The organism is Clostridium sp. DL1XJH146 (assembly GCF_054819755.1).
Window position 1 is genome coordinate 57,672 of record NZ_JBTVVN010000001.1, and the last position, 115,343, is coordinate 173,014.

The 115,343-nt window shown below is 28.1% G+C and carries 122 protein-coding genes (2 of these 122 cut by a window edge); 68 read left to right on the forward strand and 54 right to left on the reverse strand.

Annotated elements, in window-relative coordinates; genetic code table 11:
- The 4 genes in view from ACVHXK_RS00275 to pyrR are tightly spaced (at most 21 nt apart) and all read left to right on the forward strand, a layout consistent with a single transcriptional unit that may run on beyond the window.
- Window positions 1–585, forward strand: partial view of a TraR/DksA C4-type zinc finger protein gene (locus ACVHXK_RS00275; RefSeq protein WP_461204333.1) — the 3' portion only. 9 nt of this gene lie to the left of the window's left edge; the window shows 585 of its 594 coding nt (coding positions 10–594); the start codon falls outside the window, past its left edge; its stop codon occupies window positions 583–585.
- A 21-nt stretch (window positions 586–606) separates the two neighbouring features.
- Window positions 607–1,053 carry a signal peptidase II gene (lspA, locus tag ACVHXK_RS00280; RefSeq protein ID WP_461204334.1) on the forward strand — a complete coding sequence of 149 codons (447 nt, stop codon included), beginning with the start codon at window positions 607–609 and terminating at the stop codon, window positions 1,051–1,053.
- Complete coding sequence (locus ACVHXK_RS00285) at window positions 1,053–1,976, forward strand: RluA family pseudouridine synthase (RefSeq protein ID WP_461204335.1); 924 nt, start codon at window positions 1,053–1,055, stop codon at window positions 1,974–1,976. The genes lspA and ACVHXK_RS00285 overlap by 1 nt, the downstream gene beginning before the upstream one ends.
- Window positions 1,977–2,513, forward strand: coding sequence for a bifunctional pyr operon transcriptional regulator/uracil phosphoribosyltransferase PyrR (gene pyrR, locus ACVHXK_RS00290; RefSeq protein ID WP_461204336.1), 537 nt, complete (start codon window positions 1,977–1,979; stop codon window positions 2,511–2,513).
- 10 nt (window positions 2,514–2,523) lie between these two features.
- On the opposite strand, the gene ACVHXK_RS00295 is transcribed toward pyrR, so the two are convergent.
- Window positions 2,524–4,245 (reverse strand): Rqc2 family fibronectin-binding protein, encoded by a 1,722-nt coding sequence (locus ACVHXK_RS00295; RefSeq protein WP_461204337.1) that lies wholly within the window; start codon window positions 4,243–4,245, stop codon window positions 2,524–2,526.
- Between the two features lie 172 nt (window positions 4,246–4,417).
- Here ACVHXK_RS00295 and dapF point away from each other — a divergent pair, with 172 nt between their 5' ends.
- The 44 genes from dapF to scpB all read left to right on the forward strand — a co-directional run bounded on the left by dapF (window position 4,418) and on the right by scpB (window position 39,939).
- Complete coding sequence (gene dapF / locus ACVHXK_RS00300) at window positions 4,418–5,245, forward strand: diaminopimelate epimerase (protein ID WP_461204338.1); 828 nt, start codon at window positions 4,418–4,420, stop codon at window positions 5,243–5,245.
- Window positions 5,246–5,432: 187 nt separating this feature from the next.
- On the forward strand, window positions 5,433–6,899 hold the full coding sequence (locus tag ACVHXK_RS00305; RefSeq protein WP_461204339.1) for a GspE/PulE family protein: 1,467 nt from the start codon (window positions 5,433–5,435) through the stop codon (window positions 6,897–6,899).
- A gap of 11 nt (window positions 6,900–6,910) precedes the next feature.
- Window positions 6,911–8,065 carry a type II secretion system F family protein gene (locus ACVHXK_RS00310; protein WP_461204340.1) on the forward strand — a complete coding sequence of 385 codons (1,155 nt, stop codon included), beginning with the start codon at window positions 6,911–6,913 and terminating at the stop codon, window positions 8,063–8,065.
- Between the two features lie 75 nt (window positions 8,066–8,140).
- Window positions 8,141–8,524 (forward strand): type II secretion system protein, encoded by a 384-nt coding sequence (locus ACVHXK_RS00315; protein WP_461204341.1) that lies wholly within the window; start codon window positions 8,141–8,143, stop codon window positions 8,522–8,524.
- A 20-nt stretch (window positions 8,525–8,544) separates the two neighbouring features.
- A complete protein-coding gene (locus ACVHXK_RS00320) occupies window positions 8,545–8,979 on the forward strand; it encodes a prepilin-type N-terminal cleavage/methylation domain-containing protein (RefSeq protein ID WP_461204342.1) in 435 nt (144 codons plus the stop codon).
- The gene (locus tag ACVHXK_RS00325) at window positions 8,960–9,406 is read left to right on the forward strand and encodes a hypothetical protein (RefSeq protein WP_461204343.1); all 447 of its coding nucleotides are present in this window, start codon (window positions 8,960–8,962) and stop codon (window positions 9,404–9,406) included. Before ACVHXK_RS00320 ends, ACVHXK_RS00325 begins: the two co-directional genes overlap by 20 nt.
- Entirely contained in the window at window positions 9,403–9,882 is a 480-nt protein-coding gene (locus tag ACVHXK_RS00330; protein WP_461204344.1) for a hypothetical protein, read from the forward strand. The genes ACVHXK_RS00325 and ACVHXK_RS00330 overlap by 4 nt, the downstream gene beginning before the upstream one ends.
- On the forward strand, window positions 9,843–10,247 hold the full coding sequence (locus ACVHXK_RS00335) for a hypothetical protein (protein ID WP_461204345.1): 405 nt from the start codon (window positions 9,843–9,845) through the stop codon (window positions 10,245–10,247). Before ACVHXK_RS00330 ends, ACVHXK_RS00335 begins: the two co-directional genes overlap by 40 nt.
- Before the next feature lie 17 nt (window positions 10,248–10,264).
- Complete coding sequence (locus ACVHXK_RS00340; protein WP_461204346.1) at window positions 10,265–10,993, forward strand: hypothetical protein; 729 nt, start codon at window positions 10,265–10,267, stop codon at window positions 10,991–10,993.
- A gap of 9 nt (window positions 10,994–11,002) precedes the next feature.
- Window positions 11,003–11,452 carry a hypothetical protein gene (locus ACVHXK_RS00345; protein WP_461204347.1) on the forward strand — a complete coding sequence of 150 codons (450 nt, stop codon included), beginning with the start codon at window positions 11,003–11,005 and terminating at the stop codon, window positions 11,450–11,452.
- Between the two features lie 34 nt (window positions 11,453–11,486).
- Window positions 11,487–11,861, forward strand: coding sequence for a hypothetical protein (locus tag ACVHXK_RS00350; protein WP_461204348.1), 375 nt, complete (start codon window positions 11,487–11,489; stop codon window positions 11,859–11,861).
- A gap of 77 nt (window positions 11,862–11,938) precedes the next feature.
- Window positions 11,939–13,006 (forward strand): M24 family metallopeptidase, encoded by a 1,068-nt coding sequence (locus tag ACVHXK_RS00355; RefSeq protein WP_461204349.1) that lies wholly within the window; start codon window positions 11,939–11,941, stop codon window positions 13,004–13,006.
- A 55-nt stretch (window positions 13,007–13,061) separates the two neighbouring features.
- Entirely contained in the window at window positions 13,062–13,619 is a 558-nt protein-coding gene (gene efp / locus ACVHXK_RS00360; protein WP_461204350.1) for an elongation factor P, read from the forward strand.
- Between the two features lie 21 nt (window positions 13,620–13,640).
- Window positions 13,641–14,021, forward strand: coding sequence for a CD1247 N-terminal domain-containing protein (locus tag ACVHXK_RS00365; RefSeq protein ID WP_461204351.1), 381 nt, complete (start codon window positions 13,641–13,643; stop codon window positions 14,019–14,021).
- Between the two features lie 117 nt (window positions 14,022–14,138).
- Window positions 14,139–15,068: a stage III sporulation protein AA gene (spoIIIAA, locus tag ACVHXK_RS00370; protein WP_461204352.1), complete on the forward strand. Its 930-nt coding sequence runs from the start codon at window positions 14,139–14,141 to the stop codon at window positions 15,066–15,068.
- The gene (gene spoIIIAB, locus ACVHXK_RS00375; protein WP_461204353.1) at window positions 15,062–15,583 is read left to right on the forward strand and encodes a stage III sporulation protein SpoIIIAB; all 522 of its coding nucleotides are present in this window, start codon (window positions 15,062–15,064) and stop codon (window positions 15,581–15,583) included. Before spoIIIAA ends, spoIIIAB begins: the two co-directional genes overlap by 7 nt.
- Window positions 15,584–15,593: 10 nt before the next feature.
- Window positions 15,594–15,794 carry a stage III sporulation protein AC gene (spoIIIAC, locus tag ACVHXK_RS00380; protein WP_461204354.1) on the forward strand — a complete coding sequence of 67 codons (201 nt, stop codon included), beginning with the start codon at window positions 15,594–15,596 and terminating at the stop codon, window positions 15,792–15,794.
- Between the two features lie 9 nt (window positions 15,795–15,803).
- Window positions 15,804–16,187, forward strand: coding sequence for a stage III sporulation protein AD (spoIIIAD, locus tag ACVHXK_RS00385; RefSeq protein ID WP_461204355.1), 384 nt, complete (start codon window positions 15,804–15,806; stop codon window positions 16,185–16,187).
- Between the two features lie 10 nt (window positions 16,188–16,197).
- Window positions 16,198–17,388: a stage III sporulation protein AE gene (gene spoIIIAE, locus ACVHXK_RS00390; RefSeq protein WP_461204356.1), complete on the forward strand. Its 1,191-nt coding sequence runs from the start codon at window positions 16,198–16,200 to the stop codon at window positions 17,386–17,388.
- Between the two features lie 8 nt (window positions 17,389–17,396).
- Entirely contained in the window at window positions 17,397–17,987 is a 591-nt protein-coding gene (gene spoIIIAF / locus ACVHXK_RS00395) for a stage III sporulation protein AF (protein ID WP_461204357.1), read from the forward strand.
- A 14-nt stretch (window positions 17,988–18,001) separates the two neighbouring features.
- On the forward strand, window positions 18,002–18,619 hold the full coding sequence (spoIIIAG, locus tag ACVHXK_RS00400; RefSeq protein ID WP_461204358.1) for a stage III sporulation protein AG: 618 nt from the start codon (window positions 18,002–18,004) through the stop codon (window positions 18,617–18,619).
- 70 nt (window positions 18,620–18,689) lie between these two features.
- Window positions 18,690–19,196: a SpoIIIAH-like family protein gene (locus ACVHXK_RS00405; RefSeq protein WP_461204359.1), complete on the forward strand. Its 507-nt coding sequence runs from the start codon at window positions 18,690–18,692 to the stop codon at window positions 19,194–19,196.
- 81 nt (window positions 19,197–19,277) lie between these two features.
- Window positions 19,278–19,667 (forward strand): Asp23/Gls24 family envelope stress response protein, encoded by a 390-nt coding sequence (locus ACVHXK_RS00410; protein WP_461204360.1) that lies wholly within the window; start codon window positions 19,278–19,280, stop codon window positions 19,665–19,667.
- A 104-nt stretch (window positions 19,668–19,771) separates the two neighbouring features.
- Entirely contained in the window at window positions 19,772–20,176 is a 405-nt protein-coding gene (gene nusB / locus ACVHXK_RS00415) for a transcription antitermination factor NusB (protein ID WP_461204361.1), read from the forward strand.
- A 13-nt stretch (window positions 20,177–20,189) separates the two neighbouring features.
- Window positions 20,190–21,020 carry a bifunctional 5,10-methylenetetrahydrofolate dehydrogenase/5,10-methenyltetrahydrofolate cyclohydrolase gene (locus ACVHXK_RS00420; protein WP_461204362.1) on the forward strand — a complete coding sequence of 277 codons (831 nt, stop codon included), beginning with the start codon at window positions 20,190–20,192 and terminating at the stop codon, window positions 21,018–21,020.
- Between the two features lie 2 nt (window positions 21,021–21,022).
- Entirely contained in the window at window positions 21,023–22,222 is a 1,200-nt protein-coding gene (gene xseA / locus ACVHXK_RS00425; protein WP_461204363.1) for an exodeoxyribonuclease VII large subunit, read from the forward strand.
- Between the two features lie 19 nt (window positions 22,223–22,241).
- Window positions 22,242–22,472 (forward strand): exodeoxyribonuclease VII small subunit, encoded by a 231-nt coding sequence (gene xseB / locus ACVHXK_RS00430; protein WP_461204582.1) that lies wholly within the window; start codon window positions 22,242–22,244, stop codon window positions 22,470–22,472.
- Window positions 22,462–23,328 (forward strand): polyprenyl synthetase family protein, encoded by an 867-nt coding sequence (locus ACVHXK_RS00435; protein ID WP_461204364.1) that lies wholly within the window; start codon window positions 22,462–22,464, stop codon window positions 23,326–23,328. The genes xseB and ACVHXK_RS00435 overlap by 11 nt, the downstream gene beginning before the upstream one ends.
- 624 nt (window positions 23,329–23,952) lie before the next feature.
- A complete protein-coding gene (locus ACVHXK_RS00440) occupies window positions 23,953–24,513 on the forward strand; it encodes a hypothetical protein (RefSeq protein WP_461204365.1) in 561 nt (186 codons plus the stop codon).
- A gap of 4 nt (window positions 24,514–24,517) precedes the next feature.
- On the forward strand, window positions 24,518–26,374 hold the full coding sequence (gene dxs, locus ACVHXK_RS00445) for a 1-deoxy-D-xylulose-5-phosphate synthase (protein WP_461204366.1): 1,857 nt from the start codon (window positions 24,518–24,520) through the stop codon (window positions 26,372–26,374).
- A 12-nt stretch (window positions 26,375–26,386) separates the two neighbouring features.
- Window positions 26,387–27,205, forward strand: coding sequence for a TlyA family RNA methyltransferase (locus ACVHXK_RS00450; protein WP_461204367.1), 819 nt, complete (start codon window positions 26,387–26,389; stop codon window positions 27,203–27,205).
- Window positions 27,206–27,215: 10 nt separating this feature from the next.
- Window positions 27,216–28,034, forward strand: coding sequence for an NAD(+)/NADH kinase (locus tag ACVHXK_RS00455; protein WP_461204368.1), 819 nt, complete (start codon window positions 27,216–27,218; stop codon window positions 28,032–28,034).
- A gap of 18 nt (window positions 28,035–28,052) precedes the next feature.
- The gene (locus tag ACVHXK_RS00460) at window positions 28,053–28,505 is read left to right on the forward strand and encodes an arginine repressor (RefSeq protein WP_461204369.1); all 453 of its coding nucleotides are present in this window, start codon (window positions 28,053–28,055) and stop codon (window positions 28,503–28,505) included.
- Between the two features lie 22 nt (window positions 28,506–28,527).
- Complete coding sequence (gene recN, locus ACVHXK_RS00465; protein ID WP_461204370.1) at window positions 28,528–30,222, forward strand: DNA repair protein RecN; 1,695 nt, start codon at window positions 28,528–28,530, stop codon at window positions 30,220–30,222.
- A 148-nt stretch (window positions 30,223–30,370) separates the two neighbouring features.
- A complete protein-coding gene (gene spoIVB, locus ACVHXK_RS00470; RefSeq protein WP_461204371.1) occupies window positions 30,371–31,528 on the forward strand; it encodes a SpoIVB peptidase in 1,158 nt (385 codons plus the stop codon).
- Window positions 31,529–31,674: 146 nt separating this feature from the next.
- A complete protein-coding gene (spo0A, locus tag ACVHXK_RS00475) occupies window positions 31,675–32,493 on the forward strand; it encodes a sporulation transcription factor Spo0A (RefSeq protein WP_461204372.1) in 819 nt (272 codons plus the stop codon).
- A 12-nt stretch (window positions 32,494–32,505) separates the two neighbouring features.
- On the forward strand, window positions 32,506–33,024 hold the full coding sequence (locus ACVHXK_RS00480; RefSeq protein WP_461204373.1) for an NUDIX hydrolase: 519 nt from the start codon (window positions 32,506–32,508) through the stop codon (window positions 33,022–33,024).
- 67 nt (window positions 33,025–33,091) lie between these two features.
- Complete coding sequence (spoIIM, locus tag ACVHXK_RS00485; protein WP_461204374.1) at window positions 33,092–33,718, forward strand: stage II sporulation protein M; 627 nt, start codon at window positions 33,092–33,094, stop codon at window positions 33,716–33,718.
- Window positions 33,719–33,755: 37 nt separating this feature from the next.
- The gene (locus tag ACVHXK_RS00490) at window positions 33,756–34,631 is read left to right on the forward strand and encodes a tyrosine-type recombinase/integrase (protein WP_461204375.1); all 876 of its coding nucleotides are present in this window, start codon (window positions 33,756–33,758) and stop codon (window positions 34,629–34,631) included.
- A 97-nt stretch (window positions 34,632–34,728) separates the two neighbouring features.
- The gene (locus ACVHXK_RS00495) at window positions 34,729–36,033 is read left to right on the forward strand and encodes a pyrimidine-nucleoside phosphorylase (RefSeq protein ID WP_461204376.1); all 1,305 of its coding nucleotides are present in this window, start codon (window positions 34,729–34,731) and stop codon (window positions 36,031–36,033) included.
- Between the two features lie 125 nt (window positions 36,034–36,158).
- Window positions 36,159–37,340 carry a D-alanyl-D-alanine carboxypeptidase family protein gene (locus ACVHXK_RS00500; protein ID WP_461204377.1) on the forward strand — a complete coding sequence of 394 codons (1,182 nt, stop codon included), beginning with the start codon at window positions 36,159–36,161 and terminating at the stop codon, window positions 37,338–37,340.
- Window positions 37,341–37,425: 85 nt separating this feature from the next.
- On the forward strand, window positions 37,426–38,622 hold the full coding sequence (locus tag ACVHXK_RS00505) for a tRNA nucleotidyltransferase/poly(A) polymerase family protein (RefSeq protein ID WP_461204378.1): 1,197 nt from the start codon (window positions 37,426–37,428) through the stop codon (window positions 38,620–38,622).
- Complete coding sequence (locus tag ACVHXK_RS00510) at window positions 38,612–39,337, forward strand: segregation/condensation protein A (protein ID WP_461204379.1); 726 nt, start codon at window positions 38,612–38,614, stop codon at window positions 39,335–39,337. The genes ACVHXK_RS00505 and ACVHXK_RS00510 overlap by 11 nt, the downstream gene beginning before the upstream one ends.
- Window positions 39,338–39,339: 2 nt before the next feature.
- Window positions 39,340–39,939, forward strand: a complete 600-nt coding sequence (gene scpB / locus ACVHXK_RS00515) for an SMC-Scp complex subunit ScpB (protein WP_461204380.1) — start codon at window positions 39,340–39,342, stop codon at window positions 39,937–39,939.
- Here scpB and ytfJ read toward each other — a convergent pair.
- Together ytfJ and ACVHXK_RS00525 are read right to left on the reverse strand one after the other, a co-directional pair.
- Window positions 39,936–40,343: a GerW family sporulation protein gene (gene ytfJ / locus ACVHXK_RS00520; RefSeq protein WP_461204381.1), complete on the reverse strand. Its 408-nt coding sequence runs from the start codon at window positions 40,341–40,343 to the stop codon at window positions 39,936–39,938. The genes scpB and ytfJ overlap by 4 nt on opposite strands.
- The gene (locus tag ACVHXK_RS00525) at window positions 40,336–40,866 is read right to left on the reverse strand and encodes a DUF2953 domain-containing protein (protein WP_461204382.1); all 531 of its coding nucleotides are present in this window, start codon (window positions 40,864–40,866) and stop codon (window positions 40,336–40,338) included. The genes ytfJ and ACVHXK_RS00525 overlap by 8 nt, the downstream gene beginning before the upstream one ends.
- A 158-nt stretch (window positions 40,867–41,024) precedes the next feature.
- On the opposite strand from ACVHXK_RS00525, the gene ACVHXK_RS00530 reads away from it, so the two are divergent.
- Window positions 41,025–42,137 carry a D-alanyl-D-alanine carboxypeptidase family protein gene (locus ACVHXK_RS00530; protein WP_461204383.1) on the forward strand — a complete coding sequence of 371 codons (1,113 nt, stop codon included), beginning with the start codon at window positions 41,025–41,027 and terminating at the stop codon, window positions 42,135–42,137.
- Window positions 42,138–42,149: 12 nt separating this feature from the next.
- On the opposite strand, the gene ACVHXK_RS00535 is transcribed toward ACVHXK_RS00530, so the two are convergent.
- Window positions 42,150–42,692 carry an AKAP7-like phosphoesterase domain-containing protein gene (locus tag ACVHXK_RS00535; protein WP_461204384.1) on the reverse strand — a complete coding sequence of 181 codons (543 nt, stop codon included), beginning with the start codon at window positions 42,690–42,692 and terminating at the stop codon, window positions 42,150–42,152.
- Between the two features lie 170 nt (window positions 42,693–42,862).
- On the opposite strand from ACVHXK_RS00535, the gene ACVHXK_RS00540 reads away from it, so the two are divergent.
- The 3 genes from ACVHXK_RS00540 (at window position 42,863) to ACVHXK_RS00550 (ending at window position 45,411) form a co-directional block, all read left to right on the forward strand.
- Window positions 42,863–43,063 carry a hypothetical protein gene (locus ACVHXK_RS00540; protein WP_461204385.1) on the forward strand — a complete coding sequence of 67 codons (201 nt, stop codon included), beginning with the start codon at window positions 42,863–42,865 and terminating at the stop codon, window positions 43,061–43,063.
- A 90-nt stretch (window positions 43,064–43,153) separates the two neighbouring features.
- Window positions 43,154–44,137 (forward strand): sulfide/dihydroorotate dehydrogenase-like FAD/NAD-binding protein, encoded by a 984-nt coding sequence (locus ACVHXK_RS00545; protein WP_461204386.1) that lies wholly within the window; start codon window positions 43,154–43,156, stop codon window positions 44,135–44,137.
- Window positions 44,134–45,411 carry an FAD-dependent oxidoreductase gene (locus ACVHXK_RS00550; protein ID WP_461204387.1) on the forward strand — a complete coding sequence of 426 codons (1,278 nt, stop codon included), beginning with the start codon at window positions 44,134–44,136 and terminating at the stop codon, window positions 45,409–45,411. Before ACVHXK_RS00545 ends, ACVHXK_RS00550 begins: the two co-directional genes overlap by 4 nt.
- 127 nt (window positions 45,412–45,538) lie before the next feature.
- On the opposite strand, the gene ACVHXK_RS00555 is transcribed toward ACVHXK_RS00550, so the two are convergent.
- Window positions 45,539–46,675: a THUMP domain-containing class I SAM-dependent RNA methyltransferase gene (locus tag ACVHXK_RS00555; RefSeq protein WP_461204388.1), complete on the reverse strand. Its 1,137-nt coding sequence runs from the start codon at window positions 46,673–46,675 to the stop codon at window positions 45,539–45,541.
- A 175-nt stretch (window positions 46,676–46,850) separates the two neighbouring features.
- Between ACVHXK_RS00555 and ACVHXK_RS00560 the strand changes: the two genes are divergently transcribed.
- The 7 genes from ACVHXK_RS00560 to ACVHXK_RS00590 all read left to right on the forward strand — a co-directional run bounded on the left by ACVHXK_RS00560 (window position 46,851) and on the right by ACVHXK_RS00590 (window position 54,527).
- Complete coding sequence (locus tag ACVHXK_RS00560; RefSeq protein ID WP_461204389.1) at window positions 46,851–47,564, forward strand: pseudouridine synthase; 714 nt, start codon at window positions 46,851–46,853, stop codon at window positions 47,562–47,564.
- A gap of 97 nt (window positions 47,565–47,661) precedes the next feature.
- On the forward strand, window positions 47,662–48,519 hold the full coding sequence (locus tag ACVHXK_RS00565; RefSeq protein ID WP_461204583.1) for a MurR/RpiR family transcriptional regulator: 858 nt from the start codon (window positions 47,662–47,664) through the stop codon (window positions 48,517–48,519).
- Window positions 48,520–48,599: 80 nt separating this feature from the next.
- The gene (locus ACVHXK_RS00570; protein WP_461204390.1) at window positions 48,600–49,814 is read left to right on the forward strand and encodes a BaiN/RdsA family NAD(P)/FAD-dependent oxidoreductase; all 1,215 of its coding nucleotides are present in this window, start codon (window positions 48,600–48,602) and stop codon (window positions 49,812–49,814) included.
- A gap of 76 nt (window positions 49,815–49,890) precedes the next feature.
- Window positions 49,891–50,535, forward strand: coding sequence for a (d)CMP kinase (cmk, locus tag ACVHXK_RS00575; RefSeq protein ID WP_461204391.1), 645 nt, complete (start codon window positions 49,891–49,893; stop codon window positions 50,533–50,535).
- A gap of 17 nt (window positions 50,536–50,552) precedes the next feature.
- Entirely contained in the window at window positions 50,553–52,469 is a 1,917-nt protein-coding gene (locus tag ACVHXK_RS00580; RefSeq protein ID WP_461204392.1) for a bifunctional 4-hydroxy-3-methylbut-2-enyl diphosphate reductase/30S ribosomal protein S1, read from the forward strand.
- Between the two features lie 122 nt (window positions 52,470–52,591).
- Window positions 52,592–53,653 carry a CotS family spore coat protein gene (locus ACVHXK_RS00585; protein ID WP_461204393.1) on the forward strand — a complete coding sequence of 354 codons (1,062 nt, stop codon included), beginning with the start codon at window positions 52,592–52,594 and terminating at the stop codon, window positions 53,651–53,653.
- 1 nt (window position 53,654) lies between these two features.
- Window positions 53,655–54,527 carry a GNAT family N-acetyltransferase gene (locus ACVHXK_RS00590; RefSeq protein ID WP_461204394.1) on the forward strand — a complete coding sequence of 291 codons (873 nt, stop codon included), beginning with the start codon at window positions 53,655–53,657 and terminating at the stop codon, window positions 54,525–54,527.
- 17 nt (window positions 54,528–54,544) lie between these two features.
- Here ACVHXK_RS00590 and ACVHXK_RS00595 read toward each other — a convergent pair whose 3' ends face one another.
- A complete protein-coding gene (locus ACVHXK_RS00595) occupies window positions 54,545–54,694 on the reverse strand; it encodes a hypothetical protein (RefSeq protein ID WP_461204395.1) in 150 nt (49 codons plus the stop codon).
- Between the two features lie 142 nt (window positions 54,695–54,836).
- Between ACVHXK_RS00595 and miaB the strand changes: the two genes are divergently transcribed.
- From miaB to ACVHXK_RS00625, 6 genes are all read left to right on the forward strand, one after another.
- Complete coding sequence (gene miaB, locus ACVHXK_RS00600) at window positions 54,837–56,177, forward strand: tRNA (N6-isopentenyl adenosine(37)-C2)-methylthiotransferase MiaB (protein WP_461204396.1); 1,341 nt, start codon at window positions 54,837–54,839, stop codon at window positions 56,175–56,177.
- A gap of 13 nt (window positions 56,178–56,190) precedes the next feature.
- Window positions 56,191–58,812 carry a DNA mismatch repair protein MutS gene (gene mutS / locus ACVHXK_RS00605; protein WP_461204397.1) on the forward strand — a complete coding sequence of 874 codons (2,622 nt, stop codon included), beginning with the start codon at window positions 56,191–56,193 and terminating at the stop codon, window positions 58,810–58,812.
- Between the two features lie 14 nt (window positions 58,813–58,826).
- The gene (gene mutL / locus ACVHXK_RS00610; RefSeq protein ID WP_461204398.1) at window positions 58,827–60,785 is read left to right on the forward strand and encodes a DNA mismatch repair endonuclease MutL; all 1,959 of its coding nucleotides are present in this window, start codon (window positions 58,827–58,829) and stop codon (window positions 60,783–60,785) included.
- 12 nt (window positions 60,786–60,797) lie between these two features.
- Window positions 60,798–61,739: a tRNA (adenosine(37)-N6)-dimethylallyltransferase MiaA gene (gene miaA, locus ACVHXK_RS00615; RefSeq protein WP_461204399.1), complete on the forward strand. Its 942-nt coding sequence runs from the start codon at window positions 60,798–60,800 to the stop codon at window positions 61,737–61,739.
- Between the two features lie 70 nt (window positions 61,740–61,809).
- A complete protein-coding gene (hfq, locus tag ACVHXK_RS00620; RefSeq protein WP_461204400.1) occupies window positions 61,810–62,061 on the forward strand; it encodes an RNA chaperone Hfq in 252 nt (83 codons plus the stop codon).
- An 80-nt stretch (window positions 62,062–62,141) separates the two neighbouring features.
- The gene (locus tag ACVHXK_RS00625; protein WP_461204401.1) at window positions 62,142–63,440 is read left to right on the forward strand and encodes a methionine gamma-lyase family protein; all 1,299 of its coding nucleotides are present in this window, start codon (window positions 62,142–62,144) and stop codon (window positions 63,438–63,440) included.
- Between the two features lie 106 nt (window positions 63,441–63,546).
- Here the strand turns inward: ACVHXK_RS00625 and lexA are convergent, their stop codons facing one another.
- Entirely contained in the window at window positions 63,547–64,155 is a 609-nt protein-coding gene (gene lexA / locus ACVHXK_RS00630; protein ID WP_461204402.1) for a transcriptional repressor LexA, read from the reverse strand.
- Window positions 64,156–64,320: 165 nt separating this feature from the next.
- On the opposite strand from lexA, the gene ACVHXK_RS00635 reads away from it, so the two are divergent.
- Window positions 64,321–64,731, forward strand: coding sequence for a hypothetical protein (locus ACVHXK_RS00635; RefSeq protein WP_461204403.1), 411 nt, complete (start codon window positions 64,321–64,323; stop codon window positions 64,729–64,731).
- Window positions 64,732–64,796: 65 nt separating this feature from the next.
- Here ACVHXK_RS00635 and ACVHXK_RS00640 read toward each other — a convergent pair whose 3' ends face one another.
- Both ACVHXK_RS00640 and purB read right to left on the reverse strand, forming a co-directional pair.
- Window positions 64,797–65,783, reverse strand: coding sequence for a tyrosine recombinase XerC (locus ACVHXK_RS00640; protein WP_461204404.1), 987 nt, complete (start codon window positions 65,781–65,783; stop codon window positions 64,797–64,799).
- Between the two features lie 461 nt (window positions 65,784–66,244).
- Window positions 66,245–67,678 carry an adenylosuccinate lyase gene (gene purB, locus ACVHXK_RS00645; protein WP_461204405.1) on the reverse strand — a complete coding sequence of 478 codons (1,434 nt, stop codon included), beginning with the start codon at window positions 67,676–67,678 and terminating at the stop codon, window positions 66,245–66,247.
- A gap of 166 nt (window positions 67,679–67,844) precedes the next feature.
- On the opposite strand from purB, the gene ACVHXK_RS00650 reads away from it, so the two are divergent.
- The gene (locus tag ACVHXK_RS00650) at window positions 67,845–68,066 is read left to right on the forward strand and encodes a DUF378 domain-containing protein (protein ID WP_461204406.1); all 222 of its coding nucleotides are present in this window, start codon (window positions 67,845–67,847) and stop codon (window positions 68,064–68,066) included.
- Window positions 68,067–68,088: 22 nt separating this feature from the next.
- Here the strand turns inward: ACVHXK_RS00650 and ACVHXK_RS00655 are convergent, their stop codons facing one another.
- The 34 genes from ACVHXK_RS00655 to ACVHXK_RS00820 all read right to left on the reverse strand — a co-directional run bounded on the left by ACVHXK_RS00655 (window position 68,089) and on the right by ACVHXK_RS00820 (window position 107,239).
- Window positions 68,089–68,355, reverse strand: a complete 267-nt coding sequence (locus ACVHXK_RS00655) for a stage V sporulation protein S (RefSeq protein ID WP_461204407.1) — start codon at window positions 68,353–68,355, stop codon at window positions 68,089–68,091.
- A 103-nt stretch (window positions 68,356–68,458) separates the two neighbouring features.
- A complete protein-coding gene (rny, locus tag ACVHXK_RS00660; protein ID WP_461204408.1) occupies window positions 68,459–70,003 on the reverse strand; it encodes a ribonuclease Y in 1,545 nt (514 codons plus the stop codon).
- A 170-nt stretch (window positions 70,004–70,173) separates the two neighbouring features.
- On the reverse strand, window positions 70,174–71,226 hold the full coding sequence (recA, locus tag ACVHXK_RS00665) for a recombinase RecA (protein ID WP_461204584.1): 1,053 nt from the start codon (window positions 71,224–71,226) through the stop codon (window positions 70,174–70,176).
- Window positions 71,227–71,379: 153 nt separating this feature from the next.
- Window positions 71,380–71,925: a CDP-diacylglycerol--glycerol-3-phosphate 3-phosphatidyltransferase gene (pgsA, locus tag ACVHXK_RS00670; protein WP_461204409.1), complete on the reverse strand. Its 546-nt coding sequence runs from the start codon at window positions 71,923–71,925 to the stop codon at window positions 71,380–71,382.
- A complete protein-coding gene (gene rimO, locus ACVHXK_RS00675; RefSeq protein WP_461204410.1) occupies window positions 71,909–73,243 on the reverse strand; it encodes a 30S ribosomal protein S12 methylthiotransferase RimO in 1,335 nt (444 codons plus the stop codon). The genes pgsA and rimO overlap by 17 nt, the downstream gene beginning before the upstream one ends.
- Before the next feature lie 64 nt (window positions 73,244–73,307).
- Window positions 73,308–75,593, reverse strand: a complete 2,286-nt coding sequence (locus tag ACVHXK_RS00680; RefSeq protein ID WP_461204411.1) for an FtsK/SpoIIIE family DNA translocase — start codon at window positions 75,591–75,593, stop codon at window positions 73,308–73,310.
- A gap of 75 nt (window positions 75,594–75,668) precedes the next feature.
- Window positions 75,669–76,346 carry a ClpP family protease gene (locus ACVHXK_RS00685; protein ID WP_461204412.1) on the reverse strand — a complete coding sequence of 226 codons (678 nt, stop codon included), beginning with the start codon at window positions 76,344–76,346 and terminating at the stop codon, window positions 75,669–75,671.
- Between the two features lie 67 nt (window positions 76,347–76,413).
- Window positions 76,414–77,616, reverse strand: a complete 1,203-nt coding sequence (gene dapG, locus ACVHXK_RS00690) for an aspartate kinase (RefSeq protein ID WP_461204413.1) — start codon at window positions 77,614–77,616, stop codon at window positions 76,414–76,416.
- 37 nt (window positions 77,617–77,653) lie between these two features.
- Window positions 77,654–77,935, reverse strand: coding sequence for a YlmC/YmxH family sporulation protein (locus ACVHXK_RS00695; RefSeq protein ID WP_461204414.1), 282 nt, complete (start codon window positions 77,933–77,935; stop codon window positions 77,654–77,656).
- Between the two features lie 148 nt (window positions 77,936–78,083).
- Window positions 78,084–80,198, reverse strand: coding sequence for a polyribonucleotide nucleotidyltransferase (locus ACVHXK_RS00700; RefSeq protein ID WP_461204415.1), 2,115 nt, complete (start codon window positions 80,196–80,198; stop codon window positions 78,084–78,086).
- 107 nt (window positions 80,199–80,305) lie between these two features.
- Window positions 80,306–80,569 carry a 30S ribosomal protein S15 gene (rpsO, locus tag ACVHXK_RS00705; protein WP_461204416.1) on the reverse strand — a complete coding sequence of 88 codons (264 nt, stop codon included), beginning with the start codon at window positions 80,567–80,569 and terminating at the stop codon, window positions 80,306–80,308.
- Between the two features lie 119 nt (window positions 80,570–80,688).
- A complete protein-coding gene (locus tag ACVHXK_RS00710; protein WP_461204417.1) occupies window positions 80,689–81,615 on the reverse strand; it encodes a bifunctional riboflavin kinase/FAD synthetase in 927 nt (308 codons plus the stop codon).
- Window positions 81,616–81,619: 4 nt separating this feature from the next.
- Window positions 81,620–82,498, reverse strand: a complete 879-nt coding sequence (gene truB / locus ACVHXK_RS00715; protein WP_461204418.1) for a tRNA pseudouridine(55) synthase TruB — start codon at window positions 82,496–82,498, stop codon at window positions 81,620–81,622.
- Window positions 82,498–83,454, reverse strand: a complete 957-nt coding sequence (locus ACVHXK_RS00720) for a DHH family phosphoesterase (RefSeq protein WP_461204419.1) — start codon at window positions 83,452–83,454, stop codon at window positions 82,498–82,500. Before ACVHXK_RS00720 ends, truB begins: the two co-directional genes overlap by 1 nt.
- Window positions 83,441–83,806 carry a 30S ribosome-binding factor RbfA gene (gene rbfA / locus ACVHXK_RS00725; protein WP_461204420.1) on the reverse strand — a complete coding sequence of 122 codons (366 nt, stop codon included), beginning with the start codon at window positions 83,804–83,806 and terminating at the stop codon, window positions 83,441–83,443. The genes ACVHXK_RS00720 and rbfA overlap by 14 nt, the downstream gene beginning before the upstream one ends.
- A gap of 21 nt (window positions 83,807–83,827) precedes the next feature.
- Window positions 83,828–85,966: a translation initiation factor IF-2 gene (gene infB / locus ACVHXK_RS00730; RefSeq protein WP_461204421.1), complete on the reverse strand. Its 2,139-nt coding sequence runs from the start codon at window positions 85,964–85,966 to the stop codon at window positions 83,828–83,830.
- Window positions 85,967–85,983: 17 nt separating this feature from the next.
- The gene (rnpM, locus tag ACVHXK_RS00735; RefSeq protein ID WP_461204422.1) at window positions 85,984–86,259 is read right to left on the reverse strand and encodes an RNase P modulator RnpM; all 276 of its coding nucleotides are present in this window, start codon (window positions 86,257–86,259) and stop codon (window positions 85,984–85,986) included.
- Window positions 86,260–86,280: 21 nt separating this feature from the next.
- Entirely contained in the window at window positions 86,281–87,327 is a 1,047-nt protein-coding gene (nusA, locus tag ACVHXK_RS00740; protein ID WP_461204423.1) for a transcription termination factor NusA, read from the reverse strand.
- Between the two features lie 12 nt (window positions 87,328–87,339).
- Window positions 87,340–87,801: a ribosome maturation factor RimP gene (rimP, locus tag ACVHXK_RS00745; protein WP_461204424.1), complete on the reverse strand. Its 462-nt coding sequence runs from the start codon at window positions 87,799–87,801 to the stop codon at window positions 87,340–87,342.
- Window positions 87,802–87,935: 134 nt separating this feature from the next.
- Window positions 87,936–92,270, reverse strand: coding sequence for a PolC-type DNA polymerase III (locus tag ACVHXK_RS00750; RefSeq protein WP_461204425.1), 4,335 nt, complete (start codon window positions 92,268–92,270; stop codon window positions 87,936–87,938).
- Window positions 92,271–92,327: 57 nt separating this feature from the next.
- Window positions 92,328–93,377 carry a flavodoxin-dependent (E)-4-hydroxy-3-methylbut-2-enyl-diphosphate synthase gene (ispG, locus tag ACVHXK_RS00755; protein ID WP_461204426.1) on the reverse strand — a complete coding sequence of 350 codons (1,050 nt, stop codon included), beginning with the start codon at window positions 93,375–93,377 and terminating at the stop codon, window positions 92,328–92,330.
- Window positions 93,378–93,388: 11 nt separating this feature from the next.
- Window positions 93,389–94,414, reverse strand: coding sequence for an RIP metalloprotease RseP (rseP, locus tag ACVHXK_RS00760; RefSeq protein ID WP_461204585.1), 1,026 nt, complete (start codon window positions 94,412–94,414; stop codon window positions 93,389–93,391).
- A 22-nt stretch (window positions 94,415–94,436) separates the two neighbouring features.
- Window positions 94,437–95,588, reverse strand: a complete 1,152-nt coding sequence (gene dxr / locus ACVHXK_RS00765; RefSeq protein WP_461204427.1) for a 1-deoxy-D-xylulose-5-phosphate reductoisomerase — start codon at window positions 95,586–95,588, stop codon at window positions 94,437–94,439.
- 4 nt (window positions 95,589–95,592) lie between these two features.
- On the reverse strand, window positions 95,593–96,579 hold the full coding sequence (locus tag ACVHXK_RS00770; RefSeq protein WP_461204428.1) for an AI-2E family transporter: 987 nt from the start codon (window positions 96,577–96,579) through the stop codon (window positions 95,593–95,595).
- A gap of 1 nt (window position 96,580) precedes the next feature.
- Window positions 96,581–97,381 (reverse strand): phosphatidate cytidylyltransferase, encoded by an 801-nt coding sequence (locus ACVHXK_RS00775; protein ID WP_461204429.1) that lies wholly within the window; start codon window positions 97,379–97,381, stop codon window positions 96,581–96,583.
- A gap of 10 nt (window positions 97,382–97,391) precedes the next feature.
- A complete protein-coding gene (locus ACVHXK_RS00780; protein ID WP_461204430.1) occupies window positions 97,392–98,150 on the reverse strand; it encodes an isoprenyl transferase in 759 nt (252 codons plus the stop codon).
- A 63-nt stretch (window positions 98,151–98,213) separates the two neighbouring features.
- Entirely contained in the window at window positions 98,214–98,771 is a 558-nt protein-coding gene (gene frr / locus ACVHXK_RS00785) for a ribosome recycling factor (protein ID WP_461204431.1), read from the reverse strand.
- A 13-nt stretch (window positions 98,772–98,784) separates the two neighbouring features.
- Window positions 98,785–99,495, reverse strand: a complete 711-nt coding sequence (gene pyrH / locus ACVHXK_RS00790) for a UMP kinase (protein WP_461204432.1) — start codon at window positions 99,493–99,495, stop codon at window positions 98,785–98,787.
- 89 nt (window positions 99,496–99,584) lie between these two features.
- Window positions 99,585–100,505 carry a translation elongation factor Ts gene (gene tsf, locus ACVHXK_RS00795; RefSeq protein ID WP_461204433.1) on the reverse strand — a complete coding sequence of 307 codons (921 nt, stop codon included), beginning with the start codon at window positions 100,503–100,505 and terminating at the stop codon, window positions 99,585–99,587.
- 22 nt (window positions 100,506–100,527) lie between these two features.
- Window positions 100,528–101,229: a 30S ribosomal protein S2 gene (gene rpsB / locus ACVHXK_RS00800; RefSeq protein WP_461204434.1), complete on the reverse strand. Its 702-nt coding sequence runs from the start codon at window positions 101,227–101,229 to the stop codon at window positions 100,528–100,530.
- Window positions 101,230–101,435: 206 nt separating this feature from the next.
- Window positions 101,436–102,215 carry a GTP-sensing pleiotropic transcriptional regulator CodY gene (gene codY / locus ACVHXK_RS00805; RefSeq protein ID WP_461204435.1) on the reverse strand — a complete coding sequence of 260 codons (780 nt, stop codon included), beginning with the start codon at window positions 102,213–102,215 and terminating at the stop codon, window positions 101,436–101,438.
- 127 nt (window positions 102,216–102,342) lie between these two features.
- A complete protein-coding gene (gene topA / locus ACVHXK_RS00810) occupies window positions 102,343–104,448 on the reverse strand; it encodes a type I DNA topoisomerase (RefSeq protein ID WP_461204436.1) in 2,106 nt (701 codons plus the stop codon).
- Between the two features lie 184 nt (window positions 104,449–104,632).
- Entirely contained in the window at window positions 104,633–105,706 is a 1,074-nt protein-coding gene (gene dprA / locus ACVHXK_RS00815; RefSeq protein WP_461204437.1) for a DNA-processing protein DprA, read from the reverse strand.
- A gap of 9 nt (window positions 105,707–105,715) precedes the next feature.
- Window positions 105,716–107,239, reverse strand: coding sequence for a YifB family Mg chelatase-like AAA ATPase (locus tag ACVHXK_RS00820; protein ID WP_461204438.1), 1,524 nt, complete (start codon window positions 107,237–107,239; stop codon window positions 105,716–105,718).
- Window positions 107,240–107,336: 97 nt separating this feature from the next.
- Here ACVHXK_RS00820 and ACVHXK_RS00825 point away from each other — a divergent pair, with 97 nt between their 5' ends.
- Window positions 107,337–107,696: a YraN family protein gene (locus tag ACVHXK_RS00825; RefSeq protein WP_461204439.1), complete on the forward strand. Its 360-nt coding sequence runs from the start codon at window positions 107,337–107,339 to the stop codon at window positions 107,694–107,696.
- Window positions 107,697–107,721: 25 nt separating this feature from the next.
- On the opposite strand, the gene ACVHXK_RS00830 is transcribed toward ACVHXK_RS00825, so the two are convergent.
- The 11 genes from ACVHXK_RS00830 to smc all read right to left on the reverse strand — a co-directional run.
- Complete coding sequence (locus ACVHXK_RS00830) at window positions 107,722–108,528, reverse strand: ribonuclease HII (RefSeq protein WP_461204440.1); 807 nt, start codon at window positions 108,526–108,528, stop codon at window positions 107,722–107,724.
- A 6-nt stretch (window positions 108,529–108,534) separates the two neighbouring features.
- Window positions 108,535–109,377, reverse strand: coding sequence for a ribosome biogenesis GTPase YlqF (ylqF, locus tag ACVHXK_RS00835; RefSeq protein ID WP_461204441.1), 843 nt, complete (start codon window positions 109,375–109,377; stop codon window positions 108,535–108,537).
- 55 nt (window positions 109,378–109,432) lie between these two features.
- Window positions 109,433–109,780 (reverse strand): 50S ribosomal protein L19, encoded by a 348-nt coding sequence (rplS, locus tag ACVHXK_RS00840; protein ID WP_461204442.1) that lies wholly within the window; start codon window positions 109,778–109,780, stop codon window positions 109,433–109,435.
- Window positions 109,781–109,900: 120 nt separating this feature from the next.
- Entirely contained in the window at window positions 109,901–110,614 is a 714-nt protein-coding gene (gene trmD, locus ACVHXK_RS00845; RefSeq protein ID WP_461204443.1) for a tRNA (guanosine(37)-N1)-methyltransferase TrmD, read from the reverse strand.
- On the reverse strand, window positions 110,611–111,099 hold the full coding sequence (gene rimM, locus ACVHXK_RS00850; RefSeq protein WP_461204444.1) for a ribosome maturation factor RimM: 489 nt from the start codon (window positions 111,097–111,099) through the stop codon (window positions 110,611–110,613). The genes trmD and rimM overlap by 4 nt, the downstream gene beginning before the upstream one ends.
- A 63-nt stretch (window positions 111,100–111,162) precedes the next feature.
- Complete coding sequence (locus ACVHXK_RS00855) at window positions 111,163–111,390, reverse strand: KH domain-containing protein (protein WP_461204445.1); 228 nt, start codon at window positions 111,388–111,390, stop codon at window positions 111,163–111,165.
- Window positions 111,391–111,410: 20 nt separating this feature from the next.
- Complete coding sequence (rpsP, locus tag ACVHXK_RS00860) at window positions 111,411–111,668, reverse strand: 30S ribosomal protein S16 (protein WP_461204446.1); 258 nt, start codon at window positions 111,666–111,668, stop codon at window positions 111,411–111,413.
- Window positions 111,669–111,698: 30 nt separating this feature from the next.
- Window positions 111,699–113,051 carry a signal recognition particle protein gene (ffh, locus tag ACVHXK_RS00865; protein WP_461204447.1) on the reverse strand — a complete coding sequence of 451 codons (1,353 nt, stop codon included), beginning with the start codon at window positions 113,049–113,051 and terminating at the stop codon, window positions 111,699–111,701.
- Between the two features lie 10 nt (window positions 113,052–113,061).
- Window positions 113,062–113,409 carry a putative DNA-binding protein gene (locus ACVHXK_RS00870; protein WP_461204448.1) on the reverse strand — a complete coding sequence of 116 codons (348 nt, stop codon included), beginning with the start codon at window positions 113,407–113,409 and terminating at the stop codon, window positions 113,062–113,064.
- A 66-nt stretch (window positions 113,410–113,475) separates the two neighbouring features.
- The gene (ftsY, locus tag ACVHXK_RS00875; protein ID WP_461204449.1) at window positions 113,476–114,390 is read right to left on the reverse strand and encodes a signal recognition particle-docking protein FtsY; all 915 of its coding nucleotides are present in this window, start codon (window positions 114,388–114,390) and stop codon (window positions 113,476–113,478) included.
- A gap of 10 nt (window positions 114,391–114,400) precedes the next feature.
- Window positions 114,401–115,343: the end of a chromosome segregation protein SMC gene (smc, locus tag ACVHXK_RS00880; protein ID WP_461204450.1), read on the reverse strand. 2,624 nt of this gene lie beyond the right edge of the window; only the last 943 of its 3,567 coding nucleotides appear in the window; the start codon falls outside the window, past its right edge — the gene reads right to left on this strand; its stop codon occupies window positions 114,401–114,403.

Here is a 115,343-nt window from a genome sequence, read left to right on the forward strand (position 1 = left end):
AGCGATAAAAATTATTTTAGGAACAAACTTCAAAATGAGAAAAAAGAATTAGAAAAAAAATTAAATTCAACAAAAAATATGGATTTGTTAAATGAAAATGGTGGTATACGATCTGAACTCTCACACTATGATAATCATACAGGAGATGAAGGTTCCGAACTATACCAAATTGAAAAGGAAATTGCTTTAGAAAAGAATCAAAAAAATATGTTAGACAAAATTAACAAAGAATTAATGAGATTAGAAAATGGAGATTACGGAATATGTTCTCACTGTGGCACTGAAATTTCAAAAAAGAGATTAGATATAATTCCTTATACTAATCTTTGCTCAAGTTGTTCAAATGAAGAAAGTCATTTGATAAAAAGTTTTAATAGTAATAAAAGCTCTGAGGAAAGAATAATAGGTATTCCATTTAATTTTGAAAACAGTGATAACATAAATGAATTTGATGAAGAAGATACACTTCGAAAATTGGAAAATTTTAATTCAATTAAAGATGGTGAAGAGTTAGAGCAAGATGTAATATGTGTGGAGAACATTGAGAAAATAAGCAATACTCAGTATAAGAACACTTTAGAATAAAGTTTAAGGGTGGGGGAGTTTATGGAGTTAGTAATAATAATACTAGGTATAATTATTGATAGAATTACAAAAATATGGGCATTTAATAATCTTCGGTTAGGTGATGATATTGAATTAATAAAGAATTTTTTTCATCTTCAGTATTTAGAAAATAGAGGGGCAGCTTTTGGTATTATGCAAGGTAAAACAGTTTTTCTCGCAATAATTACAATAATAATTTTGGGCGGAATTGTTTATTTTATGTTTAAAGAAATGAAAAAAACTTTAATATCAAGAATTTCACTTTCATTAATTATTAGTGGAGCTATTGGTAATTTGTTTGATAGAATTTATTATAAATATGTTGTGGATTTTATTATGGTACATTACAAAAATATTTATTATTTTCCTACATTTAATTTTGCAGATATTTTTGTAGTAATTGGTACGATATTATTATGCTACTCAATTATAAAGGAATGGGATTAATGGAAAACAGAAAAGAAGAAATTGTATATTTAGATGAGGAATTAAAAAGAATAGATTTATTTTTGGTTGAATGCTATGAAGGTAAATCTCGTACATATTTTCAAAAGATAGTAAATGAAGGAAGTATATTAGTAAACAACAAAAAAGTTAAATCAAATTATAAATTAAAAATTAATGATGTGCTTATTGTAAAAATTCCAGAAGATAAAGAATTACAAGTAGAATCTGAAGATATTCCTTTGAATATTGTTTATGAAGATAAAGACATTGTTATTGTTAATAAACCACAAGGCATGGTCGTTCACCCAGCACCAGGAAATTATTCAGGCACAGTAGTGAATGCTTTGTTGCATCATTGTAAGGACTTATCAGGTATTAACGGCGTAATTAGACCTGGTATAGTTCATAGAATTGATAAAGATACATCTGGGGTAATTGTAGTAGCTAAAAATGATAAAGCTCACATATCTTTAGCAGAGCAACTAAAGGATCATTCTATGAATAGAGAATATATTGCACTTACAGAAGGTGTAATAAAAGATGACTATGGAACTGTAGATAAACCACTTGCACGAAACAAAAGAGATAGAATTAAAATGGCTATAGTAAAAGATGGTAAAAGAGCTGTTACCCATTTTCAAGTTTTAGAAAGATTTGAAAAAAATACATTAATAAAATGTAAGTTGGAAACGGGTAGAACTCATCAAATTCGTGTTCATATGAGATATTTAGGGTTTCCACTTGTGGGTGATCCCATATATGGATTTAAAAATGCTAAGTATAAACTAAATGGTCAATTACTTCATGCCCAAAGATTAGGATTTCTACATCCTTCTTCAGGTGAGTATGTAGAATTTTCTACTGAATTGCCTGATTATTTTGATGATATATTAGGGAAATTGAGATTAATAAGGAGGTCTTAGATGAAAACAAAAAAGGTTTTATTAGATGAAAAAGCAATGAAAAGAACTCTAACAAGAATAGCTCATGAGATTATCGAAAAAAATAAAGGAGTAGACGACATTCTTTTGATTGGAATAAAAAGAAGAGGATTTCCTTTAGCGAATCGTATATCGGAATTAATTACTAAGATTGAAGGCGAAAAAGTACCAGTTAGTTGTGTTGATATTACTTTATATAGAGATGATTTAACTGAAATAAATGACCAAGCAGTTATTAATGAAGGTATATTAGAACTTGATGTTAAAAATAAAAAAGTGATTTTGGTAGATGATGTTCTTTACACAGGTAGAACAGCAAGAGCTGCTATGGAAGCTGTTATTGATAAAGGAAGACCTTCTACTATTCAATTAGCTGTTTTAATTGATAGAGGGCACAGAGAGCTACCTTTAAGAGCTGATTTTGTTGGTAAGAACATTCCAACATCTAAAAAAGAGTTGGTGTCAGTTAAAGTATCTGAAATTGATGACGTTGATATTGTTGAAATTTATACAAAATAAGAGTTCTCTATCAAGAACTCTTATTTTGTTTTATATTTGGTTTATGTGGGTCAATATAAACAGTTTTGTTTGTAGAATATATAACCATACCTGGTTTTGAGCCATTAGGTTTTTTTATGTTTTTTACTTGTGTATAGTCTACAGGAACTTTTGTTGAAGTGCTAGCTTTACTATAATAGGCAGCTAAATTTGCTGCTTCTTCAATTGTTTTATCTGTAATATCATGAGAATTCTTTATAATTACATGAGAACCTGGTATTTGTTTAGTATGTAGCCATATATCATTCTTAGATGCAAATTTTAATGTAAGATAATCATTTTGAATATTATTTTTACCTACATAAATATCTATGTTGTTTGAAGAAATAAAATGCATAGGCTCAGAGATTGACTTGTTTTTCTTTTTAGGTGCCTTAGTTTTTCTGATATAACCTGCTAATACTAATTCTTGTTTTATTTCATCAACTTCATCATATGTGGTAAGGTTTTTTAAACTTGTCAAAACAGAATAAAGATAATTTAATTCTTCATCGTTTTGAATAAGCTGTTCTTTTGCAGCTACTTCTGTTTTCTTTAATTTATTGTACTTTTTAAAGTATTTTTGTATGTTTTCAGATGGTGTTTTATATTTATCTAATTCTATTGTAACAAATGAACCGTTTTCGTCATAATAATTTAATAAACTTATTTCTTCTAGTCCTTTATTGAGCGAATAAATATTTGCTGTTAATAACTCTCCATAAAGTTGATATTTATTTTTACCTAAACAAGTTTCTAATTCTTTATTAAGAATTTTTTCTTTTTTTGTACATCTATGAATATTGTTATTGATAATCTTTTGAATTGAAGAGCTTTTGGATTTAATCCTATCTAACATGTCTTTGTTTTGATAGTAATACTCTAATAGTTCAGAAGGAGAATCAAATTTTTCAGTATCATAATCATTATATGTTTCTAAATATATACAATAAAAATCTTTTGGTATTCCTTCTTTAGAATAAATAATATAATCCATATCTTTGCTATTTTCAATAGTTGAAAAAAAGTTTTTTGAACTATTGAATAAATCTTTTCTATTAAAATTATCTAATCTAGTAAAAATTTCTTTTGAGAAGTTTTTACTTATGCCTGAAAAATTGTTTAAATAGAAAAATTCATCTATTGAAGGACATTCATTAATTTTGATTTCAAATTGTTCTTTTGAAAAATCAAAAGGATTTAGTTTGTTTGTTTTTGGAGGAAAATTATATTCTTGTCCGGGTAAGATAATTCGTACAGAATTAATGTCAGGAGTTAAGTGTTTAACACTGTCCATTATTATATTATCTCTTTCCCGTACTAGAGTAATATTACTGTGTCTTCCCATAATCTCAATGAATAAAATATACTCTGAGTTAAAACCTAATTCATCAGTGCCAACAAAATGCATACTGATTATCCTGTCATTATCGTATTGTTTTATTTCAATGATTTTTGAGTTTTTTAAATATTTTCTTAAAACCATACAAAACATTGGAGCTTTCATAGGATTTTTTTTGTTTATTTCGGAAAAATGAATTCTAGGATAATTAGAACTTGCAGAGATTAATAATTTTTTGTTTATTCTTCCTTTTCTACAAGTTAGTATTATTTCATCTTTCTCAGGTTGATTTATTTTATCTACTTTTGAATCAATTAAATAGTCTTTTACATTGTCAATTATACTGCGCAGGAAAAAACCGTCAAATGCCATTTAATCATCCTTTCAAGTTAATGTATTTTGAATAATAATACACTAAGTATATAGTTATAGCAAATTAAAATCAAGATGTTGAATGTTTACCTTTATGCGAAAATAATAATAAGTTATAATAGAGATAGGTTTATTAGGGATTGTTTTTATCTAATGTTAAGGAGGAACAAAAATGTTTATAACAAAGGTTCACGGCACAGGGAATGATTTTGTAATAATTGAAGATTTAGAAAATAAATTAGTTGGTATAGAAAGTAGTATCGCGAAGAAAGTTTGTCATAGAAGGTTTGGTGTAGGGGCAGATGGGATATTAATAGTACGAAAAAGTAACATTGCAAATATAAAAATGGTAATAGTAAATTCAGATGGATCTTTTGCAGAAATGTGTGGGAATGGAATTAGATGTTTTGCAAAATATGTGTTTGAGAAAAAGCTAGTTAACAAACAAATTATTAATATTGAGACAGAGGATGGAGTTAAAAAAGCATTTCTTAACTTTGAAGGAGAGTCTGTTGAAAGTGTGAAAATAAACATGGGAAAATATAGCCTGCAGCCTTCAAATATACCTGCTACATCTGAATATGAAATACTGGATAAAGAAATAGAAGTTGAGACAGGTAAAGAGTACAAAATAACATCAATGTTAATGGGAGTTCCTCATACTATGATATTTGGGAAATTAGATGATTTTGATATTGATGAAGGTAAATATATTGAAAAATATAAGTTATTCCCCAAAAACACAAATGTAAATTTTTGCGAAATAGTAGATCAAAATAATATAAGAGTGAAAACGTGGGAAAGAGGAGCAGGTCCGACGATGTCCTGTGGAACAGGAAGTTGTGCGTCAGCAGTGGCAGCAATGTTGTTGAAGAACACTGATAGGAAAGTTTTTGTTCATATACCTGGAGGAAAATTATTGATTGAAATTAATAATGAGGAGGAAGTTTTTATGACTGGACCAGCAGTTATAGTATTTCAAGGAGAATTATTAATTTGATTAAAAATATTTAATATACAAACGTAATGTATATAGGACACATAAACTAGGTAACTTATAATTAGAATTTAAATTTAAATAAACGTCGAATAATATAATTATTTGACGTTTATTTTTTTATTTTTTGTGTTTAAAAAACAAATATTTGGTAATAAATAGAAATATAGGAGGTGGATAGATTAATAAGATGAGTAATTCAAAAAAAGCATATGAAGATAACTATTTAGCTATTGATTTTATACCAAAGAATATTGCTACAAAGCACATAGTTTTTCCTTATGATTATAGCGATGAATATATTTATATATATAAAGGCCAAAATTCTAGTAAGGAAATAGAGAACAATTTAAGACTTTTAACAAATAAAAGAATTAAGGCCACTATAAAAAATGATGATTTTATTTTAGATAAAATTGAGCAATACTATGGAGAAATAGCTATTGATGAAGTAATAAATACAAGTGTAGGAGAAAATAAATATAAAAAAGAAGAGTATTTAGAAAATAATTTATCTCCTGCAACTCGAACTATCAATACAATTATTGAGATGGCTATTTCTAAAAAAGCTAGTGATATTCATATAGAACCATTTAAGGAAGAAACAAAGATACGATTTAGAATAGATGGTTATTTAAGGGAATATAGAAGAATCCCAGTAAGTATCTATAAAGGAATGCTTACGAGAATAAAACTTTTATCTGATTTGGACATTTCTCTAAAGAGAATTCCACAGGATGGTAAATATACTTTTAACATTAATAATAAGAAATGCGATTTAAGAATTTCAACAATCCCAACTGTGTTTGGAGAAAAGATAGTTATTCGAATACTTGATAAATCAAATAATTGCTTTGCATTAAATGATTTAAAACTTAATGGAGATGAAAGAAAAAAGATTGATAACATACTAAACCATTCTAGTGGCTTAATACTTATTGCAGGTCCAACGGGAAGTGGAAAAACTACTTCATTATATTCATTTATTAATGAAATAAATAGAGAGAGTTTAAATATTGTATCTATTGAAGATCCTGTGGAATATACAATCAAAAATGTAAATCAAATAAATGTTAATTTGAAATCTGGACTTACTTTTTCAAATGGATTAAGAAGTATATTAAGACAAGATCCGGATGTGATTATTATTGGTGAAATTAGAGATGAAGAAACAGCAAAGATTGCCGTTAGAGCCTCACTGACAGGACATTTGGTAATATCAACAATTCATACTAAAAATTCTATAGGAACAATACAAAGATTGTTAAATATGAATGTAAAATCATATCTTTTAGTTGATGCGTTAGTTGGAATTGTAACGCAGAGATTAATTAGAACAAATTGTTCGCATTGCAGTAAGAAATCTAAGAATGATTCAATAATTCAATTACATAATGAAAAATATACTTTTACTGAAGTAACTGGTGAAGGTTGTGAAATGTGTGAGCACACAGGGTATAAAGGTAGAATGGCGTTATTTGAAATATTAACAATAGATGATGAAATAAGGAATCAACTATATAGGGATAATTTTGAATCTTTAGCAAAGGTAATAAAAAACAGTGATTTTATTGATTTAAAAAAAAGATGTTTCCAAATGGTTAATGAAGGAAAAACGACCTTTGAGGAATTTAAGAAAGTGTATTTTAGCGTATAGTGAGGCGAAATATGTACAGATTTAATTATAATGCTTATACCGTAGATGGTGAAGTTGTAAAGGCTGTATGTGTATGTAAATCAGAAAAAGATTTTTTTGATTATACACGAGAAAAAAAACTTTTGATATCTAAATATAAAAAAAAAGAGATAAAACTCAAAAACAAACAAATTTGTATTAAGGAATTAGTTAGGTTATCTGATTCCTTAAGTAAAATTTTAAAAAGTGGAATACCAATAATTCAGAGCATACAATTATATATTTCAGAAAGTAATAATAAAAGAGTTAAAGATATCTTAAACCTACTTAAAGTAGAAATGTTAAGTGGCGAAAGTATGTCACAAAGTTTATTAAAGATGTCTATAAAATTCCCGAATATGTTTACCTCTATGATTAGCGTAGGAGAGAATTGCGGTGATTTAGATAATATTTTTGATTCTTTAAATTACTATTATTCTAATATTGATAATTTAAGGAAAGAATTATTGAGGAGTATAACTTATCCGATAATAACTACTTTGATGACTTTATGTGTGTATATATCAATAAAAATATATTTTGTACCTAAAATATATTCTGAAATGCAAACTACTATTCCTATTGAAAACAATAGTGATGGAGCAAAATGGTGTGATAATTGGATAGCTATTGTAATGATAATTGCTATTACTATAATTGGAGCATTAATAAAAAAACATAGTGATAATTCCATTATTAAAAAAATTAATATTTTTAATAATATAAGAAGAAAGTACTTTGCTTATAAATTTTTCTTTAGTTTCCATATGATGATAAGTAATGGTATAGATATAATAAATGCTTTAAAAATTATTGAGAGCTGTGAAACAAACAAAAGAACTATCGAAATTGTTAAAACAATTATCAATGACCTTTTAAATGGTAATAGTCTAACAAAATCTTTAGAAAAAAGTAAGATTTTTAAAAATAGCTATTTGACAACAATTGCAATTGGTGAAGAAACTGGAACTTTAGAAAAATCTACAGAAATGATATATAAAGAAAATTATGATGAACTATTATCAATTTTTAAAAAGATAGTATCCCTAATAGAACCAGCATTAATTATAATTATAGGTTTTATTGTATGCAGATTATTTATGAGTGTAATAGGCCCATTAATGAGTGATTATGAGAGCTTATTATGATATTTAAATTTTATGAAAAGGTTAATTTACTACAAAAAATATAAATATATAAATTTAATATGGAGGTTTTAAAACATGAAAACAAATAAGTTTACAAGTAATAATAAGAAAGGTTTTACAATAATTGAATTAATAGTATGCATGGCCATTATTGCAGTGCTATCTTCTTTCATGATTCCTAAATTGATAGGATACACAAAAAAAGCTGAGGATTTAAAGAAACAAGATACTGGAAGAAAGTTATATTCTGTTGCTATGGAGAGTTATGTTAGTAATAATTATCAAATTGATAATGCGAAATTAGGAGAAGACATTGAATCATTAATGGGTGTGGAAATTGATAATGAAGATGTTTCAGTAACTACAGGTTCTAATGTTGTAATTGTATTTGATGGAGTGACATATACAATGGATTTAGATAGCACAGATACTAACAGTCCGTTTGCAATTGGAGAATAATTTAAAACAAGAGGTAACAATTGAATATAAAAGGATATACATTAATAGAGCTTATGGTCATTTTAGCAGTTTTTATAATATTAAGTAGTTTCATACTTTTAAATTATGCAAAATTATGCAAGAAAGTGGAAAATTATTTAGATGTTAAAAATTGTAGTAGTGAAATAATGACAATAATAAATGAATCAAAAATAAAATGTAAAATCAATAATAGGGAAGGTAAAATTGTATTTTATGAAAATCAAAGGGTAGCATTTAAGTTTATTGTTGGAGGAATTGTGGATAGTTATTATATTCCAAAAGAATTTGAATTTTTAGGAAAACCACCAACTATTTATATAAATAATAAGGGAGGAGTTGCAGCTACATCTACAATATCATATTTTGATAGATATGATGAAAAACACATAATATCCATAAAGGTGGCCACAACATATGTTGATATCAAAAACTAAAAAAGGTATAACCGCAATAGAAATTATGGTTTGCATAGCTTTATCTGTTATCGTTTTAGGTTACTTGAATCGAACCATTTTTGCTCTTAATATAGCAAAAGCTAATATAATTAAAAAAGAAAATTATCTAGAGGTAATGGAAGTTGTGTACGAAAATTTAAAAGTAAATATTGAATATGAAGAATATCAAGATATGAGAAAAGATAACAGAGTATTTATCAATAATAATAATTTGTGTATTGATGAACTAGATAATAAAGATATTAAAAGCGTTTTTCAAAATAAAGTACCTGTATATTATCCATATTTAGACGTAAAAATTGAAGAATATGAAGAAGGCGTTTTATTAGTTATATTATCATTTGTAGATAAAGATAAAAAAACTTATATGGGTTCATTTTATAAAGGGGATTATCTTTGTATATGAAAAAAAAAGGAGTAAGCATAATAGAAGAACTATTGTATGCAGGTACTGCAATGGTTCTGATGCTTATTTTATCGCAAGTATTTGTAGATATGAATAAATATAATTATGAAATAGTTAGTGATTATAATGACAGAGTTTATTTTGATGAGTTTATAAGGTATATACAATATGAAATAGAGGATATAGAAAATAAGTCCATTACAATTAATGAAGACCAATTAATTATAAGAAAAAAAACAGGTGATAAAAACACCATTTATTTATGTGAAATAAATGGCGAAACAATGGGTGATATTTATATTAATTATTACAAAAAATATAATAGCAGGACGACAAAAGATATTTTAATGAGAAGCGTATGTGATTTAGAATTTTATAATAGAAATGAATTACTATTTGTTGAAGTGAAATTTGATTCGGGAGAGAATTTTAAAAGATGTGTAAATATACAAGGGTTAAGTCAGGATATATATTAATTGAAACAATAATAATGTTTGCAATAATACTAATGATTACACTAAGTAGTTTTAATTTTTTAATAAAGAGAAAAGCACATATTGATTTATTAAAAGAGGATATTTTTCAAAATGAAGAATTTAATTTGCAAAGAGAAGTTCTATTAAAAAGAGTAAGCAGATTATACATAAATAATGCTTTTTCTGAGAAGGCAGTATTTTTGACTTATGTAGAAGAAAACAAAATCCAATTTGATAAAAGTTATGTTGAGATTATAGATGATAAAATACTTCTTCATCTAGCAACTAATAATTTAGATGAAGAAGTTGAATTATATAATGTTGCTATTATTAATAGCAATATTTATTTTAGTATTAATACTTAAATGGAAAGGACTCGTTTATGAAAAATGAAATCATGGTTTTTTTAAATAAAGATGACGTTAACATATATTTAGATAAAAGAAAGGAAAATATGAATGTAAGTTTAGATGATTTTATTGTGGACTTAAAGAGTAAAAAGATACTTATCAATAAACCAATTGGGCTTAGAAAAAAAATCATTATTATTCTTGAGGATGAGGAGATTGTAATTAGAAATTTAAGTTTACCTAGTATGCCAAGAAAAAAAATCAGTAGCGTTTTGAATTATAAATTGAAAAGCGAATTTGGGGATTCATTAAAACTTATCGAATTTTCATATAAAATTATTAAGGAAGATGATAAAAACATAAATATTATAATGTATTGCATAAATAGGACTGGTATGGATAAAATAGTTAAAAACTGTAAAAATAAAAAGATAAAAGCAATACATATAATTCAAGAATATTTTGCTGATATAGTTATGTCTTTGATTAATGATGTCGCTTTTTCTGTTGTTTATTATTATAAAAATTATTATTTTTATGACCAATATGATAATGGTATTCTTATTAGAGAAAGTAGAATAAGGGATGATGAAATTTTAGATTGCGGGTTTTCTTCTTTTATTAATACATGTAATCAAAATAATAAATTGTATGATTTATATACTATTAATATAGAAGAAAAAAATTTAAAAGGGGTATCTCCCAAGATAAATATTATTAATCTTGGGTTTTATGATAGGAGACAACTGATATTTGAATAGGGAGCGATTATGAATAAAAGTGATTTTACACCAAAATGGTATATTGATAAAGGAATTAGGCAAGCGAAGTTTTATTATGTTATTGTAATAAGTATTTTGGTAGTTGTTTTTTTAGCATCAATTTACTTTAATAAATATTTAAGCAAAATTGAAAATAAGTGTTATGAAAATGAAACAGTAGCAGATTATGGTGAAGCAATCCAAGTAAATAATATTTTAAAAGAAAAAAATAAGAGAAAGTTATGTGATTTATCAAAAAGTCTTAAAGTGGGTAAAGATTATGAAATTACTAATTTAAACATTGAAGAAGATAGGGTGTATATCCAATTTAACGTAAAAGATAAGTACAAAATTAGAAAATTGAATTTGGAATTAGAAAAAAATTTTAATGTTTATGAAATTAAAGTAATTAATCTTGGCGATTATTATTCTTTAGAATTTAGTGGAGGGGGTATTTAATATTAGTGGCAATTTTAAATATAGAGTAGTAATTATGTTTCTAGTAATAATAATTACATACATTAATATCTATAATTTTCTCCTGTATAAGAGTAATAAAGATGTTGGAGTGAATACTAATAATTTTTCAGAAGAATTAGGAGAAGAAGAATTACTTAAAGTTCAGAGGGAAAATATTGAAAAAGAGTTATATGCGAAATTATCAGATGACAACATTTTAATAGAAGAACTTAACAAAAAAGGAGATGGAAATATTAATTGTTCAATAATGATTTTAGGAAAAGAAGAGAAACAAAATTTGCTTTTGGAAGAATTATCTGAAATACCTTTTTTAGCCATTAAAAATATAGGGTTTTCTTATAATTCAGACAATAGTCCTGAATTAAGGGCAAAATTTGAATTAAAATAATATGTTGGGTAAATATATTTGCAAATGAACATAAGTTTTGATAAAATATCATTGTTTAGTAATTTAGGAGGCATAGTATGATTAATACTAGATTAGAAAAGTTAAAAATTTTTATGATAGAAGAAAATTTAGATGGAATATTGTTAACAGGTGATCCAAATAGGAACTATATATCTTATTTTACGGGAGATGAAAGTTATACTTTGATTTCAAAAAATAAAGATATTTTTATTACAGATTCAAGATATATAGAACAAGCAAGGGACCAAGTTGAAGGGTTTGAAATTTACCAGTATAGCACACCTTTTACTAAGGATTTAGCTAAACTTATTGTGAAAAATAATATTACAAAATTAGGATTTGAAGAGAATATATTGACATTTTCTAAATATGATGAATTTGCAAAAAATTTAAATTGTGAACTAATCCCATTAAACGGTTTAGTAGAAAAAATGAGAATTATAAAAGATGATTTTGAAATTAAAAAGATTAGTAAAGCAGCATCTATTGCTGATGATGCATTTGAGAAAATTGTTAAGTTCATTAAACCTGGTATGACTGAAAAAGAAGTATCTTTGCAACTAGAATATGATATGAAAAAATTAGGTGCACAAGGTGTTTCTTTTAAATCTATAGTAGCTTCAGGTAAAAGATCGTCACTTCCACATGGTATTGCTAGTGATAAAATCATAGAAAATGGTGATTTTATTACATTAGATTTTGGATGTATTTATGATGAGTATTGCTCAGATATGACAAGGACAATTGTTGTAGGTGAGGCTAGTGAAAAAATGCTCGATATTTACAATACTGTAAAAGAAGCTCAGGCACAAGCTTTGAAGTATATCAAAGAAGGTGTTAAAGCATCAGAGGTTGATAAAATAGCAAGAGATTATATTAAATCTAAGGGTTACGGAGATTATTTTGGTCATGGTTTAGGTCATGGTGTAGGATTAGAAATACATGAAGCACCAGCAGTAAATTCTAGAAATCATATTGTACTAAAAGAAGGAATGATTATTACTGATGAACCAGGTATATATATACCGGATTTTGGTGGAGTAAGGATTGAAGATCTTATTTTAGTAAAAAAAGATGGTTGTGAGGTTTTATCAAAATCAAGTAAGGAGTTAATTTGCATATAATTAATTAATTCTGTAAATGATAATAATATAAATATATTTTATGGAGGTATACATAATGTTTTCAGCAGGAGAAATAAGAAAAGGAACTACCTTTGAAACAGATGGACAAGTATTCACTGTTGTGGAATTTTTACACGTAAAACCAGGTAAAGGAGCTGCCTTTGTAAGGACTAAACTTAAAAACGTAATGACAGGTGGAGTTGTTGAAAAATCATTTAATCCAACTGCTAAATTACAAGAAGCAATCATAGAAAGAAAAGAAATGCAGTATCTATATGCAGATGGAGATTTGTACTATTTTATGGATGGAGAAACATATGAGCAAATCCCTTTGAGCTATAGCGAAGTAGAAAATGCAATAAAATATTTAAAAGAAAATATGTTTGCAGTAATTAAATTTTTTAAAGGTACTGCATTTTCAGTTGAACCACCTAATTTTGTAGAACTTTTAATAACTGAATGTGAACCTGGAGTAAAGGGTAATACTACAAGCAATGTAATGAAACCAGCTACACTAGAAACAGGTGCAATAGTTAATGTTCCTTTATTTATTAACGAAGGGGACTCTATTAGAGTAGATACAAGAACTGGCGATTACATGGAAAGAGTATAATTAGTATAGGAAGTGATTTTATTGGAATCATTTGAAGAAAAAATATCTTCATTAAAAAATAAAGTAATCGGTGCTAATTTAAACTCATTTAAAGCAGATGAAAACTTTCAAATCATAGAAGAACTGTTTGAAGTTATTAACTTAATGGGAAGTAGAATTGAAATGCTTGAAAAAGAGTTGGATGAGACGAATGAATATGTAACAGTTCTAGATGAAAATATTGGGAACATAGAAGATGAACTTTTTGGTTTTGATGATGAAGATTATCAATTTGATATAGAAGAGTTTTTTGAAGTTACTTGTGATAAATGTAATGAAATCATATCTGTAGAAAAGACTTTAGAAGGTACAGGGATTAAAATCCAATGTCCTAATTGTAAAAATTCAATTATAATAGAATAGAATATAGTAAAAAAGAAGAATGGGAAAAGGTGCAAATTTAAATTTGCACCTTTTTCTTTTTTTGGAATATTTTACATGTTCAAGCAATAGAAATAAGTAAAGAGAGGAGGAGAAAGATTGGGTGTTTCAGATTTATATTATTTGCTACCTAATGATTTAATACTGCAAATAGAGGAATTAGAACAAAAAGAAAAAATCAATGAAATAAGAATTAGAATTAACAAACCTATTCAAATTTTTATTGGCACTAGAGAAAAAATAATTAATTATTCTGTTGATGAAAAGTTAATAAATATAATTTTTCAAAAAATAAGTAATTACTCAAAGTACTCTGTAGATGAAGAATTAAAACAAGGTTATATTACGGTAAATGGAGGTCATAGAGTAGGAATATGCGGTTCGTGTGTGATGGAACATGGAAGTATAAAAACTATTAAAAAAATTTCCTCATTTAATATAAGAATATGTAGAGAAATTAAAGGGTGTTCTAAAAAAATACTTCCCTATTTATTTCAAAACGGTGACTTGATGAGTGCAATAATTATTTCTCCCCCTAAATGTGGGAAAACCACTATAATTAGAGATTTATCTAAAAATCTATCAGATGGTTTTATGCTAAACCAGAGAAAAGTAGATGGCGTGAATGTAAGTATTATAGATGAAAGAAGTGAAATTGCTGGTTGTTATAATGGAATACCACAACTAGATGTTGGTAAGAGAACCGATGTCTTAGATAATTGTCTTAAAAGTGAAGGTATAATTATGGCTATTAGAAGTATGTCACCTGATGTAATTATATGTGATGAAATAGGTACTGAGAATGATATAAAAAGCATAATTAATGCTACTAATTCTGGAATAAAACTTGTTGTTACTATTCATGGATATGGTATTGAAGATCTTTTAGATAGAAAAGTATTTAAAAGAATGGATGACTATAATATTTTAAAAAGAGCCTTTGTGTTAAGTAATTCTAATGGAATAGGAACAGTTGAATATGTATATGATTTCACAACTAAAAAAAAGATTGAGGGAATGATATGTTAATTAAACTTATTTTATCATTAATAATTATACTTGGTTGTACTTTAGTGGGTATTTCTTATGGAGAAAAACTCAAAAAAAGAGTTTCTGAAATCGTTGAAATTCAGCAATCGATTTATATAATAAAAAATGAAATTGTATATACATATACTCCATTACCAATTATTTTTAAAAAAATTAGTGAAAAGATTGAAAAACCGATAGCCAATATTTATTTAGATGTATGGAAGAAACTTACAAGGAATGAAGTGGAAAATATTTATACTGCATTTAGACAACATTTTATAGAACATAATAAAGAATACAGTATAAAAAAACAAGATATTGAAATCCTTGTTGAACTCGCAAAATCATTAGGCGAATCAGATGTAGATGGTCAAAAAAATATTATTGAATTGTCGCTTCTTAAAATTAAAAAGAATTTGGAAGAAGCTAATGAAGATATGAAAAAAAACTTGAAATTATATAGAACCCTTGGGTTTGCTTTTGGTGCAGCCATCGTAATTATAATTGTATAGGGGGATAATGATGTTAGATATAAGTATAATTTTTAAATTAGCAGGAGTTAGTTTGTTGATTATAATAATTGATAAAATTATTAAAACTAGCGGCGGAAAAGATGACTACGCTCTTGTTGTGAATATTGCAGGTATAGTTATCATTTTGATGATGGTACTAAATTTGATAAATCAATTATTTAATACAATCAAGACAATGTTTTCTTTTTAGGAGAAAATTATGGAAATTATTAAAATTGTATCTTTTGCGTTTGTTGTTTTATTTGTAATTCTGACTATTAAGAGTGAAAGAAAAGATTTAGCTGTAATTATAAGCTTAGTTTCAGGTGTGCTTATATTTCTTTTCTTGATAAATCCAATTAATGAAATACTAAAATTACTACAAAAACTAGCCTTAGAAGCAAATATAGATTATGTATATTTGGTGACGGTATTTAAGATACTTGGTATTTCATATTTGGCTTCCTTTTGCAGTGAATTATGTAGGGATGCTGGAGAAAGAAATCTTGCTTCAAAGGTTGAATTTGCTGGGAAAATATTAATTCTTGTTCTAGCAATACCAGTTTTGATGGCAGTTTTAGAATCTATAGTTAAACTGTTGTGAAGGTGAGTGAATGAAAAAAATTATAGTTTTTTTAAGTATTATCCTAATTCTTAGTATTAATGTAGTACAAGCTGATGAAAATAATAGTAAAGATGAATTTGGTAATACAAATTTTACTAATTTTGATGGGGATAGTGATTCAGAAAATGAAATAGAAAGTTTATATAATTATATAACTAAAATACAATCTCAGTATGAAATGCTTCATAATATAAACTTAAAAGATTATGTAAATTTATATATAGAAAATGGTAATGGTGAGCTTTCCTTTGAAAATGTTTTTAAAGCCTTAGTATATTACTCAGTAAGAGAGGTTAGTACAACAGGGGAACTAATGTTAATGATAATTATCATTACTATAATATGTGCTTTGATTGAAAGACTAGAGGGGGCATTTAGTAATGAAAACTTAAGAAATGTTGCTTTCTTTTCTGTCTATGCATTACTAATAATAATTCTGTCAAGAAGTTTTTTTATAGGAGTAGATTTAGCTAAAGAGACAATGGTAGCTATGACTGACTTTATGGATGCTTTAATACCTGTATTATTAATCCTTTTAGCAGGTGTTGGGGGCGTAGCTGAAGCCGCTATATTAGATCCACTCATACTAGGCGCTACTAGCATTGCAGCTAAGATTTTTGTTAACGTCTTAGTACCTTTAATTAGTGTATCCTTTGTACTTGTATTTGTAAATAATATTTCAGAGGATTATAAAGTTGAAAAATTAGCAAAGTTAATAAATAGTATAGTTCTTTGGATACAAGGAATAACAATGACAATATTTATTGGAATTATTACTATAAAGAGTACAGCATCAGCAACAATTGATGCCGTTACTGAAAAAACAATAAAATTTGCAGTTGATTCATTTGTTCCTATAGTAGGTGGTTGTTTGTCTGATGCTGTTTCTACTGTTGCTGGGTATTCCCTTTTACTTAAAAATGCTCTTAGTAGTCTTGGACTTTTGGTGATAATCGCCATTGTAATTGCACCGATTATAAAACTATTGGTTATTGCTTTTCTATATAAAATAGTGGCAGCAGTAATTGAACCCGTTGGCAATAAAAAGATTGTTAGTACTATTACATCTGTTGGAGATTCATTAATACTTATAACTTCATGTTTAATAAGTGTATCAATAATGTTTTTTATAATGATATCGATAATGGCAACAGCCGGAAGGTCTATTTTGAATGGATAGGAGATAGTATGACTTATATAAAGGAATGGATAACTAATATAACTACAGCCATTATATTTATAGCTGCAATTGAATTGATTTTACCCCAAAACAGCATAAAAAAATATGCTAAATTTGTACTTGGTTTATTACTTCTTATTGTGGTAATTAATCCTTTTATTAAATTTGCATCTTCTGAAATTAATTTAGAGAGTTTGTTTTCAGAGGATATGTTTTTTAAAGATGAAAAATTGTCTACTCAGAATTTTGATAATTACAAAAAAGAGTCAATAAATAATACGGCGGAAGTATTTAGTAATAATATAAAAAATATATGCTTAGAGGAACTACATAGGACTTATCCAGAGGATGAATTTAATATTGAGGTTTATACTAATTATTCTGTTGAAAGCAACTTATTTAGTATAGATAAAATCAATATTGGAGTGTATGAAAACGGAATTAAAAAAATTACTAAAATAGAAGATATAGATTTTGGAGAAGAAAAAGCAGTTGATAGTACAAATACAATTCCTCTTGAAAAGCAAAAAAAAATTAAGAATGATATGAGCCAATTGATAAAAATTACTGAAGAATCCGTTTCAGTATTTTCAATGTAAAGTGAGGTGTTTTTATGAACTTTAAAGAAAATATTAAAGAAAAGATAAAAGGGTTAAAAATTATTGATAATAATAATATTAATCCTAACATTATTATTATTATATTACTTTCTATACTTGTACTAATAATTTCAAATAGCTTTGATTTTTCAGATGAATCAACAACTTTTAGTAATCAACAAAATAATGAAGGTGAGGTAAATAGTGAAGAAGTTATGAGCAGTATAGAAATTGAAACTTATGAAACTAATATTGAAAACAAATTAAAAGAGACATTGGAAAATATTCAAGGAGTTGGAAATGTTAATGTTAATATTTGTTTTAAGGGAGGGGAAGAACAAGTACCTGCTTTGAATGTTAATGGCTCTGATAGTACTACAGAAGAAGATGATGGAGAAGGCGGTACTAGAACTATAACTCAAAAGACAGATGGAGAGACTATAGTTATGAAAGATGATGGTTCTATAACAGAACCTTATATAATAAAAAGTTATAATCCTAAAATTGAAGGGGTAGTTATTGTGGCACAAGGTGCATCAGATGATTTTGTGAAACTGCAAATTCAAGAAGCAGTAATAACACTTTTTGGGGTATCAGAAAATGAAGTAACAGTTTATCCAATGAAAAAATAACATAAAAAAGTATTAAATGCATATAAATTATATTGAAAATAAAAACAAATTTGAAATTGGAGGGGTTTAAATGAATAAAAAACAGGGAGCAATTATAGTAGTCCTTTTGGCCTTGATTATATGTGCAGGAGTTATGGCTACTAAATTAAACACTGATGCACTCTATGTAGGCGATCAAGCTATTGGTCAAGAGGATACAGTGCAAGTTACTCAGAATGAGTCTAGTACATCAGTTAACTATTTTGCAGAACAAAAACTTATAAGAGATAACAATGAAACTAGTACATTACAAAATTTAAAGGCATTAATTGATGATGAAAATACTTCAGAAGAAACTAGAGAAGAAACATCTGAAAAATATACTGAATACACTTTAGCAGCACATAATGAATCTAATATTGAAATGTTACTTAAAAGTCAAGGATTTGAAGAGTCACTTTGCTTTGTTGAACCGAACAAAGTTATAGTAGTTGTTAAATCTTCAGAGGACCTTACTGAAAAGCAATTAAAACAAATTCAACAAGTAGTAATGGAAGTTACTCAAATTGTAGACGTTGAGATAAGTAGTAGAGAATAATTATTTGTAAAATTAAATACAATTTGCTATAATATACATAAGAAAAAAATCTTTTGCTATTAAGCGAGGAGGGACACAAAAATGGAAGAGAACATTAAAAGTATAACAGACATAGGAATTGTTAAAATATCAGATGAAGTGGTGGAAGTTGTTGCTGGTATAGCAGCTTCTGAAATAGACGGAGTAGTAGGAATGAGCACTAAACTAGTAGGTGGAATTACAAGAATATTGACATCCAAAAAAAATGTATCAAAAGGTGTTCATGTTGTTGTAGGGGAAGACAGTGCTGTAATAGATATATATATAGTGGTTAAGTATGGTTGCAAAATCATGAATGTGGCCAAAGAAGTTCAAGAAAATGTTATGAAATCTGTGCAATCCATGACGGGATTGAATGTTACTTCAGTAAATGTATTTGTTCAGAGCATAATATTAACTAAAGAAGATGAAAAAAATGATATTGTAGAATAGCTATTAACCCTCAGGTATGAGGGTTATTTTTATTTTTATATTGACAGTATACAGAATAATATGTAAGGTATTAGTTAGATAAAATTACTCTAGGAGGATATAAAATGAATAGACGTAAATCAAGGGAAGTATTAATGAAACTTATGTTTGAACAAAGTATAAATAAAGAACCAATAGAGGTATTAATTCAAAATTATAAGGAAGCTAACCACGAAGATACAGATGATTTGGATATGAACTTCATTAATAATGAGGCTGAGGGTGTTTTAGAAAATATAAAAAATATAGATTTCAAAATTGAAGAGAATATGAAAAAATGGAAGTTAGATAGAATTTCAAAAGTTGATCTTACTATAATGAGAATTGCAGCTTATGAGATTATGAATGTAGATGAAATTCCGGCTAAAGTATCTATTAATGAAGCTGTAGAACTTTCTAAATTGTATTCTACGGATAATTCTCCTGCTTTTATTAACGGTGTTCTTGATAGTATAAAAAAGAATTTATAGAAATGGAGGCTTTATGGGTAGAATTTTAAGTGGAAAAGACTTATCAAATAAACTTAGAGATGAATTGAAAATAAACGTACAAAAATTAAATAATGAAGGACAACAAATTACCTTAGCTAATATTTTAGTAGGTGATGATGGTGGATCAAAATCTTATTTTAATGCACAAAATAAAGCTTGTGAAAAAGTAGGAATTAAGACTAGAAACATTATCCTAAATGAAAATATTCAAGAAGAACTGCTTATTGAGATTATTGATACATTAAATAATGATGATATGGTGAACGGAATAATGTTACAATTACCTTTGCCAGACCATTTAAATGAAAATAAAATAACAGGTAATATATGTTATACCAAAGATGTTGATTGTCTGAGTACTAATAGTATTGGAAGATTTTATAAAGATGAAAAATCATTTTTGCCTTGTACTCCAAAAGGTATTATTTCTTTATTAAAAGAAAATAATATTGAAATTAAAGGAATGAACGCTGTTATAGTAGGAAGAAGTAATATAGTAGGTAAACCTATGGCTAATTTATTATTAAAAGAGAATGCAACAGTTACAATATGTCATTCAAAGACAAAAGATTTGAAAAAAATTTGTTCAGAAGCAGACATTCTAATAGTAGCAATTGGGAAACCTTTATTTATTGATAGTACATATGTTAAGGAAAAAGCAGTAGTTATTGATGTTGGGACTACATATTTAGATGGAAAACTAGTTGGAGATGTTAATTTTAACGATATTATCTCAAAGGTTGACTATGCTACCCCTGTTCCTGGTGGAGTAGGTCCGATGACTACTACTATGCTATTAACAAATTTATATGAAGGTGTATAATTATGTATATTAAAACATTTTCAGTTACTGAAATTAATGAATACATAAAAAAGGTATTTGATAATGACTACATTATGAAAAACTCATCGATAAAAGGTGAAATTTCTAATTGGAAAATACATAATTCTGGGCATATATATTTTTCTTTGAAGGATGGTAATAGTAAGATAAATTGCATTATGTTTAAAGGACAGACTTCAAATTTGAATATGATGTTTGAAGATGGTATGCAAGTAATAGTTACTGGTAGAATATCTACTTACGTAAATGGAGGTACTTATCAATTATATTGTGAAAATATAAAACTTGAAGGTATAGGTAAGCTTTTTATAGAATATGAAAAATTGAAGAAGAAACTTTCTTATGAAGGCTTATTTGATGATAAGTACAAAAAAGAAATACCTGTATATGCATCTAAAATTGGTGTAATAACTTCTCCCACAGGAGCTGCTATTAGAGATATTATCAATGTTACTAGTAGAAGAAACAATGGAGTTGATTTGATAATTTACCCATCTTTTGTTCAGGGGTTAAATGCATCATCAAACTTAATACAAGGAATTAAATATTTTAATCAGAGAGAAGATATAGAAACTATTATATTATCTAGAGGTGGGGGTTCAATTGAAGAACTTTGGGCCTTTAACGATGAACAATTAGCAAGAGAAATATTCAACTCGAAAATTCCTATTATTAGTGGTGTAGGACATGAAACGGATTATACTATTTCTGATTTTGTAAGTGATTTAAGAGCATCCACACCGTCGAGTGCAGCTGAAATTGCAGTGTTTAATAAAAATGAAACACTATCTGTGGTAAATAATTATATTGATATTCTTGGGATGAATGTGAATAATAATTTTCAAAAAAAATACAATAAATTTAAAATATTAAAAGAAATAATAAATAGGAAATCTCCTAGTAATGTAATTAGCGATTACTCTAATAGATTGAATAATTTAAATGATTTATTATTTATGAAAGTTAATAAAAAAATGGATTATAAAAAAAATGCATTAGAAAAAATAATAGTTGAGTTGGTTCAAAAGAGTCCTCAAGAAGTGTTGAAAAGAGGTTATTCTGTACTTTTAGATTCTAATGGCAAATTAATTAACAACATAGATAATCTTGAAAATGACACTTTAGTAGAAATTGTTATGCAGAATGGTAGAAAGAAAGTTATAATAAAGAACGAACATTGATTAAAGGAGGTTTAGCGATATTAAAAAGAATAGAAGTTATGAAGAACAGTTTAGAGAATTAAAAAATATTATAGATAGTTTTGATAATGAAGAACTTGGATTAGAAGAAATTATCAGTTTATATGAAAAAGGAACAGAATTGACATTAGATTTAAAAGAAAAGTTAAAGTCTGCTGAAGGTCGAATAAAAATAATCCAAGGTGAAGTGGAAAAAAACTTTGAAAAGGATGATGAATTTAATGCATATTAATATAATAAAAAATGAGATTAATGAATTTTTTAGTGATTATTTTTATAGTCATAAAGATTATAACAAACTAATTTATGAAGCAATGTATTATAGTATAAAAAATGGTGGGAAACGTATTAGACCTATATTATGTTTATTAACATATGATTTATACAATGATGACCATACTTCGATTATACCGATAGCAGGGGCTATTGAAATGATCCATACATATTCACTCATACATGATGATTTACCATGTATGGATAATGACGATTTGAGAAGAGGAAAACCAACTAATCATAAAGTTTTTGGTGATGGAATGGCAGTACTAGCTGGAGATGCTCTTTTAAATGAAGCAATGAATATTATGTTTAATTATTGTGTTTTACATGGTAATGCAATTATTGCTTGCAAAGAAATATCTATAGCAGCAGGTGCTGAGGGCATGGTAGGCGGACAAGTGGTGGACATTTTAAGCGAGAAAAAAGAAATTGAAATTGAAGAATTAAAATATATGCATAAAAAGAAAACAGGAGCATTAATAAAAGCATCTATTATTTCAGGTGCACTATTAGCTTCCGCTCCTTCTGAGGATATTGAAAATCTTTCTTTATTTGGTGAAAAGTTAGGGCTAGCTTTTCAAATAAAAGATGATATATTAGATATAGAGGGAGATGAAAAGAAATTAGGAAAGAGTATAAAAAGTGATATAGAAAATGATAAAACAACATTTGTAAAGAAATATGGAGTAGAACAATGTAAGAGGATATGTTCCGATTTGACAAATGAATGTTTTGAGCATTTACGTAAAATTGATAAAAATACTGAAAAATTAGAAGAAATAACCTCTTTTTTATTAAAAAGAGACTATTAATATATTTTAATAGATAAGTTTTTGAATTATTATATTTATTATGTTATAATGCAGAGTAGAAATGGTGGTGCAGTATTCTAGTCAGGGAAGTGTTTTTTGAAGGCGGGGCTAAAAATCCGTCAAAGGGCACATCGATGAAGCTTCTTGTGCTGGCTTACTACGCCCAGTGGTGGGTTGGTGCTGGGAGTAAGGGGGCTGGGGCAACCGCAAAGGCATGCGTACTTGACCCTACCTTCGTGGAGACCATTGCTTGTGGTTCAGGAGAGATGCCTGTTCTACGACAATGGATTAAACCTGTATTGTGGTAAAAAGCTATGTGCAGCGTAGCCTGCCTTGAGTGAAGTGAGCGGAGACAGGCTTTTGCTATGTTTAAATTTACTTTGCAAAAGAGGCTAGGAAGACACCTAACTGTTGAGGAAAACTCCTAGACTGAATATATGCTAAAGATTGCAGTGTAGACTAAGTGGTAATCTAGTCTTATAGATGGCAACACTATAAGCAGAGAATTAAAAGGGAACTGCCTTGATGGTGACACAAGGTTTCTATGCGGGAAAACCAACTAGACCTAAGCTACAAAGTTTATTTAGCATATAGCCACTTTTTTTATTTACTTGGAGGATAAGAGTGAAAAGTGATAATAATAAAAAAAATAAGAAGAAAGACCATTGGATTTTAAAAATATTTTTATGGACAATTGTAATCTCAACAACTGTTTCTTTTTTTTCTAATTTGATTTTACAATATTTAAACACAATTGTTGCAATATTCCTTTTACTAATAATCATTACAATAGGTATAATTTTTGATACAATAGGGGTAGCAGTTACTGCTGCTTCAGAAACACCATTTCATTCAATGGCATCAAAAAGAATAAAAGAAGCTAATGTGGCAGTTAATTTAATTAGAAATGCTGATAAAGTTTCGAATTTTTGCAATGATGTAATTGGGGATATTTGTGGAGTTATAAGTGGTGGAATAGGAGCACTAATTTTTTCTAAAGTTACAATAACATTAATTTTAGAAAATAATTACTATGATATTATAATTAGTTCATTAATTGGAGCAGTTATTGCAGCATTAACTGTTGGTGGAAAAGCTTTAGGTAAAAGTGTTGCTATAAATAGAAGTAATGATATAGTTTTTCAGGTATCAAAATTGATATATCTAACTAAAAAGGATAGATGATAATATGTATGGATTATTAGATGAATATAAAGATAAGAATGAAATAAAAAAAATGAATATAAATGAATTAAATGAATTTGCAAATAATATTAGAAATTTTTTGATAGATAAAGTATCCAAAACAGGAGGACATTTAGCTTCTAATTTAGGAGTAGTTGAACTCACATTGGCGCTATTTAAAGTGTTCGACTTAGAAAAAGATAAAATTGTTTGGGATGTTGGACATCAAACTTATGTTCATAAAATTCTTACTGGAAGAAAAGAACAATTTAATTCTTTAAGAAAATTTGGGGGATTATGTGGATTTCCTAAGCGTTCAGAAAGTAAATATGATTTTTTTGAAGTCGGCCACAGTAGTACATCTTTTTCAGCAGCATTAGGAATGGCTAGAGCTAGAGATATAAAAGGAGAAGAATCGAAGGTTGTAGCAGTTATAGGAGATGGAGCTTTAACTGGTGGAATGGCATTGGAAGCTTTAAATGATATTGGTGATAAACATATAGATATTATCCTTATTTTAAATGATAATCAAATGTCTATTTCTAAAAATGTAGGTGGGATTTCTAAATATCTTAATAATTTAAGGGTTGATCCTAATTATAATAAATTAAAAGGTGATTTTAATCAAGTATTAAATAAGACCTTTTTAGGGAAGGGAATAGCAGGATCATTGAAAAAATTAAAAGGTGGTATTAGACATATTGTTGTTCCAAATAGATTTTTTGAAAATATTGGGATAAAATATTTTGGGCCAATAGATGGACATAATATAACTCAATTATCCCAAGTAATGGAACTAGCAAAGGATATAAAAGGCCCAGTATTAATACATACTATAACAACTAAAGGTAAAGGTTATGATTTTGCAGAGAAAAATCCTCATTTATATCATGGTATTGGTCCATTTGATAAAGAAAGTGGTAAAGCAAGTTCTAAAAAGCAAATTACATACTCAAAAGCATTTGGTGACGCAATAGTTGAATTAGCAAAGAATGATAATAGAGTAACGGCTATAACTGCAGCAATGCCAGGAGGAACAGGATTACAAGAATTTAGCGAAGAATACAAAAATAGATTTTTTGATGTAGGAATAGCTGAGCAACATGCGGTTACATTAGCGGCTGGAATGGCTAGTTCTGGTCTTAAACCGATATTTGCAGTTTACTCAACGTTTCTACAGAGAGCATACGACCAGATAATACACGATGTTTGTATGCAAGAATTGCCAGTTATTTTTTGTATAGATAGAGCAGGTATAGTAGGTGAGGATGGAGAAACACATCAGGGAGTATTTGACCTTTCATTTTTATCTCATATACCTAATTTGGTTATAGTGAGTCCTAAATGTGTTGGTGAATTAAAATATTTGTTAAAATGGGCATTAACACAAAATAAACCTATTGCAATAAGATATCCTAGGGGAGGAGATGAATTCGATAATCTAATACCTAAAACGGATTTTCAAATTGGCAAATGGGAAACTATAAAAAAAGGAAAAAATGTTGCAATAATAGCGACAGGTAGAATGGTTTCTAAAGCTAGTAATGTAGCAGTGAAACTGAACAAAATAGGAATAGAAGCTAGTGTAATAAATGCAAGTTTTATTAAACCAATTGATAAAACTCTTTTAACTAATCTTGTTAAATCAAAGATTCCGATAGTTACAATAGAGGATAATTATGTAAATGGAGGTTTTGGTAGTTTGATTCTCCAATATTTGAATCAAGAATACAAAGATTATAAAATACTTAATTTAGGTTTTAAAGATGAGTTTATTACACACGGAAATATTGATGTTTTGTTTAAATTATATAATCTCGATGAAAACGGGATATTTTCATCTATTGTAAAATTCATATAAAAAGGAGCCTTTATGGGTACAGTTAAGAAAGAAAGATTAGATGTTTTATTAGTTAATAATAAATTGTTTGATTCTAGAGAAAAAGCAAAAGTCAGTATCATGGCTGGTGAAATTTATGTTAATGGAAATAGAGAAGATAAATGTGGCACTAAGATACCTGCGGATGCAGAAATAGTTTTTAAGGGTAAAAAAATGAAGTACGTCAGTAGAGGTGGTTTTAAGTTAGAAAAAGCAATTAATTCTTTTGACATTGAACTTAAAGATAAAGTGTGTGCTGACATAGGAGCATCAACAGGAGGCTTTACTGATTGTATGTTGCAAAATGGAGCAAGTAAAGTTTATTCCATTGATGTTGGATACGGTCAAATTGCATGGAAGTTAAGAACAGATGATAGGGTAACAGTTTTAGAAAGAACTAATGCAAGATATTTAAAGATAGAAAATATTGGGGAGACTATTGATTTTGCTAGCATTGATGTTTCTTTTATTTCTCTTACTAAAATTATTCCTACGTTATTAAATCTTATTAATAGTGAAGGAGAAGTAGTTGCTTTAATTAAACCTCAGTTTGAAGCTGGAAGGGATAAAATTGGCAAAAAAGGTGTTGTAAAAGATACAAAAGTACATATAGAAGTAATAGAGAAAATAGTCAATTTTGTTATTCAACAGAATTGTGAAATAAAAGGTATTCAGTTCTCACCTATAAAGGGGCCAGAAGGAAATATAGAATATCTAGTTTATTTTCATAAGATAAATGAAAATAATAATAAAGATTTTAATAGGACTGAAATCGATAAAATTGTTAAAATAGCACATGAAAAAGCAAATTAGGTGATTAATAATGAAAAATATTGCAATTAATATAAATAGAGAAAAAGTTAAAGATAAGTCTGTTGTACAAAATATTATAAGTCTTTTTAAAGAAAATTTGGATTCCCCTTCTATTGAAATTTTTTATGATTCTATTGGAATTGAAAATTTAAATGAAAAAACTGAGTTACTCGTTGTTTTAGGTGGAGATGGTACAATTCTTAGAGTGCAGAAAAAAATAGGTACTAAAAACATACCTATTATTGGAATTAATTTTGGAAATTTGGGTTTTTTGGCAAGTATGGAAATAGATGATATTGAAAAGGGTATAGTTGATATTTGCAAGGGTAATTACTATATTCAAGAACGAATGTTACTTGAGTGTACACTGCAAAAAAATAAGACAAAAAAGATTTTTTATGCGTTAAATGAAATTGTTATTTCAAGAGACTTAATTTCATGTGTTTTTAAATATGGACTTAAAATAAATGATAAATTATTTACTACTTATTTTGCTGATGGTATAATAGTTTCAACTGCAACTGGCTCAACTGCGTATTCTCTGTCGGCGGGTGGTCCGATTATAGATCCAAGTCTATCGTTAGTGTGTATTACACCAATATGTCCTCATTCAATGCAGAGTAGAAGTATTATTGTAAATGAAAACAATAAAATTGAAATTGATTTCTCGTCAAATACAAATGATTCTATATTATCAATAGATGGACATATTTGCTCAAGGTTAGATAAATATGGTAAAATTAGTATTGAAAAATCTCAATATAAATGTAAGATTGTTACCTTAAATGGATATAATTACTATAGAATACTTAAGAAAAAGTTATTCTAACCTAAAAGGAGATGTAAAATGAAACTTGAAAGACAAGCAAAATTATTAGAAATAATTAGCACAAAAAATATTGAAACTCAAGAAGAACTTGCGGAAGAACTAAAGCTGTTAGGTATGGATATTACTCAAGCAACTGTTTCAAGAGATATAAAAGAATTAAAATTGATTAAGGTATTAACGGAAAAAGGAACATATAAATATGCAACTATAGCCCCTATGGAAAGCACAATTTCAAATAAATTAATGAATATTTTCAAACAAACTGTAACCTCAGTTCAAAATGTAAATAATTTTGTGGTAGTAAAAACTCTAACTGGTTCAGCAAATGCTGCAGCAGAAGCAATTGATTCACTGAATTTTGAAGGTATAGCAGGAACTATTGCAGGTGATAATAATATTTTTATAATGTGCCTTAATGATGAAAAAGCAATTGAAATTGTAAAAAAGATGAAAAAAATTCAATTAAAATAAATTAAATAAAAAGGTGATAAATATGTTGCTGGTTTTGAATATTAAAAATTTTGCGTTAATTGAAGCTTTAAGCATTACTTTTGATAGCGGCTTAAATATACTTACAGGAGAAACTGGAGCTGGGAAATCAATTTTGATTGATGCTATCAATTTTGTTTTAGGTGGAAAGGTAAAGAGAGATTTAATTAAATTTAATGACCAAAAAACTTATGTTGAAGTTGTTTTTGATGACCTGCCAAAAAAAACTGAAAAATTGTTAATAGAAAAAGATTTCTCTATCGAAGAAGTATTAATAATTTCTAGGGAAGTTCATCCATCAGGTAAAAGTATAGCTAAAATTAATGGCAAAATAGTTTTAGTAAATGACCTAAAAAAAATAAGTGAAGGTCTGCTAAATGTTCATGGTCAACATGAAAACCAACATCTTTTAAATAATGAAAATCATCTTTTCCTTCTTGATAAATATGGAGAAAATTTAATTAAAAAAGATTTAATTATATATAAAGAAAAATTTAAGGAATTACAAGAAATAAATAATAGATTGAAAAATTTAGAGGAAAATAAAACAGAAAATGAGAAATTAAAAGACTATTTACAATTTCAAATAGAAGAAATAGATAAAGCAAATTTAAAAATTAATGAGGACGTAGAATTAAACGAAAAATATAAATTACTATCAAATTTTGAAAAAATAAGTACTTCGCTAGAAAGTAGTTTTACACTACTGCATGAGAATTCTGAAGTTAATACATCCGTCTATGATAATCTTGGGAAAGTATTATATGAAATTAATTCAATTAAAGGTATTTTAAGTGAGGTAAAGTCCACATTGAGTTTGTTAGAAGATGCTTACTATAACATTGAGCAGGCAGTAGATGAAATTAGGGATATAAAAAATACTATAAGTTATGATCAGAATGAACTTGATTATATTAACAGTAGAATATTTCAAATAGAGTCTTTAAAAAGAAAATATGGAAGTACAATAGATGAAATATTAGCTTTTAAAGATGAAATTGATAACAAGTATAACGATATTAATAATAGTGAAGAAATAATAGATGAATTACATAAAAAGAAAGATATTTTAATAGTGGAATTAGCAAAAGTATCAAAAGCAATTTATGAGTCTAGACTAATAATAAAAGAGAAGCTAGAAATAGATATTATAAAACAACTACGATATGTAGGTCTAGAAAAATCGAAATTTGAAATAGTCGTTAATCATGAAGATAATTTTTATGATACTGGTGGAGATAGAGTGCAATTTGAAATTTCAACAAATCCTGGGCAACCTTTGTATCAATTAGAAAAAGTTGTTTCTGGTGGGGAATTATCACGAATAATGTTATCTTTAAAAGTAGTTTTTGCAGATAAAGATTATATACCAACTTTAATATTTGATGAGATAGATACTGGTATAAGTGGAAGAATTGCTCAAAGAGTAGCTGAGAAAATGTATAAAATTTCGAAATCACATCAAGTTTTTTGTGTCACACATCTGCCTCAGATTGCATGTATGTCAGATAATCATTATAAAGTTGAAAAAATAATTAAGGATAAAACAACTAGAACAAAAATTTATAATTTAGATATCGCTGATAAAGAAAATGAAATTGCAAAAATGATCGGAGGAACTCAGATAACTGACCTCACAGTTCAAAATGCAAGGGAAATGATTACTATGGCAAATGAAATAAAAATAAAAATAAAATAGAATAAAAAAAAGCTATATTTTAGTTAATATAGCTTTTTTTTATTTTATTTTAAATATCTAAATGTTATGGTTATTTCAATACAGAATAATATATTTAACATTGGGAAAGTTAATATTGAGGCAAGTATGTTATGCAGGAGGTTATTGTATGAGGAAAAAAAAATGTTGCATAATATGCATATTTTTCTTTTCTATATTTTGCATTCAGTTATATAATGATAAACTAAGCTTTATGGTTGATGGCAAACTATTTGAAATGAAATCTATTGTAGATGATAATCCACAAAAAAAAGAAGTAATTACCGAAGATACTATCTATAAAGCTACTACAAGTACAAATATTAGAGGCATTAAAAGAAATAAAGATATTGAGATATTCCCTGGAGGTCAACCTATAGGAGTAAAATTATCTACTGAAGGGGTATTGGTTGTTGGAATAAGCGAAATAAAAAATGAGAAAGGAATTAATTCAAGTCCAGCTGTTTTAGCGGGAATTAATATCGGAGATACTATTTTAAAAATTAATAATGAAAAAATAGTTGATGCATATGATCTAGCTGAAAAAATTGATAATTCACAAGGACAGAGCGTAGAAATAAAAATCCAAAGAAACAGAAAAAACTTTACAAAAAAAATAATTCCAGTAAAGGCAAGTAAAGATAGTAAGTTTAAAATAGGTTTATGGGTAAGAGATTCAACTTCTGGGGTAGGTACGTTGACTTTTTATGATGAAAAAACGGGTGTTTATGGTGCACTTGGGCATCCAATAACGGATATAGATACTAGCACAATTCTTGATGTAGGAAAGGGTAGCATATATTCTTCAACAATAGTTGATTGTAAAAAGGGAGAAAAGGGTAATCCTGGAGAGCTTCGAGGCATTTTTATAGAAGATGAAATAATGGGATCTGTTAATTATAATACAAATTGTGGTATTTATGGTTACTTTAACAAAAAACTTAAGAGAAAAAATATAAAACCATTAAAAGTAGCCTTTAAGGAAGAAATTGTAGAAGGACCAGCTAAGATATTGACAACTATATCTGGTTGTGATCCAAAGTATTATGATATAGAGATCCAAAAATTATTAAATCAAGATGAGCCTGGTTCTAAGAGTATGATTCTAAAAGTAACAGATGAAGAGTTACTCGAAAAAACAGGTGGAATTGTACAAGGAATGAGTGGGAGTCCTATAATACAAAATGAAAAAATTATCGGTGCAGTAACACATGTATTAATAAATAAACCTGATGTTGGTTATGGAATTTATATAGAATGGATGATAGAAGAAGCTGGAATACAATAAAAAAACTAGAAAAAAATGCAAAAAAGTAGTAAAATAAAAGATATTAATACTATCTTTTATTTTTTTGCTTTTTTATTAAAGGATAAGTTAGAGTTTTGTCGAATATAGAATATGTAAAGATATGGAATTTTAAGGAGGAGATAGTTTTGGAAAATGGTAAAATTAATGTTATTATTGCAGATGATAACAAGGAATTTTGTAATATCTTGAATGACTATTTATTGAATCAAAGAGATATTAATGTGATTGGAGTTGCAAAAGATGGGTTAGAAGCTATTGAACTTATCAAAGAAAAAAAACCTGATTTAGTTGTACTTGACATTATAATGCCTCATTTAGATGGCCTTGGAGTCTTAGAAAGATTAAATACTATGGAAATAAATACAGTGCCTAGAGTTATTGTTCTATCAGCTGTAGGACAAGATAAAATAACACAGAGAGCAATTTCCCTTGGAGCAGATTATTATGTAGTAAAACCTTTTGATATGGATATCTTTATAAAAAGGATAAGAGAAATGTTTAATAATTCAATAGATATAGAAGATACTAGATATAAAAGAGATGTTAAAAGAGAAGCTTCAGCTATGATTTCTACACAAAGAAATGAGCCAATGAATTTAGAACAAGAAATCACAAATATAATTCATGAAATTGGTGTGCCAGCACATATTAAGGGTTATATGTATTTAAGAGATGCAATAACTATGGTTGTAAATGATATTGAATTATTGTCCGCTGTAACTAAGGAATTATATCCATCAATTGCAAAAAAATATAATACAACAGCAAGCAGGGTAGAGAGAGCTATTAGACATGCAATTGAAGTTGCATGGGCAAGAGGACAGGTTGATACTATCAATAGGATATTTGGGTACACCGTTCACAACAGTAAAGGTAAACCTACTAATTCAGAATTTATAGCTATGGTAGCTGATAAATTGAGATTACAAAATAAAGTTAGTTAATGTGGAGGAATAATGAATATTAATGAAATTACACTAGATGAAGAATTAAAATTTGAAGGTAAAATAATTAGTTTAACAGTAAAAAATGTAAAATTACCAAATGGGAAAGTATCAAAACGAGAAATAGTAAAACATCCTGGTGGGGTGGCAATACTAGCTTTTAAAGAAAAAGATGAGGTTTTACTTGTTGAGCAATTTAGGAGCCCTTTAGAAAAATCAATTTTAGAAATTCCAGCGGGGAAATTAGAAAAAAATGAAGACCCTGAAGAATGTGGTAAGCGAGAATTAGAAGAAGAAACTGGTTTTAAAGCGGGTAAAATGACTTTCCTTGGTAAAATAGCACCTTCTCCTGGATATACAAATGAATATATATATCTCTATAAGGCAGAAGATCTTTATAAAGGCCAAATAGGTGGGGATGATGATGAATTTATAAATGTTCATCAATATTCACTTTGTGAATTGAAGGAAAAAATTAAATCTAGAGAAATAATTGATGCTAAAACTATTTGTATAATGATGTATTTGTAAAGCAATCTTGAATATTATCCTTAAATTAAACATATATACTATTAATGTTAACTTAAGGAGGATAGAAATGAAGAGCATAAAAATTGATTTAAATTTACGGGGAAAATTCGAAGAAAATACTTTCTTGTATATAATTACTTTAATATGTTTTTGTACTGGAATTGTATTAGGAATTTATTCAGTGAAGTATATGGGTGTTTATGAAAAAACAGATTTATGTAATTATATATTAGATTTTTTTAACAAACTAAAAGATTCTAATATAAGTTCTAATGGTATTTTTCTTCAAACCATTAAAAATAACTTAATTATAATTATAATTATTTGGTTTTTAGGTTTAACAATTATAGGGACACCAATTATTCTATTGCTTAATTTATTTAAAGGATTTAGTTTTGGTTTCTCAATTGGTTTTGTACTAAATCAGATGGGAACTAAGGGTATATGGTTAGCTGTAATAAACATAGTACCCCAAAATTTGATTTATTTACCCTGTATAGTTATTAGCTCAGTGTTAGCTATGGATTTTTCAATAAAATTGTTAAATATGAATTCCTATAAAAGTGGTAAAAATTGTGTAGTTTCATCAGTGACTTCTTATACTTTTAACTTTTTAATAATTACACTAATTATGTTTATTGGATTCTTTTTTGAAGCATACATAGCACCAAATATAATGAAATTCTTAGTTTAATTGTAGATAGACTAAGAAGGAATAAGTGGAGAAACTTATGGATAAATTAATCATTGATTTTTTGCACTCATTAGAAAAAAGAAATTTAGCAGAAAATACAATAAGCGCATATAAAAGAGATATTGTAAAATTTGATGACTATTTAAAAGCTAATGATATAAATTTCAGAGATGTTGAAAAGTATACTGTTATGGCATATGTGCAACATTTAAGAAAATTAAGTAAAGCAAATAGTACTATTATTAGATTATTAGTGACTTTAAGGAGTTATTATAAATATCTTATTAAAAAGAAAATTATTATTCAAAATCCTTTTGATGAATATGTTACTCCTAAAAACACGAGAAATATCCCTCAAATTTTAACAATAGGTGAAATAGATGAGTTTCTTAATATGCCTGATACTTCGCAAGTTAAAGGGATAAGAGACAAAGCAGTTTTAGAATTAATGTATGCAACGGGTATAAAAACCTCTGAACTTTTAAATTTAAATGAATCTGATATTAATTTTGAATATGGATACATTAATTGCAAGAATGCAAAAAAAGAAAGGATTTTACCGATTGGGCCACATGCAATTTACTGCCTAAGAGATTATATTATTGCAAGGGAAGAAATAAATAAGTATAATAAAGAAATACTTTTTTTAAATTTAAAAGGAAATAATATTACGAGACAGGGATTGTGGAAAATAATTAAAGAGTATTCAGACAAAACAGGAATAGATAAGAAAATTGATTCAAATATATTAAGACATTCTTTTGCAGTACATTTACTTCAAAATGGTGCAGATATTAAAACGATTCAAGAGTTGCTAGGGCATTCAGTTTTAACTAGTACACTTATTTATTCAAATATATCAAAAGAGAATAAGATAATGGAAGTATATAAAAAAGCACATCCTAGATATTAGGAGTGCTTATTTGTTTTTTCACTACAATTGTAATATAATTAATTCACATTTAAGTAATATTGACTTTAATAAAATTACTATAATAGAGGTGCTAAATATGAGAATGTATGACTTGATATTAAAAAAGCGAAATGGAGAAGAACTGTCAACAGAGGAAATAACTTTTTTTATAAAAGGATACACTAATGAAGAAATTCCAGATTATCAGGTATCAGCCTTATTAATGGCTATATTTTTTAAAAAAATGACTAGAAGAGAAACCGTAGATTTAACTTTAGCGATGGCTAACTCTGGAGATATACTAGATTTAAGTTCTATAGAGGGAATAAAAGTTGATAAACACAGTACTGGTGGCGTAGGTGATAAAACATCACTAGTTTTGGCACCTTTAGTTGCTTCATTAGGTGTGCCAGTTGCAAAAATGTCTGGGAGAGGACTTGGACATACAGGTGGAACTATAGATAAACTTGAATCTTTTCCTGGATTTAAAGTAGAGATTAGTGAAGAAGAGTTTTCTGATAATGTGAATACAATTAAAATTGCAATTGCAGGTCAAACGGCCAATTTAGCACCTGCAGATAAAAAATTATATGCACTTCGTGATGTAACGGCAACAGTAGATAATATTTCTTTGATAGCCTCAAGTATTATGAGTAAAAAGATAGCCTCAGGTGCAAACTGTATAGTTTTAGATGTTAAATTTGGTGATGGTGCTTTTATGAAAACTAAAGCTGATGCTGAAAAACTAGCAGAAGAAATGGTGTACATAGGTAAAGCTTTAGGTAGAAAAACCGTTGCAATACTTTCTGATATGGACCAACCATTAGGGTATGCAGTCGGAAATATATTAGAAGTAAAAGAAGCAATAGATACACTTTCAGGAAATGGACCAGAAGACCTTAAGGAGTTATGTCTAGGATTAGGTAGCCAAATGCTTATACTTGCAAATAAAGCTAAAAGTGAAGAAGAAGCAAGAGTAGAATTACTAGAGGTTATTAAAAATGGTAGAGCAAAAGCAAAGTTCAAAGAATTTATCAAAGCTCAGTATGGGGATGATTCTTTTGTAGACGATTTAAATTTATTTACAGAAACTAAATATGTTATTCCAGTTGTATCTAGTAAAGATGGTTATATTAATAAAATAAAAACAGAAAAAATAGGAATAATAGCTATGGAACTTGGAGCAGGAAGACTTAAAAAAGGCGATACTATAGATTTAACTGTTGGGATAAAACTAGTGAAAAAATGTGGTGATTTTATAAAAGAATTGGATGATATAGCATATATATATTCTAATGATATGGAAAAGGCAGAAATTGCACGTAAAGAATTATTTGATTGCTTTGAATTAAGTGATAAAAAAATTGAAAAACAGCCAATAATTTATAAAATTATTAAATAAATCAATGAATAAAAAAAGATTATCTAAAAAAAGTTAGATAGTCTTTTTTATTTGTCTATATTATTAAATAATCTTGTCGAAAGTGGTAAAAATAAATATATAAACATATATGAAAGGAGATACTTATGAAAAAATTATGTAATATTACTGCTTTATTGGTACTTATTAGTATGATGATACCTAATATGGCTATGATTAATGTTTATGCTGATGATGTAGATGAATTAAATGTTGAAGCTAATTCTGCATTATTGATGGAGCCAACTACAGGCAAATTAGTCTATGAAAAAAATATTCATGAAAAATTTGCTCCAGCTTCAGTTACTAAAATTATGACAATGTTAATTACAATGCAAGAAATCGATACAGGAAAAATTAAACTTACTGATAGAGTTGTTGTATCAGAATATGCAAAAAAAATGGGTGGTAACGGCAGTAGTTCAATGCTTTTAGATAGTGGAGAAGTAAGAACAGTTGAAGAATTATTAAAAGGGGTTGCAATTGCATCTGGAAATGATGCTTCAGTTGCGATAGCAGAGTATATTTCAGGTAGTGAAAAAGCTTTTGTAAAAAGAATGAATGACTTAGCAGCAGAACTGGGTATGAAAGATACTCAATTTAAAAATTGTCATGGGCTATCAACTGAAGGGCATTACTCAACGGCATATGATATTTCAATTATGTCGCGTGAACTTTTAAAGCATCCTCAAATATTAGAATATACAGGAACATATATGGAAACAATTTCAGAAGGTAGATTAAATCCTATTGGGCTAGTAAATCATAATAAGTTAGTTAGATTCTATGAAGGTTGTGATGGTCTCAAAACAGGGTTTACAAGTGAGGCAAAATATTGTATATCAGCAACTGCTTTAAAAGATAATGTAAGAATGCTTGCTGTAATAATGGGGGCACCTAACTATAAGGTACGTAATAGAGATGCTAGCAAATTAATGAGTTTTGGGTTTTCAAAATTTGATGCTAAAAAGATTTTCACAAAAGGTGATGACGTACAAAAGATAGACCTTAATAAGAAGGGTACTAAATTTTTTATAGTAAAGGCTTCTAATGATATGACATTAATTGTTGAAAGAGGAGAAGCTATAGAGCTAAAAAAAGAAATAAAACTTAACATTGATAATAAGAAAACAATAAGTGAGGGAGAAGAAATTGGTGTCTGTGAGGTATATCAAAATGATAAATTGCTAGGAGAAGTTGCAATTTATAGCGATAGGGAATTCAAGACTTCAAATATTATTGATGAATTTAAATTCAATTTAATGAGATTATTTGATAATGCTATTTAGTTCTACAGATATTGCTGTAGAGCTTTTTTTTATTTATAATAGAAAGATAGAGTATTTAAATATAAATTATTGGTGGGTTTAATATATGAATGTAAAAGTATATTCTAAATTAAAAGCTGAAGAGATTAAGAGTATTGATTTCATAATCGACTATTGCTTACTAAATAATGTGAAATGCTATTTAGTAGGTGGAGTAGTTAGAGATATTTTGATGAAAGAAAAATATAGAGATATTGATATTTCCATTGAAATTGATCCAATAAACGTAATTAAATTTATACAACAATACTATTCTAGTGAACTAAAAGAGTATTTATATTATAAAAAATTTATGACTGCTACTATAGAATTTTGTAATGGCGTAAAGATAGATTTGATAAGATGTAGGAAAGAAGTTTATAGACAAAACGGAGATTTACCTAATATAACTCCTGCAGGTGTCTATGATGATATTATGAGGAGAGATTTCACTATTAATTCTATTGCATATGATTTGATAGATAGATGCTTATTAGACTCTAATTGTGGACTTTATGATTTGAAAAGGGGTATAGTAAAGAAAATACATAAAAATTCTTATGAAGAAGACCCTACTAGGATATTTAGGGCAATTAAATATGCTGTAAGATATGATATGAAATTAGAGGATAAAGAAGAAATTAAAAATTTAATTAAAAAAAATATAGTTTCTAATGTGTCAAATGATAGAATTGTTAAAGAAATTTTATTATTATTAAAAGAAAAAGAATGGAAAGAAGTAATTTATAAATTGGAGAAAATAGGATTTTTAAAGATTAATTATGCATTACTACAAACAAAAACATTTCTATTCAAAGAGAATTTAATAGAACATAAATTAATACTCTTATTTAGTTCATTAAAAGAAATTTCAATAAAACAAATTTTTTTAAATAACTCAATTATAAGTAAAAAAGTGAAAAAAAGTTTTTTGGTTTCGGATAATCAAGAATTATATAAAAAAATAATGAAAGCTCAAGATAATTATGACCTATTTTGTTATTTAGATAAGCTTAATTCATATGAAATGCTTGCTTTAAGTTTCAATAGTATGATTAAATATAAATTGTTGAATCATAATTTAAATAGTTATAATAATGATACTAATTTAAATGGTGAAATGTTAAAGGAAAAAGGCATATACGAAGGAAAGGATATTGGTAAAATTTTAAATAAAATTGTGAGGATTAATAAAAATACTTTATTAGATTTAGATGAATTAGTTTTAAATGATTTTATAGGGGAGAGTACTTATGGCAGTTAATGTGAAAATAGATAATTTTGAAGGACCATTTGATTTATTATTGCATTTGATACGAAAAAATAAGATGGAAATTTACAATATAAAGATATATGATATAACAAAACAATATTTAAATGTTATAAATACGATGAAGGAAATGGATTTAGAAATAACTTCAGAATTTATTGTTATAGCGGCTTCATTAGTAGAAATTAAATCAAAGATGCTTTTACCTAAAATTGAAGATGAAGAGGATGATGAAGATCCACGAGCAGAGTTGATAAGAAAACTAGTTGAGTATAAAAAATATAAAAAAGTTTCAGAACATCTGAGGGCTTTAGAAGAAAATACTGGAGAAAGATATTTAAAAAAACCTGAAATTGTTGAAGTGGAAAATGAGCCCAAAATTGAAAAAGTACTAGAAGGTATTACAACAATACAATTATTTAATATTTATAAAGATCTTATTCAAAGGTATAAATCAAAAATGAATAATATTAACCCGGCACAAAGGGAAATATCAGTTGATTTGTTTAAAATTGAAGATAAAATGGAAATGATAAAGAAAAAAATAGCTGTTAATGAAGTTTTTAGATTCAGTGATATTATTAGTGAGTGTAAGTATAAGATAGAAGTTGTTGTAACTTTTATTGCTATGCTTGAACTTATAAAATTAAAGGAAATTAATGTTGTACAAGATAAAAGTTTTAGTAATATTATAATTAAAAGGGGTTAACTATGGCAGAAAATAAATTTAATCAATTAGAAATAGATATGAATACAAATAATGAAGAAATTTTTTCAATTATAGAATCAATTCTTTTTATATCAGGAGAACCATTATCAATAAAAGAATTATCAAATATCGTAGATATAAAAGAAGATAGATTGAACTCTGTTTTAGAAAAAATGAAGAAAAATTATGAAAAAAAAGATAGAGGAATAATACTTCAGTATATAAATGATAGTTATTTTTTTGAAACTAAAAGAGAAAATAGTATTTTTATTCAAAAACTTTTAAAAACAAATGAAAGGCAATCATTATCAAGGGCAGCTCTCGAAACATTAGCAATCGTTGTTTATAATCAACCAATAACGAGGGTCGAAATAGATGAAATAAGAGGTGTAAAGAGTGATAGGGCTCTAATATCCCTATGTGATAAAGGACTTTTAAAGAAGAGTGGAAGAAAAATGGTACCAGGTAGACCTATGCTATATTCTACAACTGATATGTTTTTAAATTATTTTGGATTGGAAAAACTTGAACAAATGCCGTCACTGGAATTATTTGTTGAAGATATAATGAAAAATAACGAAAAAGATATAGAGGAGTATTAATCTTCTATATCTTTTTTTCTTTGTTTTTCATGATTATTTTCATTCAAATCTTTGAAAAAATCAATTAAATCTGGTATTTGGTCCACCAATTTATCATAGGTATTTTTTTGATTCATAGGCAAGAGTTTTATTGTATCTCCCTTCAATACTAGAAACGCGATTGGTTTTACCGATACCCCAGAACCAGAACCACCACCAAAAGGATATTTTAGACTATTATTTGAATTGTTTTTAGAACTAATTTCTGAACCACCAGAAGCAAATCCAAGAGATACTCTCGAAATAGGAATTATTGTTGTACCATTTTCTTTTATAGGTTCTCCTACAATTGTGTTTACATCGATTAATTCTTTTAAATTTTCCATAGTAGTTTTTATTATGTTATTAAGTGTGCTATCATTCATTAGATTTTCTCCTTTGTAACATTATTATTTTTATATAATTAATAACTATTAAAAATATGTAAAAAAACAATAACAAGGGTATAGTTATTATTAAAATCTTTGTTTTTGATTTTAAAATCTTTCTATCCCAATAGGGTAAAAGATGAAAGCTTAATCTATTAAAAAAAAGATTATTTAAAATAGAATATTTCACTATAGAAAACATAGTAAAAGCAACACCGTATAATAAGCCTGTAGAACTAGCATCTCCTGTCCCATAGGCCAAAGTACAATTCACCCATAAAAATGGTTTAAAACGCATTTTAGATACAAAATAATAAGTTTTTATAATACTCTTAAATATAGCGCTTCTATTTATTGCTGGTTTTTTATTTTTTTGTTTATTATTTTCCTTTTTAGCATTTAAACTATTTAAATTAATCGTTTTAATTTTATTAATAGTTATTTTATTGTTTTTATAGTCAAAAAAAAGAAAAATAGGGTATGGAAATACAAGAAATATTAAAAAATATTTAAGTAACAAATTAAGCCCTCCGATAGTTATTATAAACAAAAAATTTAAAAATATGTATTTCTTTATCTACTTTTGATAGATTTGATTATGTCTGTAATATAAACCATAAATTTCTTGACTAATTAAACCCAAATTAGAAAAACTATTAAATAGATAGGAGGATACAGATGAAGAAAAGAAAATTAGTTATTACTTTTATGACAACATTTTTAATAAATTGTTTATTAGTATGCAATGCATTTTCCTTACCCATATATGTTGATGCAAGGGCCGCTATAGTTATGGATAAAAATTCTCAAACTATTCTATTTGAAAAAGATAGTGATATGATAATACCTATGGCAAGTACAACTAAAATAATGACTACCCTAGTTTGCTTAGAATATGGTGATTTGGATAAAAAAATTGAAATATCAAAAGGGGCAGCTAATGTTAGAGGATCTCAAGTAGGTTATAAAGAAGGAGAAAAAATAACTATTAGAGAACTTTTATGTGGTTTAATGATGAAATCAGGAAATGATGCTGCTATTGCATTAGCTGAAGGAGTAAGTGGTTCAGTGGATGAGTTTTGTGAATTAATGAATGAATATGCTCGTAGGATAGGTGCACTAAATTCTAATTTTGAATCTCCGCATGGATTAGACAGTCAAAATCATTATACTACAGCATATGATTTAGCTTTAATTACAGCTTATGCAAAAAAAAATCAAACTTTTAATGAGATTGTAAGTGCAAAAGATATTGATGCTCAAAAATATAACTTTTCAAGAAGTTATCATAATATTAACAAAATATTATATACTATACCGAATTCAAATGGAGTAAAAACAGGATATACAGGAAATGCAGGTAAATGTTTAGTAACATCTATAATTGATGATAACGGTAATGAAATAATAATTGTAGTATTAAACTGTTACAATAGGTGGAATGAAACAAAAAAACTATATGATTATATAAAAGAAAATTATTCCTATGAGAAAATTCTTGAAAAAGGTCAGATTCTGTACACGTATGAAAATAATGCTTCAATTATTGGTGAATTATATTTAGACAAGGATATAATTTTACCAATAAAAAATGATGAATCTTACACGGTAAAAACAGAAATACCTGAAATTAAATTAGAAAATGAAAGGTCAGAAATAGATTATTTAGGGCAAGTCAATATATGGAGTAGCGAAAATAAAATTTATTCATATCCCTTAAAATATAGATCAAAGTCTTTAAAAAATAAAAACAAAATATTAGACATATTAGAAAAAATAAACAAATCATAAAAAATGATTTGTTTATTTTAAATTTACGTTGTATTTTACCATATTATCTTTATCATTTATGGGTTTCCATAATTGTATTTGTTCTATTAAAGGATGAATAGAGTATTTATTATTTAGAATAATATTACATGCTTCATTAAATTCTCCAGTGGACCATTCATGATTAGAAAAATTTGTATTAGCAATTGATATATGCAGGTCCCAATTCTCGATATTTTCCCGTACGTTGTAACCAAGTTCTTTTAGTTTAGAATTAGTCATATTTATAAAACGGACTATTTCATCGGTTTTTTCCACTTTTAAATTTACTGATTTGAAAGGTGGGTTAAAACAAATACCTTTTTCTATTGTTAAGGGTATTTTTTTTATGTCTTTTAATAAAAAATCCAAATCTATTTCTAATTCATTTAAAGAAGGCTCTTTAATAATTTCTAGAGTAATGTGCAGTTTAGGTAAATCATCATATAGATTATACATTTTTGATAAGTTAACTTGAAGTTCCTGAATTTTATCATAGGACAACTTATCAATTATTCCAACTAAATAATATTGCATTTATATGCCCCTTTTTGATTTAATTATACCATTTATTTTAATAATTATCAGATTTATATAAGCTTTTTTAAAAAAATTAGTTATTTTTATATATATTAAATTTTTAGAAATAAGTTATAAAAATACTAATATACTTATATTATCACAGATTAATTTTATGGGGAGCTAATATGTATTTAAGATTTAATTTAAAGTGTCAAAAAAGTGTTTCATTAAGTGAAGATGAAACAAAAATTTTTATAAAGAAGTTAAATTATTTAAAATTACTTAAACTTTTAAATTCAAAAGAAAAATCCTATGAAGGAAAATTTATAGTGAATGATAAAATAATAGATGCACAAGAAATAAATTCAATAGAAATAATTCTATGAGAAAAAATTATTCGTTTATTGAATTTCTTTAGAAACCATTTTATTGTTATTAGATATTTTAATATAGAGTAAAAAGGAGGATTTTAATACTTGAGATACGAAATTATAGATTGTATTGATTCAGGTACAGAGTATTGTCCTTGTCACTTAGCTGAGTCAGGTGAATGTATATTGTGTTCTCAACTTTCAGGGAAATGTTTTTGTGACTGCGTTAATTGGAAAGGAACATGTATTTATCAAGAATATGCATGGAATGGATATAAAGCTAAGGAAGGAAGACAACAATTTAAATCCAAAGTCGTAGGTAAACATTATGTGAATAGTAACGTAATTCTTCTTTCAATTCTTGTCACAAATAAATTAATAAAAGCTTTATTAAAACCTGGTGCTTACGTGTTCGTTAGAAATAAAAATGATGAAGAATACTTTAATATTCCCATTTCAATAATGGATGCAGATGCTAAAAGAAATATAATAAAGATTTGTATAGAATTAAAAGGAGTTAAAACAAAAAATATTGGGATTATAAATGTAAATGAAGAAATAATTGTAAAAGGTCCATATTGGAACGGGGTTTTTGGATTGAAACATATATTAGATAGCAAAGATGGTAATGTTGTTATTATTTCAAGAGGAATAGGCCAAGCGCCTGCAGTGCCAATAATGAAAAGGCTTTATTCGGAGGGAAATAAAATCACATTAATATATGATGGTGGTAATTACGAAAAATGTTTTATTAATAGTTATTTAGAACTTTGTAACACTGATTTAATTGAAATTAATACATTAGCTAATAATGATATTTCTAAAGAGTTGAAAACATTAATTAATAATCTTATAGAAAAAAATAATTTGAATTTAATTCATTGCTCGGGTCCTGATTATTTAATATATAAGCTAATGAACTTAATTAATTACAGAGTAAACTACAGTTGCTGTAATAATGCTAAAATGTGTTGCGGAGAAGGTGTTTGTGGCGCTTGTACTGCACGATATGATGGGGATGTTGTAAAAAGACTATGTAAAATTCAAACTGATCCTGAAAATATTTTTGAAGGGAGAAGATTTATATGAAAGCAATAATTATTGGTGGAGGATGGGCAGGATGTGCGGCTGCTATAACAGCGATAAAAGCTGGAGCAGAAGTTGAAATATTTGAAAAAACTGATATGCTTCTTGGATTAGGTAATGTTGGTGGAATTATGCGAAATAATGGGAGATTTACTGCTGCAGAGGAACTTATTGAACTTGGCGCTGGAGATTTAATAAATATAACAGATGAAAATAGTAAACATAGAAATATAGATTTTCCTGGCCATACCCATGCTTGGCTATACGATGTAAATATTATTGAAGCTAAAGTTCGCCGTTATCTGATTGAACTCGGAGTAAAAATGCATTTTCAACAAAGAGTTATAGATGTGGAGAAAAAAGAAACTAAAATATACGGAATATATTTATCAGACGGGACACTTATCTACGGGGATGTTTTTATAGAAACAACTGGTTCTACAGGACCTATGGGTAACTGTTTAAGATATGGAAATGGTTGTTCTATGTGTATTTTAAGATGTCCTGCATTTGGTCCTAGGGTAAGTATTACTTCAAGAGCAGGTGTTGAAGATCTTCAAGGTGAAAGAGAAGATGACGTTTTTGGTGCAATGAGTGGTTCATGTAAATTATGTAAAGATAGCCTTGATAAATCAATAATAAAAGAATTAGAAGAAAAAGGTGTTTATATAGCTAAGATTCCGGCAGAAGATGTGAATTTAGATAAACTTAAAATAAAAGTTTGTCAGCAGTATGCTCTTAGAGAATTTGCAGAGAATCTTATTTTATTAGATACTGGACATGTGAAAATGATGACGACGTATTATCCTTTAGAGAAATTAAGAACTATAAAAGGGTTTGAAAATGCAAAATATATTGACCCTTATGCGGGAGGAAAGGGGAATTCAATTAGATATTTATCTGTTGCGCCAAGAACTGATGATATGAAGGTTAAAGGTCTGGATAATCTATTTTGTGCAGGAGAAAAAGCAGGCTTATTTGTAGGGCATACAGAAGCAATATGTACAGGAAGTTTAGCGGGTCATAATGCAGTAAGATATTTTCTTGGTATTCCAATGTTAATCTTGCCAAGAAGTACTGCTATAGGTGATATAATAGCTTATGCTAATTATAAAATGATGAATAAAGAAGGAAGAAGAAAAAGATATACATTTGCAGGAGCAGAATATTTTGAAAGAATGAAAGATGAGGATTTATATTCAGTAGATAAAGATAATATTAAAAATAGAATTGCAAAGCTTAATCTAGAAAATGTTTTAAATAGAAAATTAATATAGCAGATTATTTGTTCAGTGGTATGGACATAAATAGTCTAATATTTATAAATCCTTATTATTACAATAATATTGTTATAATAAGGATTTATATTATATTGTACATAGTACTTATAAAGTAGTACAAATATTATTTTTTTAGTTGATGATTTTTATATTGATAGTAATAGCATCGAATTCTTCCGTTATACAATTTTCGGTTTTTGGTACTTTTTTGTCTGAAAATTGTTTCGAAATTTTCTTCTGAAGTTAATATATTATAGTTCCAATTTTCTAAATTTAAAAAAGCTTTTCCGATATTTTTATATAATATTGTTACTTCTTCTTTTGTTCCTAATCTTTCACCGTAAGGGGGATTACATACAATTGTGCCATACTTTCTTTTTGAGCTAATATCTAGTGCGTTTCGTGCTTGAAAATGTATTGTATCATCTACGCCTGCGTCTTCTGCATTAGAAATGGCGGTTTTAATTATTCTAGTATCTAGGTCATAACCGTGAATTTCAAAATCTTTATCATAATATATTTTAGAAAAAGCATCTTTTTTAATTTCTTTCCACTTATTTGAGTTCACAATATGTGGCCAATGTTCAAATGCAAAGTTTCGATTTAATCCAGGAGCAATATTTCTTGCAATTAGTGCTGCTTCTATTGGTATAGTGCCCGACCCACAGAATGGGTCTACAAATGGAGTATCATATTTCCACTCAGAAAGAATTACAAGTGCTGCAGCTAGAGTCTCTTTTAATGGTGCAAGATTAGCTTCACGTCTATATCCACGTTTATGTAACGCAACTCCAGAGGTATCTAATAGTACTGAAACCTTATCATTCAAAATAGCTATTAGAATAGGAAAAGTAGCTCCATTTTCTTCGAAAATCTCATGGTTATACGTTAATTTTAATTTTTCAATAATTGCTTTTTTACTTATTGATTGAATATCTGACAAACTAAACAAACCAGATTTTACCGATTTAGCATTAACAATTATATTAGCATCTTCAGGTAGTATATCCTCCCAAGGAATAGCTTTTACATTCTGAAATAATTCTTCAAATGATACAGCATTAAATTCTCCAAGTTTTATAAATACTCGTTCAGCACATCTACTCCATAAATTAGTTAGCATAATTCCTTTTTCATCAGCAGTAAATGTTAATTTCCCATTTTCAACTTGCATATTTTCAAAATTAAATTTTTTAAGTTCTTTTTTTACTATTCCTTCTAAACCAAAAGCAGTAGCTACAACTATTTTATAATTAGACATACAAATTCTCCTTTTTATAATATTACTAAACAAATATATCATTAATTAAAAAAAAACACAACAAAGAAGACTAATAGACATAATAAAAATTATGTAAACTAAAAATAAAAAGTAAACTTAGAATTTACCTTTTTGATTATTTATAATATAATGTATTTAATTTGGAGGTAATTTTATGATTGAAAGATTACAAAAGTATATAGCACATTGTGGTATATCATCTAGAAGAAAAGCAGAAAATTTAATACTCGAAGGTAGAGTAAAGGTTAACGATGTACTTATTAATGAACTTGGTACCAAAATTGACACTGATATAGATAAAGTATATGTAGATAATAAATTAATTAAACCTGAAACTAAAAAAATATACATAGCTTTAAATAAACCTACAGGTTATATTACAACGGCTAATGACGAAAAGGGTAGAAAAACTGTTATTGATTTAATAGATATTGAAGAAAGAATATATCCTATTGGTAGATTAGATGCAAATACTTCTGGAATATTATTATTAACTAATGATGGTGAAGTATTCAATAAAGTTATTCATCCTAGAAGTCATATTAAAAAAACTTACATATGCGAAGTAAATGGTATACCTAGTAAAGAAAACATGCGAATTTTAGCAGAAGGAGTTGACATTGGAGGATATATTACACAAAAAGCTACAGCAACAATATTGAAGAAAACAAAAGAAGAAAATGCAATTTTAAAAATTACAATTAGTGAAGGTAAAAATAGACAAGTTAGAAAAATGTGTTTAGCTATTGGGCATAATGTTATTACGCTAAAAAGAATATCAGTAGGAAATATAAAGTTAAATAACTTGATTTACGGTAAATGGCGATATTTAGATGCAAAAGAAATTGAATATTTAATGAATTTATAATTACCTGTTTATGATATATTTATTGAATAATAATTCATTTGATGATAAAATGAAATAAAAATTGCATGGATTTTTACTTATGAAAGGATTGTTCATATTGGATGAAAATAATAGCGACTTAATGAGGAATATACAAATTAAATTTCCAAGAATGAGTAAAGGGCAAAAACTTATAGCTGAGTATATATTAAAACAGTATGATAAAGCTGCATTTATGACTGCGGCAAAGCTTGGCATATCAGTTGGAGTTAGTGAATCCACAGTAGTTAGATTTGCAACTGAACTAGGTTTTAGTGGATATCCTAAACTACAAAAATCGTTACAAGAATTAATAAAAACAAAATTAACTACTGTTCAAAGAATTGAAATATCAAATAATTTGATAAATCAAGAAAATGCTTTAAAGGGTGTACTGAAATCTGATATGGATAATATTAGAGCAACACTTGAAAAAATAAATTATAAAACTTTTGAAAATGTTCTTAATAGTATTTTTGAATCTAAAGAAATATATATTTTAGGATTAAGAAGTTCAACTGCATTAGCAAATTTTTTAGGATTTTATTTAAATTTAATTTTAGATAATGTTAAAGTTATACAACCTGGTATCAGTGATGTATTTGAACAAATGATAAATATTACTGATAAAGATTTAATTATAGGTATAGGTTTTCCAAGATATTCAGTTCGAACTATTGAAGCACTGTCATATGCCAAATCAAAAGGTACTACTGTTGTTTCCATTACGGATAGTTTATTATCTCCTTTGGCGGCAAAAGCTGACTATACCTTAATTGCACAAAGTAATATGGCTTCTTTCGTAGATTCTTTAGTTGCACCACTTAGTATAATTAATGCGCTTATAGTATCTGTTGGTCTTAAAGAAAAAGAAAAAATATCTTCTTCTTTTAAGGAACTTGAGGAAATTTGGGAAGAATATAATGTGTTTTCATAAAATAATGAAAGAGAATAAGTAAGGAACTTTTTGTTTCTTACTTATTCTTTGTTTAAAAATTATTAACAAGGGGTTTTGTTATGAAAGTAGTTGTAATTGGCGGTGGTCCTGCTGGTATGATGGCTGCAATTAAAGCAGCTGAAAGCCATGAAGTGGTTATAATTGATAAAAATCAAAATTTAGGAAGAAAATTATTTATTACTGGCAAAGGTAGATGTAATATTACAAATAGTAAAGATATTTCAGAATTCTTCGACTTTATCCCAGGTAATCCAGATTTTTTATATAGTAGTTTGTATTCTTTTACGAATATTAACACAATAAATTTTTTTGAAGAGAATGGCATAAAACTCAAAGTAGAGCGAGGGGATAGAGTTTTCCCTAAAAGTGATAAATCTTCAGATATAATAAAAACTTTTGAAAAAGTATTATATAAAAATAATGTAAAAGTGTTATTAAATACAGAAATAAAAGATATTATAGTAAGGGATGAGAAAATTCAAGAATTAATAATTAAAGATAATACAATTATAAAAGCAGATTATTTTATTTTGTGTACAGGTGGCAGTTCTTATCCTCAAACAGGATCAACTGGGGATGGATATAAATTTGCTCTAAAATGTGGTCATACAATAAATAAAATTTATCCTGCTTTAGTTCCTATAGAAATAAAAGATTTTTGGATAAAAGAACTCCAAGGATTATCATTAAAAAATGTTACTTTGAATATTGTTGATAGTACTAACAAAAGTTTATTCCAGGAATTTGGTGAAATGATATTTACTCACTATGGAATTTCAGGACCTATTGTACTAAAAGGTAGTAGAATGATTACTGATAAAAAACAACTTAAAGCTATTATTAATCTTAAACCTTATAATACTGAACTTGAATTAGAAACTAGACTATTAAATTTATTTGAGATAAATAAAAATAAAAATATTAAAAATACTATAAAAGAAATTTTACCTAATAAATTAGTTGATCCAATATTATCACTATGTGAAATAAAAGAAGATAAAAAAATTAATGGAATAACGAAAACTGAAAGAAAAAAAATAGTTAAAACTATTCAAGGTATAGAACTTTCTATAAAAGGAACAAGAACTATAGATGAAGCTATAATTACAGCTGGTGGAGTAAATGTTGATGAAATTGATCCTTCTACATTAAAATCAAAGGTTATTTCAAATTTATCCTTTGCTGGTGAAGTAATTGATGTGGATGCATATACAGGTGGATACAATCTTCAAATAGCAATTTCAACGGGCTATTTGGCAGGTGATTCAATATAAATCTTGTTTAAAATAGAGGATATTGCATATTTTTCTAGAATAATAGTATATTGGGTAAATAGAAAGGGAGAGAGTATTGAGATATAATGTTGCTATAGACGGACCTGCTGGTGCAGGTAAAAGTACCATTGCAAAAATTATTGGTAGCAAATTAGGCTTAATGTATATTAATACTGGCTCTATGTATAGAGCTGTAACATATGAAGCAATAGAAAAAGAAATTAAACCTAATGAATTAGAAAAGATTATTAAATTAATTGATGATATGGACATATATTTTAACGGAGATGATATTTATGTTAATGGGAAAAACATAAGTAATGAAATAAAAATGCCTTATATTAGTAATAATGTTTCTGATTTTGCGCAAATTAAAGAGGTTAGAGAAAAGCTAGTTAATCTACAGCAAAAAATTGCTAGTAAGTATGATGTTATTATGGATGGACGAGATATAGGAACTGTTGTTTTAAAAGATGCAAAATTTAAATTCTATATAAATGCCTCCGCTGAAGAAAGGTCTAATAGACGTTATAAAGAACTTTCGAACAAAGGTATTGATGTTAACTATAATAATATACTAACTGAAATTGTAAAAAGAGATTATTTGGATTCAAATAGAGAAATTAGTCCACTTAGAAAAGCCAATGATGCAATTGAAATTGATACAACAGAGTTATCAATTGATGATGTAGTAAATAAGATTATTACCCTAATAAATTAAAGTAGGAGTTAATTACTATGAAAAACATTACTATTTCTAAAAATTCAGGTTTTTGTTTTGGGGTACAACGAGCTGTGAATATAGCCTTAGATACAGCTGAGGCAAATAATAATAAAATTTATACACTAGGTCCTTTAATACATAATAGTGACGTAGTTAATTATCTAAAAGAGAAACAAATTGAAGCTATAGATTTTGTGAATATAGATAAGTTAATTGAGGATGATTTAATTATTATTAGGTCACATGGAATTTCACCTTTGGTAAAAAAAAATTTAGAAGAAAGAAATCTAAAAATAGTAGATGCAACATGCCCTTATGTTTCAAAAATACATGATAAAGTAAAAAAATATTATGAATTGGGTTACAATATAATTATTATAGGTGATAAAAATCATCCTGAAGTAAAAGGAATTAATGGTTGTTCTAATAATACTGCTTATGTGGTGAAAAACATTGTTGATATACCGTTAAACTTAGATCATTTTTGTGTAGTTGCTCAAACTACTGAAAAAACGCATACATATGATACTATTATTAAAGAATTAGAAAAAAACAACAAGGATTTCATAGATTTTAAAACTATTTGCAATGCAACTAAAGTTAGACAAGGAGCTGCAGAACAAATTTCAAAATCAGCAGATTTAATGTTAGTTTTAGGTGGGTATAATAGTTCTAATACTAGAAAACTCTATGAAATTTGCAAAAATAATTGTAATAATACTATTCATATCGAAAATGCAGGTGAAATACCTGATGAAATAAAAAAATCAAAAAATATTTCCAATATTGGTATAACTGCAGGTGCTTCTACACCAGATTGGATAATAAGGGAGGCTGTTCAATTAATGAGTGAAAATGATACTATGGAAAATGATTTAATGAATCAATATTTAAACAAGACTGAAAAAAATATATCTGTAGGAGACAAAATTAAAGGTGAGGTAGTTCATGTAAATAAAGATGAAGCCTATTTAAATGTAGGAAATAAAAATGATGCTAAATTACCTAAAACAGAGTTAACTAAGGAAGATAACAAAGATATGACTTCACTTGTAAATATAGGAGATATTATTGAGGTAAAAATAATTAAGCTTGGTAGTCTTGAAAATGAAATGATAGTTTCAGTCCTTGAAATAGAAAGAGAAAAAGCTGTTGAGGAGTTAAAAGAAGCTTTTGATAATAATCAAGAAATACAAATCAAATTAAAAGAAGCCGTAAAAGGCGGAATGATAGCAAGTTATAAAGGCGTTAGAGTATTTATACCGGCATCTCATATAGAATTATTTCACATTGAAAATTTAAATGATTACGTCGGTAAAATAACTAATGCAAATATTATTGAATTCAAAAATGAGAGTAGAGGTACAAAAGTTGTTGCATCTAGAAGAAAAATATTGTCTGAAGAAAAGAAAAAAAATGAATTAACTGCTTGGGATTCTTTTGAACCTGGTCAAATAGTTGAAGGAACAGTTAAGAGATTAGCTGATTTTGGTGCTTTTATTGAGGTTAATGGAGTAGATGGGTTATTACATGTATCACAATTATCATGGGGAAGAGTAAATAAACCTTCTGATATATTAACTGTTAATCAAAAAATTACTGTTTGTATTTTAGAGGCAAACAAAGATGACAAAAGATTATCATTAAGCATAAAAAAAATGAGTGAAGACCCATGGGAAACAGTTGAAGAAAAATATCCTATTGGCAGTATTGTACTTGGTAAGCTTGTCCGTTTTGCAGATTTTGGGGTGTTTGTTGAATTAGAACCTGGTATTGATGGATTAGTTCATATTTCACAAATAAGCCATAAAAGAATAAATAAACCTTCTGATGTATTGGAAAAAGGTGCAACTATAAAAGCAAAAATATTAAATGTAAATTCAGAAAACAAAAAAATAGGTTTAAGTATTAAAGAAGCAGAAGAGATTTAAAACAAACGATTTTTAGAGCAGAATATTCTGCTCTTTTTCTTTATAGCCCCTTGTTAACTTTTTTGTAATAATTTCTCCTTTTTATTATATAATTTACTAATGGATAATCTGGAGGGGAAAAAATGACAAAACAGAAAAGATTAAGTGAATTGTCGATTCCTAACAAGGAAGAAAATATAATAAGATATATAATGAAAAAATATGATTATAATATAATTGAAATATTAAAAATAAGAAGTGCATATAAAATTAAAACGGACAAAGGTAATCTATGTTTAAAAAAATACTGTCACGGGAAAAACAAGGCAAAGAATGGCTTCGTTCTTGTTAATGAATTAAAAAAAAATGGATTTAATAATACAGCCAATTATATAAAAACTACCAATGATAAATATTACGTAAAATATAAGGATTATTTTTTTTATGTAACTGAATGGATAAATGGTAATGAAGTAAATATAGACGATTTTTCAGAAGTACTGAATTGTGTTGAGTTACTTGCAAAGTTCCACAATTCTTCTGGAAAAATTGAAATAAAAAAATTGAAATTAAAAAGTAACTTTAAAAATTGGTATCGAATATATAATAGTAAGTTATATGATTTTATTTATTATAAAAGTTGTATTAAAAAAAAGAAAATTATGAATTCTTTCGATACTGAATATTTTGATAATATTGAAAAATTTTATGATAGAGGTATTTTAGCTTTAAATTATCTTAAAAATTCATCATACAATGATTTGTTATCTTCTAAAGCAAATGTAAAAACAAACTATATTTGCCATAACAGTTTTTACTATCAAAATATTATCAAAAAAGATGATATTTATTATTTGATAGACTTAGATAGTATTGTAATTGACCATCCAATAGTAGATTTGAGCAAGTACATTAATAGAATTATGGATAAGATAGAATATAATTGGGACTTTGAAAAAGCAAAATTGATATTAGAAAGATATAGTGATACTAATAAAATTTCTGTAAATGAATTAGATATATTATTAGCACTAATTATTTTTCCACATAAGTATTGGAAATTGGGTAGAAAAAGATATGTTAAACAAAAAAACTGGTCTGAAAAAAGTTATAAAAGAAAGCTGAAGAAAGAACTTGAAAAATATGATAAAGTTCAAATCTTTATTGATGATTTTACAAAGTATCTGAATAAAAAAGGTGATTAATATGAATTGTTTTTATCTTAGATATAAAGATTTAAAGGGCTTTAAATCTTTATATTACAAATTTGATAATCATGAAATTGATTTTTTCAAAGCATATAGTTCTTCAAATGTCTATAAGAAAATACTTTTAAGAAAGAGTGTTTTATTATTAAAAAAAGATAATAAATATATAGGATATATTTGGATTAATCAGTCATCGCATAGACAATGTAGCATAATTGAAAGAAACATAATGAAAAAATATAATAAAAAAATTAGTTATGAAATACTCTTAAGTAAATTAACTAATATAGATAATATCATATATAAAACTAAAAAATATGATTATACTAATTTTTCCTTAATAACATTAGGTTACTGCAATTATAGTACTATTTATGAAATGGAACTTAATTTGCAAAGTGACTTTATTTTTAAAGAACGAGAGACTTTGAGAGTAAGATTCTTTAAAAAGAGCTATGATGAGAAAATAAGGTGTTTACTTCAAAATAGTATATTTGAAAAAAAGGATCGAAAACAATTAAGTATAAGAGATATATATTATGATGAAATTCAAGATTATTATTATGAAAAAGGAGTTCTGTTTTTATTAAAAAATAATATAGAAATTGGATTAGGGCAAATAATTAAAGAAAAAAGCATTCTTACTTTAGTTAACTTTGGCATATTGAAAGAGCATAGAGGTAATGGATATGGTAAATACTTACTAACCTATATGTTAAATTACTTAAAAGCTAAAGGTGAGAAAAAAATCATATTAAGAGTTGATGCTAAGAATGATAAAGCTATAAATCTATATACTTCAATGGGATTCGTTATCAAATCAGAGTATTATAGTTATACTAAATTTAAAATAAATGAGGCTGTTGAGTAATTCAACAGCCTCGTAATTTATTTAAAAATATTTTCATTTGGGATATGAGTAGATTTTAAATTATTTAAGCTATCATAAGTATTATTAAAGTACTTTCTATCTAGAATATAGGGTGTATTACTATTTAATATGGTCTTTGTGCTGTTTTTTTCTTTAATATCTTTCATTACAAAACCTCCTTTTATATTTAATATTTACTTTTTATAATTAATTATTTATATTAAAACCTGGAATTTAGAAAATTTACTTTGAAAAAAAATAATTATCTTATATAATAATAAGAGTAAATATACGCAAAGGAGAAATACAATGGTTATTAAAAAATCAAAGTACTACATTGAAACATGGGGTTGTCAAATGAACGAAGAGGATTCCGAAAAAATCTCAGGAATTTTAAAAATAAATAATTATGAGAAAACAAATGATAAAGAAGCAGCAGATGTTATTTTATTCAATACTTGTTGTGTTAGAGAAAATGCTGAGTTAAAGGTTTTTGGTCATGTAGGTGCTCTTAAATCTTTAAAGAAAAAGAAACCTGATTTAGTTATAGCAATTACAGGTTGTATGACTCAACAAAAGGGTATGGCAGAAAAAATAATTTCTAAATTTCCATTCGTAGATATTATCACTGGAAGTTTTAATTCGTATAAAATCCCTGAATATATAGAACGAGTTAAACAATCTGGCAATAGACTTATTGAGGTCTGGGATAAAGAAAAAAAAATAATAGAAGGATTACCTATAGATAGAATGAATAGTGTAAAAGGTTTTGTCACTATAATGTACGGATGTAATAATTTCTGTTCTTACTGTATTGTTCCATATGTAAGAGGAAGAGAAAGAAGCAGAGAACCTGAGGCTATTATAAATGAAATTGAAGAACTTGTTTCAATAGGATACAAAGAAATAACTTTGTTAGGACAGAACGTTAATTCATATGGTATCGGACTAGAAGATAAGATAAACTTTGCACAACTTTTGAAAAAAGTTAATAAAATAGAGGGATTAGAAAGGATTAGATTTATGTCGTCGCATCCAAAAGACATTTCCGATGAACTGATAGAAACTATTGTTGAATGTGATAAAGTTTGTAATCAAGTCCATATGGCACTTCAATCAGGGTCAAATAATATATTAAAGAAAATGAACAGAAAATATACAAGAGAACATTATATAAACATTGCTAAGAAAATAAGAGATAAAAATTCTAATATAGCTATTTCTACTGATATTATCGTTGGATTTCCTGGTGAAACAGAGGAAGACTTTCAAGAAACACTCCGTTTAGTGAAAGAAGTTCAATTTGATTCTGCTTTTACATTTTTATATTCTCCAAGGTCTGGAACACCAGCGGATGAATTGAAAGAAGAAATGATTAGTGAAGAAGTAAAACATGAAAGATTTAATAGATTAGTTAAAGTAGTCAATGAATTTGTTGAAAAGAAAAACATGGCATATCAAAATAGTATTGTAGAAATACTAGTAGAAGGACAAAGTAAAACAAATAGTGAAAGATTAATGGGTAGAACTAGTAGTAGCAGATTAGTTAACTTTGAAGGTCCAGAATCTTTAATTGGACAAATTATAAAAGTTAAAATTGTTAAAGCAAAACCTTATTCATTAGATGGTGAATTAATACAAGAAGGTTAAGGAGAGTGATTTTGTGGCTTTAACACCAATGATGCGCCAATATATGCAAGTGAAAGAAAACTACAAGGATTGCATTTTGTTTTTTAGATTAGGTGATTTTTATGAAATGTTTTTTGATGATGCGGAAGTTGCAGCTAGAGAATTAGAACTTGTTTTAACTGGTAGAGATTGTGGCCTTGAAAAAAAGGCCCCTATGTGTGGTATACCTTATCATGCAGCTAATTCATATATAAGTAGATTAGTTAATCGTGGTTACAAAATTGCCATATGCGAACAATTAGAAGATCCTTCCCTTGCAAAGGGAATTGTGAGGAGAGATGTAGTAAAAATTGTAACACCAGGTACATTAACGGATTCTAATTTTCTTGAAGAAACAAAAAATAATTTTTTGATGTCAATTTTTGAAAAAGATGATTATTATGGATTTTCTTTTGTAGATATTAGTACAGGTGAATTTTATGGTAGTGAATTTAGAGGTGACATTAATTCTTTATTAAATGAAATATCAAAATTCACTCCTTCAGAGGTAGTTATTCTTGATTCTTTTGCTAAAGATGCATTAGCAGAAATTAATAGTAGATTCAGTTTAACTATCACTACTATATCATCTGATGAATTAGAAATGGAACAACAAATTATAAATATTACTGAACAATTTAAAGAGATAGATGTAGGTAATTTTAATATTACATTATTAAAAGCTATTAGTATTATGCTTTACTATATTAATAAGACTCAAAAGCAAGGACTATCTAATATAACTACCTTTTCTTATTATGATATAGTTGATTTTCTAGGCATTGATATAAATTCCAGAAGAAATCTAGAGCTTACTGAGTCACTCATTGAAAAAAGAAAAAAGGGGTCATTACTATGGGTCTTAGATAGAACCAAAACTGCAATGGGTGGTAGAAAACTTAGAAAATGGGTTGAACAACCGCTGATTGATAAAAATAAAATACAAGAGAGACTCGATTCTATTGAAGAGTTAACAAGTAATCTTTCTGTTTTAGATGAATTGCGAGACTATCTACATAATATATATGATATTGAAAGAATGATTGGTAAAATTTCTAATGGTAGTATTAATGCAAAAGAATTAATTACCTTGAAAAGTTCTTTAGAAAATATACCTAATATCAAAAATACTATGCAAAAATTAAATTCAAAAATGTTACAAGAGCTTCAAATTAACTTAGATACTCTAGATGATATCAAAAAGTTAATATTTAATGCAATCTTACCTAATCCTGCTCTTTCAGTAAAAGAGGGTGGAATAATTAATGATGGTTACGATGGTGAAGTTGATGAGCATAGAAGTTCTAAGTTGAACGGTAAAAAATGGTTGTCATCTATGGAAATAAGGGAAAAAGAAGAAACAGGCATAAAATCTCTTAAAGTAAAGTATAATAGAGTTTTTGGTTATTATATTGAAGTAACTAAAACAAATTTAGATTTAGTTCCATTAGATAGATATGTAAGAAAGCAAACTTTATCTAATGCAGAAAGATATGTTACTTCTGAACTTAAAGAAATGGAAGAAAAGATTTTAGGAGCTGAAGAAAAACTAAATAATAGAGAATATGAAATATTTGTTTCAATAAGAGATACAATTGAAAAAGAGATTAATAGATTAAAAAAATCAGCAGACATAATTTCAACTATTGATTGTATTTCTTCTTTGGCTATAGTTGCGTTACAAAATAATTATATAAAACCTCAACTAAATACGGAGGGTTTCTTAGATATTAAAAATGGTAGACATCCTGTTGTAGAAAAAGTTATTGAAAGAGAATCTTTCGTTTCAAACAATTCATTTATGGACGTTAATAACAATCATTTATTAGTTATAACTGGGCCTAATATGGCTGGTAAATCTACATATATGAGACAGGTAGCTTTAATAACTATAATGGCACAAATCGGAAGTTTTATTCCTGCCACAGAAGCAAATATTTCTATTTGTGATAAAATTTTTACTAGAATAGGTGCTTCCGATGATTTAGCTGGCGGTAAAAGTACTTTTATGGTTGAAATGTGGGAAGTATCAAATATTTTAAAAAACGCAACTAAGAATAGTTTAGTTATTCTTGATGAAGTGGGTAGGGGAACTAGTACTTATGATGGTATGAGTATTGCTTGGTCTGTTATAGAATACATATGCCAAAACGAGAATTTAAAATGCAAAACATTATTTGCAACTCATTATCATGAATTAACTTCACTTGAAGGTAAAATTAAAGGTGTCAAAAATTATTCTATTGCTGTAAAGAAAATTGATGGCCAAATTGTATTTTTAAGAACAATAGTAAGTGGAAGTGCAGATGATTCTTATGGAATAGAAGTAGCTAAACTAGCTGGAATTCCAAATGATGTTATAGACAGAGCAAGAGAAATTTTAACTAGTTTAGAGGAAGAAAAATCTATTAACAGAGATGCTACTAAATATTTAGTTAAAGAAAATAAAATTTCTTCAAAAGAAGATAATAACATTAAACAATTAGACTTTTCTGATATGGGAAAAAAGAATTTGATAGAAGAAATTTCTGATATTGATATTTTTAATTTAACTCCTATGGATGGATTTAATAAACTTTACGAAATTATAAAAAAGGCTAAAGAACTTAAAGAATAAACTAAGGTGATAATATGGTTAAAAGAATTAATCTATTAAACAATGAAACTACAAATAAAATAGCAGCTGGTGAAGTTGTTGAAAGACCTTCTTCTGTTGTTAAAGAATTAATTGAAAATAGTATAGACTCCGGGGCAGAAAACTTAACTATTGAAATAATAAACGGTGGCATAGATTTAATAAGAATTGTTGATGATGGCAATGGTATTCATCCGGATGATGTGAAAAAAGCCTTTTTACCCCATGCTACATCGAAAATTAATAGAATAGAGGATTTATACTCTATTAATACATTTGGATTTAGAGGTGAAGCCTTAGCTAGCATTGCTTCCGTTTCTAAGGTATTATTAAAAACTAAAATCAAAGATGAACAATTTGGTAGAGAAATTAATATTTCAGGTGGAAACATTAATTATATAGAAGATGTAGGATGTAATGATGGTACTGTAGTTGAAATTAGAAACCTTTTTTATAATGTTCCAGCAAGACGTAAATTTTTAAAATCAACGGCAAGAGAAACTGCATTAATTACTGATATTATTAATAGACTTGCATTAACCAATCATAATGTCTCGTTTAAGTATTACCAAAACAACAAACAATCTATTATTACCTTTGCCTCAGAAGAAGTCAAAGAAACAATAAAGTACATTTACGGCAAAAATATTTATCAAAACATTATAAAATTTGAAAATACTTCGGATATTATTACTGTCTATGGATATATTGGGAATGTTGATATTTCTAAAGGAAGCCGGAATTACCAAAGTATATTTGTTAATAATAGGTATGTTAAAAATCTTATGATTAATAAGGCAGTAGAAAATGCTTTTAAATCCTTCTCTACCGTCAATAAATTCCCTTTTTATGTTTTGTTTATAGAAATATTTCCTGAATATTTAGATGTTAATGTTCATCCTACAAAGGCTGAAATTAAATTTAGAGAAGATAAATTTATTTTCTCATTTGTTTTTAATACTATACATGAAACCTTGAAAAAATATATCGAGGGAAAATTTACTGAACATGGGTCAAATTTTTCATTGGATGCAACTAGTGAAAAACTTCAAGAAAATCAAAGACAATCTCAAGTTCCCATTGACTTTAAGACTGAAAATGATTTTAGTGTAAAAAGAGAGGACCCTCTAGATAATTATAGTATTTTACCAAACAACGGAAATATTGAAAAACCCAATGAAAAATCCATTATACAACCCAAGGGCTATTCTATAGATAATACAAAAAGCACTTTTGACGTTAAGAATTCTTCAGATACATCTAGTATAAATGAAAATGTAGCAGTTGAAAGTTTTTCTAATATTAATAATAATGTATATGTAAAGGAAACAAATACATTAAAACATAAAAATGAATTAGTTGATAAGATTGCAAAATTTCCTAAATTAAATGTTATTGGTCAATTTAATAATACATATATTATTTGCGAAGCAGAAAAAGAACTCTATTTAATAGATCAACATGCTGCTCATGAAAAAATACTATTTGAAAAATTTTCACGAGAAATTAACGAAAGAACTATTGTAGCTCAGATGTTATTGATTCCTGTTGTAATTGAATTGAATGAGGAAGATTATTCAATTTATAATGAAAACAAAGAAATATTTTCTGATACTGGATTTGAAATAGAGGGATTTGGAGATAATACTATAAATATAAGAGAAGCTCCTATTATTCTTGGCCAAACAGCTGTTGAAGAATTATTTTATGGTATTTTAGAAAATTTGAAAAAGCTAGGCAATGGTGATATACTAGAGATTAAGTTCTATGTAGTAAGCCAACTTTCTTGTAGAGCTGCAATAAAGGCCAACTATCATATGAGCTTACTAGAGATGGATAATTTAATTCAAAAATTGAGATTTATAGATTCTCCATACAATTGCCCTCATGGTAGACCTACAATCATAAAATATTCTTTAAAAGATATTGAAAAAATATTTAAAAGAATTCAATAAAGGAAGATAATAATGAAGAAAGACTTAATTATTCTTACTGGACCAACAGCTGTAGGGAAAACTGAAATATCTATTAAACTAGCTAAAGAATTAAATGGTGAGATTATTTCAGCTGATTCCATGCAAATATACAAATCTATGGATATTGGATCGGCTAAAATAACAAAAGAAGAAATGGATGGAGTTACTCATCATTTGATTGATATAATAAACCCACTGGAAGAATTTAGTGTAGCAGCATTTAAAAGAATAGCAACAGCTGCAATAGAAGAAATATATTCTAAAGGTAAAGTACCTATCATCGTTGGTGGTACAGGATTTTATATTGACTCTCTTGTATTAAACTTAGAATTTGCTAACACATATAAAGATGAGTTGTACAGGGAAGAATTAAAACAAAAGGCAGAGGAATTTGGAAAAGACTATGTTCATAATTTATTAAAAACAGTTGATGAAGAATCTTATAATAAATTAAATGCTAATGATTTGAAGAGAGTTATTAGGTCTTTAGAAGTATATAAACTAACGAATAAACCAATATCACAATTTTATAAGGAACAGGACATCTATGATATTCCTTATAATGTTTACTATTTTGTTTTAAATATGGATCGTAAAACTCTATATACGAGAATAAATAGTAGGGTAGACATTATGATTAATAATGGATTACTTAATGAGATTAAGGAGCTCAAAAAGATGGGTTGTACTCCTGATATGCAATCAATGCAAGGCATCGGATACAAAGAAATGATATACTATACAAATGGGGAATTAGGTTTTGATGAAACTATTGAGCTTATAAAAAAAAGAAGCAGAAATTATGCTAAAAGACAATTAACCTGGTTTAGAAAAGAAAAGAGAGCTATATGGATAGATAAGGATGATTTTAACAACGATAATGATATTGTTAAAGTTATAAAAAACAAATATTATGAATTAAGCACATATTAGAAATAAATAATTACTAAAATAATGAAATAAGTACAAAAATGGAGTGAATATATGAAAGGGGAATGATCATATGAACAAATCAGCTACAAATCTTCAAGATGTTTTCTTGAATAATGCTAGAAAAAACCTTGTTTCTGTCACTGTGTATTTAACAAATGGATTTCAATTAAAAGGTGTTGTAAAAGGATTTGATAACTTTATTATTATGCTTCAAGTAGATGATAAGCAGATGATGATTTACAAGCATGCTGTTTCAACCATTACACCAAGTAAACCTATTTTATATCAAGTTAATAGTAGAAATGAAAATAATTCAAGATAAAAAAATAGGCTGTTTGCCTATTTTTTTATTGTTGTACTATATGATAAAATACTGAACGAGTTTCACTTTGGAGGAATAATATGAATAAATTAACGGAATTATATATAAAAGAGGCCTATAATATACAGGATAAAGTGTTTCAATTACACAACTCTACTATGACCGATATAGCTGATAAATTTCATTATATTGACGATATTAGAGAATTTAATCAATACAAAGTATTAAAAGCATTTCAGGAAGAAAAATTAAGTGATGCACATTTCACTAATTCAACAGGTTATGGTTACGATGATATCGGAAGAGATACTCTTGATAAAGTGTATGCACGTATATTTCGCGCAGAGAGCGCAATTGTAAGACCGCATTTTGTTAACGGTACACATGCAATAGGTGCTGCTTTATTTGGCAATCTAAGACCTGGAGATACCATGTTATCTATATGTGGAACTCCTTATGATACATTGCATAAAGTAATTGGTTTAAATAAATCTAATGATGATATGGGGTCTTTAAAAGATTACGGAATCAAATATAAACAAATAGATTTACTCCAAGATTCAAGTTTTGATGAGCTATCTATTTTAGAAGAAATAGCTAAAGATGATACAATAAAAATAGTACATATACAAAGATCAGCAGGGTATGCATGGAGAAAATGTATTTTAATAGAGTCAATTCAAGCTATTATTCCAAAAATAAAAAAAATAAATAATAACGCTATTATTTTTATCGATAACTGTTACGGCGAATTTATAGATTACAAAGAACCAACGGAGGTTGGCGCAGATTTAATGGCTGGTTCATTAATTAAAAATATAGGTGGTGGTATTTCACCGTCTGGGGGATATATTGTAGGTAGAAAAGATTTGGTAGATAAAGCTTCTTATAGAATGTCTATACCTGGAATAGGAGGGGAGTGTGGTGCCACATTCGGATTGATGAGAACTATGTTTCAAGGGTTGTTTTTGGCACCTCATATTGCAACAGAAGCATTAAAAGGCGCTGTATATGCTGCTAGAATAATGGAATTAGCTGGTTTTGAAGTTTTACCTAATTATTCTGAAAAAAGAAGTGATATTATCCAAGCGGTTAAATTCAATAATGAAGAATTACTTATTCAATTCTGTAAGGGAATTCAAGCAGGTTCTCCAATAGATTCGTTTGTTGAATGTGAACCTTGGGATATGCCAGGCTATGAAGATAAAGTTATAATGGCTGCAGGAGCATTTATACAAGGTTCATCTATAGAATTATCAGCAGATGCGCCAATAAAAGAACCATATATAGGATATATACAAGGTGGACTGACTTTTGACCATGTTAAAATAGGGATTATGATAGCACTGTCTAAAATGTTTATAAAAAACAGAATTTAATTATAAATATTAAATTAAAAACGCTTCTGGCTAACAGAAGCGTTTTTATTGTCTTTGAATTTACTTGTACAGTTTACTAATAAAGAAATATTAATTGCTTATAAATTTAATATTTTCTATATAAACCAACTAATACTCCTAAAATCATGCAGTCATCAACAATTATAGGTTCCATAGATGAGTTTTCAGGCTGCAATCTTATGTGATTTTCTTCTTTGAAGAATCTTTTAATAGTTGCTTCATTTTCAATTAATGCAACTACTATATCACCATTTTTAGCATCGTTAACTTTTTCGATTATAGCAAGATCACTATCGTGTATACCTGCTTCAATCATTGAATTTCCTTGTATATTTAGTACATACAATTTATTTACATTTTTAACATAATGGCCTGGTATTGAAAAGGTATCTTCTATATTTTCAACAGCTAGTATAGGCTCTCCAGCAGTTACTTTTCCTATTACTGGTATATCAATCAATTCAGAATTTCGATGCAAACCATCAATTAGTTCAATTGCTCTTGGTTTAGATGGGTCCCTTTTGATAAGTCCCTTTTTTTCTAATCGTGATAGGTGACCATGCACTGTGGATGTAGATTTCAAACCCACATAAGCACATATTTCCCTTACTGTTGGCGGATAACCTTTCTCCATTAAATGTAATCTTATGTATTCATAAATCTCATTTTGTTTATTTGATTTTCCTTTATACATATTATGCCTCCTATTCTCTAATTGGATTATATCATAAATTAAAATCAATATCAAACTTATGTTCTTGTCCAACAAATGTTTGATAATATAATAATAAACTGTTATAATTATTTTTATAATTATTATAGATAATTTAAATATAGTAAGTAGGGAAAGGGTATAAGAATGAGTAAATCTAAAAATAATAATAAGAATTTTGAAGAAGGCTTTACAAGAGATAAGAAAGAAATTATTGATGATTTAACAACAAGAATAGAAAAAGGGGAGTTTATTAGCAAAGCCTTTGATATTTCAGAAATTTCTGAAGAAGCTGATGAAATTGAAACTATAGAAGAAACATATGAAGAGTATGATTTCCAAAATGATATTATTGAAGGCTTTGATATGAAGAAATTTAACGAAGAATTTGATAATAGTAAAAATAAAAATGAGAACCGTCATTTCAAACAAGAATTTATCGATGATATTGAAGGGCTTGATAATATATTAAAAGAAAAAGAAAAATATTCTGATGTCATTGATGAAGTTTTTCCAGGACTGATTAAATTAAAAGATGAAAATCAAGAAAATCAATAAGAATATACAAAAACAGTTAATAATTTAAAATATGTTTAAATTATTAACTGTTTTTTAAGTACTGTCTAATCTAAGATTTTCCCAAGTGGATTGGATTTAACAGCTTCTCTTAAAGTTTCGTCATCTACGTGAGTGTAAATCTGGGTAGTAGACACATTTTCATGACCTAATATTTTTTGAAGGCTTCTTATGTCTACTTTCCCATATTTATACATAAGCGTAGCAGCTGTATGTCTTAGTTTGTGAGGCGTATATTTTTCATAATCTAATCCGGCTTTTTTAATAAATTTTTTAACTAGCAATTCTACTGTTCTTTTATTTATTCGTGTACCTCGTCTGCTGATAAATAACGCGTCTTTATCTATGATCTTATCATAATCAGCTTCCCTAAGGAGTCTATAATTATCTATAGATTTTATACACGCTTCATTTAAATAAACAGTTCTTTCTTTATTGCCTTTACCAATTATAGTTAAAATATCTCCTCTTATATTTGAAATATTTATGCTGCAAAGTTCAGATAATCTTAGGCCACAATTTAAAAATAGTGTGATTATACAGTAATCCCTTTCTTTATTTTGACCATCTATAGAAGATAATAATTTTCTGCTTTCATCTAAAGTTAAATAAATAGGATTACGTTTGTCTAATTTTGGTGTCTCTAACTCTAAAGTAGGGTTTTCTGAAATAATTTTAGCTTTACCGTTTAAAAACTTAAAAAATGATTTCAATGATGAAACTTTTCTTGCTTTTGCATAATTACCATTAGACCTGTAGTTCTCAACAAAAGAAATAAAAGCATATAAATCCATTAATTTAATACTTCTAATAAATTCTTCATCAACATCGGAAATAATAACTTTTTCGATAGGAGTATCTTTTGCAATACATCCTTTATACAGTTTCATAAATTTAAAAAATAAAATCAAATCCCAGCGATAAGCTTGAATAGTATTTAGTGATTTACCTTTTATAGTGCTTAAATAATTTAAAAAATCATTTAAATTCTTAGGGAGGTCGTCATCGTTCATGGTAAAATATTCAAAATTCATATTATCCCCTTTCGTTTTGGTGCTTATTTCGCTAAATATACATTTAGCGAAATAAATAATCGCAAAAAAATATAAAAGTTAGCAAAAATGCACACATTTATTCTTTAATCATAAGAATATAATAAACAAATCTTAACCATATGTCAAGAATATGTTGTATTAAATACTTAAAATTAGAAAATCGATAGTCCACTGGTAAATAAGTAAATAAGGTAATCATATAAAAAAGTTACTAGATTTAAAATTAGAATTAGAATTCAAAAATATCCATTGAATGAAATAACAAAAGAAAACGCAAAAGAATGTATAATGATATATTGAAAAACAAAAATGAATTCTGTTAAAATGTATAAAAATAAAAACTCCAAAATGTAGCATTGCTTATTGAACTACATTTTGAAATTTTAAATTTTATACAAATCGACATATGTTTTTCTGTATTAATTCTTTTTTTGCTAGTTTTAGACATTAACCTCAGAATTAACACCAATCATATCTTTGTTAGCGTCAATTATAGGATCTACTGAATCTGAAATAAATTCAATAACTTGTTCAGAAGATCTACCAATAAAGTTATCAGCAAACAGCAATTCGCTTAAATCTTGTCTTGATAAATCAAAATCTTTATCATTAATAATTCTTTCAATTAAATCATTTTTGTTGCCATTAACTTTTACTTCTCTTGCAGCCTCCATAGAATGCTCTCTTATCTTTTCGTGTAACTCTTGTCTGTCCCCTCCTCTTTTAACAGCTTCCATTAGGATGTTCTCAGTAGCCATAAAAGGGAGTTCAGCATTTATGTGTGTATGAATTACTTTTTCATACACAACCATATTTTCAGTAATATTCATATAAAGATTTAATACACCATCTAGAGCAAGAAAAGCTTCTGAAACAGAGAGTCTCTTATTAGCAGAGTCATCTAACGTTCTTTCCATCCATTGAGTTCCGGCTGTTATTGCTGGATTTAAAGCATTAATAATTACATGCCTAGAAAGTGCACTTATTCTTTCGCTTCGCATAGGATTTCTCTTATATGCCATTGCAGAAGAACCTACCTGCTTTTTGCCAAAAGGTTCTTCCATTTCCTTCATGTTTTGAAGCAATCTTAAATCATTACTAAATTTATATGCACTTTGTGCAATCTCAGAAAGTGTATTTAAAATTATAGAATCTATTTTTCTTGAGTAAGTTTGGCCCGTAACACTATAAGTGTCTTTAAAACAAAGTTTTGAAGCTACTAGCTTATCAAGAGCTTTCACTTTTTCAGAATCTCCATCAAATAGTTTTAAATAACTTGCTTGAGTTCCTGTAGTTCCTTTGACCCCTCTGAGTTTTATTGAATGCAATAAAAATTCGAGATTTTCATAATCTAGTACCAAATCCTGCAACCACAAAGAAGATCTTTTACCAACAGTGGTCAATTGTGCTGGTTGCAAATGCGTAAATCCTAAAGTAGGTAAATCTTTGTACTTAATTGAGAAATTTTTCAAATTGATCATTATATTCACTAATTTTCTTTTGACTAACAATAACGCTTCTTTCATAATGATTAAATCAGTATTATCTCCAACATAACAACTTGTTGCACCTAAGTGAATTATCCCTTTAGCATTTGGGCATTGTAATCCATATGCATAAACGTGACTCATAACATCATGTCTAATTTCTTTTTCTTTTTTTTCTGCTTCAGCGTAATTAATATTTTCTGCATTAGCTTTCAGTTCTTCTATTTGTTCTTCAGTAATATTTAAACCTAGTTCCATTTCACTTTCCGCTAGAGCAACCCATAACTTTCTCCAAGTCTTAAATTTCATATCTTGTGAAAATAAATAAGACATTTCTTTTGAAGCATATCTGCTTGTTAGGGGTGTTTGATATGTATTTTTTTCCATAATTGTCCTCCGTAACATATATTATTAAAATCTAATTAACGAACATTCATATTATAACATATGTTATTAACTTTTGCATAGATTTTATTCGTTTGTTCTTTTATGTAATATTATTAAGCTTTGAACTATATAATCTAGTAAGAAATAATTTTACTGGAGGGAAGGTATGTATAAATTAAGCAATTTGGACAAGATATCCTTTGTACTAGTCATAATAGGAGCAGTTAATTGGGGTCTTATAGGGTTATTTTCTTTTAATTTTGTGAATTTTCTGTTTGGGATAATTCCATTAATCGAGAAAATAATTTATGTAATTATCGGCATTGCCGGAGCGAACATAATATTATTGGTTAGTAAAAGTAATATCAGAACAAAAGACTCTCATTGAGAGTCTTTTGTTCTATAATATTTTAATTTCTTCTAGGTTCAACAATAAGCTTTATAGCAGTTCTTTTTTCATTATTAATAATAACTTCAGTAAAAGCAGGTGTAAATATTAAATCAATACCACCTGCTGCCAAATACCCCCTTGCAACAGCTATAGATTTAATAGCTTGATTTATTGCTGCAGCTCCAACCACTTGTATTTCTACTCTGTTAGTTTCTTTGATTATACCTGCAATTGCACCTGCTACAGAATTGCAATTAGACTTTCCAGATACTTTTAGTTTATTCATACTGTACCTCCTATTTTTATTATAATTGGATTATTTTTCACATTACTCTTATATATGTATTCTACATAAAAAAATAAATCCCTCTTTATTGAGGGATTTATTTTTATTTCGCATATTCAGTATATCTTGTTTCTCTGATTATATTTACTTTTATTTGACCAGGATATTCTAATTCTTGTTCAATTTTTTTAACAATATCTCTTGAAATTTGAACACACTCTTCATCAGAAACTACATCCGGCTTAACCATAATTCTTACTTCTCTACCTGCTTGAATAGCAAATGATTTATCTACACCTTCGTATGTATTTGCTATTTCTTCAAGTTTTTCTAATCTCTTGATATAAGTTTCTAGTGTTTCTCTTCTAGCGCCTGGCCTTGCTGCTGATACAGCATCTGCTGCTTGAACTAAAATTGCTTCAATAGATTGCTGATCTACATCACCATGGTGTGCAGCTATAGCATTTACTACTTTAGGTGACTCATGATATTTCTTTGCAACATCAGCACCAATAAGTGCATGTGGCCCTTCTATTTCATGATCAACAGCTTTTCCTATATCATGAAGTAGTCCAGCTCTCTTTGCTAAAGAAGGGTCCATTCCCAATTCAGAAGCCATCAAACCAGCTAAATATGAAACTTCGATTGAATGTTTTAATACATTTTGACCATAACTTGTTCTGTATTTCAATCTGCCTAGTAGCCTTATTAATTCCTGATGTAATCCATGAACACTAGTCTCAAACGTAGCCTGTTCGCCTTCTTCTTTTATATCGTTTTCTACTTCTATTTTAGCTTTTTCAACCATTTCTTCTATTCTAGCAGGATGAATTCTGCCATCAATAATTAATTTCTCTAAGGCTATTCTAGCAGTTTCTCTTCTTATAGGATCAAAACTTGATAAAATTACTGCCTCTGGAGTATCATCAATTATCAAATCCACTCCAGTAAGTGTTTCTATGGCACGGATATTTCTACCTTCCCGACCAATAATCCTACCTTTCATTTCATCATTAGGTAATGATACTACATGTACTGTACTTTCCGTTACATGATCTGCTGCACAACGCTGTATAGCATAAGCAACTATTTCTCTGGATTTTTTATTTGCTTCTTCCTTAGCTCTAGTTTCAATATCCTTAATCATTACAGCTGCATCATGTTTTACTTCTTTCTCGATTTCCTCAAGTAATAAGTTTTTAGCTTGGTTAGAAGTTAATCCTGATATTTTTTCAAGTTCTAATCTTTTCTGAGAATGTAACTCTTCGATAGAAGCCTCTTTTTCTTTTAATTCTTGATTTTTTTTAACAAGATTTTCTTCTTTCTTTTCTACAAGATCAGATTTTTTATCTAGAGTTTCTTCTCTTTGAATTATTCTTCTTTCCATTCTTTGAATTTCATTTCTTCTTTCTCTTTGATCACGCTCAAAATCATTCCTTAACTTATGAAGCTCTTCTTTGGACTCAATGATTGCTTCCTTTTTCTTTGATTTTGCTTCTTTTTCAGCATCAATGACAATTGTTTTAGCAGTTTTCTCAGCTTCTGCTATCTTAGATTGAGCTATATTCTTTCTGATATATACAACAACAAACAAACTTACTAATAGTAAACAAATAATTAATACTATATAAAACACTGTTCCAATCATTTTATACACCTCCAAGTATACCGCAAAATTGCAAAAATCGCCTAGAAACTCTAAAGGTGTAATATTTGTAGAAATATTGATTTCATTGTTAAATCAGAAATTAATATTATTTTACTTCACTTTTTAGATTATGTCAAGTTAACAAAAACGTAGGTTTCCCTACGTTTTTGTTATACACTAGTATTCTCTTCTGGTTTTTCTTTTTTTACTTTTGTTTCGCTATTAACTATAAGTGGTGTTAAATTGAAGTTTTCACGTATTTTAGCATCAATTTCTGAAAGGACATTTTTATTTTCACTAAAGAAACTTTTAACATTCTCCCTACCTTGACCTAACCTTGTTTCATTATATGAAAACCATGAACCACTTTTTTGAATGATACCCTCTTTTACACCTACATCCAGTACATTACCTTCATAAGAAATTCCTTCACCATACATAATATCAAATTCCGCAATTTTGAATGGTGGAGCTACTTTATTTTTAACTACTTTAACCTTTGTTCTATTACCTAAAAATTGATCTCCCTGCTTTATACTATCAATTCTTCTTACATCAAGTCTAACAGAAGAATAAAATTTAAGAGCTCTTCCTCCTGGAGTTACTTCTGGATTACCAAACATAATACCCACTTTTTCTCTTAATTGATTTATAAAAATCGTAGAACAATTTGACTTATTGATAGCACCCGTAAGTTTTCTCAACGCTTGAGACATAAGTCTTGCTTGTAATCCAACGTGAGAATCGCCCATTTCACCTTCGATTTCAGCTTTTGGTACCAACGCGGCTACTGAATCCACAACAATAATATCAATTGCCCCTGATCTAATAAGTGCTTCACATATTTCTAAAGCTTGCTCACCAGTGTCTGGTTGAGAAACTATTAGATTATCAATATCAACGCCTAATGCTTTTGCGTAAACCGGATCCAATGCATGTTCAGCATCTATAAAAGCTGCAGTTCCTCCCATTTTTTGAGCTTCTGCTGCCATATGTAATGCAACGGTTGTTTTACCAGATGACTCTGGTCCGTATATTTCTATAATTCTGCCTCTAGGTATTCCACCGATTCCTAATGCAATATCAAGTGATAAACTTCCAGTAGGAATTGATTCAATATTAGCTATGGGCTGATCTCCTAATTTCATTACTGACCCTTTACCAAATTGCTTGTCAATTTGACTCATAGCTGCTTGAAGTGCTTTCATTTTTTCATTATTCACTTTAACCATTATTACACCAACCTCTCCACGAACTAACGTTCTATTTTGATTATATCCTAATTAAAAATAGATGTCAACCATTAATAAGTTCCTAGTGAATTATTTTGCAGGAACTTATTAGTAATTATTGACATCATAAATAGATTTAATACTTTATTTAAATGAAATAGTATTTTTATTTTTCACAAAATAGTCAATACCAGATATTATAGTTATAATTAAAGCAGCGACTAAAGAGCAATATGTAAATATATCTAAAAATCTATTTGACATTATTAGATTTATTAATGCTGAAATTATTGCAACAATTTGAATAACTGTTTTAAGTTTACCCCATTTGCTTGCAGCAATTACAACCCCTTCAGCTGCAGCTATAGTTCTTAACCCTGTTACCGCAAACTCTCTAGCAATAATTATCATGCAAAACCATGCAGGTATACTTCCAAGTTCTACAAGAGTTACTAATGCTGAAGTGACAAGTAATTTATCCGCTAAGGGATCTAAAAATTTACCAAATGAAGTAACTTGATTTCTGCTTCTAGCTATATAACCATCTAGTTTATCTGTAATTGAAGCCAAAATAAAAATTACAGTTGCAATAATAACACCGATATTAGTTGTAAAGTTAACTGACATAAAAACTAAAAAAATAGGTACTAGTAAAATTCTTAAAATTGTTAGTTTATTTGCAAGATTCATCACATACATCTCCTATCAAATCATATTCAAGTGAATCAGAAATTTTAACATCTATAAAATCTCCTATACTTAACATTCTACCACAATTAAATATAATTTCACCATCAACTTCAGGGGCAAATCCATAATATCTACCAGTATATTCATTTTTTCTTTTTTCTTCTACTAATACATTATAGATGGAACCTATTTTTTCTCTATTATTTTTCCGAGATATTTTTTGTTGAATTTTCATTAATTCATTATATCTTTCTTCCTTTATGTTTTCAGCTATCTGTTCTGGCAACATAGCCGCCGCCGTTCCTTCTTCTTTAGAATATTTAAATACACCTACATGGTCAAGTTTATATTCTTTTAAGAATTTTAATAATTCAATAAAATCTTCTTCTTCTTCACCCGGAAATCCTACAATAAGGGAAGTCCTAATTATAACACCAGGTATTCTCTCTCTTAATGTATTTAATTTATTTAATAGAATTTCCTTTGATGTTCTTCTATTCATCTTCTTCAATATTTTATCACTGACATGTTGTATAGGTAAATCTAAATACTTACAGATTCTATTGTTCATTCGTATTTCTTCAATTAATTTATCATAAATCTCTTCTGGATAACAATACATTAATCGAATCCATTTAATTCCAACAATTTTTGATAATTTATTCATAAGAATATGTAGAGTTTTTTCTCCATCAATATCTACCCCGTAATTAGTAGTGTTTTGAGCAACTATAATCAACTCCTTAACACCCTTAGACGCTAAAATTTCCGCTTCTTGAATAATTTTATCCATATGTCTGCTTCTATATCTACCACGTATTTTAGGAATAGCACAATAAGTACAATTATTATCGCAGCCTTCAGAAATTCTTAAATATGCATAATAACTCGGTGTAGTTAAAATCCTTTCGCCACTATTAATATTATCATCACTGTAGTCGCATTTTAATATATGCTTATTATCGCCAAAATGAGCCATAATTTCTTTTTTGATGTCATCATAATTATTTACACCTAACATTATATCAACTTCTGGTAACAATTCTTCTAAATCTTCTGAATATCTTTGTGTAAGACATCCGGTAGCTATTAATAATTTGCATTTCTTTTTTTTGTAAGTAGCCATTTGCAAAATAGTATTTATAGATTCTTGCTTTGCTTCTTCTATAAAACCACATGTATTAATTATAATAACATCAGATTCTTCTAAATCGTCTACTATATTAAAATAATTGCTTAAATTACCAAGCATTATCTCTGAATCTATTCTGTTTTTATCGCAACCTAAGCTTATTAATCCTACGTTTATCTCTGTCACAAAAGTACCTCCTTATTTTTAAGTCAACATTAATTTTAATACAAATTACTTTAAAGCACAATAATTATTTTTCGTATCTATCCAGCAACACTTGTCTAGGTTTGCTACCGTTTTTACCTGATATAACACCATTTTCCTCCATTTGATCTATGATCCTTGCAGCTCTGTTATATCCAATCCTTAGTTTCCTTTGTAATAAAGATGTAGATGCTTGTCCTAAATCGATAGAAATTTTGATAGCTTCATCTATTAATTCATCTTGGTCTGATGTGGATTTATCTATATTATCATTAATTTCTTCTATAATATCTTCTTCATATTTAGTATCATCATGACTATTTTTAATATACTTAACTATTTTTTCTACTTCATCTTCTGAAATGAATGCCCCTTGAATTCTAATAGGTTTTGAAGCACCAACAGGGTAAAATAACATATCACCTTTACCTAGCAACTTTTCTGCACCAGATGTATCTAAAATTGTTCTTGAATCTATACTACTAGAAACTGCGAAAGAAATTCTCGATGGAATATTAGCTTTTATTACACCTGTTATAACATCAACTGATGGACGTTGTGTAGCAATAACTAAATGCATGCCAGCAGCTCTAGCCATTTGTGCAAGTCGTCCTATAGATTCTTCCACTTCTGATGCACATACCATCATTAAATCAGCAAGTTCATCTATAATTATAACAATCCAGGGAAGCTTTTCATTCACCATTTCTCTTAAATATAGTTCATTATAACCTTCAATATTTCTTACATTATTATCAGCAAACATCTGATATCTTCTAGTCATTTCTTTTACTGCCCAATGAAGTGCCCCAGAAGCTTTTTTAGGATTTGTAACAACTGGAATTAAAAGATGTGGAATTCCATTGTAGACATTTAGCTCAACTACTTTGGGATCTACTAGTAGTAGCTTAATATCTTCCGGGGTATATTTGTATAATAGACTAATAATAAGACTATTAATACAAACACTTTTTCCTGACCCTGTTGCTCCAGCTATTAATAAATGTGGCATTTTACTTAAATCTGAAACTATACATTTTCCACCAATATCTTTTCCAAGTCCAATAGTAGCGTTATAAATAGAGTCTTTAAATTCCTCAGAATCTATTACTTCCCTTAGGGTAACTGGTGAAACTTCTTTGTTTGGAATTTCTATGCCCACAGCACTTTTACCAGGGATAGGTGCTTCTATCCTTACAGAGGAAGCTGCTAAACTTAACGAAATATCGTCTGCTAAATTTACAATTTTACTAACCTTAACTCCTATACTTGGTTGTATCTCAAATCGAGTAACTGAGGGTCCTTTTGTTACTTGTAGTACCTTTGCCTTTACACCAAAACTTTCTAGTGTTTTCTCTAGTTTATTAGCATTTCCAATAAGTTCTCGTTTATCACTCTTTTGATTTTTACTAAATGGATTAAATTTAAGTAAATCAATAGGTGGAAATGAATAGTTAGTTTTATTATTAGAATAGTTTGAATGTATTTCTTTATTTACGTTAATAGAATCTTCTGCTATATCAACTTTTTTTATTTCCATTTGAGGTTGGTCTATTATACTTATTTTTTCAGAAGCTACTTCATTTACTACTATATCATTAAATTCAGGAATTTCTTTTTCTTTTATGGGGTTATTAATTTTTTCTCCTTTTTCAGATTTTAGAAAATCTAATATTTTAATTTTCTTATTAATATTGTCAATATAGTTTTTCCCATCTTCTTTTTTATCAGATTCATTAACTATAATTTTCTTATCGTTTTTACTTTCTTCTCTTTTTTGTTTTACTTTTGAATAATAATTGTTAAGTAGGTTATGTAGAGAAATTTCAAAAATTAAAATAATGCTTATAAAGTAAATAGCAACAAAAACAATATAAGACCCTATCTGACCAAACATATTGTATAATGGAATATCAATAAGATACCCAAGTATCCCTCCAGTGAATACAGTTTTAAAATTATACATTTTTATAATTCCATTTAAAATATCCCCTTTTGTATAATACTCATTTACATTAACCATTTGAAAAAACAACATACTATTTAAAATAACGGTTATCAACCCATAAAATCTACGACTAAATTTTACCTTGCCTTTTTTTAGTATTATAATGAATCCTGTGAATATAAGTATAAAAGGAACTATAAATGCTGCAAAACCAAGAAGAGAGAATAAAACTCTGTATGTCATTTCACCAAAAGCACCAGAAGCATTAGAAAAAAATATGCTAAGAAGCATTAAAATTCCTATTGTTATATAAATTATTCCTTTTATATCAGAGTTAGTTTTTTTGGTTTTTGTGTTTCTTTGAATATTCGCTTTTTTAGCCATCAAATCACCCCTTTAAAATACTTCTACATATATTTCTATTTTCCTTTAAAGAAAAATTAGCTAAAGTAATTAACTTTAGCTATTAGTGTTTTCTTCTATTAATTCATTAAGCTTATTAATGGCCTCACTTATTCCTCCAACAGAATCTATTAATCCATATTCTACAGCTTGATTTCCTATAAGAATTGTACCCGTATCATTAAGAAGCTCATCAGATTGAAGCATTAATTTATTTAATGTGTTTTTATCTACCTTTGATGTTCGTAATATAAATTCATTAATTCTTTCCTGCATTTTTCTAAAATATTCAAAGGTTTGAGGAATGCCTATTATTAAGCCATTCATTCGAATTGGATGAATTATCATTGTAGCAGATGGTGATATAAATGAGTAATCTGCGCAAGTTGCTAGTGGAACACCAATAGAATGCCCTCCACCAATTACTAACGAAACGGTAGGTTTGTTTAGACTTTTTATCATTTCTGAAATTGCTAAACCCGCTTCTACATCACCACCTACAGTATTTAAAACTATTAAAACACCTTTTAACTGCTCATTAGATTGTATATCTACTAATTGAGGTATTACATGCTCATATTTTGTAGTTTTAGACTGTGGTGGAAGCACATTGTGCCCCTCGATTTGGCCAATTATAGGTAATACATAATAATTCCTTGTATTTTCAGGGATACTTGAAACACCTAATTCTTTAATATTTTCTAATTCTTTATTTTCAGTTTTATCATCCTTCATAAAATCTCTCCTTTCTTTCTAATAATATTATTTCAAAGAAAAGATAAGATATACATAATAAAAAATTTTATTTATCTATACAAAATTCTTTATGAAGAGAATTAATTGATTTCTTAGTGTTCTCTTTTTTTACTAAACACCAAATTGTTGTATGAGAATCAGCTGTTTGTAATATTTCGACATTCTCTTTTGTAAGTGCTAATACAATTTTAGCCATCACGCCAGGTATACCTCTCATTCTACTGCCTATAATAGCAATTTTGCTACAATTATTAATAAATGAAAATTTTATTTTTAAATTATTCATTAGAGAATAAAATTCATCAAATTGAGCATCGTCTATTGTGAAAATATTTTCATTTGGAATAACATTGATTAAGTCGATGCTGATATTATTATCTGCTAGAACAGAGAAAACTTTACTGTAATTAGGGTTTTTAATATTTTCAAACATTTTAATCCTTATTTGTGTTCTATTGGACATATAAGTTATTCCAGTAATAACATTCTTACTGTTTAAAGAACCTGAAACATTAATAGTAGTGCCCGTACTATCACTCATAGTATTTTTAATTAATAAAGGTACGTTACCTCTCATTGCTATTTCAACTGCTCTTGGGTGAATAACTTTCGCACCCTGTTCTGCAAGTTGGAATACTTCATTGTAACTAATTTCTTTAATAAGTGCTGCTGATTTTACAATACGAGGATCTGCAGTCATTATTCCATCTACATCGGTGTAAATCTCTATACTATGAGCTTTTACTCCTACCCCTAATAAAGATGCTGTTACATCACTTCCACCTCTACCTAAAGTTGTAAAATAGCCTTCATCACTTGCCCCTTGAAATCCTGCAACAACAGGAATTTTTCCTTGATCAATAATTTCTAATAGTTTTTCTGGTCTGATTTCTTTAATGGACGCCTCAGAAAAATTATCATCTGTAAGAATTCCTGCCTGTCCACCAGTAAGAGGCACTGCCTGAATGTTATATTCAGCAAGTTCATTACATAAAACGCATGTGCTAATAATTTCACCACAACTCATTAATAAATCTGTAGCTAATAGATTTTTCTTTTTAAAATCAGTAGATAGCATAGATAATAGGGAATCTGTTGCGTAAGGTTGGCCTTTTCTTCCCATTGCTGAAACAACAACAATAGGAGCAAATCCATTCTTTTTAGCCTCAACTATTTTTGAAACAACACATTTTCTACTAATTTTACTTGCTACGGATGTTCCTCCAAATTTTTGAACTATCATGTTCATAATAATCCTCCAATAAATTAAATGTCATAATATTATTCTATTCTTTTTTTGTAAATTGTTTAGCATCATTTTTATCAAAATCAACTATTATAGTACTGCTTCCAATTTTTTTTATATTTTCCCACGGTAATTCAATATAAGTATTGTTTTTAAAAAAAGAAAATGATGTTTTGGTTTCTCCTATAATTAAAAATTTAAATGAACCATCTTCATCAACTATTATATCATTATTCATTAAAAAATTATATTTTTCTCCATCATTAATATTAATTATTTCGTACCTTTCTATATCAGAATAATATTTTATGTAATCTTCCATAATAAATACCTCCCTTTTCTTTGCTGATATATTAATTAATATTAATACATCGCCTAAAATTATTTTATTAAATTAATTTAGTCAATATGACTAGAGTGACATAAAATAAGTATAATTTTAGGCAAAATAAAAAGGCACAAGAGCCTTTTTATTTGTCATCTTCTGTATTACTTTTTTCCCCATCAATAATTGCATCTTTTCTTGAAAGGTTTATTCTGCCGGAGTTATCTATTTCAGTTACTTTAACTAAAATTTCATCTCCTATATTAACAACATCCTCTACCTTTTTAACTCTCTCTTTATCTAATTTAGATATATGAACTAAACCTTCTTTGCCTGGTAAAATTTGAACGAAAGCTCCAAAATTCATTATCTTAGTAACTTTGCCTAAGTATATCTTTCCAACTTCAACATCCTTAGTATAAAAATCAATTAATTCTAATGCTTTTTTTCCATTCTCTGCATTCTCAGCAAGAATGAAAACAGAACCATCATCATTAATATCTATTTTTACATTAGTTTCTTCAATAATTTTATTAATTGTCTTTCCACCAGCACCAATAACATCTTTAATTTTGCTAGGTTTAATGTTAATAGTATAAACTTTTGGTGCATATTTTGACAATTCTTCTCTTGGCTGAGATATACATGCTGTCATAACATCTAAAATTTGCATTCTAGCTATACGAGCTTTTCTAATAGCAGTTTCTATTACATAAGGAGACATCCCTTTGATTTTAGTATCAACTTGTATAGCAGTTATTCCTTCTGATGTACCTGCTACTTTAAAGTCCATGTCTCCAAAGAAATCTTCTAATCCCTGTATATCAGTTAACACTTCTTCTTGAGTTAGGTCTTCATTTGTAACCAATCCCATTGCAATACCAGCAGCAGGTCTTTTAATTGGAACACCAGCATCCATTAGTGCAAGAGTACTAGCACAAACACTTGCTTGTGAAGTTGAACCATTAGAGCTAACAACCTCTGATACAAGTCTTATAGCATATGGAAAATCTGTTTCACTTGGTATCAATGGCTCAAGAGCTTTTTCAGCTAATGCACCATGACCAATTTCTCTTCTGTTCGGACCTCTCATTGGTCTAACTTCACCAACACTGTAAGAAGGGAAATTATAGTGATGCATATATCTCTTTGATGTTTCTTCTTGTAAACCATCAATTATCTGTATTTCTCTCATAGCACCTAAAGTTGCTATAGTCATGACTTGTGTTAATCCTCTTGTAAACAAACCACTACCATGAGTTCTAGATAATAAGTTAACTTCTGAGCTTAAAGGTCTAACTTCTTCAAAACCTCTACCATCAGGTCTTCTGTTCTCAGAAAGAACCATATTTCTTACGATTTTTTTTCTTATAGTGTATACAGACTCATTGATATCAGAAATACTTTCTGGATATTTTTCGAAAAATTCTTCTGCTATTTTTTCATTGATTAAGTTTAATTTTAAGTTTCTTTCATCTTTATCAATTGTATACATCGCGTCTTTCAAATCATCAAATGCAAATACTTTAACTTCTTCTAAGATTGCTTCATTTGATTTTGGTGTTTCAAATGTTTTTTTCTCTTTACCAAACTTTTTCATTATTTCTTCTTGGAACAAAGCAATTTTTTTACACTCTTCAGTTGCAAAATTTATTGCTTCTATCATTATATCTTCTGGTATTTCATCTCCACCAGCTTCAATCATCATAACCCTTTCTTTTGTTGCACAAACAGTAAGGCTTAATTTGCTCTCTGCTCTTTGTTCTGATGTTGGATTAAGTATAAACTCACCATCTATCAAACCTACTAAAACAGTTCCTACTGCATCGGTAAATGGTATACTAGATAAACATAGTGCCATTGAAGCACCGTTCATAGCTAGTATATTAGGTGCATTATCATGATCAACTGATACTACAGTACATACTATCTGTACATCATTTCTATATCCTTTAGGGAAAAGTGGTCTTAATGGTCTATCAATTGCTCTTGCATTCAATATTGATTGATCTGACGGCCTTCCCTCTCTCTTTATAAATCCCCCTGGGATTTTACCAACTGCATATAACCTTTCTTGATATTCAATACTTAATGGGAAAAAGTCTATTCCCGCTCTAGGCTCAGAAGATGCATTTGCGTTAATTAGTATTTCAGTTTCACCATAACTAATCATCAAAGCACAATCAGACAGCATACCGATTTTACCAATCTCTCCACGAAGCATTCTTCCGGCTATTTCCATTTCAAATACTTGACTCATACTATTTCCTCCTTTCAAACATTACATTATTAATTATTACCAAATTACTTTAAAATATAAAACAAAGATATAAAATAATAGAGCGGTACTAGTCCGCTCTATCACAACTACTTTCTTAAGCCTAATCTCTTAATTAATGAACGATATCTTTCGATATCTTGCTTCTTTAAGTAGTTTAAAAGTCCTCTTCTTTTACCAACCATCATTAGAAGTCCTCTTCTAGAGTGATGATCTTTCTTATGAACTTTTAAATGTTCATTTAATTGGTTGATTCTTTCAGTAAGTAATGCAATCTGAACCTCAGGAGAACCTGTATCTCCTTCATGTGTTGCATATTCTTTGATTAATTCGTCTTTTCTTTCTCTTAGCATATATACACCTCCAAATTAAATCACCTATATTCCAAGAATACCGTATGCAAATCGGATTTCATAGAATATGGCTCGCAAAACAATTATATCAAAATTAATATAAAATGTAAATTATTTTATCATAAATTTTCAATTTTCTTGCTTAAAGCAAATTCTTTGTCATTTTTTATCTGAAAAGAAAGCTCCTTTAAAGAATTAAATTTTTTCTCATCTCTAATTCTTTGAATAAAAGATATTCTAACTTTTTCTCCATATATTGTTTTATCAAAATCTAAAATATGAGTTTCTATACTAAATTTATTACCTTTGATTGTAGGATTATACCCTATATTTGTAATTCCCTTATACTTGATTTTATTATATTCAACAATCGTTAAATATACTCCACCTCTAGGAACTAAAAATTTTTTATTATAATCTAGATTTATAGTGGGAAAATTAATTGTTCTACCAACTTGATTGCCACTAATTACATGTCCTATTAATGTATAGGGCCTAGACAAAAATGTATTAGCTTTTTTTAGATTTCCTTCTTTTATTAATGATCTAATTTTTGAACTACTTACAATTTCTTCGTTGCATTTTACTGGATTAATTATATATAAATCAATTTTTTCAGAATCACATATATTTTGCAAGAGGTTATTATCTCCTAGATTTTTAAATCCAAATCTATAGTTAAATCCAACAATGAAACCATTAGGATTATAATTCTTTATAAGATAATAAATAAATTCTTCAGGAGTCATCTTCATAAGTTCTTCGTCGAATTCTTTATACACTAGATAATCTAACTGAAGTTTTTTTAATAGTTCTTCTTTCAGAGTATTATCCAGCAAGAGTTTTGGCACCATGTCTTTATTAATAATAGATAAAGGATGATTATCAAAAGTAAATACAGCACTCTTTGCTCTATTATCTTTTGCCAATTTGATAGTTTTATTTATTAATTCTAAATGACCAATATGTAATCCATCAAAACTTCCTAAAGCAATATAAGTTTTATCTTCAATATTTTTTTTACAACTTTTGTTTAATACTATCATTTAATCACCTGAAAAATATTTTTTCTGCTTTAAGTCCATTGATATTTTTAGTAGCAATCCCTAGAAACTTTTTATTTGAGTTATAAACAAGCAAATTATCTCCATTAGGTATTTCATTTATCAAAGATTTATCTTTAATACAAACACCGTTTAAAAGTAATGTTTCTAGTTTCTTAGAAATATTTATTGGAATGTATCCTTCTTTTTTTAGCACATCATCAATATCTAAAATAAATTTTTCAATATTTTTGGCACTCAATTCATGAAAAGAAACTGCGTTTTCAATAGTTAAATTGCCGCTTCCTATCCTTTTTAAATTCCACATAGTGGCACCTGTTTTAAGTTTTTTCCCAATATCATCACATAAACTTCTAATGTATGTACCTTTTGAACACAAAACTGTAAAACTAGCATATGGGAAATCTATTTTTATATTGTCAATTTTATAAATAGTAATTTGCCTAGAATTAAGATTAAATTCTATACCTTTTCTTGCTAAATTATATGCTCTTTCACCATTAATTTTCAAAGCTGAAAATTTAGGAGGAATTTGGTCTATAGTTCCCTGAAAGCCAATAATTGTACTATATATTAATTCGTCAGTTACCTTTAAATCTGATGAATATATTATTTCGCCTTCTCTATCGTAAGTGTCTGTTTGCATGCCTAGCTTAAGTACTACTTCATATTGTTTATTTCCATTTAAAAAGTAATTGGACACTTTAGTAGCACTGCCAATACATATAGGAAGCACACCAGTAGCTAAAGGGTCCAAAGTACCTGTATGACCTACTTTTTTTATTTGAAGTTCTTTCTTGATTTTTCTAACAACATCAAATGAAGTTATCCCTGAAGGTTTATCTATAATAATTATTCCATCCATTATATCAACTCTTTTTCTAATATTGTCAATAATTCATTTTTTATTTCCAGATAGTTTTTATTGCTTTTAAAACCAGCTGCTTTGGTGTGTCCACCACCACCATAAAGTTCTGCTATTTTCCTAACATCAGCATTTGTCTTAGACCTCATACTTACTTTTGTTCCTTTAGTCTTTTCTTTAATTAAAATTGCTACTTCTATAGTATCAATCTTAGTAGCAAGGTCAATTATATCTGATGTATCTCCTTCATCTATATCGTACTTATTCAAGAGATGTTTAGATACATAAATTAAGCTTATTTTATCTTTTATGAATAGTTCAATATTTCGAATTATTTCAGCTTGTAATCTCAGTCTATTAATGGATATATTTTCAAATAAGTGTCTGTGTATTGAAGAAAAATCAAAACCTTTAGAAATCAAATTGCCAGCAATTTCATGTGTTATTTTTGTAGTATTTGAGTGTCTAAAAGACCCTGTGTCAGTTAGTATTGAAGTATATAGACTTTTAGCTATATCTACATCTATATCTACTTCCATTGATTTTAAAAGAGCATAAATTATTTCAGATACAGCTGCACTATGTGTATCTATGTAATTTATATCACCATAATTATCATTTGAAAGATGATGGTCAATGTTGATTATCTTATAGTTTCTATTATCAAAATTCACATTAACATTTATTCTTTCAACATTACCACAATCAAGAACAATCAGCAAATCAGTATCGTCAGATATACTTCCATTAGTTTCAATTTTATTAAACAAAGGCAAATAACTAAATAAAGAAGGTAATGTTTCTTTAGATGAAATGTATACATTCTTATTTAATTTAATCAGCCCTTGTAACAGACCTAAACCACTTCCTATCGAATCACCATCAGGCGACTTATGAAAAGTAATACAAATTTTATTACTTTTCATAATCTCCTTGGCTATACTACTTAACTCCATTTTTTTCTTTCTCCTTTAAGTTCGAAAGAATTTCATTGATGTGCATTCCTCTTTCAATGCTTTCATCTAACTCAATAAGTATCTCAGGAGTAATTCTTAATTTTACCCTTCTTCCAACTTCTCTTTTAATAAGTTTTGAAGCACTTTTTAAGGCCTTAAGAGTTTCTTGTTTAGATTCCTCTTCACCAAAAACACTTACAAAAACTTTTGCAAATTTAAAGTCGTTGGTCACATCTACTTTTGTTACTGAAACCATAGATGAAAGTCTAGGGTCATTAATATCATTTCTGATTATATCACTGACAACTTTTTTTATTTCCTCGTTAATTCTTCCTAATCTGTATTTAGCCATATTTATCTCCTTTCCTCGGAATTAAAGGCTTTTAGGCTTTATTTCAAGCATATGATATACTTCTAAAATATCCCCATCTTTTAAGTCATTAAACTTTTCAAGCATCATACCACATTCATATCCAGAAGCAACTTCTTTTGCATCATCTTTAAATCTCTTTAATGAAGCAAGTACTGTATCAGCAATAACTATACCATCTCTTATTACTCTCACACTACCATTTCTAACAATTTTACCATTTAAAACATAACATCCTGCAACTGTACCTACATTTGATATCTTATATGTTAATCTTACTTCAGCAGAACCTAAAACTTCTTCTTTATATTCAGGCTCAAGCATTCCTATCATAGCATCTTTAACATCATCCATTGCAGTATAAATCACACTATACGTTCTAATATTAACACCTTCACTATCGGCTAAAGCTGTAGCATTATTATCAGGACGAACATTGAATCCAATTACTATGGCATTAGATGCTGCTGCAAGAGTTACATCAGTCTCTGTAATCCCTCCAACTGCACCGTGTATTACTCTTACTTTAACAGCATCAGTTGAAAGTTTTTCTAAAGATGATTTTATTGCTTCAACAGATCCTTGAACATCAGCTTTTATAATTACGTCTAATTCTTTAACTTTTCCTTCTTTTATCTGACTATAAAGTTCCTCTAATGAAACTTTATTTGTTGAAGCTAGACGTTTTGCTCTTTTAGCTTCTGTTCTTTTTTCAGCCATATTTCTTGCTGTTTTTTCATCTTTCATAACTGAAAATCTATCTCCAGCAGCAGGTACATCTGATAATCCTAGTATTTCAACAGGGATAGATGGTCCAGCTGTATCAATTCTTTTACCTTTATCATCAAACATAGCTCTTATTCTGCCGTAAGTTTCACCTGCTATTATAGAATCACCAACATCTAAAGTACCATCTTGAACTAATAAACTAGCAACAGGACCTCTTCCTTTATCAAGTTTGGCTTCAATAACAGTTCCTTTAGCTTTTCTTTTAGCATTTGCTGTTAATTCTTCCATTTCAGCTGTAAGTAGAACCATTTCCAATAAAGTATCTAAACCCTCTTTCGAATGGGCAGAAACCGGTACACAAATTGTTTCTCCACCCCAATCTTCAGGTACAAGATTATATTCAGTTAATTCTTGCTTAACTCTATCTATATTTGCTCCTTCTTTATCAATCTTATTTATAGCTACAACCATAGGAACATTTGCAGCTTTACAGTGATTAATAGCTTCTTTTGTTTGTGGCATTATACCATCATCTGCAGCAACAACTAAAATTACAATATCAGTAATTTGTGCTCCTCTTGCTCTCATAGTAGTGAAGGCAGCGTGACCAGGAGTATCTAAGAATGTTATTTTTTTATTGTTAAGATTAACTGTATAAGCTCCAATATGTTGTGTAATACCACCGGCTTCTGATACAGCTACAGTTTCTTTCCTTATAGCATCTAATATAGAGGTTTTACCATGGTCAACGTGACCCATTACTGTAATTACAGGAGGTCTAGATGTCATTTTTGCGTCTATATATTCAGAATCATTTGTATCGTCAATATCTCCAATTTCACTCTCGCTTTTAACTGCTTCAACAACCTCTTCTTTTTTTACTATATCTATTTCTAATTTTTCAGCTAATTTTTCAGCTGTTTCAAAATCAATTTCTTGATTTATTGCTGCCATTATTCCAAGAAACATTAATTGTTTAATTACTTCTGTTGAAGGTTTATTAGATTTATCAGCAAATTCTTTAACAGTAATGGTATTACCAACCTCAATTACATCGTCAACTACTTCTTCATTAACATTTTCTTTTCTTTTCTTAGTTTTTTTACCTTTTTTATTCTTATTGATATTCTTTTGAGCTTCTTTATTGATATCTTTATTAACTACTTCCTCATAAAAATCAACTATATCATCTTTTTTATCCTGAGTTTGTGCTTTTTGCTGTGTTTTAATTATAGAATTATCTGCATTTTCTTCTGATGAAAACAATTCATTTATTAATTCAGAATCCTCTTCTTCTAAAGCACTCATATGATTTTTAACTTCAATCCCGAATTCTTCTGATAAAATATTAATAAGGTCTTTACTACTAATGTCTAACTGTTTGGCTAATTCATATACTCTAATTTTTGACAATAACGTCACCCCCGAGTTTATTTTTCATTACATTCTGATATTTGTAATTTCAGTTCATCTAATAGGTCTGGTGTTATAGAAATCCCGAGATTTCTCTCTATTCTCTTCTGTTTAATTGCTTTTTCTAAACAATTAATATCCTTGCAAATATAAGCACCTCTACCTGGTTTTTTACCTTTTAAATCAATGGATATTTCTTCTTCTTTATTTTTAACAACTCTTATTAAATCTTTTTTAGGTTTCATCTCCATACAACCAGTACACATGCGCATAGGTATCTTTCTCTTTTTCACAGTAGATTATCACCTTCTTACTTAATTTTGAGCAGCTTCACTAGCAATATCAATTTTCCAACCAGTTAATTTTGCCGCAAGTCTAACGTTTTGGCCTTCCTTACCGATAGCTAAAGAAAGCTGATTATTTGCTACTACTACCTTAGCTGATTTACTATTCATGTCTACATCTACTCTTTCAACTTTTGCTGGACTAAGTGAATTTGCTATATAAACCTCAGGTAGTTTATCAAACTTAATAATATCTATTTTTTCATTATTTAGTTCGTCTACAATAGTTTGAACTCTAGATCCTCTTGGACCTACACAGGACCCTGTTGCATCCACATTATTATCATTTGAGTAAACAGCTATTTTAGTTCTTGAACCTGCTTCTCTTGCTATGCTTTTAATTTCAACTACACCATTATATATTTCGGGAACTTCCAACTCAAAAAGTCTTTTCACTAACCCTGGATGAGAACGTGATACTACTATTTGAGGTCCTTTTGTTGTATTCTTTACTTCAACAATATATAACTTTAGCTTATCATTATAGTTGTAGTTTTCCCCTTTTACTTGCTCATTAGTACCTAGGATAGCTTCTATTTTTGATAAATCAATGAAGACATTACCTTTTTCTTTTCTTATTACTGTTCCTGTTATAATGTCGAATTCTTTAGCAATAAATTCATCATATATTATTTTTCTTTCTGCTTCTTTTATTCTTTGAATAACTACTTGTTTAGCAGTTTGTGCTGCTATTCTACCAAATTTCTTAGGTGTTACTTCAATATCTACTATATCACCAATTTCATATGTTGGATTAATACTTGTAGCATCCTCAATAGAAATTGTATTAATTGTATCATCTACCTCATCAACAACTTCTTTTGATGTATAAACATGAATTTCACCTGTTTCTCTGTTTATTGTTACTTTTGCATTTTGTATTACAGCACCTTGTTTTGAAAAATTCTTTTTGTATGCTGACAGAAGAGCATCTTCTACTGTTTGATATAACATTTCTTCACTAATACCTTTTTCTTTAACAATTTCTCTTAAAGCTTCAATGAATTCCGCATTCATCTATTTACCTCCTTAAAATTCAATTTTTAGATTTACTTTTTCAATGTTTATTCTTTTTATAGATATTTTTGATCCTTTGTTTTTTATTGTAATTAAATCATTAGTATAACTTATAAGATTTCCATCAATAGTATTCTTACCATTGAACTTATTTATAAGTTCAATGGTTACAGAACTTCCTAAATAAGTTTCAAGATGTTTATCTGTAAAAAGTTGACGTTCAACTCCCGGAGAAGATATTTCTAAGAAATATGCTTCATCAATTGGGTCTATTTCGTCTAAAAGTTCACTAATAGTTCTACTTACTTTAGTACAATCGTCTAAATCTATACCATTTACATTGTCTATATAAATTCGTAAAAAGTTTTCATCATCTTCATTAACATATTCAACGTAATATAATTCATACCCTAATTGATTTATTATAGGTAAGAATAACTCAATCAATTTGTCAATCATTAATTTATTATTCATATTTTAACCTCCCATATTTAATTTTTAAAATTCTCAAACAGAAAGAGTGGGCAACTGCCCACTCTTTATAAAAAAATAAATATTTATCATTTCTATTGTAGCATAAATAAAATTTATAATCAAGTTATCCTTATTTAAAATAGACAAAGCTGGTTTGTTTCCGGTAATCCATTTAGACATCCATGGTTAGATAAAGTCTCAATCACTGATTTAGTAGCTTTTGATCTTAACCTCAAATCTTCTTTTGAAATAAATTCACCATCTTTTCTTGCTGCTGAAATACCTTTTGCTGCATTTATACCTACGCCTGCTAAAGAATGAAGTGGAGGCCTTATACCGTCTTCTTCTATTAAAAATTTTATAGCATGTGATTTATATACATCAACCTTTAATAACTTAATACCTCTTTTATACATTTCAAATACTAATTCCAATACAGTTAAAAGATTTTTATCCTTTTGTGTCACACTTTTACCCGCTTCAATTATTTCATTCATTTTCACCTTTACTGTATCTATACCCTGACAAATTAAATCTGCATCAAAATCATCTATCCCACGTACCGTAAAATAAGTAGCATAATATTCTTTTGGATAATAAACTTTATAATAAGCTATTCTCATAGCCATCATAACATAAGCAACAGCATGACCCTTTGGGAACATATATTTAATTTTTTTACAAGATTCTATGTACCAGTCCGGCACCTGATTATCTCTCATAAGTTTTTCATGTTCTTCAGTTAATCCTTTACCTTTTCTTACTTTTTCCATTATGGTAAAAGCATATTGAGGATCAACTCCCTTATACATAAGATACATCATTATATCATCCCTAGTAGCGATACAGTCTTTCAAGGTTGTATAACCTTCTTTAATATAATACTGTGCGTTATTTAACCACACATCAGTACCATGAGATAATCCTGAAATTCTAACTAAATCTGAAAATGTTTTTGGCTTTGTATCCAATAACATCTGTCTAACAAACTTTGTACCAAATTCCGGCAACCCAAAAGTCGCTACGGGACATTCTAACTCTTCCTCGGATACACCGATCCCTTCTGTAGATGTAAATAAGCTTAATATCTTTTCATCCCCAATATCAATATCTTTTGGGTCTAAATTAGTTAAATCTTTTAACATTCTAAGGACTGTAGGATCATCATGTCCTAAAATATCAAGTTTAAGAAGTCTACCACTTATAGAATGATAATCGAAATGTGTAGTTATTATATCCGAATTAGGATCATCTGCTGGATGTTGAATTGGACAAAAATTATATATTTCATTATCTGCTGGAACAACCATTATTCCACCAGGATGTTGCCCTGACGTCCTTTTTACTCCAGTACATCCTTGTGTTAATCTATCAATTTCTGCAGAATTTAATCTTAAATTATTTTCTTCAACATATTTCCTTACATATCCGTAAGCTGTTTTTTCCGCAATTGTTCCAATTGTTCCTGCTTTAAAAGTATGTCCTTTCCCAAATAGCACCTCTGTATATTTATGAATTTCTTGTTGATTATCTCCTGAGAAGTTCAAATCAATATCTGGTTCTTTGTCTCCATTAAAACCAAGGAATGTAGCAAATGGAATATCAAATCCATCCTTCTTAAACTTTTCTCCACATTTTGGACATTCTTTATCAGGTAAATCTACTCCACAAGCAACAGACCCATCTTCAATAAATTCACTATATTTACATTTTGGACAAATATAATGAGCAGGTAGTCCATTAACTTCTGTAATATCACACATTGTTGCTACTAAAGAAGATCCTACAGACCCCCTTGACCCTACAAGATAACCATCAGCATAAGATTTTGCAACTAATTTCTGAGCAATAAGGTACAAAACAGCATATCCATTACTTATTATAGAATTTAATTCTTTTTCTAATCTTTGATTTACTACAGCGGGTAATGAATCACCATAAATCGTTCTAGCTTTATCCATAGTCATTTGGCGTATTTCTTCTTCTGCTCCTTCTATTTTAGGGGGAAAAGTTTCTGAAGGAATTGGTTTTATATTTTCTATACTATCTGCAATCTTATTAGTATTGTAAATAACAACTTCTTTTGCTTTTTCTTCACCTAAATACTCGAATTCTTTCAACATTTCTGTTGTAGTTCTTAAATACAGTGGTGCTTGATCAGATGCATCACTAAATCCTTTACCAAACATTAAAATTTCTCTAAAAACGGAATCTTTTTCATCTAAAAAGTGAACATCGCAAGTTGCTACTACCGGTTTTTTATATTTTTCACCAAGTTCACAAATTTTGTGATTTATTTTTCTTAAATCTTCTCTAGTTTTAACAATACCTTTTTTTATCATAAATTTATTATTATCAATAGGCTGAATTTCTAAATAATCATAGAATTCGATAATTTCTTTTAGCTTATTTTCTTCTTTACCTTCTAATACTGCTTTATATACTTGACCTGCCTCACATGCTGATCCTATAATTAATCCTTCTTTATATTTTTCAATCAGGCTTTTAGCTAATCTTGGTCTTCTATGAAAATAATCAAGATTTGAAAAAGAAATTAATTTATATAAATTTTTTAATCCTATTTTATTTTTAGCATAAATAATTAAGTGATAGGTATTCATTTTTTTTATGTCTATTGTTTCTAAATAAGTTTTGTTTAGTTTTTCTATTTCATATATATCTTTATTTTTAAGTTCCTGAAAACTCTTTAATAAAATTTTTGCAGTTGCAAGCGCATCATCAACGGCTCTATGATGATTGGCAAGAGAAATTCCTAAATGCTTGCATACCGTATTTAATTTATATCTTTTTAGCTCTGGGTATAAAAATTTACATAAAGGAATTGTATCCATTGACGAAAAATCAAATTTAAAACCCATGTTAGAACAATTTTGCCTAATAAAAGAAATATCAAAATTGGAATTATGAGCTACCAAAACTGATTCTTTGGCAAATTCAAGGAATTTTGGCAACACACTATCTATAGTTTCTGCTCCTTTTACCATTTCATTATTTATTCCTGTTAATTCTATAATTTTTAATGGAATTTCACATTTTGGATTAACAAAATAATTAAAACTATCTATAATATGACCGTTTTGGATTTTCACAGCGCCTATTTCTATTATTTTATCTAGTGAGCTGGAAAACCCAGTAGTTTCTATGTCAAAAACTACAAAAGTATCATTTATATTTTTATTATCACATTTTAAAGCTATTGGTTCACCGTCATCTACAAAGTAAGCTTCTACTCCATATAGAACTTTAATATTATACTTTTTTGCTGCATCCATCGCCTCAGGATAAGCTTGAACAACACCATGATCTGTTATCCCAATAGCTTTATGCCCCCACTTTGCAGCCCTTTTTATTAAAGATGAAGCTGGAGAAATCCCATCCATTGCACTCATTTGAGTATGGAGATGCAATTCAACTCGTTTTTCCTCATAAGTATCCATTTTTTCTATTTTTGTAGCCTTTAATATATCTCTTGCAATAATAACAACTTCCTTTTGATATGTATCAAAAGTTGCCTCTCCTCGAAGTTTTATATGCATACCTTTTCTTAACTCTTCTTCAAGTTTTTCAACATCTTTTGGTCTTGGAAAACATTTAACTGTTATAGAACTTGAATAATCTGTTATACAAAATGTAAATATTTTCTTGCCTGATTTAGTAACAATAATATCAAGTTTAAATAAATCTCCCAAAATATTCACTACCCCTGATGTAGCCTCAATTTCTTTAATTTCAATAATTTCTCCAGTAATTTCTCTTCCCATTAAAACATTAGGATTATTTTTAGAAGAACTATATTTATTAAAATTATCATTATTTTTCCTTTTATATTTATCATTTTGAGATGGTTCTTTTTTAGGTTGTTGAGTTGTGTTTTTTGTGTTTTCAATTATTTTTTTTATCAATTGCTGTTCTTGTTTTTCTTTAACATTATCTAAAGTATTGTTTTTTTCTTCTACAGTTTTGTCATAAATAAGTGTAGGTTTTATATTAAACCCAAAGGATTCGTATATTTCCTTTTGTAATTCTTCTTCAAATCTTCTTGTTTTTAATAATTTTACTATAAATTCATTACCTAAATTAATTATTAAGTTATTATCTTTAATTTCTTTATTACAAGATATCATAAAATTTTTACATACAGGAAATTTACAAGAAATTTTATGAATAATTTCATTCCAATATTTGGATATTATTTCTGTACTATCTATTTCTTTTATATCTCTCGTAAGAATTAGATCTACTTCACATAATCCATTTAGTTTTTTTAATATGATTTTTTTTATATAATCTTCCTTTTTATCATTTAATGTATTAATAGATTTCAAATGTACTTTAAGTCTACATTGTTTTGAAGCAAATTGAATTTTTGATATTTCTATATTATCAGCTAATAAAAACTCGTTATTTTCAAATTCATTTTTTAATTCATTTATCAATTTGTTAGACATATGCATCCTCCCCTTTTTTTTAAAAAAGGTATATGAATATAAAATGTAGGCATAAGCCTACATTTTATCTATCTCCTTAATTAATTCTGATAGTAATTCTTCCTCTTTTACTTTTCGTAATATTTCTCCATTTTTAAAAATTAACCCTTCGCCATTTCCACCGGCAATACCTATATCAGCTTCTCTAGCTTCTCCCGGTCCATTTACAGCGCATCCCATAATTGCTACTTTTATATTTTTGTCACAATTAACTAATGCATCTTCAACTTTTTGAGCAAGATTAATCAAATCAATTTTTGTCCTTCCACAAGTTGGACATGAAATAAATTCTATGCCACTTTTCAGTAAACCTATAGATTTTAAAATTTCTCTACCTACTTTTATTTCTTCAATAGGGTCACTAGTAAGTGATACTCTAATAGTATCACCGATTCCTTCTGAAAGTAAAGTGCCCATTCCTATGCTTGCTTTAACTGTTCCTCTCCAGAGAGTGCCTGCTTCTGTAACACCTAGATGTAGTGGATAATCAACTTTACTTGATAAAATTCTATTGCTTTCTATCATTTGATTTACATTTGATGATTTTATCGAGATAATTGTATCCGTGAATCCTATAGATTCAAGAATATTAATATGTTCTAAAGCGCTATCAACTAGAGCATCTGGACATACTTTTCCATATTTATTATATATTTTTTTATCTAAAGAACCTGAATTAACTCCTATTCTAATAGGAATATTTCTAGCTTGTGCTTCTCTTACTACAGATTTAACTTTTTCAACACTTCCAATATTTCCAGGATTAATACGAAGTGCTGAAGCACCATTTTTAAGAGCTTCAAGTGCTAATTTATAATCAAAATGTATATCAGCTACAACAGGGATAGTTACGGCATTAACTATTTCCTTTAGTGCTTTAGCTGAATCCATATCTGGAACAGCAACTCTAGTTATATGGCAACCTGCTTTTTCAAATTTTTTGATTTGGTTTATTGTAGATGTAGTGTCTTTTGTTTTTGTATTATTCATTGACTGAATTGTTATCGGAGAATCTCCACCCACAAGCACATTTTTCACTTTAACTTGTTTTGTAATTTTTCTTTTCAAATTCCCATCTCCTAAAATTGAATTGGATTAATAATATCTTTAATTGTTATGAGTAGCATTAGCAACATTAAAATTGAAAATCCAATAGTATTAAGAACGGCCACATATTTTTGGTCAATTTCTTTTCTAGTTATTATTTGAAATATAAGTAAAAATATCCATGCACCATCTAATGCAGGTATTGGCAAAACATTAAATACTGCAAATTGGACACTTATAAATGCACCTATATATAGTAAATTAATAAACCCTGCTTGTGCTGCAGCTCCTGATATTCTTATTATGCTTATAGGGCCACCTATATCATCTTTAGATACATTACCAGTAAAAATCATTTTTAGAGATAGAAAAGTTTGTTTTATAGTTGAATTGGTTCTTATGAAACCTTGTTCTATAGATTTAAATAATGAAACATCTTCTACTATTGTAGATGCTATACCTACTTGATAAGTATTTGTATCCGCATTAAATTTTGGTTTCAGTGATATGTTAAGGTTTTCGCCATCTCTATTTACTTTTAAATTGATTTCTTCACCATTAGCTATATTTAAATAAACTATAAAATCATCCCAAGATGATATTTTTTTGTCATCTAAACTTAGTATTTCATCACCAACTCTAAGACCATATTCTGCTGCAGCACTATTAGGAACTATTTCACTAATTTTAGGCTCAACATAGCCTGTTGCCGAAGTAACTATAGCAAAAAAAAGTATTGCAACTAAATAATTCATTAAAGGTCCTGCAATAATTATACTCAATTTTCTAAGTGAGCTTTTCTGAGAAAAAGCTCTACTGTTTTGGGATTCTTCTTCTTCACCAAGCATTTTGGCATAACCACCAATTGGGAAAGCTCTTAATGAAAATAAGGTTTCTTTTCCTTGAATTCCAAAAATTTTCGGACCCATACCTATTGCAAACTCTTCTACTAACACTCCGTTCATTCTTGCCACAATAAAATGACCGAATTCATGAGCTATAACTAATACCCCTAAAAAAAGTATCGCCACTACTATATATATAATGTTCATTAACATGCCCAATAATAACCCTCCTCATTTAAAGATAATTATTTATAATAAAAGATCTTACTTCTTTTTCGTACCCTAAAATATATTCTAAACTTACATCTTTATTATTATCAAATTTATTCAAACATTTGTAAATTATCTCAGGAATATCAAGATAATTTATTTTATTATTCAAAAATAAATCTACAGCTACTTCATTTGATGCATTTAGAATAGTTGGCATTAATCCTCCTCTTTTTCCTGCTTCATAAGCTAATTTCAAACAATCAAAGGTATCCAAATCAGGCTTTTCAAAAGTCAAGTTTTCTATTTTTGTGAAATCTAATTTTTGAATTACTCCCGTTTTTCTGTGAGGATAATTTATAGCATATTGTATTGGTAATTGCATATCTGCTGAAGAAATTTGAGCAATTACACTACCATCTACATATTGTACCATAGAATGGATCATACTCTGAGGATGAACAAGTACTTCTATATTACTATAATCTACCTCAAAAAGCCAATGTGCTTCAATTACTTCTAACCCCTTATTCATTAGAGTAGATGAATCTATTGATATTTTGGGTCCCATATTCCACTTAGGATGCTTTATTGCTCTTTCTGGAGTTATATTATTAAGATTCTCTTTCTTTAACCCACGAAATGGTCCCCCTGATGCTGTAAGTATAATTTTATCAATTTCCTCATTCTTATTTCCTTGTAAGCATTGATATATTGCAGAATGTTCGGAATCTACAGGGATAATTTTAACATTATTTTTTTTAGCTAACTCCATGACTAATTTTCCACCAGTTACTAAAGTTTCTTTATTTGCAAGAGCAATATCTTTACCAGCTTCAATTGCTTTTATAGTTGGAACAAGACCAATCATCCCTACAATAGAAGTAAGCACCAAATCAATATCCTCTAATTGAACAATTTCATTTATTCCTGCTAAGCCTAAAAGAATTTCTATTTTTATATTATTTAATTTACAATGTTCAATTACTTTCTTATATGTAAACAAATCAGAAATAGCAACATATTCTGGTTTAAATTCTTCAATTATACTAACTATTTTGTCGTAACTTTTATTAGCTGAAAAAGCTTTTAATTGTAGGTTTTTTTCTTTTCTTATAACATCAATACTTTGACTTCCAACAGAACCGGTAGCTCCTACTACACATATTCTTCTCACATTCTCACCCTTTTCTAAAAATCAATTCTTTTACACTAATTAAATATAGTGGCGCAACAAACACCCCTATTATTCCGAAAAACTTCATGAAAATATACAAACAAATAATCATTGCTAAAGGATGTATATTGAATTTATCACTAACAATTTTATTTTCTACTAATTGTCTGAAAAAAATCATACTTATATAGACAAGAGCTAGAGTAATAGCACTAAATATTTCTTGTACTTTTATTTTTAAAATAATTAAAGGTATAAAAACTATTATCATCCCTATGTATGGTAGTATATCTAGTATGCCACAAAGAATTCCCAAATAAATAGGGCTTGGTATTTTCAATAGTAAAAAAGCACAAGTAGTTGCTAAAATAGTAATTAAAGAAAAAATTATCTGCATAATAAAAATATTTTTTATTATAGATATTTTATTAATCATATTGTCGGTATTAAAATCAGGAAATATTCTATTAATAATATCTATAATAATCATTTTATCTAATAATAAAAAATAAGCAACTATGTTCCCTATAAAAAAAGAAAGGAAACCATCCATTGTATAAATAGCGCTTTTTCTTATTAATTCATTTTGAAGAAAATACTTTGATATTAAAGAAATCCTAAAATTAAAGAATTGTATTTTTTCTTTTAAATTATCATAATAAGTTAATAGTAATTTATTCAACATTTCGTCATCTATTGTGAAATTATTAATAATGAAATTATATATTTTTAACAAAGTAACTTTTCCTGCAAAGAAAATGAAAATAAAAATAATTGCATTTATTAAACAAATCGAAATACCTGCATTAAAATTTTTATTTTCATTAGTTGAGTTCATTAAATTATAAATAGGCTTAGAAAACAGATAAAACATTATTGAAACTAGTATAATAAAAAAATAATGTTTCAATATATACCCTAGTATAATAAATATACATGTAATAATAAGTAAATTTAAAAAAATACTATCTTCTTTAAAAGTTTTAATCAATTTATAACCCCAATACTATTGTTATATAGTAGTATACTACAACAGAGGTCAAAAGTATGCTATCAAATCTGTCTAAAATACCTCCATGCCCAGGTATTAGATTACTAAAATCTTTAACATTTGAATATCTTTTAATTGAAGAGGCCGTTAAGTCTCCAATTTGACATACAACTCCACAAATAAGTCCAAGAATTATGTAATTTAATATTGAATACGTTACCCCATTTGTTGATAAATACAAACCAAATAAAGTTACAGAAATTACACTCCCTATTAATCCACCAATAGCTCCCTCTACGGTTTTGTTAGGTGATATATTCGGACAAAGTTTTGTTTTACCTAAAAATCTTCCTGTATAGTATGCTACAGAATCACAGGACCAGCATGCAATAAAAGTCAACCAAACAAAATAACTTCCATAGGGTTTTTCAGACATTATCGCTAAAAAACTAAAAGGAATCGCTATATAAAAGAAACCCATAGTTGTTAACGATATATCTATGATATTAACATCATCATCAAAAACCATAAATATAAAACTAAATACTATAAAAAGCATTATTAAAAACAATGAAGTGTTTTGATTTAACTTATCAAATATAATTAGCATATAGTATATTACTACAAGTAAGTAACCAAAAGACTTCAGAGGATAAAACTCTTGGTTATTAAAAACTTTATAGAATTCATACATGCCCAAAAGTGAAAAAACAAGTGTTGCAATTTGCAAATATATTCCGCCTACAAATAGTACTATAACTAATGGGGACAGCATAAGAACTCCTAAATATCTTTTATTCATATTTTCACCTCTATTTTAATCCACCGTATCTTCTATCTCTTTTATTAAAAGCTAATATAGCTTTTTTTAGTTCATCTTCGTTAAAATCTGGCCATTTTTCATTTGTATAATAAAATTCAGAATATGCACATTGCCAAAGAAGAAAATTGCTAATTCTTTGTTCACCTGCTGTTCTAATTATCAAATCAGGATCAGGCATATATTTTGTATATAAATACTTAGAAATTAATTCTGGCGTTACATCATCAATTTCAATCTTTTTTTCTTGACTTTCTTTTAATATTGATTTAAAAGCTTCTGCAATTTCATTTCTTCCACCGTAATTTAATGCTAAATTCAAAACTAACCCTGTATTATTCTTTGTATTATTATAAGCTTTATCAATTTCATTTCTACATTTAAAAGGTAGTTGGGAGGTTTCACCAATGCTTCTTATAACAACATTATTTTCATTTAGTTGTTTAAACTCATTTTTTAAATAGTCTACAAGTATGTTCATAAGCCCGTTGACTTCATCTTGTGGCCTTTTCCAGTTTTCCGTAGAAAATGCATATAACGTTAGATAGTTTACTCCTAGTTTATTACACGTTTTAACAATTTGCCTAACATTCTCTGCACCTGCTTTATGGCCTGCAAGGCGAGGCATATTTTTTGCTTGAGCCCATCTACCATTACCATCCATTATAATAGCTATATGTTTAGGAATTATTAAGTCATTATCAAGTTTTATATTTGAACGTTTCTTTTTATTAGTTAATAAATTTATCATATATTTAATCACCTTATTCTAATATTGAAAATTTAAATACCTGCGATATCACAGGTATTTTTATTATACAGTTAAAATATCATTCTCTTTGTTTTTTATAATAACATCGATATCTTTAATAAAATTATCAGTTATCTTTTGAATTTCTTTTTCAGCATTTTTCTCATCATCTTCTGTTATAACACTGTCTTTTTTGAATTTTTTTATTTTATCATTAGCATCTCTTCTGATAGATCTAATTGCCACTTTGGTTTCTTCTCCAAGTTTCTTAACTTTTTTAACTAAAACTTTTCTAGTTTCTTCAGTTAATTCAGGAATGATTAATCTAATAACCGACCCATCATTAGATGGATTTAGTCCTAAATCAGAAATTAATATAGCTTTTTCAATAGCACCAAGGGAAGTTTTATCCCAAGGTTGAATCAAAAGCACTCTAGGTTCCGGCACTGATACATTAGCTAATTGATTTATCGGAGTTTCTGCTCCATAATATTCAACAGTAACTCTATCTAGTATCTTCGGGTTTGCCATTCCAGCTCTTAGTGTACCTAAATCTTCACCAAGCACTTTTATTGATTTATTCATCTTCTCTTTTGCACTACTAATAATATCTTTTACCATAAAAACCTCCTAATTATTTTGATACAGTTGTACCAATATTCTCCCCTTTTATTACTTTAATAATATTGTTAGGATCGTCTAGTCCAAACACAATTATCGGTATGTTATTATCCATACATAGTGAAGTTGCAGTAGAATCCATTACCTGCAATCCCTTATCTAAAACTTCAATATATGTTAATTCACTAAACTTTTTAGCATCAGTATGTATATGTGGATCTTTATCATAAACTCCATCGACTTTCTTAGCAAGTAATATTGCTTCTGCTTCAATTTCTGCTGCTCTTAATGCTGCTGTAGTATCAGTAGAAAAATATGGATTCCCTGTACCTCCCCCAAAAATTACAACCCTATTTTTTTCAAGATGTCTCATTGCTCTTCTTCTGATAAAAGGCTCGGCTATTTCTCTCATTTCTATTGCAGTTTGTACCCTTGTCATAACACCAACATTCTCAAGTGAATCTTGAAGTGCTAAGGAATTAATACAAGTAGCTAACATTCCCATATAATCGGCGGTAGTTCTATCCATATCATTGCCATTTCTTCCACGCCATATATTCCCTCCACCAACTACTACTCCAACTTGTATGCCCATTTCTACAAGTTCTTTAATTTCAATAGCAATTTTTTTTGCTACATCAAAATCTATACCATAACCATTGCCACCAGAAAGGGCTTCACCTGATAATTTAAGCATTATTCTCTTATATTTAGTTTTTTCCATATTTATATTATACCTCCAAATTATTAATTATTACAAATAGTTTTAAAAAAAGAGAACACAACGTGTCCTCTCCTATTAATTTTTATTCACTATTTTTTTAATTGTTTTTGTACTTCTTCAGCAAAGTTTTCTTCTTTTTTTTCTAAACCTTGACCTTTTTCAAATCTAGTGAATTTTAATACTTTTATATCAAATCCAACTTCTTTAGATTTTTCGGCAATTAATTTAGAAATAGTATAGTCGGAATTTTTAACCCATACTTGATCAACTAAACAAACTTCTTTAAGATATTTCTTTGCTCGACCTTCAACCATTTTTTCAACTATTTTTTCTGGTTTTCCTTCGTTTAAAGCTTGAGCTTTAAAAATCTCTTTTTCCTTTTCTAAAGCTTCTTGATCCACTGAAGTCTCATCTAAGAAAAGAGGATTAACTGCTGCAATTTGCATAGCAAGATCTTTTCCTAATTCTTTTACAGTATCGTTTACTACAGATGCCTCTAATGCTACTAAAACACCTATTTTCCCTCCACCATGGACATAACTAGAAGTTACACCATTAGCAGTTTGAAATTTTTCAAATCTTCTAACATTCATATTCTCGCCTATTTTAGAAATTAATTCAGTTAAAACTTCTCTAACTGTTTTGCTTTCATCTGCAGCATATTTAGCTTCGTAAAGTTCCTCAACAGTTTTAACCTCAGATTGAGCTACCTGTTTTGCTAAAGTATTTACAAAAGCTATAAATGAGTCATTTACAGCAACAAAATCTGTTTCACAGTTAACTTCTATAACTGCACCGATTTTAGCATCTTCAGATATGTAAGTAGACACTAAACCTTCAGCTGCTATTCTTCCTGCTTTTTTAGCAGCGGCAGCTAAACCTTTTTCTCTTAGAAATTCTACTGCTTTTTGTATATCTCCCTCAGTAGAAGTTAGTGCTTTTTTACAATCCATCATACCTACACCGGTTATATCTCTTAGTTCTTTTACCATTTTAGCAGTTATTGCCATTGTTATTCCTCCTAACGTGTTTTTATTCAGCTAATTGTTCGCCTTGGTTTCCTTCAATAACAGCATCAGCCATTTTAGCAGTTATTAATTTTACAGCTCTAATTGCATCATCATTACCAGGAATTACATAATCAATGTCATCAGGATCACAATTAGTATCTACGATTGCAACTACAGGAATTCCTAAAACTTTAGCTTCTGCGATTGCATTTTTTTCTTTTCTAGGATCAACTATAAACATAGCACCTATATTTGATGCATTCATATTCTTAATACCACCAAGATTTTTTTCAAGTTTTTCTCTTAAAGCTCTCAATTTAATTACTTCTTTTTTAGGAAGTAATTCAAAAGTGCCATCTTCTTCCATTTTCTCAAGTTCTTCTAATTTTTGAATTCTTAACTTTATTGTTTTAAAGTTTGTAATCATTCCGCCAAGCCATCTATTATTTACAAAGTGCATTCCGCAACGGATACTTTCGTCTTTTATAGCCTCTTGTGCTTGTTTTTTTGTTCCCACAAATATAACATCCTTGCCTTCTGCTACAACATTTTTTACAAAGTCATACGCTGTATCAACTTTTTTAACTGTCTTTTGAAGATCAATAATGTATATTCCATTTCTTTCTGTGAAGATATATGGAGCCATTTTAGGATTCCATCTTCTAGTTTGATGTCCAAAATGAACACCTGCTTCTAATAATTGTTTCATAGATATTACTGCCATTAATATTTCCTCCCTTTGGTTTTAAACCTCCATTGTTCTGATAATAAAACACCTTTCTAAATATATCCAGGCACCATTTTATAAATAAACAATGTGTGTATTTTTTCTTCCTTAAGTAGTATAGCATATGGTAATATGTGTTTCAATAAAAAAAAGAAAAAAATAATAGAATTAATCAAAATAAAAAATAATAGGAAAAACTCCTATTATTTTATCTTCATTAATTCTTCTAATAATTTGTCGTTTAAAATTTTTATATGAGTTCCTTTCATTCCTAAAGATCGCGATTCAATAACTCCAGCACTCTCAAATTTCCTAAGTGCATTAACAATTACAGATCTAGTTATACCTACTTTATCTGCAATTTTAGAAGCTATAAGCAAACCTTCACTTCCTTCTAATTCATCAAATACATGTTCAACAGCTTCCAATTCAGAATATGATAAAGTTCCAATTGCAAGCTGAACAACTGCTTTCTTTCTTGCTTGTTCTTCAAATTCATCATTAAGAGCTCTAAGTATCTCAAGTCCAACAATTGTTGCACTATATTCAGCTAAAACAAGATCTTCATCTGTAAAATCTTCTTCAAATCGTGTTATTAACAACGTCCCAAGTCTTTCTCTGTTCCCTATAATTGGAACTATAGTAGACAGTTTACCTGCAATTTCGGCTGGCTTAGTTTCATCAAAAGATGATTTCCCTTTATTCTCTATATTGTGTATTGTTTCGTTAATAGCAAGCAGTTTATTATTAAAATAATCAGGAAAACTTTTATCCTTAATAACTTTTTCTTTTACGCTCTCACATTCAAATCCTTGATAAAAACTATGACCTAATATTGTTGCATCTTTACTTACAATATAAACATTGCATTTTATCACTTCACCAAGCGTTTTGCAGATATCATAAAATTCTACAGTTTCAGCTCCTTTTTTTTGTAAAATTTTATTTAGTATCCTCATTTTAGTTAATAATTCTGAAGCCATAATACCACTCCTATACATCTATTTTATGTTATTATTTTGAATTTTACAAAAATTAAGTCTTTTTTATATAGTATCACATGGTATATCAAATTTCAACAAATTATTATTACTACTTAAGGTATAAAGATTATTTCAATCCTTTATTTTTTTCATCTTCAATAATCAATTCTTTATGTTTACATTCTGAATTAGAACATAAATAGTAATTACCTTTTGATTTTGTATATTTTTTGACCATATAAGTTCCACAAACTGGGCATTTCATTTTCGTTGGCTCATCCCAACTTACAAATTTACACTCAGGATAATTCTTGCATCCATAGAATGTTCTGCCTTTTTTAGATCTTCTTTGTACAATTTTTCCACCACATTCAGGACAGTCAACATCTAGTTCTTTTAATATTGCCTTAGTATTTTTACACTCTGGATATCCTGGGCAAGCTAAAAAATCACCAAATCTTCCATGCTTTATCACCATGTTTTTCCCACATTTTTCACATTCTATATCAGTAACTTCATCTTCAATAGTAATTTTTGCAATCTCAGTTTCAGCTTTTTCAATAAGTTCTCTAAGTGGGCTATAAAACTTATTAACTACTTCTTTCCACTTTTCTTTACCTTCTTCTATTTCATCTAACTTACTTTCCATTTCTGCCGTAAAATCAGTATCGACTATTGTTTTAAAATACTTACTTAAAATATCATTTACTATATACCCTAATTCAGTAGGTATGAGAGTCTTTTGTTCTCTCTCAACATATCTCCTACCCAATAATGTAGATATAATTGGAGCATATGTACTTGGCCTACCTATACCATTTTCCTCTAATGTTTTTATTAAAGATGCTTCTGAAAATCTAGCAGGTGGTTGTGTGAAATGTTGTTTTCCATCAACCTGCTTGTCAATTAATTTTTCGTTTTCGATTAATTTAGGAATTTTAGAATTATCATTTTCATCTTCCGTACCATATTGATATAATTTCATAAAGCCTTGAAAATGAATTTCAGATCCACTTGCCCTAAATCCATAGTCACCATTAGTGATTTCTACAGAAATTGTATTTAATATGCAAGAAGCCATTTGACTAGCAACAAATCTTTTCCATATAAGTTGATAAATTTTAAATTGGTCTCTAGTTAAACTACTTTTAATTTCGTCTGGAGACAATTCTACATAGCTTGGTCTAATAGCTTCATGTGCATCTTGAATATTTTTCTTGCTTTTATAATTACGAGTATTTTCAGGATAAAACTCTTTTCCAAAAGTATCTATTATATAGTTTTTTGCACTCTCCTGAGCTTCTTTTGAAATTCTAACAGAGTCTGTTCTCATATATGTTATAAGACCAATAGTTCCCTTACCTTTTACTTCAACACCTTCGTATAATTGCTGAGCTACGGACATAGTCTTTTTAGTTGAAAAATTCACTTTTTTATAGGCATCCTGTTGAAAAGTACTAGTTGTAAATGGCGGCAACGGATTTCTGTTTTTTGTATTTTTTTTAATTTTCGATACAATGAATTCTCCATCTTTTAAAGAAGCTATAATAGTATTACATTCATCTTCATCTTTCACTTCTATTTTTTTCTTATTTTTTGTTGATAACTTTATTTTAAATGTTGAATTTCCTTTTTCTTTTGCAACATTACATTCTATTGTCCAATACTCTTTTGGATCAAAATTATTAATTTCTTCTTCCCTTTGACAAATCATTTTCAGTGTTGCAGATTGAACTCTACCAGCACTTAGGCCCCATTTTACTTTTCTCCATAAAATCGGACTAATCTTATATCCTACCAATCTATCTAATACTCTTCTAGCTTGTTGTGCATTAACAACATTCATATTTAGCTTTCTTGGTTGTTTAATAGCACTTTTAACGGCATTCTTAGTAATTTCATTAAATACAATTCTACATTCTTCATCTTTATCAAGTTTAAGAGCTTCAAGTAAATGCCAAGATATAGCTTCTCCTTCACGATCAGGGTCAGTTGCCAAGAAAACTTTATCACTTTTTTTTGCTTCTTTTCTTAAATCACTTAGCAGTTCGCCTTTCCCTCTAATTGTAATATATTTTGGATTATATTCATTTTCAACATCTACTCCGAGTTGACTTTTAGGCAAATCTCTAACGTGTCCCATTGAAGCTTTCACCTTATATGTTTTCCCTAAATATTTTCCAATAGTTTTAGCTTTTGCAGGTGATTCAACTATCACAAGTTTTTGTCCCATATTATCCCCCTTCCAATAAATAGGGCTAATTTTGAATGTTACGATAAAAAATAAAATTAGCTTATATAGACTTTAATTAGAATAATACATTATATAATTATTAAATGTCAACCTTATTGTATAAATATTTTAATAAAAAATGTAAAAGTTTCCTTGTTATTTTCTGAAATTGACATTTTTTTTATTATATATTTTTAAATCTTATGTAAAAATCTCCCGCTAAATGTTTTATTAAACTCTTAGCTTCTAGATTAAATAAAGCTTCGTAAATATTGCCAATTTCAAGACTACACGAGTCAATTATCCAATCAATATGCAAAGGTTCTCCTTTGATTTTATTAAAAACTATTTTCTCATTATTATTTAAAATAAATATTTTTGATTTTTGATTATTCTTTTTTTTGATTTTTAATACATCATATATATCATCTATATTAGTATATACGTATGCACCGTCTTTAATTAATTTATTTGTGCCTTCATTATTTTTTTTAGAAACATCCCCCGGAACTGCCATCACATCTTTACCTTGGTCTAATGCAGAACCTGCTGTTATTAAAGAACCACTCTTAGTAGATGCTTCAATTACTATTACTAAATCACTTAGCCCACTTATAATTCTATTTCTAATAGGAAAATTATAGTGAAATGGTTTTGTATGAGGTGAAAATTCTGAAATAACACAACCTTTATCAGCTAAATTTCTATATAAATTAATATTACTTTTAGGATAAATTACATCTATTCCTGACCCTAGAATTGCAGCAGTGAAGCCGTTGTTTTTTAATGTATAAACATGGGCATATGTATCTATTCCTATGGCCATGCCACTAACAACATTTATATCATTGATAGCTAAAGATGAAACTATTTCTCTTGCAACATTTTCTCCATAAAAATCTGATTTTCTCGAACCAACTATAGCAACTGTTTTATTATTTAATTTTTCGATATTTCCCCTATAGTAAAGCATATATGGTGAATCATCATATGCTTTTAATTTTTCAGGATACTTTTTATCATCAATAGCGCATATACCGATTTTTTCTTTATTAATAAAATCTATTATACGCTCTATTTTTTCTTTATCACATGCGGTTTTTAGTTTTTCATTAACTACATTTCCAAATTCTTTTTTTATTCTTCCATTGTTGTAATTGATCCATAAATTATTTACATTTCCATAGTAATTTAATAATTCATTTTTCTTTTTGTATCCAAAAGAGGAAAGGGAGAACCATATTTTATAATATAACATTATTTCACCTCACATTATTTTTCTATCTATAAACATTCGGTATTGAAGAGCTTCATAAATATGCTTTTGTTGTATTAAATCACTTTTTTCTAAATCAGCAATTGTTCTTGCTACCTTAAGTATTTTTCCATATGCTCTAACGCTTAACCCATGTTTATTGAAAACTTTTTCTACCAAAGGGAAAATAGATGCATCTAAAGAACAAAATTTTTTTATTTCTCTTTCCCTCATTTCAGAATTACTATAAATATTTAATCCCTTAAATCTATTTCTTTGAATTTTTCGTGCCTGTTCTACTCTATTTCTTATTTCTGCTGATGATTCTGCTTTATTCATATTGTTTAACTCTGAAAAATTCAAGGAAGAAACTTGTGAAAAAATATCTATCCGATTTATAAGTGGTCCAGATAATCTATTAATATATCTACTCCTTTGATATTCTGTACAGATACACTGTTTTTCTTTTGAACCATAATAACCACATGGACATGGATTCAAAGCTCCAACTAGCATAAAATTAGCTGGAAATTCCACCGTTCCACTATATCTACTAATTGTAATCTTTCTATCTTCTAATGGTTGCCTTAATATTTCTAAGGTATTTCTTTTAAATTCAAGGATCTCATCTAAAAATAGAACCCCATTGTGTGCCAAAGATATTTCTCCAGGCATTAGTTTACTTCCACCTCCAATGATAGATACCCTTGAAGCTGTATGGTGGGGGTCTCTAAATGGTCTCTCTTTTATAATTTCTTCTATTTTTCTAGTTTCATTAGATACACTGTATATCTTTGTAATTTCCAAAGCTTCTTCGTAAGAAAGAGATGGCAATATAGTTGGCAATCTTTTAGCTATCATAGTTTTACCACACCCCGGCGGACCAAATAGTATTATGTTATGTCCTCCAGCTGCTGCAACTTCAGCTGCCCTTTTGGTTCCATTTTGCCCATATATATCTGAAAAATCTATATTAAATTTATGAATTTCTTTACCTATTTTCATTTCTGGATATGGTAACATATCCTTGAACTTTAAAAATTCTGAAATCTGATTTAAATTTGAAAATCCATAAATTTTTGCTTTGCGAACTATACTAGCCTCGTGAGAATTCATCTCAGGTAGTATGAATTTATTCAGACCATTATTTACTCCATCTAACACAATAGGTAAAACTCCATCGATTCTTTTAAGTTCACCAGAAAGAGATAGTTCTCCAATAAAAATAAAATTATCTTTCAAATTATATGAAACCTGATTTGTTGCAGTTAAAATCCCGATTGCTATAGGTAAATCCAGCAAAGAACCCACTTTTCTAATATTTGCAGGAGCTAAATTCACAGTAATTCTTTTTAATGGGAAATTATAATTTGAATTTGAAATGGCTGCTCTTACCCTTTCTTTAGCTTCCTTTATTGAAGTGTCTGCCAAACCTACTATATTAAAACATGGCAATCCATCAGAAATTTCTACTTCAACAGAAATTAATTGGCCTTCTATACCTTTAAATGTTGCACTATTAATAGTTACTGCCACATAATCACCTCCTTTTTAGATTTTTGACCATAAAAAAAAATCTAAACCTGTTTATAAATTTTATTTTTTGGTCAATATTTTAAATTGAGGTGATTTTTTGAAAAGATATAATAAATTATTAGGTTCATACGGGGAAAAACTTACTATGAATTATCTTATTAATCATGATTATTTTATAAAAAAAATGAATTACACTTGCTTTTTAGGTGAAATTGATATTATTGCTAGTAAAGATGATCTGATTTGTTTTGTTGAGGTAAGAAGTAGATATGGGCTTAAAATGGGCCTTCCTAGAGAGTCAATTACAAACAGAAAAATTAGGACTATAAAAAAAGTTGCAGAACTTTATATTCTGCAAAATAATATTAAATCTTGCACTTTTAGATTTGATTTTAGTGAAATAATTTTTAAAGATACTAATAATTATAAATTAAATTATTTGAAAAACGCTTTTTAAAAAAGGCATCCAAATATTGGATGCCTTATAAATAATCAGTTAAATTTTTCAAAAACGACCTTCTATGAATGCTAGTTATACCATTTTTTTTAATGGCTTCAATATGTTCTTTAGTTCCATAGCCAACATTTTTCTCAAAATGGTATTCAGTGTACTTTTGCGCATATTTTTGCATTAAATCATCCCTATAAACTTTAGCAATTATTGAAGCACAAGCTATACTAGCACTTTTGTTATCACCTTTTATTACGCACTTATTATTATACTTTAAATTCTTAATAGTATATCCATCCGATATAACTATACTTGGAGTAACACTCAGAGTCTCTACTGATTTTTTCAAAACTTCATTATTAGCTTTTGCAATTCCTATATTGTCTATCCTTTTATTATCTACTTCAAATATTGCATAACTAATAGCTTTTTCTTTTATCTCTTTAGAAAGTCTTTCTCTTGTAGTTTTATTTAATTTTTTAGAATCATTGATGTTTAAAATCAAAGTTTCATCTTTCATATAATCTAAATCAAGTACTACAGCAGCGCCTACAATAGGTCCTGCTAGTGGGCCACGTCCAACTTCATCTACCCCAACTATAAAACCTTTTCCATAGTTCTTATCAAAATCATATAAAGACTGTACCCTTAAAACTTCCTCTTGTATTTTTAGAGATTCTTTTCTTAACTTTTCTGCATATATTTTTACAGATTTTCTATTGTCATCTTCAAGTTTTAAAATCAACTCATCAAAATGTTTATCTGAATTGATTTTAAAATTATCGATAAACATTTTTACTTCTTTTATATTCATATTAGAAAAATCTATTATTTCCATTTTCCATTATGGCCTTTCTAAAGAAATTTTACCTAGTGATCCTTTGCGGAAATCATCCATTATTATATTTGAAATTCTATTGTAATCAATATTATTACCCGATTGGATTGCCCCTCTTTTTCTAGCAATATTATCTAAATTATCAAGAGGGTTATCAAATAATTCATTTAATTTATATCGATCCATCAATTTATCTGGATATTGTTCTTGCATATATTCTACAAGTTTCAATGATAGTGTTTCCATATCCATTATTTCGTCTTTTATTGCTCCTGTAAAAGCAAGATTTAAACCAACAGTTTCATCATCAAACTTAGGCCATAACACCCCAGGGGTATCTAACAACTCAATTCCAATATTAGTTTTAACCCATTGAAGATTTCTAGTAACCCCTGGTTTATTACCAACTTTTGCTTTACTTGCTTTAGCAACTCTGTTTATAAACGATGATTTGCCAACATTAGGAACACCGACTATCATCACTCTAGCTGTATAGTTAATAATACCTCTTCTATTAAGTTTTTCATATTTTTCTTTAAGTAAAGAATCTATTGAAGGTTTAATAGTTTTAAGACCTTTTCCTGAAATACTATTCCCTTTTATTACTTTAACTGTTTCAGAAGTAAGAGTACTAATCCATTGATTCGTAACTTTTTCATCACTTAAATCACTTTTATTTAATAATATAATCCTAGGTATAGACGAACAAATTTCATTAATATCTGGATTTGAACTTGATTTAACAATTCTAGCATCTCTAATTTCTATAACTGCATCAACGAGTTTTAAATTATCTTGAATCTTTCTTTTAGTTTTCACCATGTGACCTGGGTACCAATTAATTGCCATATATTCACTCCCTATAATAATAGATATAAAAAAAAGGACTAGTAAGTCCCCCTTTTTATCTCATTAATTCTTTTACCTTTGCAGCTTTACCAACTCTATCTCTTAAGTAGAATAATTTAGCTCTTCTTACTTTACCTTTTCTTACAACAGTAACTTTTTCTACTAAAGGTGAGTTAATTGGGAAAGTTCTTTCCACTCCAGTTCCGTGAGATACTCTTCTAACAGTGAAAGTTTCTCTTATTCCGCCGTGTTGTTTTTTAAGGACTGTTCCTTCAAAAACCTGAATTCTTTCTTTAGTTCCCTCTTTAATTCTTACATCAACTTTTACAGTATCTCCAACATTAAATTCAGAAAACTCTTTCTTCATATTTTCTTTTTCAATTTCTCTTATTACTTCTAACATAGTGCATTCCCTCCTTAATTATCTTAACGTTCGTAATATCATATCAATCAGAGGAACGTTCGTACTAGCACAAAGCATATTATAACATAGTATAAATTTATGTTCAAGAAATATTTAACACTATTTCTTTTTATATAAAAGCTCTTTATCTTCTTTAGTCAACATAAGTTTTTTATAGAGATCTGGTCTTTTTTCTTTTGTTATTTTTAAAGAAGCTAATCTTCTCCATTTTCTAATATTCTCATGATGTCCAGATAATAACACCTTTGGAACTTTCATGTCCATAAAGTCGAAGGGTCTTGTATATTGTGGGTATTCTAGAACTCCATTATAAAAAGATTCCTCAATATAACTAGTTTCCGAAGACAAAACGCCCGGAACAAGTCTAGAAATACTATCTACAATAGGTATACATGCACTCTCTCCACCAGTTAGAATAAAATCTCCTAATGAAATTTCCTCATCAATATACTCATAAGTTCTTTCATCAATACCTTCATAATGGCCACATAAAAATATCAATTCTTTTTCTTTAGCCATTTTCTTTGCTAACTCCATATTAAAAGTTTTACCCCTCGGCCCTAAAAAATACACTTTTCCTGCATTAGTTTCCTGTGCATACTTTATACTTTCAACTATTGGTTCAGGAGCCATTACCATTCCAGCCCCCCCACCATAAGGATAACCATCAACTTTTTTATGCTTGTTTTTAGAAAAATCTCTTATATTTATTGTTTTTATATCCAAAATATCTTTTTCACAAGCTTTTCCTATAATACTATAATCAAAAACCTGAAACATTTCCGGAAATAAAGTAAGTATATCTATCTTCATGACCATTTCTCCAAGTCTTTTACGATTACCTTTTTAGCCTCAATATCAACATTAATAACAACATCTTTAATTGCAGGAACTAAAATTTCTTTTTCTCCTCCTACAACATATACTTCATTACTTCCAGTAAAGATAACATCGTTTAATATTCCAATTAATTTATTAGATTCATCTAGAACTTCACAGTCTATAAGGTCTGCAACAAAATATACGCCTTTTTCTAATTCTACTGCATCTTCTCTTTTAATTTCTATTTCCTTATTCTTAAGTCTTTCAGCTTTTTCCACTGAATCTATTCCTTCGAATTGCATAATAACTTTGTTAGGTTGCAATTTAACTCCTATAACCTTAATTTCTTCTTTATCAATATATACGCTATTAAGTTTTTTAAATCTTTTCAAATCATCTGTAAGAGGTAATACCTTAACTTCACCCTTAACTCCATGTATTCTAGTTATTTTACCGATTATCAAAAAATCATCCATATATGATCACCTATCTTTAAATATTAAAAGAGTTAGGAATCCCTAACTCTTTTTTGTATGTAATTAGATAATTTCAACAATAACTCTCTTATTTTCCTTTATTGCCGCTGCTCTAATAACAGTTCTAACAGCTTTAGCTATTCGTCCTTGTTTTCCAATTACTTTACCCATATCATCTGGGTCTACTTTCAATTCTAAAATTATTGATTGTTCGCCAAGTATTTCATTAACGGTAACCATTTCAGGGTTATCAACTAATGACTTTGCAATTACCTCGAGTAATTCTTTCATATAAATACACCCCCGTATAATTACTTTGCAGCCTTTTCATTGATACCAGCTTTAACTAAAAGCTTTTTAACTGTATCTGTTGGTTGAGCACCATTACCAATCCATTTTTGAACTTTTTCTTCATCTATTTTTATTTCTTTTGGATTAGAAACAGGATTGTAATAACCGATTTCTTCTATAAATCTACCATCTCTAGGAGCTCTAGAGTCAGCAACTACTACTCTATAAAAAGGAGCTTTCTTAGCACCCATTCTTCTTAATCTAATCTTAACAGCCATCGTATTCACCTCCTTAAATTTGTTTATCTATTACATGAATGGAAGATTTCCAAACATACCTTTATTTAATGATTTTTTACCAGAATTCATCTGCTTCATCATTTTTTTCATCATCTCAAAATCTTTCAATAACTTATTAACTTGTTGAACTTTAGTTCCCGAACCCTTTGCAATTCTTCTTTTTCGAGAAGGAGAACTTTTAACTATTGAAGGCGACTTGCGCTCTCTTAATGTCATAGAATTAATCATTGCTTCAATTTTTTTCAGTTCATTTTCACTTTGAGATAAATCAATTCCTTTAAGTTGTTTTGTATTAACACCTGGCATCATTTCAAGCAGTTTATTCATAGGCCCTAGTTTTTTCATCTGGGACATAGATTCAAGAAAATCTTCCAAATTGAATTCTGCTGTTGCCATTCTATTACTTAATTCCATAGCTCTTTCTTCATCAATAGATTCCTGTGCTTTTTCTATCAGTGAAAGTACATCACCCATTCCAAGTATTCTAGATGCCATTCTATCAGGGTGGAAAACTTCAATATCATTCATTTTTTCCCCAATACCTACAAATTTAATAGGTTTACCTGTTACAGCTTTAATAGATAAAGCAGCACCACCTCTTGTATCACCATCAAGTTTTGTTAAAACAACACCTGTAACATCTAAAAGTTCATTAAAACTTTGTGCTACATTTACAGCATCCTGTCCTGTCATAGAGTCAACGACTAAAAGTATTTCATCTGGCTTAGCTACTTCTTTTACATTTTTAAGTTCATTCATCAGCTTTTCATCAATATGCAGTCTACCTGCAGTATCAATAATTACAAAATTTAAACCATTATTTTTAGCAAACTCTATTGAAGCCTTTGCTATATTGACTGGATCTGCCTTATCTCCCATTGAAAAAACCGGTACATCAATTTGATTACCTACAACTTGCAATTGTTTAATAGCTGCAGGTCTATAAATATCACAAGCAACCAATAAAGGTTTTTTACCTTTCTTTCTCATATGAAGTGCTAACTTACCCCCCATGGTAGTTTTACCTGCACCCTGAAGCCCAGCTAGCATAATAACCGTCATTCCACTATTGTTTAAATTCAAAGAACTTTCAGTAGTACCCATCAAATTTACTAGTTCTTCATTTACAATTTTTATTACATATTGGCCTGGAGTCAAACTTCTCATAACTTCTTGGCCTAAACTTTTTTCGCTTACATTTTTGATAAAATCTTTAACAATTTTATAATTCACATCAGCTTCAAGCAATGCAAGTTTTACTTCTCTCATGGCTGATTTAATATCTTGTTCTGATAATTTACCTTTTCCTCTTAATTTTTTAAAGGTATCCTGGAGTTTTGAGGTTAATCCTTCAAATGCCATATTTAGCCTCCTATAAGATTTCTTTTATATCAATAATAATTTTTCTTATTTCACTTTGTAAGTTTTCTTTATAATCATTGTTAAGTAATTTATCTAACTTTTTAATAACAATATTTTTATTTTTTTCTAATTCGCTATTCTTTTGAACTAATTTTAAATTATTTTCGTAAGATAGCAATTGCTTCATGCATCTTTTAATAATATCATAAACTGCTTGACGACTTGTTTTAGTCAATTCAGAAATTTCTTTTAAAGATAAATCCTCATTAACATATAAATCTAAAATATCATTTTGCTTATCAGTCAACAAACAACCATAATAATCTAACATTATTGAAATTTTAATTTTATCTTCCATAAAAACACCAACCATAAGAATAATAACAAATTTTTAAACCACTGTCAAGTATTTTTACTTAACAGTTTAAATAAATAGTGCTTCTACAAAATCTGTACTATTAAACACTTGCAAGTCATCAATTCCTTCACCAACACCTACATATTTAACCGGTATATCTAATTGATGTTTGATTGAAATAACTACTCCACCTTTTGCTGTTCCATCAAGTTTAGTAAGTATTATGCCGTCAATTTTACAAACTTCTTTAAACTCTTTGGCTTGAATTAAAGCATTTTGACCAGTAGTTGCGTCTAAAACCAAATATGTTTTTTTTCTTCCTTCTACAAATTCTCTATCAATTATTCTATTAATTTTTCCAAGTTCATTCATTAAATTCTTTTTGTTATGCAATCTTCCGGCAGTATCACAAATTAATATATCTGTGTCTCTAGCTTTTGCAGCTTGAATGGCATCAAATATTACAGCACCAGGATCTGCACCTTCTTGATGCTTTATCAAATCTACGCCAGCTCTATTGGCCCACACTTGAAGTTGATCTATTGCCGCAGCTCTGAAAGTATCTCCTGCTGCAATTAAAACCTTATAATTTTGTTCTTTAAGTTGTGAAGAAATTTTACCTATTGATGTTGTCTTTCCTGCCCCATTAACACCAATTATGAACAATACTTGTGGTGTGTTTACTATTTCTTCTTCATCTTTATTATCAATAATGATGTCTTTAATTACTTCTTTTAAACAATCTTTTATCTCAACTGGATTTTTTATACCTTTTTCTTTTACTTTAAGCTTTAAGATTTCAATTATATGTAACGAAGTATCCATTCCAATATCTGCTGTAATTAAAATTTCTTCTAATTCTTCAAACAAGTCATCATCTATAGTATTTGCCAAATTCAAAACATCAGTAATCTTGTCTGTAAAATTGGTTTTTGTTTTTGAAAGACCGCTTTTTAATTTATCAAAAAAATTACCTAACATACTATTCCTCCTATGAACTATATTTATTTAAATCTACAGATACTACCTTAGAAACGCCCTTTTCTTCCATTGTAATGCCATAAAGTGCATTACCAACTTCCATAGTTCCTTTTCTATGAGTAATAATAATAAATTGAGTATTTATTGAAAATCTTGTTAAAAATTCAGCAAATCTAACTACGTTTGCATCATCTAATGCAGCTTCAATCTCGTCAAGTATACAAAATGGGGAAGGCTTCATCTTTTGAATAGCAAACAACAAAGCAATAGCTGAAAGACCTTTTTCTCCACCTGACATTAAATTAAGATTTTGCAGTTTTTTGCCAGGTGGTTGAACATTTATTTCAATATTTGCATCTAATTCATCGCCATCGCCAAGTATTAAGTCAGCGTTACCACCTTTGAACAACTCCTTGAATGTTTGATTAAAACTTTCTCTTAATTTATCAAAATTATCATTAAAAAGGCTTTTCATTTCTTTAGTCATATCATCTATTATTTCTTCAATTTCTTCTTTTGCACTAAGCAAATCATTCTTTTGTTCTTTTAAAAAAGTATATTTTTCTTTTAATTCTTTAAATTCTTCAATCGCAGCTACATTTACAATTCCTAAATTTTTAATACTATTTTTACATTTAGTAATATCTACTAAAAATTTATTTAAATCTGCATCTTCATCTTTGAATTCTAGAGCTTCTGCGTAAGTAAGTGCCATTTCATCATTCAGTTTAATATATTTCGATTCTAGTTCAGTTTCATTTTTGGTGAGATTTATAATTAGCTTTTGTTTACTCTTTTCATTTTTATCTAGAAGCTCACTAATATTATCATATTGACTAGACAACAAATTTGTTTTTTCTTTTATTTTTAGTTTTTTCTCATCCATTATTAATAATTTGTGATCTAATCTATTTATTTCTTCTGCACTAATTTCTATAAGTCTATTATTTTTT

Bases quoted from the DNA above. Each gene is read 5' to 3' on its own strand.
- lspA (WP_461204334.1), top strand. From the start codon at position 607: ATGGAGTTAGTAATAATAATACTAGGTATAATTATTGATAGAATTACA.
- ACVHXK_RS00285 (WP_461204335.1), top strand. From the start codon at position 1,053: ATGGAAAACAGAAAAGAAGAAATTGTATATTTAGATGAGGAATTAAAA.
- pyrR (WP_461204336.1), top strand. From the start codon at position 1,977: ATGAAAACAAAAAAGGTTTTATTAGATGAAAAAGCAATGAAAAGAACT.
- ACVHXK_RS00295 (WP_461204337.1), bottom strand. From the start codon at position 4,245: ATGGCATTTGACGGTTTTTTCCTGCGCAGTATAATTGACAATGTAAAA.
- dapF (WP_461204338.1), top strand. From the start codon at position 4,418: ATGTTTATAACAAAGGTTCACGGCACAGGGAATGATTTTGTAATAATT.
- ACVHXK_RS00305 (WP_461204339.1), top strand. From the start codon at position 5,433: ATGAGTAATTCAAAAAAAGCATATGAAGATAACTATTTAGCTATTGAT.
- ACVHXK_RS00310 (WP_461204340.1), top strand. From the start codon at position 6,911: ATGTACAGATTTAATTATAATGCTTATACCGTAGATGGTGAAGTTGTA.
- ACVHXK_RS00315 (WP_461204341.1), top strand. From the start codon at position 8,141: ATGAAAACAAATAAGTTTACAAGTAATAATAAGAAAGGTTTTACAATA.
- ACVHXK_RS00325 (WP_461204343.1), top strand. From the start codon at position 8,960: ATGTTGATATCAAAAACTAAAAAAGGTATAACCGCAATAGAAATTATG.
- ACVHXK_RS00330 (WP_461204344.1), top strand. From the start codon at position 9,403: ATGAAAAAAAAAGGAGTAAGCATAATAGAAGAACTATTGTATGCAGGT.
- ACVHXK_RS00335 (WP_461204345.1), top strand. From the start codon at position 9,843: ATGTGTAAATATACAAGGGTTAAGTCAGGATATATATTAATTGAAACA.
- ACVHXK_RS00340 (WP_461204346.1), top strand. From the start codon at position 10,265: ATGAAAAATGAAATCATGGTTTTTTTAAATAAAGATGACGTTAACATA.
- ACVHXK_RS00345 (WP_461204347.1), top strand. From the start codon at position 11,003: ATGAATAAAAGTGATTTTACACCAAAATGGTATATTGATAAAGGAATT.
- ACVHXK_RS00350 (WP_461204348.1), top strand. From the start codon at position 11,487: ATGTTTCTAGTAATAATAATTACATACATTAATATCTATAATTTTCTC.
- ACVHXK_RS00355 (WP_461204349.1), top strand. From the start codon at position 11,939: ATGATTAATACTAGATTAGAAAAGTTAAAAATTTTTATGATAGAAGAA.
- efp (WP_461204350.1), top strand. From the start codon at position 13,062: ATGTTTTCAGCAGGAGAAATAAGAAAAGGAACTACCTTTGAAACAGAT.
- spoIIIAB (WP_461204353.1), top strand. From the start codon at position 15,062: ATGTTAATTAAACTTATTTTATCATTAATAATTATACTTGGTTGTACT.
- spoIIIAC (WP_461204354.1), top strand. From the start codon at position 15,594: ATGTTAGATATAAGTATAATTTTTAAATTAGCAGGAGTTAGTTTGTTG.
- spoIIIAD (WP_461204355.1), top strand. From the start codon at position 15,804: ATGGAAATTATTAAAATTGTATCTTTTGCGTTTGTTGTTTTATTTGTA.
- spoIIIAE (WP_461204356.1), top strand. From the start codon at position 16,198: ATGAAAAAAATTATAGTTTTTTTAAGTATTATCCTAATTCTTAGTATT.
- spoIIIAF (WP_461204357.1), top strand. From the start codon at position 17,397: ATGACTTATATAAAGGAATGGATAACTAATATAACTACAGCCATTATA.
- spoIIIAG (WP_461204358.1), top strand. From the start codon at position 18,002: ATGAACTTTAAAGAAAATATTAAAGAAAAGATAAAAGGGTTAAAAATT.
- ACVHXK_RS00405 (WP_461204359.1), top strand. From the start codon at position 18,690: ATGAATAAAAAACAGGGAGCAATTATAGTAGTCCTTTTGGCCTTGATT.
- ACVHXK_RS00410 (WP_461204360.1), top strand. From the start codon at position 19,278: ATGGAAGAGAACATTAAAAGTATAACAGACATAGGAATTGTTAAAATA.
- nusB (WP_461204361.1), top strand. From the start codon at position 19,772: ATGAATAGACGTAAATCAAGGGAAGTATTAATGAAACTTATGTTTGAA.
- ACVHXK_RS00420 (WP_461204362.1), top strand. From the start codon at position 20,190: ATGGGTAGAATTTTAAGTGGAAAAGACTTATCAAATAAACTTAGAGAT.
- xseA (WP_461204363.1), top strand. From the start codon at position 21,023: ATGTATATTAAAACATTTTCAGTTACTGAAATTAATGAATACATAAAA.
- ACVHXK_RS00435 (WP_461204364.1), top strand. From the start codon at position 22,462: ATGCATATTAATATAATAAAAAATGAGATTAATGAATTTTTTAGTGAT.
- dxs (WP_461204366.1), top strand. From the start codon at position 24,518: ATGTATGGATTATTAGATGAATATAAAGATAAGAATGAAATAAAAAAA.
- ACVHXK_RS00450 (WP_461204367.1), top strand. From the start codon at position 26,387: ATGGGTACAGTTAAGAAAGAAAGATTAGATGTTTTATTAGTTAATAAT.
- ACVHXK_RS00455 (WP_461204368.1), top strand. From the start codon at position 27,216: ATGAAAAATATTGCAATTAATATAAATAGAGAAAAAGTTAAAGATAAG.
- ACVHXK_RS00460 (WP_461204369.1), top strand. From the start codon at position 28,053: ATGAAACTTGAAAGACAAGCAAAATTATTAGAAATAATTAGCACAAAA.
- recN (WP_461204370.1), top strand. From the start codon at position 28,528: ATGTTGCTGGTTTTGAATATTAAAAATTTTGCGTTAATTGAAGCTTTA.
- spoIVB (WP_461204371.1), top strand. From the start codon at position 30,371: ATGAGGAAAAAAAAATGTTGCATAATATGCATATTTTTCTTTTCTATA.
- ACVHXK_RS00480 (WP_461204373.1), top strand. From the start codon at position 32,506: ATGAATATTAATGAAATTACACTAGATGAAGAATTAAAATTTGAAGGT.
- spoIIM (WP_461204374.1), top strand. From the start codon at position 33,092: ATGAAGAGCATAAAAATTGATTTAAATTTACGGGGAAAATTCGAAGAA.
- ACVHXK_RS00490 (WP_461204375.1), top strand. From the start codon at position 33,756: ATGGATAAATTAATCATTGATTTTTTGCACTCATTAGAAAAAAGAAAT.
- ACVHXK_RS00495 (WP_461204376.1), top strand. From the start codon at position 34,729: ATGAGAATGTATGACTTGATATTAAAAAAGCGAAATGGAGAAGAACTG.
- ACVHXK_RS00500 (WP_461204377.1), top strand. From the start codon at position 36,159: ATGAAAAAATTATGTAATATTACTGCTTTATTGGTACTTATTAGTATG.
- ACVHXK_RS00505 (WP_461204378.1), top strand. From the start codon at position 37,426: ATGAATGTAAAAGTATATTCTAAATTAAAAGCTGAAGAGATTAAGAGT.
- ACVHXK_RS00510 (WP_461204379.1), top strand. From the start codon at position 38,612: ATGGCAGTTAATGTGAAAATAGATAATTTTGAAGGACCATTTGATTTA.
- scpB (WP_461204380.1), top strand. From the start codon at position 39,340: ATGGCAGAAAATAAATTTAATCAATTAGAAATAGATATGAATACAAAT.
- ytfJ (WP_461204381.1), bottom strand. From the start codon at position 40,343: ATGAATGATAGCACACTTAATAACATAATAAAAACTACTATGGAAAAT.
- ACVHXK_RS00530 (WP_461204383.1), top strand. From the start codon at position 41,025: ATGAAGAAAAGAAAATTAGTTATTACTTTTATGACAACATTTTTAATA.
- ACVHXK_RS00535 (WP_461204384.1), bottom strand. From the start codon at position 42,692: ATGCAATATTATTTAGTTGGAATAATTGATAAGTTGTCCTATGATAAA.
- ACVHXK_RS00540 (WP_461204385.1), top strand. From the start codon at position 42,863: ATGTATTTAAGATTTAATTTAAAGTGTCAAAAAAGTGTTTCATTAAGT.
- ACVHXK_RS00550 (WP_461204387.1), top strand. From the start codon at position 44,134: ATGAAAGCAATAATTATTGGTGGAGGATGGGCAGGATGTGCGGCTGCT.
- ACVHXK_RS00555 (WP_461204388.1), bottom strand. From the start codon at position 46,675: ATGTCTAATTATAAAATAGTTGTAGCTACTGCTTTTGGTTTAGAAGGA.
- ACVHXK_RS00560 (WP_461204389.1), top strand. From the start codon at position 46,851: ATGATTGAAAGATTACAAAAGTATATAGCACATTGTGGTATATCATCT.
- ACVHXK_RS00570 (WP_461204390.1), top strand. From the start codon at position 48,600: ATGAAAGTAGTTGTAATTGGCGGTGGTCCTGCTGGTATGATGGCTGCA.
- ACVHXK_RS00580 (WP_461204392.1), top strand. From the start codon at position 50,553: ATGAAAAACATTACTATTTCTAAAAATTCAGGTTTTTGTTTTGGGGTA.
- ACVHXK_RS00585 (WP_461204393.1), top strand. From the start codon at position 52,592: ATGACAAAACAGAAAAGATTAAGTGAATTGTCGATTCCTAACAAGGAA.
- ACVHXK_RS00590 (WP_461204394.1), top strand. From the start codon at position 53,655: ATGAATTGTTTTTATCTTAGATATAAAGATTTAAAGGGCTTTAAATCT.
- ACVHXK_RS00595 (WP_461204395.1), bottom strand. From the start codon at position 54,694: ATGAAAGATATTAAAGAAAAAAACAGCACAAAGACCATATTAAATAGT.
- miaB (WP_461204396.1), top strand. From the start codon at position 54,837: ATGGTTATTAAAAAATCAAAGTACTACATTGAAACATGGGGTTGTCAA.
- mutL (WP_461204398.1), top strand. From the start codon at position 58,827: ATGGTTAAAAGAATTAATCTATTAAACAATGAAACTACAAATAAAATA.
- miaA (WP_461204399.1), top strand. From the start codon at position 60,798: ATGAAGAAAGACTTAATTATTCTTACTGGACCAACAGCTGTAGGGAAA.
- hfq (WP_461204400.1), top strand. From the start codon at position 61,810: ATGAACAAATCAGCTACAAATCTTCAAGATGTTTTCTTGAATAATGCT.
- ACVHXK_RS00625 (WP_461204401.1), top strand. From the start codon at position 62,142: ATGAATAAATTAACGGAATTATATATAAAAGAGGCCTATAATATACAG.
- lexA (WP_461204402.1), bottom strand. From the start codon at position 64,155: ATGTATAAAGGAAAATCAAATAAACAAAATGAGATTTATGAATACATA.
- ACVHXK_RS00635 (WP_461204403.1), top strand. From the start codon at position 64,321: ATGAGTAAATCTAAAAATAATAATAAGAATTTTGAAGAAGGCTTTACA.
- ACVHXK_RS00640 (WP_461204404.1), bottom strand. From the start codon at position 65,783: ATGAATTTTGAATATTTTACCATGAACGATGACGACCTCCCTAAGAAT.
- purB (WP_461204405.1), bottom strand. From the start codon at position 67,678: ATGGAAAAAAATACATATCAAACACCCCTAACAAGCAGATATGCTTCA.
- ACVHXK_RS00650 (WP_461204406.1), top strand. From the start codon at position 67,845: ATGTATAAATTAAGCAATTTGGACAAGATATCCTTTGTACTAGTCATA.
- ACVHXK_RS00655 (WP_461204407.1), bottom strand. From the start codon at position 68,355: ATGAATAAACTAAAAGTATCTGGAAAGTCTAATTGCAATTCTGTAGCA.
- rny (WP_461204408.1), bottom strand. From the start codon at position 70,003: ATGATTGGAACAGTGTTTTATATAGTATTAATTATTTGTTTACTATTA.
- pgsA (WP_461204409.1), bottom strand. From the start codon at position 71,925: ATGAATCTTGCAAATAAACTAACAATTTTAAGAATTTTACTAGTACCT.
- ACVHXK_RS00680 (WP_461204411.1), bottom strand. From the start codon at position 75,593: ATGGCTAAAAAAGCGAATATTCAAAGAAACACAAAAACCAAAAAAACT.
- ACVHXK_RS00685 (WP_461204412.1), bottom strand. From the start codon at position 76,346: ATGAAGGATGATAAAACTGAAAATAAAGAATTAGAAAATATTAAAGAA.
- dapG (WP_461204413.1), bottom strand. From the start codon at position 77,616: ATGAACATGATAGTTCAAAAATTTGGAGGAACATCCGTAGCAAGTAAA.
- ACVHXK_RS00695 (WP_461204414.1), bottom strand. From the start codon at position 77,935: ATGGAAGATTACATAAAATATTATTCTGATATAGAAAGGTACGAAATA.
- ACVHXK_RS00700 (WP_461204415.1), bottom strand. From the start codon at position 80,198: ATGAGTCAAGTATTTGAAATGGAAATAGCCGGAAGAATGCTTCGTGGA.
- rpsO (WP_461204416.1), bottom strand. From the start codon at position 80,569: ATGCTAAGAGAAAGAAAAGACGAATTAATCAAAGAATATGCAACACAT.
- ACVHXK_RS00710 (WP_461204417.1), bottom strand. From the start codon at position 81,615: ATGATAGTATTAAACAAAAGTTGTAAAAAAAATATTGAAGATAAAACT.
- truB (WP_461204418.1), bottom strand. From the start codon at position 82,498: ATGGATGGAATAATTATTATAGATAAACCTTCAGGGATAACTTCATTT.
- ACVHXK_RS00720 (WP_461204419.1), bottom strand. From the start codon at position 83,454: ATGGAGTTAAGTAGTATAGCCAAGGAGATTATGAAAAGTAATAAAATT.
- rbfA (WP_461204420.1), bottom strand. From the start codon at position 83,806: ATGGCTAAATACAGATTAGGAAGAATTAACGAGGAAATAAAAAAAGTT.
- nusA (WP_461204423.1), bottom strand. From the start codon at position 87,327: ATGAATGCGGAATTCATTGAAGCTTTAAGAGAAATTGTTAAAGAAAAA.
- rimP (WP_461204424.1), bottom strand. From the start codon at position 87,801: ATGAATAATAAATTAATGATTGACAAATTGATTGAGTTATTCTTACCT.
- ACVHXK_RS00750 (WP_461204425.1), bottom strand. From the start codon at position 92,270: ATGTCTAACAAATTGATAAATGAATTAAAAAATGAATTTGAAAATAAC.
- rseP (WP_461204585.1), bottom strand. From the start codon at position 94,414: ATGTTAATGAACATTATATATATAGTAGTGGCGATACTTTTTTTAGGG.
- ACVHXK_RS00775 (WP_461204429.1), bottom strand. From the start codon at position 97,381: ATGAATAAAAGATATTTAGGAGTTCTTATGCTGTCCCCATTAGTTATA.
- ACVHXK_RS00780 (WP_461204430.1), bottom strand. From the start codon at position 98,150: ATGATAAATTTATTAACTAATAAAAAGAAACGTTCAAATATAAAACTT.
- frr (WP_461204431.1), bottom strand. From the start codon at position 98,771: ATGGTAAAAGATATTATTAGTAGTGCAAAAGAGAAGATGAATAAATCA.
- pyrH (WP_461204432.1), bottom strand. From the start codon at position 99,495: ATGGAAAAAACTAAATATAAGAGAATAATGCTTAAATTATCAGGTGAA.
- tsf (WP_461204433.1), bottom strand. From the start codon at position 100,505: ATGGCAATAACTGCTAAAATGGTAAAAGAACTAAGAGATATAACCGGT.
- rpsB (WP_461204434.1), bottom strand. From the start codon at position 101,229: ATGGCAGTAATATCTATGAAACAATTATTAGAAGCAGGTGTTCATTTT.
- codY (WP_461204435.1), bottom strand. From the start codon at position 102,215: ATGGCTTCAGAATTATTAACTAAAATGAGGATACTAAATAAAATTTTA.
- topA (WP_461204436.1), bottom strand. From the start codon at position 104,448: ATGGGACAAAAACTTGTGATAGTTGAATCACCTGCAAAAGCTAAAACT.
- dprA (WP_461204437.1), bottom strand. From the start codon at position 105,706: ATGTTATATTATAAAATATGGTTCTCCCTTTCCTCTTTTGGATACAAA.
- ACVHXK_RS00830 (WP_461204440.1), bottom strand. From the start codon at position 108,528: ATGGAAATAATAGATTTTTCTAATATGAATATAAAAGAAGTAAAAATG.
- ylqF (WP_461204441.1), bottom strand. From the start codon at position 109,377: ATGGCAATTAATTGGTACCCAGGTCACATGGTGAAAACTAAAAGAAAG.
- rplS (WP_461204442.1), bottom strand. From the start codon at position 109,780: ATGTTAGAAGTAATAAGAGAAATTGAAAAAGAAAATATGAAGAAAGAG.
- trmD (WP_461204443.1), bottom strand. From the start codon at position 110,614: ATGAAGATAGATATACTTACTTTATTTCCGGAAATGTTTCAGGTTTTT.
- rimM (WP_461204444.1), bottom strand. From the start codon at position 111,099: ATGGATGATTTTTTGATAATCGGTAAAATAACTAGAATACATGGAGTT.
- ACVHXK_RS00855 (WP_461204445.1), bottom strand. From the start codon at position 111,390: ATGAAAGAATTACTCGAGGTAATTGCAAAGTCATTAGTTGATAACCCT.
- rpsP (WP_461204446.1), bottom strand. From the start codon at position 111,668: ATGGCTGTTAAGATTAGATTAAGAAGAATGGGTGCTAAGAAAGCTCCT.
- ffh (WP_461204447.1), bottom strand. From the start codon at position 113,051: ATGGCATTTGAAGGATTAACCTCAAAACTCCAGGATACCTTTAAAAAA.
- ACVHXK_RS00870 (WP_461204448.1), bottom strand. From the start codon at position 113,409: ATGGAAGATAAAATTAAAATTTCAATAATGTTAGATTATTATGGTTGT.
- ftsY (WP_461204449.1), bottom strand. From the start codon at position 114,390: ATGTTAGGTAATTTTTTTGATAAATTAAAAAGCGGTCTTTCAAAAACA.